This is a genomic window from Streptomyces sp. G5(2025) (genome assembly GCF_049542075.1).
In the GTDB taxonomy this organism is placed as follows: domain Bacteria; phylum Actinomycetota; class Actinomycetes; order Streptomycetales; family Streptomycetaceae; genus Streptomyces.
In genome coordinates this window covers 2,450,943-2,566,285 of the sequence record NZ_JBMUZT010000006.1, presented here as the reverse complement: position 1 = coordinate 2,566,285, position 115,343 = coordinate 2,450,943, and the positions used below count along the sequence as shown (strand labels likewise).

Below are 115,343 nucleotides of genomic sequence, written 5' to 3'. Positions count from 1 at the left end.
CGGTCCGCGTCGTCATCGCCGCTCAGCACAAGCACGGCCAGGAGATCACCGGCGAGCTCTACACCGCGCTCGGCACCCGCTTCCACAACCGCGGCGAGGGCCCCACCCGTGAGGCCGTCGTCGGCGCCCTGGAGGACGTCGGCCTGCCCGCCGACCTCGCGGACCACATGGACTCCGACGTGTACGACGCGGAGCTGCGCGCCTCCCACAAGGAGGGCATCGACAAGGTCGGCCAGGACGTCGGCACGCCGGTCATCGCCGTCCCCGGTGCCGACGGCGAGCAGATCGCCTTCTTCGGTCCCGTCGTCACCCCGGCCCCCAAGGGCGAGGCCGCGGCGAAGCTCTGGGACGGCACGCTGCTCGTCGCCGCGACGCCGGGCTTCTACGAGATCAAGCGGACGCGCACGCAGGGCCCGGTCTTCGACTGACCCGCGCCTCGGACAGCCCCGCCCTAACCGAAGATCTCCTCGGGAAGACGGAACCCCTGGCTCTGCACGTGGTACGGCTGCACCCACCGGCAGCCGGGGTTGGTGCAGCGCCAGAAGCCGCGGGCTCTCGCGAGCCCCACGCTCTCCGCGATGTGGGCCTCCTCGGCGGGAGTGACCTTGCGGAAGAGGTGTAGTTGTCGACAGGTCGGGCAGTGCTTCTCGTCCACCATGCAGGACACCGTGCACCGGAATGCCGGACACCGAAAGACCCCCGTGAGTCACGTCCTCACGGGGGTCTTTCCTCTATCCGCCTGCCTCGGCGAAGGTTGAGAAGACGATCACGAGGCAGGGCGTTTCACGGGGCGGCGCGCCTTACGGGGCCAGCAGCAGGCTGTTCACGCGCTGCTTGGCGGCCTCGTAACGCTTGGCCACGTCCTGCCAGTTGACGACCTGCCACATGGCCTCGATGAAGTCCACCTTCTGGTTCTTGTACTGCAGGTAGAAGGCGTGCTCCCAGGCGTCGAAGACCAGGATCGGCGTGGAGCCCTGGCCGACGTTGCCCTGGTGGTCGTAGACCTGCTCGACGATGAGGCGGCCGCTGAGCGGCTCGTAGGCGAGGACGCCCCAGCCCGAACCCTGCGTCGTCGCCGAGGCCTTGGTCAGCTGGGCCTTGAACTTGGCGAAGGAGCCGAAGGACTCGCTGATCGCGTCCGCCAGCTCACCGACCCCGTCGGCGGCCAGCGGCTCGCCGCCGCCACCGTCCTTGGGGCTGTTCATGTTGTGCCAGTAGATGCTGTGCAGGATGTGGCCGGAGAGGTGGAAGGCGAGGTTCTTCTCCAGGCCGTTGATGGCACCCCACGTCTCCTTGTCGCGCGCCTCCTCCAGCTGCTCAAGGGTGTCGTTCGCGCCCTTCACGTACGCCGCGTGGTGCTTGTCGTGGTGCAACTCGATGATCTGCGGGTTGATGACCGGTTCGAGCGCCGCGTAGTCGTACGGAAGTTCAGGAAGCGTGTAAATGGCCATGACCGAGCCCTCCGACTGCTGCTTCTCACTGCTTGATGCTGCTTATTGCAAGTTATGCGCAAGTGCAGGCTAACAGCAGGAGGCCCGCGGAGTTGATCAGCCCTTCGTCCTAGGACCGCCGGGGTACACGAAGGGGCCCGGGGTCGATGACGACCCCGGGCCCCTTCACGTACGGCGTGTCCTACTCGGCGGCCGGGACCGCCGCCCGCTTCTCCGCCATCCTCTGCCGCACGTACCCGAGCACCGCGAGGCACAGCGTCAGCGCGCCCGTGGCCAGCAGCTGCTTGCGCGTGTCCGGCTGCTCCGTCATCAGGTAGAAGATGTACGCCATCGCGGCCAGCGCGACCCAGGTCAGGAAGGGGTACGCCCACATCCGCACGACCAGCTTCTGCGGCTCCTCGCGTTCCGTCCTGCGGCGCAGGATCAGCTGCGAGACGGCGATGAAGACCCAGACGACGAGGATCATCGCGCCGATCATGTTGAGCAGCCACGGGAAGACGTCGTCGGGGCGCCAGTAGCTGAGCAGCACGCAGACGAAGCCGAAGACCGAGGAGGCGAGCACCGCGAGGCGCGGCACGCCGCTGTGGACCCGGCCGAGGGCCTTCGGGCCCTGGCCGCGCGCGATCAGGGAGTACGACATGCGCGAGGCGCCGTAGATGTTGGCGTTCATCGCGGAGAGCAGGGCGATCAGGACGATGACGTTCATGATCTGACCGGCGCCGGGGATGCCCAGGTGGTCGAGCGTGGCGACGTAGGGGCCCTTGGTGGCGACCGCCTTGTTGTCCCACGGCAGCAGCGTGACGACGACGAGCATGGAGCCGACGTAGAAGAGCGCGATGCGCCACATCGCCGTGCGCACGGCCTTGGCGACGCTGCGGACCGGGTTCTCGGACTCGGCGGCGGCGATCGTCACCGTCTCCAGGCCGCCGTACGCGAAGACGGAGGCGAGGAGGCCGATGATCAGGCCGTCCGTGCCGTTCGGCATGAAGCCGCCCTCGCCGGTGAGGTTCTCCAGGCCGGGGGCCGGGGTGTCCGAGCCGGGCAGGATGCCGAGGATCGCGAGGACGCCGATGCCGAGGAAGAGCGTGATGGCGCCGACCTTCAGCGCGGCGAACCAGAACTCGAACTCGCCGAAGTTCTTCACGGCCGTCAGGTTCGCGCCGCAGAACACCAGCATGAAGAGGGCGACCCAGGCCCACTGCGGGGTGTCGGGGAACCAGCCCGTCATGATGGTCGCGGCGCCGATGCCCTCCAGGCCGACGGCGACGCAGAGCAGGAACCAGAAGCCCCAGCCCGCGGTGAAGCCCGCCCAGGGGCCGATGGCCCGCTCGGCGTGGACGGAGAAGGAGCCGGAGGCCGGGTTCGCGGCCGACATCTCGCCCAGCATGCGCATCACGAGCATGACGAGGGCGCCGGATATCGCGTAGGCGAGGACGATCGAGGGCCCGGCCTTGGCGATGCCCGCTCCGGAGCCGACGAAGAGGCCGGCACCGATGACGCCGCCGAGGGCGATCATGGAGAGGTGCCGCTGCTTGAGGCCGTGGACGAGCGGGGAGTCGACCTTGGGTGCCGCATCAGATGCTGCCGGATCAGGCGCTGGTGCTGCGTCCTGCTGGGTGGACGTCCGTGACATGGGCGTGCCCTGTTCAGTAGCCGAGACGGGGGGACGAGCGGGCCCACAGTCTGAAGTCCTGTACCGCTGACAGGGAACAGTAGACCGCTATACGGACACGACGCTTACACGTGGTGAAGAAATGAACACGACTTGTTCACCGGGACTTCACCCCTGGCCGGGTCCGGCCCGCGCGCCGCTCGCGCCACTCCCGCAGACCGGCGACCGCGAGCACCAGACCCGTCGCCCCCGCGGACCACAGCAGCTGCGGCCGCGCCCCCTCGTCGCTCAGCATCAGGCCGAGCACGGCGGCCATCGCGGCCAGCGCCGCCCAGGTCAGATAAGGGAAGGCCCACATCCGCAGGACCAGGCGATCCGGTGCGTCCCGCTCGATGCGCCGGCGCAGCCGCAGCTGCGACACCGCGATCAGCGCCCATACGAACAGCAGTACCGCGCCGACCGCGTTGAGCATGTAGAGGAAGACCGAGTCCGGCCACTTCAGATTGAGGACGACCGATACGAAGCCGAAAGCGACCGACGCGAGGACCGCGCGGCGCGGCACCCCGCCCCCCGACACTTTCAGCAGGGCCTTCGGCGCCTCACCGCGCTCGGCCAGGGAGAAGACCATCCGGGAGGAGCCGTAGAGGTTGGCGTTGAGCGCCGAGAGCAGGGCCACGAACACCACGATGTTCATGATCGTCCCGGCGGACGGCACACCGATCGAGTCGAGGACCGTGACGTACGGGCTGGCGCCCGCCCGCTGCGCCGTCCAGGGCAGCACCGTCACGATGACCAGCATCGAGCCGACGTAGAAGAAGAGGATGCGGTAGACGGCGCTGCGCACCGCGCGGGTCACCGAGCGGACCGGGTCGTCGGACTCGGCGGCCGCGATCGTGACGACCTCCAGGCCGCCGAAGGCGAAGACGACGGCGAGGACACCGGAGACCACGCCCTCCCACCCATGGGGCAGGAAACCGCCGTCGCCGGTGAGGTGGGTGAGGCCCACCGGGTCCGTGGCGGGGAGCACCCCGAAGATCGCGAGCAGCCCGAGCACCAGGAACGCGACGATCGCGAGGACCTTCAGGGCCGCGAACCAGAACTCGAACTCGCCGAAGTTCTTCACCGCGGCGAGGTTGGCGCCCGTGAAGACCAGCATGAAGATCAGTACCCAGGCCCACTGCGGCACCGCGGGCGCCCAGCTGTTGGCGATCTGCGCGGCACCCGTCGCCTCCACGGCGAGCACGACCACCAGCAGGAACCAGTAGAGCCAGCCGACGCTGAACCCCGCCCAGCGGCCGAGCGCGCGCTCCGCGTGCACGGAGAAGGAGCCCGACGCGGGCATCGCCGCCGACATCTCGCCGAGCATCCGCATCACGCACATCGCGAGCGCGCCCGCGATCAGGTACGAGACGACGATGCCGGGCCCCGCGACGGCGATCCCCGCCCCCGAACCGACGAACAGGCCGGCCCCGATGACCCCGCCGAGCCCGAGCATCGTCAGATGCCGCTGCTTGAGCCCGCCGCCGGGCGGTTCCTTCTCGGCGCCGAAAGGCTCGGCGGCTCCGAGCGGCCCGTCCCCGGAGGGATCGGCCGTGGCCTGGGGGTCGTGCATGGTGCTCAGCGCTGCTCTCGGGGTGCTCGGGGGCCTCTGGGGGCCTCTAGGGGTCGGAAAACTTTTGGCGGGACTCCACAGTCTCCCCGGGCCACAGTGCTCCGCGCAAAACGGGTCACCCACCCCTCCACCTCCGTGACGAGCGTCACGCCGTACGGGGTGTACGCGGGCCTCTTTGTCCGGAGCCCACCAAGGCCCCGCCCCCGGGTTGTGACCCTGGGACCGTGTCGCGCGGCCCCCGCCTGGGATAGCGTCATCGCGTCCCAACCTGCCCTCGCCCTCGCGGAGTCCCGATGAGCATCGCCGCTGCCACCACCCGCCCCGGTCAGGTCCTCGCCGACCTGCTGCCCGCGTCCCGCGCCAAGGACGCGGTCCTCGTGCTCGGCGGCGCCGCGCTCACCGGCATCGCCGCCCAGATCGCGGTGCCCGTACCGGGCTCCCCGGTGCCGGTGACCGGCCAGACCTTCGCCGCGCTGCTCGTCGGCACCGCGCTCGGCGCCCGCCGCGGCTTCCTCTCCCTCGCGCTGTACGCCCTCGTCGGCATGGCCGGCATGCCGTGGTTCGCGCAGGCGGGCTCGGGCGTCGCGGCCCCCTCCCTCGGCTACGTGTTCGGCATGCTGCTCGCCGCCACGGTCGTGGGCGCCCTCGCCCGCCGCGGCGGCGACCGCTCCGTGCCGCGCACCGCGGGCACGATGGTCCTCGGCTCCGCGATCATCTACGCCGTCGGTGTCCCGTACCTCGCCGCCGCGACCGGCATGTCGCTGACCCAGGCCGTCGCCGCCGGGCTCACGCCCTTCCTGATCGGTGACGCCCTGAAGGCCGCGCTCGCGATGGGCGCGCTGCCCACGGCGTGGAAGCTGCTCGACCGCTAAGAGCCCGACCGCTCGACCGCTAAGAGCTCGACCGCTAAGAAAATTCGTCAGTGCTCGACCGTTGAGAGCGGGAGACGCCGTAGTTGCGCCTGAAGAGGTTCGCCGGGTCGTACGTGACCTTCAGCTCGGCGAGCCTCCTTCGCGTATCCGCGTCGTACAGCCTCTCGGGGCGGTCCGCGCCGCCGAACGCGAAGTTCAGCGAGCGCCCCAGCGCCTCGTCCGCCACGTGCTCGAACGCCCGCGCGTGCAGCTCCCGCGCGGCGGCGACATCGACGCCGTGCAACGGGGTGAGGAGCCGGACGAGCCAGCCCGCCTCGCGGAAAGGCACCGCGTTCGGGGCGGGCCGCGCGAGCGCGCCGCCCAGGTGGTTGATCTGCACGACGTGCATCGTGTCGGCATCCGGCCCGGCCAGCGCGAGCAGCTTCCCGGCGGCGGTGGCGTCGAGGTCGCTCAGGGCCACGCTGTCCCCGTAGTACGCGTGCGGGAACTCCGGGTCGCTGTGGATGGTGGGGCTCTCGGTGTACGGCATCTCCCGCAGCGTGTCCGACTCGACGGGCCCGAGCGTGCGCAACGGCGCCGCGAGACGCTGACCCTCGGCCGCCGGGCCCGTGAACGCGACGCGCACCGAGATGAGGTAACGGCCGCGCAGGTGCGGCGGTAGTGGCGGGACGTCCGGGTAGGCCACCGCCGCCAGCGACGAGGTCAGCTCCTCGGGCAGGGTCCGCGTCCACTCCTCGTAGCCGCGCAGCAGGGCGGCGGGATCCGTCGTGGCCCCGTCGAACGTGACCGCCCCGCCGTACAGCCGCGCCACCGGCACCAGACCGATCTCCAGCCGCGTCACCACGCCCAGGGTGGCGCCGCCGCCCAGCAGGCCCCAGAACAGCTCGGGATCGCTGTCGGCGGTGACATGGCGCGCGGTGGCGTCGGCGGTGACGACGTCGAGGGAGCGGACGTGGTCGGCCGCGTAGCCGAAGGCGCGGGCGAGGATCCCGAGGCCGCCGCCGAGCGTGTACGACACGGCGCCCACGCTCGGCGCCGAACCGTTCAGCGGGGCCAGTCCATGGGCCGCCGCCGCCTCGACGACCTGCCCCCAGCGGGCGCCGGCGCCGACGGTGGCGGTGCGCGCGGCGGCGTCGACGGCGACGGAGTCCATCCGCCGCGTACTGATCAGGACGCCGCCCTCCGAGGCCCCCGGCAGCCCGTGACCGGTGGCCTGCACGCCCACAGGAAGCGCGTGCCCGGCGGCGTGGGCCACCGCGGCGATCACGTCGTCGGTGGTCTCGGCGCCGACGACGAGGGCGGGCCGGATCGTGAAGCCGGTCTGGAATCCGGCGATCTCCTCGTCGTATCCGGCGTCGCCGGGCCGGAAGACGAATCGCTGTGCGGGAAAGTCCACGGGGTGCCTCCGTTGTGCCGCGTACGCCTGTGCCGCGTACGCCCAAGCCGACGTACGCCTCAGTCGCGTACATCTGTCTGACAACGGAGAGGGTCCCGCGGAAAGCTGACAACCTCCGTCAGCTTTTCGCGGGACCCGGCCAGGAACGTGCGGCTCAGACCTGCTCGCGCGGGCGGAGCTTCTCGCGGACCAGCGAGAACACGACCACGAACGCGGCCGCCAGGAGCGAGAGCAGCACCTGCTTGCGCCCGGTCTCGTCGGTCAGCATGTAGACGAGGACGAACGAGATCATCGCGATGGTGACCCACGTCAGATACGGGAAGAGCCACATCTTCACGACGAGCTTCTCCGGCTCCTCGCGCAGGATGATGCCGCGCATCCGCAGCTGCGTGAAGCTGATGATCAGCCACACGAAGAGGGCCACCGCGCCCGAGGAGTTCAGCAGGAAGTCGAAGACGGTGTCCTTCCACTGGTAGTTGAACCAGACGGCGACGAAACCGAAGACGACGGAGCCGAGGATCGCGGCCACCGGCACGCCCCGCTTGTTGGTCTGCGCGAAGGCCTTGGGCGCGTCGCCGCGCTGGCCGAGCGAGAAGGCCATGCGGGAGGCGGTGTACAGGCCGGAGTTGAGGCAGGACAGCACGGCGGTGAGCACGATGACGTTCATGACCTGACCGGCGTGCGGGATGCCGATCGAGTTGAGCGCGGCGACGTAGCTGCCGTCCTTGGTGATCGACTTGTCGTTCCACGGCAGGAGCGTGATCACGACGAAGATCGAGCCCAGGTAGAAGACGCCGATGCGCCAGATGACGCTGTTGGTCGCCTTGGTGACCGCGCGCTGCGGGTCCTCGGACTCACCGGCGGCCAGCGTGACGATCTCGCTGCCCATGAAGGAGAAGACGACCATCAGCACGCCGGTGAGGATGGCCCCCGCGCCCTTGGGCATGAAGCCGCCCGCGTCGGTGAGGTGCGCGAATCCGGCGCCCGGGTTGTCCGAGCCGGGGAGCACACCGAAGACGGCGAGCAGACCGATGAGGACGAAGGCGCCGATCGCGACGACCTTGATGCCCGCGAACCAGAACTCGAACTCACCGTACGAGCCGACCGAGACGAGATTCGTCGCGGTGAGCACCACCATCACGATGAGCGCCCAGCCCCACTGCGGGACGTCGGGTATCCAGCCGTTGAGGATCACGGCGCCGGCGGTGGCCTCCACCGCGAGCACCACGACCCAGAAGAACCAGTACAGCCAGCCGATGGAGAACCCGGCCCAGCGGCCGAGTGCCTGGTCGGCGTAGGTGGAGAAGGAGCCGGAGGTCGGCCGGGCGGCGGCCATCTCGCCCAGCATCCGCATCACGAGGACGACCATGGTGCCGACGAGGGCGTACGAGATGAGGATGGCGGGCCCGGCGGCGGCGATCCCGGAAGCGGAACCGACGAAGAGACCGGCGCCGATCACACCGCCGATCGCGATCATGGAGAGATGGCGGTTCTTGAGACCCGCTTTCAGGCCGTCGCCGGTGTTGCCGGTGTCGCCGGTGTCACCACTGCCGCCAGACCGCGGATCCCCAGGGGATGGGGGGTTGCGGTCTGCCTTCGCAAGGGAGGGTTGCGAGGTCATGGACGAATCCTTAAGTTCTCGGGTCACGAGCCCCCGCATTCAAACTCAGGAGCGATCGGGACGGAAGTCCTGAATCCGGATCGTTGCATTCCGGCCCTTTGGCCCAGACCTTCGTCCCGGAGGCCCGGCAAGGCCCGGCCCCGGTCGCGGCTACCCGCCGCGCGACGTGCCACACTCGGACGCATGCGCGTGTACCTCGGCTCGGATCATGCCGGCTACGAACTCAAGAACCACCTGGTCGAATGGCTCAAGAGCCACGGCCACGAGCCCGTCGACTGCGGGCCCCACATCTATGACGCCCAGGACGACTACCCGCCGTTCTGCCTGCGCGCCGCGGAGCGGACCGCCGCGGACCCCGAGGCCCTCGGCATCGTCATCGGCGGCTCCGGCAACGGCGAGCAGATCGCCGCGAACAAGGTCAAGGGCGTACGGGCCGCCCTTGCCTGGAGCGAGCAGACCGCCGCGCTCGGCCGGGAGCACAACGACGCGAACGTCATCTCGATCGGCGGCCGGATGCACACGCAGGAGGAGGCGACGAAGTTCGTCGAGATCTTCCTGAGCACGCCGTACTCGGGCGAGGAACGCCACACGCGCCGGATCGACATGCTGTCGGCGTACGAGGAGACGGGGAAGCTTCCCCGATCCCGCCTCACCACCCGCAGGCGTAGCGAGGCCACGGGGCTCCGCCCCGGACCCCGCTCCTCACCCGCCGGAGGGGCTGGTTCTCCCGCGGCCCGGGGCTCCTCGCCCCCGGCTCGCGCTGGAGTTTTCAGTCCGTCCGGCGTGTGAGGACGAGCCGTCAAGGCGATTCTCCGACCCGCACAACCCCCGGAGGGACCCCGTGCCGGAGGGGCACACCATTCACCGCCTCGCGGCCGATCACCGGGAGCGGTTCCAGGACCGCCCCGTCCGGGCGACCAGCCCGCAGGGCAAGTTCTCCGACAGCGCCGCCCTGCTCACCGGCCGGGTGATGGAAACCGCCGAAGCCCACGGCAAACACCTCTTCCTCGGCTTCGGTGAAGGCGACTGGATCCACATCCACCTCGGCCTCTTCGGCAAGTACACCTTCGGTGAGACCCCCGCCCCGCCCCCCACGGACACCGTCCGCCTCCGCCTGCTGAACGACTCGTACTACTGCGACCTGCGCGGCCCGACCGCCTGCGCGCTCATCACGGACGACGAGAAGCAGGCGATACACGACCGCCTCGGCCCGGACCCGCTGCGGGAGGGCGACGACCCGGCCAAGGCGTACCGCAGGATCGCGCGCAGCCGCACCACCGTCGCCGCGCTGCTCATGGACCAGAAGGTCGTCTCCGGCGTCGGCAACGTCTACCGCGCCGAGGTCCTCTTCCGGCACGGCATCGACCCGTACACCCCCGGCAAGGACCTCACCGAGGAGCTGTGGGACGCGATCTGGGCGGACCTCGTGGAGCTGATGCGCGAGGGCGTACGCCTCAACCGCATCGACACCGTCCGGCCCGAGCACACCCCCGAGGCGATGGGCCGCCCGCCGCGCGTCGACGACCACGGCGGTGAGGTGTACGTCTACCGCAGGGCGAACCAGCCGTGCCACATCTGTGGCGGCGAGATCCGCACCGCCGACCTCGCCGCCCGCAACCTCTTCTGGTGCCCGAACTGTCAGCGGCCGGGCCGGGCCGGTCAGCGGCACGGTTAAGATCGGGTTCACCAGTTCGATCGCCTGACCAGCGATTGTTCGACCAGATCAACGGGGGTTCACCACATGTTCGGATTCGAACTCGGCTCAATCGGCGGCCTCGCCTTCGCACTGCTCACCGTGGTGCTCTACGTGCTGCCGTCCATCATCGCCTTCAACCGCGGAATCGAACTCCGCTGGGTGGTCCTCGTCCTCAACGTGCTCCTCGGCGCCTCGCTGATCGGCTGGCTGGTCGCCCTCTACCTCGCCACCCGCAAGCCGCAGATACCGCTGGCCCCCTCCGCCTGACCCCTCCGCCCGAAGCCCCCGGCTAGAACCCGTGCGGCAACCACGGCGCCACGTCCGACCCGAAGGCCACCGACGCCTCGGCCAGCGCCCCCTGGCGCAGCTCCCGCACCCGCCCCGCGCCCGCCAGCGACGTGAGGGACACGCCCCCGAGATACGCGGCACCCAACTCCCGCACCGACAGGGCGAGGTCCGCCGCGTCCTCCGTACGCGCGCACGCCGCGCCCTTGGCGTCGCCGGTGAGGCGCCAACGCCCCGCGTTCCAAGGGCAGAAGGCGTCCGTCACCTCGAACACCACGTCCAGCGGCGTCTGATACGTACGCGCCTCCAGCGCCGCCCCCACCTCGACGAGCCGTACGTGCAGCGAGTCCCGCACCGAGAGGTCGCACCGCCGGACGTCCGAGACGAGCTGGAGCAGTGCGTCGTCCACCGGGCGGTTGCGCGCGAGCACCGACGACGTCAGGTCGATGTCGAACAGGAACCGCCACAGCGCCGCGTACGCCGCCGGGTCCAGCGCCTCGACGTCGCGGACATGGACCACGCCCTTGGGACCCTGCCAGGCCCAGTCCGGCTTGACGGCGAACCGTGCATATCCGACCAACTCGCCCGCGCGGTTCGCCACCACGCACTGCAGCGGTGACGCCCCGGCGCGGTCGCTCTCCGGGTCGAGCAGCCCGTGCCGCTCCCAGCCCGGCCGCCGGGCGAGCATGCCCGGCCGCTCGGGGACCCGGCGGGCGTACAACTCCTCGCACGCGGCGTGGACATCGGCGGGCGCGGTGTAGCGCAGGCGTACGTCATCCGTACCGGCCGGGACGGACAGCCGCACCCGGCTCGTGTCGATGTCGAGCTTCAGCTGCGAGGTCGCCACGCCGTACCCGAAGCGGCCGTAGATGACCGGCTCGGAGGCGGTGAGCACGGCCAGCGGCTCACCGCCCGCGCGCACGTCGTCCAACTGCCGCCGCATCATCGACGTCAGGACCCCGCGCCGCCGGTGCGTGGCCGCGACGCTCACCATCGTCACGCCCGCCGCGTCCACCAGCGCGCCCCCCGGCACCGAGAGCCGGAAGGAGAACGCTGACGTCGTGCCTATGCACGCGTCCCCGTCCCACACCCCGATCGACCGGTCGCGCTCGACCAGGTCGTGCCAGAGCTCCTGCTCCTGCGGCGCCTCCGACACACCGCCGAACGCCAGGTCCAACGCCCCGTACCAGGACGCCCATTCGCTCTGCGCGAGCACTCTCAAGTCAGTCGTCATATGCCATGCCTACCAGGGCGGCACAACCGGAGCGACTTGATTTCGGCGTCCGGAACCGGCCGTCGCGAGCCCTCCGGGACGTGCCTCCGACGGGGGACAACCGGGACCTCCCGTGCGAAGTACGCGGCCCGCTGGATAGGGTCCACGAGCAATGGAGGTACGACGAGAAGGGCGCGCACGGCGCGAGCGCGGCGAGCGGCGGGCGGAAGCCGAGACGTTCACGGCCCGGATGAAGAAGAGGCTGCACCGGGCCCGCATCGTGCTGCGCAAATCCGGGGTCGACTACTTCCGCGGCGACGGCTCCGACTGGGTCGCCCTGACCGGACTGCTCCTGACCGTCCCGCTGATCACCGCGGGCACGATCCTCAACAGCGTGTGGTGCGCGCCCGCCGCCCTCGTCCTGCCCATCGTCGCGGGCGGCCTGCTGCTGCGCCCCGCCAGCCTCCTCGGCCTGTACGCGGCGTCCGCCGTCGCCCTGATCGTGGAGTCCGTCCAGCTCGGCCCGTACACCGAGGGAGCCTCGCGGGTCACGCCGGGCGTGGTCCTCGTGGTGGCCGCCTGCGGCTTCTTCGGGCTGATCATCGCCCAGTTCCGCAGCCGGGTCGGCGTGCCCTGGCGCGGCGGCAGCACGATGCTGTTCGACCTGCGCGAGCGCATCCGCGTCCAGAGCAAGCTGCCGAAGCTGCCGCGCGGCTGGCACCGCGAGATGGCGCTGCGCCCGGCCGGCGGGCAGTCCTTCTCCGGCGACTTCGTCGTCGCGGCCCGCACCAACGGCGGCCGCACCCTGGAGGTCGTCCTCACCGACGTCTCCGGCAAGGGCATGGACGCCGGGTCGCGCGCCCTTCTCCTGTCCGGCGCCTTCGGCGGCCTCCTCGGCTCGCTGCCCCCGCACTCCTTCCTCCCCGCCGCCAACGGCTACCTCCTGCGCCAGGACTGGGACGAGGGCTTCGCGACCTCCATCCACCTGGTCCTCGACCTGGAGACCGGCGACTACGAACTCTTCTCCGCCGGACATCCGCCCGGCCTCCAGCTCAGCGCGGGCAGCGGCCGCTGGGAGGAGAAGACGGGCCACGGCCCGCTCCTCGGCGTCTACGACGGGGCGCAGTTCGACCCGGTCAAGGGCATGCTGCGCCCCGGCGACGTGCTGATGCTCTTCACCGACGGCCTCGTGGAGACCTCGGAGCGGGACATCGCCGAGGGCATCGACCGCCTCACGGGCGAGGCCGACCGCTACGTGGCCGGCGGCTTCCACGGCGCCGCCTGGCACCTCATCGAGGCGGTCGCGAAGGACGTGAACGACGACCGGGCGCTGCTGCTGATCTGCCGGGAGGCGTGAGCGGATGGGTTCCATACGTACGTTGTTCAGCGGTGACGTCGACGTCACCTACGGCCGGTTGTACGTGGTGAGCGACCCCGAGAACTACGGGGACACCCCGTACGACCCGCGCGCCGGGCAGACGACGGGCCTGTGCGGCGCGGCCGTGCCCGGCTACCTCTTCCTGACGACCGGACTGCACACCGGCGCGGTCGGCTACACCGTGGAACTGCACGAGGTGGAGCCGGAACCGGACGAGAGCTGGGAGGAGATCACCGAGGTCTCCTTCCGGCCCGTCACCCCTCAGGTGTCGCTCGACCTGTGGGGCGGCGACGGCAGTTTCCCGCTGGCCCTCGACATGGTCGACCACCGCGTCCGGCACTGCGTCAGCGGCATGGACGAGGCCGTGGAGCGGGAACTGGAGTGCCTGCACGGGCTCGTCATCGAGCGGCACCTGTTGCAGTTCTGGCCCGCGCCGCCCGCCCGCGACCGCCTGGTCAAGCAGACCAGCAGCGGCGCCGCGTACTGGCACGACGTCGCGAGGAAGGAGCCGCCGCCCCCGGCCCCCGAGGAACTCGCCGAGGCCGAGCGGCGCGCCCGCGAGGAGGAGCGACGCGCCGCCGAGGACGCGCTCCGCCGGGAGTGGGGCGGCCAACTCCCCGGCGAACGCCTCCTGAACGTCCGCGGCAATGTGGCCGGCCTGCGGGAGCTGGCCCCGCACCTGCTCCACGCCCTGGACCGCCTGCCTCCGGAGGGCCAACGCGCCGTCGCCCGCTGGGCGATGCGCCGTGCCTACGAGAAGGCGGGGCTCGACGGCGTCGACTGGGTCGCACCGGCCCTGGACGCCGTGGAACACGGGCAGCCGCTGCCCCCGCCCTTCCATCACCGGGACGCCGTGGTGGATCGCCTGCTCAGCGACCCGAACGTGCCGGACACCACGGCGCCCCCGGCTCTCGCGTGGCCGACGGCCGGGATCCGGCAGCAGTTCCTCGCGCTCCCCGCCCTCTACGCGGCCGTCGACGGCGACCCCTTGCAGGCCGCCGTCGACGCCCTGTTCGCGGCAGCGGTCACCTACGGCTCCGACTACGGCACCCTGCTCGCCGAGGCCCGCTCCGCCTTCCCCGGCGCACCGGGCCCCGCCACCGCGTAGTCACGCCCGCCCGGCAGCACCCGCGCCAGCCACCGCGAGCGCCCCGCGGCCAGCGGGCCGAGGACGGTGAGCAGCAGGACGTACCCCGCGATGAAGGGCGAGAGCCGCTCGTCGAGGCCCGCGCGGACGTTCATCGTCAGGTCGGGGTCAGAGTCAGGGGCAGACCAAGGTTTCGAGGTCAAGGGTTCGTAAAGAACGCGTCAATAGTTAGCTGTCCACAAGGTTTTACGGGGGTCGGGTCACGCCAAGGGGTGGGGTTTGCCCCACCCGGCATCGGCCGGGAGCCGTCATGGTCGCCAACACCCCCCGCTCCGTAGGTTCGAGGAGTCGGATTCGTACGGGAGAAATGGACTGGGCCATGGGGCTGCGGCGGAAGAAGAACCGGGTCGTCGAGGAGGACGCGCGCGTTCTCGGCGCGGCGCACGGCGACTGGGCCGTCGAACTGCGCGGTGTCCGCCGGCAGTACGGCCGCGGCTCCGGCGCCGTGCACGCCCTCGCCGGCGTCGATCTCGCCCTGCCCCGCGGCAGCTTCACCGCCGTCATGGGGCCCTCGGGATCGGGCAAGTCCACGTTCCTGCAGTGCGCGGCCGGACTCGACCGGCCCAGCTCCGGCACCGTCCGCCTCGGCGGCACCGAGATCACCGGCATGAGCGAGAACAAGCTCACCGCGCTGCGCCGCACCCGCCTCGGCTTCGTCTTCCAGGCCTTCAACCTGCTGCCCTCACTGACCGTCGAGCAGAACGTCGTCCTGCCGATGCGCCTCGCCGGACACCGCCCGGACCGGCGCAAAGCCGCCGAGATGCTCACCCGCGTCGGCCTCGGCGACAAGGGACGCCGCCGCCCCGGCCAGCTCTCCGGCGGCCAGCAACAGCGCGTCGCCATCGCCCGCGCCCTGGTCACCGAGCCGGACGTGATCTTCGCCGACGAGCCGACCGGCGCCCTCGACACCACCACCGCCACCGTGATCCTCGGCCTGCTGCGCTCGGCCGTCGACGCAATGGGGGCCACCGTCGTCATGGTCACCCACGACCCGGCCGCAGCGGCCTGGGCCGACCGCGTCCTCTTCCTCGCCGACGGCTCCCTCGTCGACCGTCTGGAGCGCGCCTCCGCCCAGCAGATCGCCGCCCGCATGACCGCCCTGACCGCTCCCGCCCCGGCGGGGGTGGCCGCGTAATGGCGTATGTGCCCAACGGCCTCGCCCGCGCGGCCGTCCGCTTCAAGCCCGCCGCCTTCGTCGGCACCTTCGTCGCCCTGATGATGGCCTCGCTGATCGTGGCGGCCTGCGGCATCCTCCTGGAGACGGGACTGCGCGCCTCCGTGCCGCCCGTCCGCTACGCGAACGCCCCTGTGGTCGCCGCCGCCGACCAGGAGGCCCACTTCGTCACCGGCGGCGGCGAGGACCGCACCGAGGAGAGCATCCCGCTGCCCGACCGCGCCCGGCTCGACGACGCCCGGGTCGCCAAGGCCGCCGCCGTCCCCGGCGCGCGTACCGCCGTCGCGGACGTCACCTTCCCGGTGCGCTCCGGCGACCGGACCGTCACCGCCCACGGCTGGGGCTCCACCGCCTTCACCGGCGAGAAACTGACCGCGGGCCGCGCGCCGCGCTCCGGCGAGGTCGCCCTCGCCACGCCCGGCTCCCGCGTCGGCGACCGCGTCACGCTCACCACCGCCGACGGCCCGCGCGCCTTCCGCGTCTCCGGCACGGTCGAGACCGGGCGGGCCGCCCCCACCGCCTGGTTCGCCGACGCCGAGGTCCTCCGTGTCTCCGGCCACCCGGGACGCGTCGACGCCATCGCCGTTCTGCCCGAGCCCGGCGTCACCGCCGACGCCCTCAAGTCCCGCGTCGCCCACGCCCTCGGCACCAAGGCGGAGGTCCATACGGGCGACGACCGCGGCGCCGTCGAGGACTCCGGGCTCGCCTACGCCAAGGAGATGCTGACCGGCCTCGGCGGTTCCTTCGGCGGCATCGCCGCCCTCGTCGCCGTCTTCACCGCCGCCGGTACCGTCGCGCTCTCCGTGGGGCAGCGCGCCCGTGAGTACGCCCTGCTCCGCGCCATCGGCACCACCCCGCGCCAGCTCCGCCGCACCATCGCCACCGAGTCGCTGCTCGTCGCGCCCCTCGCGGGCGCCGCCGGACTGCTGCCCGGCATCGCCCTGGCCCACTGGTGGTTCGGGCAACTGAAGGACAAGGGCGCGATCCCCCAGGCCGTCGACCTCACGGTGTCCGCCATCCCGCTCGCCGCCGCCGTCGGCATCGCGCTGGTCACCGCCCTGCTCGCCGGTTACCTGGCGGCGCGCCGCCCCTCCCGCGTCAAGCCGGGCCAGGCGCTCGCCGAGGCCGCCGTGGAGCGGCTGCCGCTCGGCAAGATCCGCACCCCTCTCGGCGTCGCGGCGATGGGCGGCGGCGTGGCCTTCGCGGGGATCGCCGCCAAGACCACCGGCGAGGACGCGGCGAACGCGGCGCTCGGCGTCGTCATGCTCTTCATGCTCGCCGTGGCCCTGCTCGGCCCGCTGGTGGCCCGCGGCTGCGCGGCGCTCTTCGGCCTCCCGTTGCGCGGAGCGGGCGCCCCCGCTTCGCTGGCGGCCGCCAACTCCCGTACGAACGCCCGCCGTCTGGCCTCCGCGATCACCCCGATCGTGCTCGCCATGGCCTTCTCCTCCGTCCTCGTCTTCCTGCACACCAGCACCGACAAGGCCACCGCCGACCAGCGGCGCGCGGGCATCACCGCCGACCACATCGTCTCCGCCGAAGCAGGCCTCGCGCCCGGCACGCTGACGAAGGCCGCCCGCGCCGACGGCGTCACCGCCGCCGTCGGCCTGCTCAAGACGTCCGTCCTCGTCCCGCAGTACTCGGTCGGCGACCGCCTGCTCGCGTCGGCGTCGGCGCAGGGCATCACCGGCTCAGCCGCCGACCTGGCCGAGGTCCAGGACCTGTCGGTGGAGACCGGCGCCCTCAGGCTCGGCAAGGACGACATCGCCGTCGACTCCGCGCTCGCCCACTCCGCGCGCGTCAAGGTCGGCGACCGCCTCGACATCCTCCTGCCCGACGGTACGAAGGCCTCCCCGATGGTCGTGGCCACGTACGGCAGGGGCCTCGGCCTCTCCCAGGTCACCCTGCCCGCCGCCGCACTGAAGCACCATGTCACCTCGGCCCTCACCCACGAGATCTGGACCAAGGGCGGCTCCGCCGAGGCCCTGTCCGCCCTCGGCACCCTCCACGACCGCGACGGCTACACCACCGACCGGTCCGTGGACCGCGAGCTCAACGCCTGGGCCAATACGACGATGGCGGCCGTCCTCGGCGGCTTCGCCGCCGTCGCCGCCGTCAACACCCTGGTGATGACGGTCCTCGACCGCCGCCGCGAACTGGGCACACTGCGCCTGATCGGCTCCACGCGCCGCCAGGTGATGCGGATGATCCGCTGGGAGGCGCTGATCGTCGCCGTCGCGGGCATCGCCATCGGCTCGGCGATCGCCCTCGCCACGCTCGTCCCGATGATGAACGGCCTGACCGGTGAGGCCCCTTACATCCCGCCGCTGGTCTACGGCTCCTTCGTCGGCGCGGTCCTCGTCCTCGGCCTGGCGGCGGCGACGATCCCGGCGCGGGCGGCACTGAAGTCGGCGGAATGACGCCCGCCGCCCCGCTGACACCTCGTACGAAGGCCATCGTGCTGGCGCTCATCAAGATCCCGGGGGAGTCCCCGCAGGCGCACGCGGAACGCGTCCTCGCGACGCCGGGCGCCCGCCTCGTCAAGGAGGCGGACCCGGCCCACAACGCGGACCCGGCCCGCCTCGCGGTCCTGGACGAAACGACAAGGGCGCGCCTGACGGCGAAGTACGCCGCCATGCGCGCCCTGTTGGGACTGCGCTGACCCCTGCCGTTACGCCGACCTGGCGCGCTCCCGCGCCAGCTCCGCCGCGTCCCGCTTGAAGGCCCACTCCATCTTGGGCTCCATCGCGAAGCGGAACATCCGCTGCACCGGAGGCGTGCACAGCAGCGTCACCACCGTCGCGGCGACCACCGTCACGAAGATCTCGCCGAGCGGCTTGTGCAGCCACTCGTAGTCCTCGAACCAGCCCCAGAAACGGGAGCCCTTGGCGAGGAAGCCGTGCAGCAGATAGCCGTACAGCGTGCCCGCGCCGAGAATCGTGAACCACATCTTGCGGCGCGGCACCCACGCGAAGAAGCACGCGGTGAGCACCACGGAACAGCCGAAGAGGGCCAGCGTCATCACGATGCCGACCCACCACGGCACGCCCAGCTCCTGGGCGCTGTCACGACGGTAGAACCACACCGACGTCATGCGCGGCGCCGCCCAGTAGGCGATCAGCACCGCGGCGGCGAAGACCGGGACGGACAGGATCCGCACCTCGCGGCGGCGCACCAGCTGGAAGTGCTCGGGCTTCATGAAGAGGCCGAGCACGAAGAACGGCATGAACTGAAGGACACGCTGGAGGTCGAGGTCGTCGCCGATGTCCGGGGAGATCACGGCGAGCATGGCGATGGCCAGCGCGAGCGGCACCGGCCAGCGCACGATCTTCCACAGCGGCACGGTGAGCCGCCACACGAAGAGCGCGACCAGGAACCAGGTGAGGTACCAGGGGTCGAGCAGGCTGATCGGCTGGGCCGGGTCGTCGTCCGCCCAGCGCTTGAAGAGGGTGTACGCGACCTCGAAGATGACGTAGGGCACGGCGACACCGGTGACCAGCCGCCGCAGACGGTCGGGCCGCATGTCGAAGCTGCGCGAGAAGTAGCCGGAGATCAGGATGAACGCCGGCATGTGGAAGGTGTAGACGGTCATGTACAGCGCCTCGGCGGCGCGGCTGTGATCCGTCAGGGGTTCCCACGCGTGGGCCATCGCCACGAGGACGATCGCCAGGTACTTGGCGTTGTCGAAGAAGGCGTCGCGCTGTTTGGCGGGCTTCGCCGCACGGCCGGCGGCGCGGTGGCGGGAGGGGGTGAGGGGAGCGGTGGCGGCCTGCGGGGTCGGATGGTGGGTGCGTGGGGGCGGGGGTCCGGCCGCGGGCACCTGGACCGGGGGAGCGGCGCCCGGTGGCGTCCGTGCGGGTGCACCGAGTTGGTCACAGGCCCTCCCACCAAGAGCTCGGTGAGACGATCCGGGACCGCACTGCGCCTACGGGGGTGGTGGCAGCGTGGAACATCTGACGCACCCTAGCGTTGGCGCGCTGTCTTCGTAAAACCCTCGTCGCTTTCGTCAACACAATCCCTGTCAATCCCTGAGCCGATTACCGCTTATCGCGCCCACGTACCCGGGAATCGCCTCGGTAGACAATGAGGCGCCACTGCATTGTGCCCCTTACGTCACAATTCATCCGGCTTAAATGGTGCATAACGCCCGCAACCGACTCCCGTGGAATGTCCGTTTGGTCGGTGGTTCGGGAACACTCGATGAATCCCCGATGTGCCACCCGCAACAATTCGAATTTTCTGCGAACGCCCTGTGTGGTGTTCGCGACGGCCACGTCGAATTCCCGGTGACGGCAGGTCGTCGAATTGCCGGGCCGGAGTGCGCCGGGGGCGCCCCGCCCCCGCGCCCCAGGGGCGCCCCCCGGGTGACGGACCGGGAAAGCGTTGGCCGACGTTGTGTCACCGGCCGCATACAGCGGGCGCGTTGGTGGCACGATGGTCGGTGGCGGGGGTGTGCGGGGCCGTACCCCCCGGGCCGGGAGAGCGACCGACCTAGGGTGTGATCAGTGTGGCCATTTCGCTGTCAGTGGTGCTGCTGTTGGCGATCATCCTCGTAGTGCTGATCCGGGGCGGATCGCTCAAGGCGGGGCCCGCGATCGTCGCGGTGCTCTTCGGATTCTTCCTCGCCTCGACCGGCATGGCGCCTTCCATAAACCGGTTCCTGAACGAACTGGCGGAGACCATCAACTCGATCAGCTTCTAGACGCCGCAGGCCCGGCCGCTGGAATCAGCGGCCGGGCCTGCGGTCTGCGGAGCGGGCGACGGGAATCGAACCCGCGTAGCTAGTTTGGAAGACTAGGGCTCTACCATTGAGCTACGCCCGCATGTACGCGCCGGGCCGGAAAGGCCGCGGCACGACAGGCATCGTAGCGGGTCCGCGGCCCTCGCCGCACACCCCCCGCCACGGTCCCGGACTCCGTCCCGGTGGCGGTCCCGCTCCAGCGGGGGCCGTACGGCCCGGCGGCATGTACCCTACGTGTCGCACCGACGGGGTGTGGCGCAGCTTGGTAGCGCGTCCGCTTTGGGAGCGGAAGGCCGTGGGTTCAAATCCCGCCACCCCGACCAGCAGGTCTCCCTCGCAAGATCGCATTGTGGGTCGGCTCCCGCTTGCCGTTACTATGCAAGCTGTGTGCCCGTGTGTCTCTGATCCGGGCAGAAACCAGCAGTCAGCCCACCAAGGAGACCGAACCGTGAAGAGCGCCGTGGAGACCCTGAACCCGACTCGGGTTCGGCTCACTGTTGAGGTGCCCTTCGAGGAGCTCAAGGACAGCCTCGACGCGGCGTACAAGAAGATCAACCAGCAGGTCACGGTGAAGGGCTTCCGTAAGGGCAAGATCCCGGCCCGCGTCATCGACCAGCGGTTCGGCCGCGGGGCCGTGCTGGAGGAGGCCGTCAACGACGCGCTTCCGAAGTTCTACACCGAGGCGGTCAACGAGGCCGAGCTCAACGTCCTGGGTCAGCCCGAGGTGGACATCACCGAGCTGAAGGACAACGAGACCCTCAACTTCACCGCCGAGGTCGACGTACGCCCCACTATCGAGATCCCGGACTACTCCGGCATCGAGGTCGAGGTCGACGCGATCGAGGTCAGCGACGAGGACGTCGACAAGGCCGTCGAGGAGCTGCGCGCGCGCTTCGCCTCCACGTCCCCGGTCGAGCGTGCCGCCGAGGACGGCGACGTCGTGACGATCGACCTGGAGGCCAAGGTCGACGGCGAGGTCCTGGAGGACGGCGTCGCGTCCGACGTCTCCTACACGATCGGCTCCGGCGAGCTCCTTGAGGGCATCGACGAGGCCGTGAAGGGCCTGGAGGCCGGGGCTGAGGCCACCTTCACCTCCGAGCTCAAGGGCGGCTCGGCCGCCGGCAAGGAGTCCGAGGTCACCGTCAAGGTCACCCAGGTCGCCAAGCGCGAACTGCCCGAGCTGGACGACGACTTCGCGCAGCTCGCCTCCGAGTTCGACACCCTCGACGAGCTCAAGGCCGACAGCCGCAAGCGCCTTGAGAACATGAAGCAGTACGACCAGGCCACGCAGGCCCAGGAGCGCGTCCTGGAGAAGCTCCTTGAGCTGGTCGAGGTCCCCGTCCCCGAGAAGCTCCTCGCGGACGAGATCCAGACCCGCAAGCACAACCTGGTGAACCACCAGCTCGGCCAGATGGGCCTCGACCTCGCGAAGTACCTGGAGATCCAGGGCAAGACCGAGGAAGAGTTCGACGCCGAGACCAAGGAGCAGGCCGAGAAGGGCATCAAGACGCAGTTCGTCCTGGACGAGCTCGTCAACAAGGAGAAGCTGAACGTGAACCAGGAGGAGCTCACCGAGCACCTCATGCGTCGCGCGCAGTCCTCCGGCATGTCCCCCGACCAGTTCGCCCAGGCCGTCGTCGAGGGCGGCCAGGTCCCGATGCTGGTCGGCGAGGTCGCGCGCGGCAAGGCCCTCGCGGTCGTCGTCGAGGCCGCGACGGTCAAGGACACGAAGGGTGAGGTCGTCGACCTCAGCGACGAGGACGAGGCGGACGAGTCCGCCGACGCCTCCGCCGACGCCTCCGGCGAGGAGAAGACCGAGGCCTGAGCCGTCTCGCTCTGACGTACGCACCATGGGCCCCCGGGATCGAGATCCCGGGGGCCCATGGTGCGTACGTCAGGGGCGCGGGGAACTGCGCGAGCGCCCACGTACAAGCCGCACTCGCCGTGGAGCCTGACGAGGCAGACGCGATCGCGCCCCGGCGGGGGCTGAGCGCGCAGTTCCCCGCGCCCCTGACGGGGCCCCGGGGCGGGGGCGCGACCTGCGCTCACAGCGAACAGTCAGGTCTGCGGGATTCCCGGAGGGACCCCGCGCGTTAGGGTCCATGAATACGAGGGCAGGGGAGTCCCCGGAGCCGCCCCGGAGCGGCTGGCACGCGGGGTCCCAGCCCCAGCTGAAGACGTGAGACGGCCCGGCGCCGTCGTAAGACGAGCAGGTGGATACGTGACGAATCTGATGCCCTCCGCCGCCGGCGACCCCTCCATCGGTGGTGGCCTCGGCGACCAGGTCTACAACCGACTGCTCGGCGAGCGGATCATCTTCCTCGGCCAGGCCGTGGACGACGACATTGCCAACAAGATCACCGCGCAGCTGCTGCTTCTCGCCGCAGAGCCGGACAAGGACATCTTCCTTTACATCAACAGCCCCGGCGGCTCGATCACGGCGGGCATGGCGGTCTACGACACCATGCAGTACATCAAGAACGACGTGGTGACGATCGCGATGGGCATGGCGGCCTCCATGGGCCAGTTCCTGCTCAGCGCCGGTACGCCCGGCAAGCGCTTCGCCCTGCCGAACGCCGAGATCCTGATCCACCAGCCCTCCGCGGGCCTGGCGGGCTCCGCGTCGGACATCAAGATCCACGCCGAGCGGCTGCTGCACACCAAGAAGCGGATGGCCGAGCTCACCGCTCACCACACCGGCCAGACCGTCGAGCAGATCACCCGCGACTCGGACCGCGACCGCTGGTTCGACCCGCAGGAGGCCAAGGAGTACGGCCTCATCGACGACATCATGCCCACCGCCGCCGGCATGCCGGGCGGGGGCGGCACGGGAGCCTGAGGCACCCCTCAGCGCCCCGACAGCCGAAACCTCAGCCCACGCTCCTCAGGAGACCAAGAGAGATGAACAACCACCCCGGCAGCGGCCTCTACGCCCGCACCCAGGCCGAGCTCGGCCCGGCCGCGCAGGCCGAGTTCACCGGCGCCCGCGCCGAGTCCCGCTACGTCATCCCGCGCTTCGTCGAGCGCACCTCGCAGGGCGTGCGCGAGTACGACCCGTACGCGAAGCTCTTCGAGGAGCGCGTGATCTTCCTCGGCGTGCAGATCGACGACGCCTCCGCCAATGACGTCATGGCGCAGCTCCTGTGCCTGGAGTCGATGGACCCGGACCGCGACATCTCCATCTACATCAACAGCCCCGGCGGCTCGTTCACGGCCCTCACGGCCATCTATGACACGATGCAGTTCGTCAAGCCGGACGTACAGACCGTCTGCATGGGCCAGGCCGCCTCGGCCGCCGCGGTCCTGCTCGCGGCCGGCACGCCGGGCAAGCGCATGGCGCTCCCGAACGCCCGGATCCTGATTCACCAGCCCTACAGCGAGACGGGCCGCGGTCAGGTCTCCGACCTGGAGATCGCCGCCAACGAGATCCTCCGGATGCGCGCGCAGCTGGAGGAGATGCTGGCCAAGCACTCTTCGACGCCGATCGAGAAGATCCGCGACGACATCGAGCGCGACAAGATCCTCACGGCCGAGGACGCGCTCGCGTACGGCCTGGTCGACCAGATCATCTCCACCCGGAAGATGAACAACGCCTCGGTCGTCTGACGCGACGCTGTAGCATCTGCCGCTCTTGGCATGGTTCGCGCACGACTCGCGTCGAAGCGAACCGTGCCAAGGGGGGCCCGAACGGGGGGCCCGGCAAGGTACCGTCGGATATGAGGCACCAGGAGCCGCTGAACGTGGCGTCTCCCAGGCGAAGGGGAAGCACCTCGTGGCACGCATCGGTGACGGCGGCGATCTGCTCAAGTGCTCGTTCTGCGGAAAGAGTCAGAAGCAGGTCAAGAAGCTCATCGCAGGCCCCGGTGTGTACATCTGCGACGAGTGCATCGACCTCTGTAACGAGATCATCGAGGAAGAGCTCGCGGAGACGAGCGAGGTCCGCTGGGAGGAACTGCCCAAGCCTCGCGAGATCTACGAATTCCTTGAGGGCTACGTCGTGGGCCAGGAGCCCGCGAAGAAGGCCCTCTCGGTAGCGGTGTACAACCACTACAAGCGGGTCCAGGCAGGGGAGAACGGCGGCGCGCAGGGCCGTGACGACGCGATCGAACTCGCGAAGTCCAACATCCTGCTGCTCGGCCCGACCGGCTCCGGGAAGACACTCCTGGCGCAGACGCTCGCCCGGATGCTGAACGTCCCGTTCGCCATCGCGGACGCGACGGCGCTGACGGAGGCCGGCTATGTCGGCGAGGACGTCGAGAACATCCTGCTCAAGCTGATCCAGGCGGCCGACTACGACGTCAAGAAGGCCGAGACCGGGATCATCTACATCGACGAGATCGACAAGGTCGCCCGCAAGAGCGAGAACCCGTCGATCACGCGCGATGTCTCGGGCGAGGGAGTCCAGCAGGCCTTGCTGAAGATCCTGGAGGGCACCACGGCATCGGTCCCGCCGCAGGGCGGCCGCAAGCACCCGCACCAGGAATTCATCCAGATCGACACGACGAACGTGCTCTTCATCGTGGGCGGTGCCTTCTCCGGCCTGGAGAAGATCATCGAGTCGCGGGCGGGCGCGAAGGGCATCGGCTTCGGCGCCACCATCCGCTCCAAGCGCGAGCTGGAGGAGAAGGACCAGTTCGAGGACATCATGCCGGAGGACCTGGTGAAGTTCGGGATGATCCCCGAGTTCATCGGCCGTCTCCCCGTGATCACCTCGGTCCACAACCTCGACCGCGAGGCCCTGCTCCAGATCCTCGTCGAGCCGCGCAACGCGCTCGTGAAGCAGTACCAACGCCTGTTCGAACTGGACGGCGTGGAGCTGGACTTCGAGCGCGAGGCCCTGGAGGCCATCGCGGACCAGGCGATCCTGCGCCAGACCGGCGCGCGCGGCCTGCGCGCCATCATGGAGGAAGTCCTCCAGTCGGTGATGTACGAGGTCCCGTCCCGCAAGGACGTCGCCCGCGTCGTCATCACGGCGGACGTCGTCCGCTCGAACGTGAACCCGACGCTGGTGCCGCGCGAGGTGCGGGGGCCGGGCGCCGGGGAGCAGAAGTCCGCGTAGCTCCGGCAGACGCGCACGAAGGGGCGCCCGGCGATTCGATCGCCGGGCGCCCCTTCGTGCGTGGTGCGGCCGGACCTACTTGACCTCGACGCGGACGTCGTCGCGGAGGTTGGCGACCTGGGTGGCGACGTCGTCCAGGGCGATCTTCTCGCCGCTGCCGGTCGTGGCGACATCGGCGTACGTGGCGTACGCGGCCGTGCTGTGGTCACCCCAGACACACACCGGCGTCTGGAAGCTGCTGGGAACGCCCTCGTCGTCCGTGCCGGCCCCACCCATCCGGAACTCGGCCTTCTGGCACTTCATGATGCCGTTCTCGAAGCCGTCCGGCGTGAACTCCTCGGGGTCGCCGATGAGCTTCATACCGTCGTCGGAGCCCTTCGCCTGGTCCTTCACCATCGCGGCGAGCATGGCGTCGACGACCTTCTCCGGGTCGTCTATCTCGCCGTACACACCGGAGTAGTTGAGGGACTTCATCGTCGCGCCCTTGCCGTAGTTGTACGCGGCGTAGACGTTCTTGGGCTTGGTGACGCCCTGCTTCTCCAGCTCCTTGAGGTCGCTGGACGTCATTCCGCCGCCGCCCGCGGCGGACTCGTCCTTCTTGTAGCTGCCGAGGACGGTCGCGGGGGCCGTCAGCTTGTACGTCTTGCCGTCGTCGGCGACCGAGGAGCCGTCGCTCTTGGCGAAGAGGAAGTACCCGCCGACGGCAGCGGCGGCCACGACCACGACGGCGCCGACGATGAGCCCGGTCTTTTTGCCGCCGCCGCCGTGCTGCGGGGGCGCGGGGTACTGCGCGTAGGGGGCGGGCTGCTGGGGGTGCTGCCCGTAGGGGCCGGGCTGCTGGGGGTACTGCGCGTAGGGGGCGGGCTGCTGGGGGTGCTGCCCGTAGGGGGCGGGCTGCTGGGGGTGCTGCCCGTAGGGGGCGGGCTGCTGGGGGTGCTGCCCGTAGGGGGCGGGCTGCTGCGGGTGCTGCCCGTAGGGGCCGGGCTGCTGCGGGTGCTGCCCGTAGGGAGCGGGCTGCTGGGGCGGCGGGCCGCCGTACGGGCCGGGCTGGTTGTGGCTCACTGCGTGGGGTTCCCCTCGTTGGTGGTGCGGCGGTGCCGTGTTGTGCTCGCGTCAGAGCTTGACGCGGACTTCCTTGCGGACCTTCAGCGCGGTGGCCGAGGCGTCTTTGAGCGACACCTTGCCCGCCAGGGCGTCGGCGATCGCGACCGGCACGACGACGGCGACGGTGCTGTGGTCGCCCCAGACGCAGACCGGCATGCGGAACTCCTTGGGGGCGGAGGACGAGCCGGTGCTCGGGTTGTTGTTCTTGATCAAGGACTCCTGGCACTTGAGGACGACGTCGTCCGTGCTGAAGTCCTGGGGGCTGCCGACCAGCTTGCCCGTGTTCGAACCAGGCTTCTGGGAGTCCTTCTCGACCTTGGCGAAAATGGCGTCGACGATCCTGCCCGGGTCGTCGGCCTCGCCGTAGACACCCATGAACTGGATGGCCTTCTGGGCGAGGGGGTTGTCGCCGGCCTCCGTCTTGTAGCCGGCGTCGACGTCCTCGGGGTTCTTCATGCCGGCCTTCTCGGCGGCCTTGAGGTCGCTGGAGTTGAAGCCGCCGCTCTGCATGTCGTCCTTCTTGTACTCGCTCAGCAGCGTCTCGGGCGTGACCAGCTTGTGCGGGCCGTCGTCCGCCACGGAGGAGGAGCCGCCGCTGTCGCTGCCGCCGAGGACGAAGTACGCGCCGACGCCGAGCGCGGCGACCACCGCGACGGCGCCGATGATCAGGCCGGTCTTCTTCTTGCCGCCGCCGGGGGGCGGGGGCGGGACCTGCCCGTAGGGGGCCTGCTGCGGGAACTGCCCGTAGGGGCCGGGCTGTTGGGGCTGGCCGTAGCCGCCCGGGGCCTGCTGCGGGTAGCCGTACCCGGGCTGCGGCTGCGGCTGCGGCGGGGGAGCCTGCGGGGGGTAGCCGTAGCCGGGCTGCGGGGCCTGCGGCGGCTGGCCGTAGGGGCCGGGCTGCTGCGGCTGCTGGCCGTACGGCCCCGGCTGCTGCGGCTGGCCGCCGCCGTACGGCCCGGGCTGCTGGGGCGGCTGCCCGCCGTACGGGCCCGGCTGGTTGTAGCTCATGGGTTTCCCCTCCGAAATGCTTATGTGTTCCCGACATCCTGACGCAAGAAGGCCCGGCGGAATCACCGGGCCCTCTCCGTCGGCGCAGCGGGGCCGTACACGGCCCGCAGCGGACGTCAGCGCTTGACGCGGACCTCGCCCCGGAACTTGGCCGTGGTCGTCGCGGCCTCGTCGAGGTCGGCGCTCTGGCCGGAGAGCGCGCTCGCCACGTCGGTGGTGACGACGTAGCCGATGGTGCTGTGGTCGCCCCAGATGCAGGTCGCGGCGGACATCTCGCTCGGCCCCGAGGACCCGGCCGTCGAGCCGGACGTGCCCGCGCCGCCGCCGAGATCGACCTTCATCTCCTGGCACTTGAGGACGGCGCCGCCCAGCTCGCTCGGCGTGTACTCCTTCGGGCTGCCGACCAGGGTGACCTTCTGGCCACCGCCGGTCGTGCCGTCCTTCGCCTCCTTCTCGGCGTTCGTGAACATGTGGTCCACGACGCCCTCGGGGTCCTCGATGTCGCCGTAGATGCCGCCGAAGCTCAGGACCTTCTGCGCCATCGGGTTGTCCTTGCCGCCCGACTCGTACTGGGCGCGGACGTCCTTGGGGTTCTTCACGCCCGCCGCCTCGGCCTTGTCGAGGTCAACGCTGTTGAAGCCGCTGGAGCGGGCCGGGTCCTTCTTGTAGTCGGTCAGGACGGTCTCCGGCGTCGTCAGCTTGTGCGGGCCGTCGTCCTTGATGCCGGAGTCGCCGCCGCCGTCCGCGACGTTCGACGAACCGCCGTTCTTGCCGCCCTTGTCGTCGTCACCGCCCCCGAGGAGGAAGTAGCCGCCGACCGCTGCGGCGGCCACCACGGCCACGGCGCCGATGACCAGGCCGGTCTTCTTCTTGCCGCCGCCGGGGGGCGGGGGCGGGACCTGCCCGTAGGGGGCCTGCTGCGGGAACTGCCCGTAGGGGCCGGGCTGTTGGGGCTGGCCGTAGCCGCCCGGGGCCTGCTGCGGGTAGCCGTACCCGGGCTGCGGCTGCGGCTGCGGCGGGGGAGCCTGCGGGGGGTAGCCGTAGCCGGGCTGCGGGGCCTGCGGCTGCTGGCCGTAGGGGCCCGGCTGCTGGCCGTAGGGGCCCGGCTGCTGGCCGTACGGGCCGGGCTGCTGGGGCGGCTGCCCGCCGTACGGGCCCGGCTGGTGGTAGCTCATTACTGGGGTTCCCTCCCGATGCTTACGCGTTCCGAACATCCTGTCGGACGGGCGGGGGAGGGCGGGGTGGCGGGAGCGGATCGATGCGCAGTTGTTGAACGGCTGTTCCAGAGCGTGGACGTGGTGTCCGCCGTGTGAAGGCCCGGGGCGGGCCCTCACTTCTCGCGGGCCACGCCGTCCTCCGTTTCCGCCGGTGCCCGGAACCCGCTGGTGTCGAGGTCGCAGTCGAAGGGGGCCGGGATGCGGACCGTCTTGCCGAACGGGGCGGTGAGGTGGGACTCGTACCCCTTGGCGGTCGGTGACGAGTAGACGGTGGCGAGTTCCTCCTGCATGTCGAGGAGGAGGTAGATCGGTACGCCCGCCTTTCCGTACCGTTCGACCTTGTCCGTGAGATCGTCGTCCCGGGTGGAGGGGGAGGTCAGCTCGGCGACGAAGGAGAGCCCGTCGCCGTCCAGCTGGTTGCTCGTGGTCAGGCGGGTCCGCCGGTGGGCCGCGTGAATGTCCGGGCCGTACGCCCGCTCGACCCCGGGGAACACGTACAGCGCGGGGGCCGAGCTGATCCGGTGTTCCTCGGGGAGGTGAGCACGCAGTCGGTCGCAGACGAGATCCATGACATCGAGGTAGTACGCCTTCGACCACGGTGACACGACGATGTTCCCCCTGATGATCTCGGCGTTGAAGCCGGCGGGCACGCTCAGCTCTTCGAGGGCCCTGCGCAGCTCCTCGAAGCGGTGGGGGTCGGTGCCGTCTGTCGTCGGTCGTTCCAGCATCACAGTCATGATGCGTCTCCCTCGCGGTGTGAGCCAGTCAGTACGGAGCGTATTCCCGCAAGGCCGCATCGGTGACTGGACGAGGAGAAACGTGTACATGCACATGGTTTCGGTTACGGATCACGCCTTCACGCGCGCCGCCTTACGGAGATCGGCCGCGAAGGAGGCGACCTCGTCGGTGGCCATGCCGCCGCCGCCCTTCATCATCGCCGCCATGTCGATGCCGAAGACGATGCCGTACGTGCTGTGATCGGCCCAGATGCAGATCGGCAGCTTCATCAGCTTGCCGTCTTCCTTGATGTCGGCGGTCTGGCACTTCATGACGGCGTTGTCGAGGGCGTCGGGCTCGACGGTCTCGGGGTCGCCGACGAGTTCGTACTCCTCGGAGCCGTCCGAGTCCTCCTTCGCGCTCTCCTCGGCCTTGGCGAAGCCTTCGTCGATGGACTTCTCCGGGTCGGCGATCTCGCCGTACATCCCCCAGAAGCTCATCTGCCGTCCCTTGAATGCCTCGTCCGACCGGTACGTGGCCCCCACGTTCTCGCCGTTCTTGATGCCGATCTCCTCGGCGTCCTTCTTGTCGTTGGAGCCGAGCGGGCCGTCGTCGGGGTCGCCGGCGTCATCGCCCTTCTTGAACTCGCCCACCGAGGCCGGCGGCACCAGCTTGTGCGCCCCGTCGTCCTCGACCGACGCCGAACCGCCGCCCCCGCCGAACAGGAAGTACGCGCCGACGCCGAGCGCGGCGACCACGGCGACGGCGCCGATGATCAGGCCGGTCTTCTTCTTGCCGCCGCCCTGCGGGGGCGCGGGCGGCGGGACCTGCCCGTACGGGGCCTGGGGCTGCTGCCCGTAGGGGCCGGGATGCTGGGGCTGGCTGTAGCCGCCCTGCTGGGGCGCCTGCTGCGGGGGCTGCGGGAAGCCGTACCCCGGCTGGGGCTGGTGCGGCGGGACCCCTTGCGGCGGCTGTCCGTAGGGGCCGGGCTGCGGCTGCCCGTACGGACCGGGCGGCTGCGGCTGCGGCTGACCATACGGACCGGGCTGCTGGCCGTACGGGCCCGGCTCTTGACCGTCGTACGGGCCTGGCTGGTTGTGGCTCATCGCGGGGTCCCCCTTCGAACTCTGATGTGTCCCGGACATCCTGAACGACGTACGGCCGCCGTGGAGCCCCGGAACGCAAGCGATATCGAACATTCCGGTTTCGGGACCGCTCCGTCACCCCTCTAAACTGACCGCGTGACCGAGAACGCTCAGCAGCAGCCCCCAGCGACCACTCCCGAACTGCCGACCCAGTACGCGCCGGCCGAGGTAGAGGGGCCGCTGTACGAGCGCTGGGTAGAACGGGGCTACTTCTCCGCCGACGAGAAGAGCGAGAAGCCGCCGTACACCGTCGTCATCCCCCCGCCGAACGTCACCGGCGCCCTCCACCTGGGCCACGCCTTCGAGCACACGCTGATCGACGCCCTCACCCGCCGCAAGCGCATGCAGGGCTTCGAGACGCTGTGGCAGCCCGGCATGGACCACGCGGGCATCGCCACCCAGAACGTGGTCGAGCGCGAGCTCGGCAAGGAGGGCAAGTCCCGCCACGACCTGGGCCGCGAGGCGTTCATCGAGCGCGTCTGGAAGTGGAAGAACGAGTCCGGCGGCCAGATCTCCGGCCAGATGCGCCGCCTCGGCGACGGCGTCGACTGGGAGCGCGAGCGCTTCACCATGGACGAGGGCCTCTCCCAGGCCGTCCAGACCATCTTCAAGAAGCTCTACGACGACGAGCTGATCTACCGCGCCGAGCGCATCATCAACTGGTGCCCGCGCTGCCTGACGGCGATCTCCGACATCGAGGTCGAGTACCAGGACGACGACGGCGAGCTGGTGTCGATCAAGTACGGCGAGGGGGACGAGACGCTGGTCGTCGCCACCACCCGCGCCGAGACGATGCTCGGTGACACCGCCGTCGCGGTCCACCCCGACGACGAGCGCTACAAGCACCTCGTCGGCAAGCAGATCAAGCTGCCGCTCACCGACCGCACGATCCCGGTCGTCGCCGACGAGCACGTCGACCCCGAGTTCGGCACCGGCGCCGTCAAGGTGACCCCGGCCCACGACCCGAACGACTTCGAGATCGGCCAGCGCCACTCGCTGCCGAACATCGCGGTCATGGACGAGCACGCCGTCATCACCGCGCACGGTCCCTTCCAGGGGCTCGACCGCCTGGAGGCCCGCTCCGCCATCGTCGGCGCGCTGCGCGCCGAGGGCCGCGTCGTCGCCGAGAAGCGCCCGTACACCCACTCGGTCGGCCACTGCTCGCGCTGCAAGACCACCATCGAGCCGCGCCTGTCGATGCAGTGGTGGGTCAAGGTCGGCCCGCTCGCCAAGGCCGCCGGTGACGCGGTCCGCGACGGCAAGGTCAAGATCCACCCGCAGGAGATGGAGAAGCGGTACTTCGACTGGGTCGACAACCTCCACGACTGGTGCATCTCGCGCCAGCTGTGGTGGGGCCACCGCATCCCGGTCTGGTACGGGCCGAACGGTGAAGTCGTCTGCGTCGGACCCGACGACGAGGCTCCCACCGGCGAGGGCTGGACGCAGGACAACGACGTGCTCGACACGTGGTTCTCCTCCGGCCTGTGGCCCTTCTCCACGCTGGGCTGGCCCGAGCAGACCGAGAGCCTCGCGAAGTTCTACCCGAACTCCGTCCTGGTCACCGGCTACGACATCCTCTTCTTCTGGGTCGCCCGGATGATGATGTTCGGCCTGTACGCGATGGACGGCACGCCGCCGTTCCACACGATCGTGCTGCACGGCATGGTCCGCGACCAGTTCGGCAAGAAAATGTCGAAGTCCTTCGGCAACGCGGTCAACCCGCTGGACTGGATGGACAAGTACGGCTCGGACGCCCTGCGCTTCACGCTCGCCCGCGGCGCCAACCCGGGCACGGACGTGCCGATCGGCGCGGACTGGGTCCAGGGCTCGCGCAACTTCGCCAACAAGATCTGGAACGCCACGCGCTTCGCGATGATGAACGGCGCCACGATCGAGGGCGACCTGCCCCCGGTCGAGCAGCTGTCCGCCACCGACCGCTGGGTGCTCTCCCGCCTCAACGCGACGGTCGCCGAAGTCGACGCGCTCTACGACGACTTCCAGTTCGCCAAGCTCTCCGACGCGCTCTTCCACTTCGCGTGGGACGAGGTCTTCGACTGGTACGTCGAGCTGTCCAAGACGACGTTCATGGCGGGCGGCGAGGGCGCGAAGGTCTCGGCGCGCGTCCTCGGCGAGGTCCTCGACGTCACGCTGCGCCTGCTGCACCCGATCGTGCCGTTCGTGACGGAGACGCTCTGGACGGCGCTGACCGGTGGCGAGTCGCTCGTCGTCGCCGACTGGCCCTCCGACAGCGGCTTCCGTGACGCCGGCGCCGAGCAGGAGATCGAGACGCTCCAGCAGGTCATCACCGAGGTCCGCCGCTTCCGCGCCGACCAGGGGCTCCAGCCGGGCCAGAAGGTCCCGGCCCGCCTCACCCTGGACGGCACGGCGCTCGCCCCGCACGAGGCCGCCATCCGCCAGCTGCTGCGCCTCCAGCCGGAGGGCGACGCCTTCACGGCGACGGCGACGCTGCCGGTCTCCGGCGCCACGGTCGCGCTCGACCTGTCCGGCACGATCGACGTCGAGGCCGAGCGCAAGCGCCTCGCCAAGGACCTCGCCGCCGCCGAGAAGGAGAAGGCGCAGGCCGAGGCGAAGCTCGGCAACGAAGCGTTCCTGGCCAAGGCTCCCGACCAGGTCGTGGACAAGATCCGCGGCCGCCTCACGAAGGCGGAGGCCGACATCGCCCGCCTGACGGCGCAGCTGGAGGCGCTGCCGGCCGCGTAACGGCGCGCGTTGTACGGCGAAGGCCCCCGGGCCGGCTACGGCCGCCCCAGGGGCCTTCGCCATACAGGTACGCGAGCTGACACTCAGCCCACCGGACGGGCGTCCGGCGACGGCTCGTCGACCGGGCCCGCGGGGCCGATCAGCTCCACCTGGTGCTCGTGAGCCTGTTGCTCGAAGACCTCGACGGGGCCGCCGTCCCGCGGCGGGGCTTCGAGGCCGAGCCGCTCCAGCTCCGCGCCCGCGAGGGCGTCCAGGATCTCCGGGTCGCCGTGCCGCCAGCCCCAGGCCAGGCTGCCCGGCGTCGCGTCCGGGATCTCGGCGGCGGCGGCGGCCACCTCGTCCAGCGGCCTGAGCAGCGAGCGCAGGGCCAGCAGGTCCCGGCCGTCGTCGGTGGCGGCGAGGTCCCGCGCCGCGCCCGCCTGGCGGATCCAGCGCAGCCGGCGCGGCAGCCAGACGACGAGGACCAGGCCGACGGGTACGACGAAGAGGGCGACGGCGCCCACGGCCACCGCGGTGCGCACCGCCACCGGGTCCATGGCGTCGACGGCGCCCGCCACGCGCCGCACCGCCGTGTCGAGGCGCCCGCCTACCAGGGGGATGGGCGCCCGGTGCTCCTGGAGGGCACGGGGGAGGGCGAGCAGACAGGCCAGCCGGTACGCCATGACGGCGGCGGCGGCCCACAGCGCGGTCCACAGCAGGACCCCGGCGTCACCGGCGAGCTGATGGGTCCGCCGGGCGGAATTCTGGGCATACCACATGGTCAGATCTGACCCCCGGGACCGGCCGGGGCCCGTCAGCCGCGCCGTGGGTCCGTGCCGCACATCACCAAATCAGGGCCATAAGTCAGATGAATCGGGTCGAAAGACCTTGGATGATGGAGGGCATGCACGACCGCCCCGCCGTCCAGGCGTTCCGCCGGGCGGCGGCCACCGGCCGTCGCCTGGCCGGGCGCTGGGCCCAGGCGGCCAGGACCGTGGACCTGCTCACGGCGCTGAGCGCGCTGGCGCTGATGAGCCTGGACGTACCGGGCCTCGCGGCGGCGGACAACCCCCTCAACGGCCCCATGGCCGCCCTGGTCCTGACGGCGGGCGCCGCCTCGCTGATGCTGCGCCGCACGGCGCCCTGGCTGACGTACGCCGTCGCGCTGTTCCTGCTCGGTTGGCTCTTCGAGCTGACGCTGGTGCAGTTCGCGCTGTACTCCCTGGGCCGGTATCGCGGCCGCCGGGCCGGGACGCTCGGCGTCCTCGGCTATGTCACGTTCGCCTACGCGCTGTTCCAGCTGCCCGGCTGGCCGCCCCACCGGGGCGAGACGCTCGGCGACTTCCTGAGCCTCGTCGTGCCGGTCGGCGTGCTCGCGGCGGGGGTCGGCGTGGCCGCGAACCGGCAGGACCTGGTCCGCGCCCTGGAGGCGCAGCGCGCGCAGACGGAGACGCTGCACGCCGTCCAGCAGGAGCGCGCCCGCATCGCGCGCGACGTGCACGACTTCGTCGGCCGCGAACTGACCCTGCTCAGCGTGCGCTCCCAGGTGCTGGCGCGCCGGGCCGAGGGCGGGCCCTTCGCGGACGGCTTCGAGGAGCTGTCGGAGACGGCGCGCAGCGCGCACCGCATGCTGAACGAGATCATCGTCCAGCGCGGCACCGACGGCGCCCCCACCCCCGGCCTCGACGCCCTCCCCGAACTCGCCGAGAGCAGCGGCCACGCGGGCAGCCCCGTGGAACTCCTGATCGACCCGGTGGCCCACCGCCTCTCCCCGCTGCGGCAGGCGGCCGTCCACCGTGTGGTCCAGGAATGCCTGACCAACGCGGCGAAACACGCGCCGGGGGAGCGGGTCACCGTCCGGGTGGACGTGGCGGACGGACGCCTTGGCATCACAGTGCGCAACGCCCTGCCGCCCACACGCCCCGCGACGGCCCCGGTCTCGGCGGGCATCGGCACGACCGGCATGGCGGAGCGGATCAGGGCGGTGGGCGGAGAGTTCTCGTCGGGGCCGGTGGCCGGGGCGTACGAGGTCCACGCGTGCCTTCCGGCGGGCGAACTGGCCTGAGCCGGCCCCCGCGTCGCGGGACGAACGCGGCTACGCCGCGGACATCATCCGCTCAAGACCGTCGAAGTCCTCCACGCACTTCCCGCAGCCCAGCGCCACGCTGTCCAGTGGGTCGTCGGCCACGAACACCGGGATGCCGGTGGCCGAGGCGATGCGCAGGTCGAGGCCGGGGAGCAGGGCGCCGCCGCCCGTCAGCACGATGCCGTGCTCCATGATGTCCCCGGACAGCTCGGGCGGGCACTCCTCCAGGGTCGTCTTCACCGCCGCGATGATGTGCTCCACGGGCTCGTCGACAGCGCTCCGTACCTCCCGCACCGTCAGATCGACGGTCTTGGGCAGCCCGCCGACCTTCTCCCGGCCCCGCACGGTGAACGTCCGCCCCTCGAACTCCTCCTCGCCCGGCACCGGCCACGCGGAGCCGATGGCGACCTTGATGTCCTCGGCGGTGCGCTCGCCCACGAGCAGCGAGTGCTCCTTGCGGACGTAGTCGGTGATCGCCGTGTCGAGCCGGTCGCCGCCCACCCGCAGCGACTGCGCCGTGACGATCCCGCCCAGCGAGACGACGGCGACCTCGGTCGTACCGCCCCCGATGTCGACGACCATCGAGCCGCGCGGCTCGGCGACCGGCAGCCCCGCCCCGATCGCGGCGGCCATCGGCTCCTCCACCAGGTGCACGGCCCGCGCCCCGGCCCGCTGCGACGCGTGCACGATGGCGCGCCGCTCGACGGGCGTGACCCCGCTCGGCACGCATACGACCATGCGGATACGGGGGCGCCGTCCCGGCACGGCCTTGCGCACGAAGTGCCGGATCATCTCCTCGGCGGCTTCGTAGTCACTGATCACGCCGTCGCGCAGCGGACGGATGGCGGTGATGGACCCGGGCGTCCGCCCGATCGTCTCCTTGGCCTCCGTGCCCACGGCGAGCACCCTGCTCTTGCCGCCCCGGTCCGACCGCACGGCGACCACGGACGGTTCGTTGAGCACGATCCCCTTGCCGCGGACGTAGAGAAGGGTGTTCGCAGTGCCGAGATCGATACCTATGTCCATGATCGCAAGTCTGCCGGGCGGCCCGGCGAAGCGGAGGGACCAAAGTCCCGAATCGGACGGGCCAAAGGTCCCGACGAGGCGGACTGCTCCCCTCCGGCCGGTCCGGACGCCGAGTGTCGGCGCCGCTCCGTAGACTGACGTACGTGAGTGAGCTCCCCCCGCACGACGACGACCGCCCGACCGACCCCGCCGACCCCACCGCCGCCGCCTTCGAGGAGATCGTCGGCGCCGAGACCGACCGGGACCCCGACCTCGCGGTGATCGAGGCGGGCAGCCGCACCCTGCGCGCCCAGGCGGGCCCGCCGCAGGGCGACATCCCCGCCCGCCCCACCGACCCGGAGGTGGACAAGGCGCTGCGCGAGGTCGAGACGGAGCTCGCGGGCCGCTGGGGCGAGACGAAGCTGGAGCCCTCCGTCAGCCGCATCGCCGCGCTGATGGACGTCCTCGGCGAGCCCCAGCGCGCGTACCCCTCGATCCACATCACGGGGACGAACGGCAAGACCTCCACGGCCCGCATGGTCGAGGCCCTGTTCTCCGCCTTCGAGCTGCGCACCGGGCGGTACACCTCGCCCCACGTCCAGTCGATCACCGAGCGGATCAGCCTGGACGGCGCCCCCATCGAGGCCGAGCGCTTCGTGGAGACGTACCAGGACATCAAGCCGTACGTCGAGATGGTCGACGCCCGCCAGGAGTACCGCCTCTCCTTCTTCGAGGTCCTCACCGGCATGGCGTACGCGGCCTTCGCGGACGCCCCGGTGGACGTGGCCGTCGTCGAGGTCGGCATGGGCGGCCGCTGGGACGCCACGAACGTGATCGACGGCTCGGTCGCCGTCCTCACCCCCATCGACCTGGACCACACCGACCGCCTGGGCTCCACGCCCGGCGAGATCGCCACGGAGAAGTCCGGCATCATCAAGCCGGGCGCGACGGTGGTCATGGCCCAGCAGCCGGTGGACGCGGCGCAGGTGATCCTGAAGAAGGCCGTCGAGGTCGACGCGACGGTCGCCCGCGAGGGCCTGGAGTTCGGCGTCGTCGCCCGCCGGGTCGCGGTCGGCGGCCAGCTCCTGACCCTGCGCGGCCTCGGCGGGGAGTACGAGGAGGTCTTCCTGCCCCTGCACGGCGAGCACCAGGCGCACAACGCCTCGGTGGCGCTCGCCGCCGTGGAGGCGTTCTTCGGCATCGGCTCGCAGCACGCCCGCCCGCTGGACATCGACACGATCCGCAAGGCCTTCGCCTCGGTCACCTCGCCGGGCCGCCTGGAGGTCGTGCGGCGCTCGCCCACCGTCGTCCTGGACGCCGCGCACAACCCCGCGGGCGCCCGCGCCGCCGCCGCCGCGATCGGCGAGGCCTTCGACTTCAGCAACCTCATCGGCGTGGTCGGCGCGAGCGACGGCAAGGACATGCGGGGGCTGCTCGAAGCCTTCGAACCGATCTTCGCCGAGGTCGTCATCACGCAGAACACCAGCCACCGCGCGATGGGCGCGGACGAACTGGCCGCGATCGCCGTCGAGGTCTTCGGCGACGAGCGCGTCCAGGTCGAGCCCCGCCTGCCGGACGCGCTGGAGGCCGCGATCACCCTCGCCGAGGCAGAGGGCGAGTTCGCGGGCGGCGGCGTCCTCGTCACCGGTTCCGTCATCACGGTCGGCGAGGCCCGACTGCTCCTGGGAAGGGGCTGACTCCTGTGCGTACGCTCTGCGCTTCGACGCTGATCGGCGAGTTCTTCGTCATCGGCTTCGCCGGTCTGGTCGCCATGAAGGACCCCGACCTGTCCATGGGCACGGTCTGGACGGTCAGCGGCATCGCCATGCTGCTGTGCGTGCTGCTGTGCGGTGTGATCACCAGGCCGGGCGGGGTGCAGCTGGGCTGGGCCCTGCAGATCGCCCTGATCGCGAGCGGTCTCGTGGTGCCGATGATGTTCTTCATGGGCGCGGTCTTCGCCGCCCTGTGGTGGGCGTCGGTCCACTTCGGGCGCCAGGTCGACGAGGCGAAGGCCCGGTTCGCGGCGATGGCGGAGAGCCAGGCGGAGGCCGGAGGTAACACCGCGTAGCCGCCCCCGGTATCGTGCGGCCCAATCCCACGACGCGATCGTGACCGATCGTGAGAACACCTCTGGTGAACACCTTGGAGCCGCACATGAGCCAGCGCACCCTCGTCCTGCTGAAGCCCGACGCCGTCCGTCGTGGCCTGATCGGGGAGATCATCGGCCGCATCGAGCGCAAGGCGGGCTGGACGATCTCCGCGCTGGAGCTGCGGGCGCTGGACCAGGAGACCCTGGAGCAGCACTACGGCGAGCACAAGGGCAAGCCGTTCTACGAGCCGCTGGTCGCGTTCATGTCGTCCGGTCCGGTCGTCGCGCTCGTCGTCGAGGGCGAGCGGGTCATCGAGGGCGTGCGCGCCCTGGCCGGTCCCACCGACCCGATCGCCGCCGCGCCGGGCTCCATCCGCGGCGACTTCGGCACGATCGTCCGGGAGAACCTGATCCACGCCTCGGACTCCGAGGAGTCCGCCGAGCGCGAGCTGAAGATCTTCTTCCCGGGCGTGGCGTAACGCTCCGCGCGTCTCGCGAATGCCCCGCTGATGACGCGTCAGCGACACGCCGCCGTGACCTGGACGGCCGGAGCGATTCGGCCGTCCATTGGCGTATGCGCCCCAATTGGGGGAACCCGTGCCCCTGATGGCACGTCTCCAAGAGCGGGGCGGCACATCATCTGCTGACAATGGCGAAGACCCTCGCGTCGTCTTCGCGCGGCCGAGACTACGATGGAAGCCTCCACTGCCACTCAGCACCCACCTCGCCTACCTAAAAAGCCATCACAAGCTCCAATAGGGAAGGCCAGACGCATCCTCATGGGGAACAACATGTCGTTCATCGGCCGTGACATGGCTGTCGACCTCGGGACCGCCAACACGCTGGTGTACGTCAGGGGTCGGGGGATCGTACTCAACGAACCGTCCGTCGTCGCGATCAACACCAACACCGGTGGCATCCTCGCGGTCGGCGCCGAGGCGAAGAAGATGATCGGGCGCACGCCCGGCAACATCGTGGCGGTCCGCCCGCTGAAGGACGGTGTCATCGCCGACTTCGAGATCACCGAGCGCATGCTCCGCTACTTCATCCTCAAGATCCACAAGCGGCGCTACCTCGCGCGCCCGCGCGTGGTGGTCTGCGTGCCCTCGGGCATCACCGGAGTGGAGCGCCGCGCGGTCATCGAGGCCTCGTCGCAGGCCGGCGCGCGCCAGGTGCACATCATCGAGGAGCCCATGGCGGCCGCCATCGGCTCCGGCCTGCCGGTGCACGAGGCCACGGGCAACATGGTGGTGGACATCGGCGGCGGCACCACCGAGGTCGCCGTCATCTCCCTCGGCGGAATCGTCACGGCACAGTCGATCCGCGTCGCGGGCGACGAGCTGGACAACGCGATCATCCAGCACATCAAGAAGGAGTACTCCCTCCTCCTCGGTGAGCGCACGGCCGAACAGATCAAGATCACCATCGGTTCGGCGTACGACATGGACGCCGACGAGCACACCGAGATCCGCGGCCGGGACCTGGTCTCCGGGCTGCCCAAGACCGTCGTCATCTCCGCCGCCGAGGTCCGCAAGGCGATCGAGGAGCCGGTCAACGCCATCGTCGACGCCGTCAAGACGACCCTCGACAAGTGCCCGCCCGAGCTGTCGGGCGACGTCATGGACCGCGGCATCGTCCTGACCGGCGGCGGTGCCCTGCTGCGCGGCCTCGACGAGCGGCTGCGCCGCGAGACCGGCATGCCGATCCACATCGCCGAGGACCCGCTGGACAGCGTGGCGCTCGGCTCCGGAAAGTGCGTCGAGGAGTTCGAGGCGTTGCAGCAGGTGCTGGACGCCCAGCCCCGCAGATGATCTGAACGGAAAACATCCGCCGTACGAGTGCCTGCCACCTCGTGCGGCGGATCGTTGATATAGAGGCAAGAACAGAATTCAGGCAAGGCAGAACAATTCCCCAGAACCCCGTGGAACGCGCAGTGTCCACGGAATCCGATTGAGGAAGGCACGCCGCCGCACGTGAGGGACACACGAGAGAGCCGGCTGCTCCTGGTGCTGCTGATCGCCATCGCGTTCGCTTTGATCACGGTGGACATCCGCGGCGGTGAGGACTCGCCGGTCGACGGTGCCCGCCAGGCCGCCGCCGGCGTCTTCGGTCCGGTCGAGGAGGGGATGGCCTCCGCCGTCGACCCGATCGGCAACGCCATCGGCGCGGTCCGCGACTCCGGCGAGCGTCACGACCGCATCGCCGAACTGGAGCGGCAGAACGCCGCGTTGAAGGCGAAGCTCGGCAGCGACGACCGCAACCGCAGCCGCCTGCGCCAGCTCGACGGCATGCTGAAGAAGGCCGGCGCCGGACAGTACGGCATCAAGGGCGCCGAGGTCATCGGCATAGGAGCGGCCCAGGGCTTCTCCTGGACCGTCACCATCGACGCCGGCGCCAACGACGGGATCAAGCGGGACATGACCGTCCTGAACGCCGACGGCCTTGTCGGCCGCGTCACCACGGTCGGCCCTGGCACCGCCACCGTCCTGCTCGCCAACGACCCCGACTTCACCGTCGGCACCCGCATGGAGAAGACCGACGAACTCGGCTTCGCCACCGGCCAGGGTGACCGCCCGCTCTCCGTCCAGCTGCTCAACGGCAAGGCCAAGGTCAAGAAGGGCGACCGCCTGGTCACGTTCGGCTCGCAGAAGGACAGGCCGTTCGTGCCCGGCGTACCGGTCGGCGAGGTCGTCCGCGTCGACCCCTCCGGCGGCGACCTCACCCGCAACGTCTACGTGAAGCCGTACGTCGGGTTCACCAAGCTCGACATCGTCGGCGTCGTCGTCGAGGCTCCCCGCGAGGACCCGCGCGACACGGTCCTGCCGAAGAAGCCCGAGAAGCCCAAGCCGATCCCGACGGTGACCGTCACGGCCACCCCGTCGGGCAAGCCGGAGGACGGCGCGGCCGAGGGCACCGCCGACGGCCCGGCAGACGGCCCGGCCGACGGCACGACTGACAACGCCGACAACGCCGACGACGCCGAGCAGTAGGAGACCGGACCATGCGCTTCAACCGAATCCTGCTCTCCACCACCCTCGTCGTCGTCGCCCTGGTCATCCAGGTCAGCGTCCTGGCCCGGCTCCAGCTGCCCGGCGCCGTGCCCGACCTGGTGCTGCTCACCGTCCTCGGCCTCGCCCTGGTCTACGGCCACGTCGGCGGCGCCCTCATCGGCTTCGGCGCGGGCCTCCTGTCCGACCTGGCCCCGCCCGCCGACCACGCCGCCGGACGGTACGCGCTGGTGCTCTGCGTCGTCGGCTACCTCGCGGGCCTCGCCAAGCCCGAGAGCGGGCGGCTGCGCTCGGCCACCGGCCCGCTCTTCGTGGTCGTCGGGGCCGCCGTCGGATCGACGCTGCTGTACGCGGGCGTGGGCGCCCTCGTCGGGGACACCGCCGCCCGCCACGTGGGCCTGGTCGGGCTGCTCTTCACCGCCGTGCTCTACGACCTGCTGCTCGCGCCCTTCACCGTGCCGCTGATCATCGCGCTCGCCCGGCGCGCCGAGAACGACCCGCTGGGCGAGGGCTCGCACGCCAACACCGCCGCCGACGTCTCCTCCGGCTGGGTCGCCTCCGGCACCGGCCTGAGCATCGGCAGCCAGCGCGGCGGTCTGCGGGCGAAGGCGGCCAAGGCCCGCGTCGCACGCGCCGGACGCATCAAGGGGGTCAAGCGCCTGTGACGGCGAAACACTTCGCTGACCGCGCCGAAGGACGTATCAGGGGAGGGGAGAAGTGACGAACATTCCGGAGACCGGACGGACCCCACGCGTCCAGATCCGTCTCATCGTCATCCAGATCCTCGTCGTCTCCCTCCTGCTCACCCTCGGCGGCCGCCTCTGGTACCTCCAGATCCGCAACGGCGAGGAGTACGCCAAGGAGGCCTCCGGCAACCACGTCCAGCAGGTCGTCGAGCCCGCCGTGCGCGGTTCGATCCTGGACGCCCGCGGTGTGCCCATCGCCGACAACCACACGCGCCTGGTCGTCTCCGCGTCCCGCACGGACCTGATGAAGATGAAGGACGACGGCAAGGCGGTCCTCGCCAAACTCGCCGACGTCCTCGGCATGGACCCCAAGGACGTCTCCGACAAGGTCCGCCTCTGCGACGCCAAGACCCCGCAGCCCTGCTGGAACGGCTCGCCCTACCAGCCCATCCCGATCACCGACGAGGCCACGCCCAAGCAGGCCCTCCAGATCCGCGAGCGCTCCGAGGACTTCCCCGGCATCACCGCCGAGCCCACCGCCGTGCGCCGCTACCCCGCGCCCGGCAAGTCCAACACCGCGCAGGTCCTCGGCTACCTCTCGCCCGTCACCGACGAAGAGATCAACAAGGCCAAGGACACCGACTCCCCGTTCCTCCGCTCCGACCAGGTGGGCCGCTCCGGGCTTGAACGGACGTACGACAAGCAGTTGCGCGGCAAGGCGGGCGTCACCCGCTACGAGGTCGACAACCTCGGCCGCGTCATCGGCAAGGCCGAGTCCGACGAGGCGAGGCCGGGGGCGAACGTCGTCACCAGCATCGACGCCCGCGTCCAGGCCGTCTCCGAGTACTGGCTGAACGACGCGATGAAGAAGGCCCGCCAGGAGTTCGACAAGAACACCGGCGAGAACTACAAGGCCGACGCGGGCGCCGTCGTCGTCATGGAGAACAAGACCGGCCGCGTCGTCGCCATGGCCTCCAACCCGACGTACGACCCGAACGCCTGGGTCGGCGGCATCTCCGGCAAGGACTACGCCCAGCTCACCGGCAAGAAGTCCAACTACCCGCTGCTGAACCGCGCCATCCAGGGCCAGGCGGCCCCCGGCTCGATCTTCAAGGTCATCCCGACAGCCGCCGCCGTCAACGCCGGCTACGACTTCAACGACCGCTATCCCTGCCCCAGTTCGTACTCGATCGGCGGCCAGACCTTCAAGAACTTCGAGTCCAAGGGCCACGGCTCCATCACCCTCGGCCAGGCCCTCGAAGTCTCCTGTGACACCGTCTTCTACAAGCTCGCGCACGACCAGTGGAACAAGGACGGCGGCAACAAGCCGCGCCCCGACGCCAAGGACTGGTTCTACAAGACCGCCCACCAGTTCGGCCTCGGCAAGGAGACCGGCATCGACCTGCCCAACGAGGTCACCGGCCGCGTCCCCGACCGCCAGTGGAAGAAGGACTACTGGAAGGCCAACAAGGACGCCTGGTGCAAGCAGGGCAAGAAGAGCGGCGGCGACTACGCCGCGCGCATCGCGTATGAGAACTGCCTCGAAGGCATGAAGATGCGCGCCGGTGACTCCGTCAACTACTCCATCGGTCAGGGCGACACCCTCGTCACGCCGATCCAGATGGCCACGGTCTACTCCGCCATCGCCAACGGCGGCACCATGTACGACCCCACCGTCGGCAAGGCGATCATCAGCGCCGACGGCAAGCACATCGAGGAGATCAAGCCCGAGGCCCACGGCAAGCTGCCGATGGACGCCGCGCTGCGCAAGGACATAGACGGTGCCCTCGCGGACGTCGCGACGCGCGGTACCGCCGCGTGGCGGTTCGGCGGCTGGCCGCAGGACAAGATCCCGATGCACGCCAAGACGGGTACCGCCGAGGTCTACGGCAAGCAGACCACCTCGTGGTTCGCGACCTACACCAAGGACTACTCGATCGTCATGACGATCTCCCAGGGCGGTACGGGCTCCGGCGCCTCCGGACCCGCCGTCCGCAAGATCTACGACGCGATCTACGGCCTCGACGACAGCGGCAACCAGGACCTGAAGAAGGCGCTCCTGCCCGAGCCGCAGAAGACCCTGCCGAAGATCCAGCCCGACGGCTCCATCGACGCCCCCAAGGTCAAGCCGTACAAGCCCGAGGCGCCCGAGCCCAAGGACGAGCAGCAGGAACTGGCCGGCGCCCCGGCCGGCTGGAGGCGCGACTGATGACCAACAGCGGCTTCTCCGTCTCCGGGTACGGCCCCGAGCGCTCGAACATGTCCAGGCTCCTCGCCCGCGACTCCATCAGTGCGCCGGCTCGACTGGCCGATGCTCCTCGCCGCGCTCGCGCTCTCCGCGATCGGCTCGGCGCTCGTCTACTCCGCGACCCGCAACCGCACCGAGCTCGTCGGCGACGACCCCTACGCCTTCCTGGTCAAGCACGTCATCAACATCGGCATCGGCCTCGCGCTGATGGCGGGCACGGTCTGGCTCGGCCACCGCACGCTGCGCACCGCCGTGCCGATCCTCTACGGCATCTCGGTCTTCCTGGTGCTGCTGGTCCTGACCCCGCTCGGGGCGACCATCAACGGCGCCCACGCGTGGATCGTCATCGCGGGCCAGTCGCTCCAGCCCTCCGAGTTCTGCAAGGTCACGATCATCCTGGGCATGGCGATGCTCCTCGCCGCCCGGGTCGACGCGGGCGACAAGGAGCACCCCGACCACCGCACGGTTATCCAGGCCCTCGGCCTCGCCGCCGTACCCGTCATGATCGTCATGCTGATGCCCGACCTCGGCTCGGTCATGGTCATGGTGATGATCGTCCTCGGGGTGCTGCTCGCCTCCGGCGCCTCCAACCGCTGGGTCTTCGGCCTGCTCGGCACCGGCGCGCTGGGCGGCATCGCCATATGGCAGCTCGGCGTCCTCGACGACTACCAGATCGCCCGCTTCGCCGCCTTCGCCAACCCCGCGCTCGACCCCGCGGGCGTCGGCTACAACACCAACCAGGCCCGCATCGCCATCGGCTCCGGCGGCCTCACCGGCACCGGCCTCACCAACGGCTCGCAGACCACCGGACAGTTCGTCCCCGAACAGCAGACCGACTTCGTCTTCACGGTCGCGGGCGAGGAACTGGGCTTCGTCGGCGCGGGCGCCATCCTGCTCCTGCTCGGCGTCGTCCTGTGGCGGGCCTGCGCCATCGCGCGCGAGACCACCGAGCTGTACGGCACGATCGTCGCCGCCGGCATCATCGCCTGGTTCGCCTTCCAGTCCTTCGAGAACATCGGGATGACGCTGGGCATCATGCCGGTCGCGGGCCTCCCGCTGCCCTTCGTCAGCTATGGAGGCTCGTCGATGTTCGCCGTCTGGGTGGCGGTCGGACTGCTCCAGTCGATCAAGGTGCAGCGCCCGATGTCCGCGTAACCCACGCCGAAGTCTGTCCCGCCGCAGGTTTGGCTTTGTCTCTCGCGTCTAGATTCAATACATGGCGGAGACGAAGCGCGAGGTCGAGCGGAAGTACGACGTCGGGGCGGACGCGGAGCTGCCCGACCTGACCGCGGTGCCCGGGGTCGGGGAGGTCCTGGACAGAGGCGTCGTCGAACTGGACGCCGTCTACTGGGACACCCCCGACCAACGCCTGGCCGCCGCCTCCATCACCCTGCGGCGCCGCACCGGCGGCGCCGACGAGGGCTGGCACCTGAAGCTGCCGGTGTCGCTCGCCGAGGGCGTACGGGACGAGATCCACGCGCCCCTCTCCGACGAGGTGCCACCCGCCCTGCTCGACCTCGTGCGCTCCCGCGTCCGCGCGGGCGAACTGGCTCCCCTCGTCCGCCTGTTGTCCGCACGCGACCTGCGCCATCTCGTCGACGCCGACGGCGAACTGCTCGCCGAGGTCAGCATCGACGCGGTGCGGGCCGAGCGGCTCACCCAGGGCGGCGGCACGGCCGCGTGGTCCGAGATCGAGGTGGAGCTTGCGGACGACGGCGACCCCGCGCTCCTCGACAAGGTCGAGAAGAAGCTGAAGAAGGCGGGCGTACGACGCTCCACCTCGGCCTCCAAGCTCGCCCGGGCCCTGGCGCGGACCGCGCCGAAGGGACGCAAGACCGAGAAGGCCGAGAGGGCCGGGCTCGCGCCCGCCGAGGGAGCGGTCCGCCTCGGCAAGAAGGCCGGCAAGAGCGAGGCCGTCGCCCAGGCCGTGCGGGAGACCGTCGGCGACGGCCGCGGCACCGCCGGGGACCACCTCCTCGCCTACCTCCGCGCCCAGCGCGACGCGATCGTCTCCCTCGACCCCGCCGTCCGCCGCGACCTGCCCGACTCCGTGCACCAGATGCGGGTCGCCACCCGCCGGATGCGCAGCGCCTTCAAGTCGTACCGGAAGATCCTCGACCGCACGGCCACCGACCCGGTCGGCGACGAACTCAAGTGGCTCGCGGCGGAGCTGGGCGTCGACCGCGACCAGGAAGTCCTCGCCGCCCGGTTCGCCGACCGCGTCGAAGCCGTGCCGAAGACCCTCCTCCTCGGCCCGGTCGACGCACGGCTGCGCATCTGGTCCGCCGCGCGGGGCGCCGACGCGCGGCGCGGCACCCTGGCCGTCCTGGAGAGCGAGCGCTACCTCACGCTCCTGGACACCATCGACGCCCTGCTCGCCGCGCCCCCGCTGCGCCCGGCCGCCTCCGCGCCGCCCCGCAAGGCGCTCCCCAAGGCGCTCCTGAAGGACTACGCCCGCCTCGCCGGCCGCGTCGAGCACGCCCTCGCGCTGGCCCCCGGCCAGGAACGCGACCGGGCCATGCACGAGGCCCGCAAGGCCGCCAAGCGCGCCCGGTACGCGGGCGAGGCGGCCATCCCCGCGCTCGGGGCGCCCGCCAGGCGCTTCGCGAAGCGGATGAAGGCCGTGCAGAGCGTGCTCGGGGACCACCAGGACAGCGTGGTCGCCCGCGAAGCCGTGCGTGCCTTCGGCACCCAGGCCCATCTGGCGGGGGAGAGCGCCTTCACGTGGGGGCTGCTGTACGGCCAGGAGGAAGCGGTCGCCGCCGAGCGCGAACGCGAGTTGCCGGGGGTGTGGGCGAAGGCGTCGGCGGCGAAAATCCGGGCGGCTCTGGGCAGCTGAACGCCGGGGTACGCTTGATGGTCACCCCTGCCGGCTCATGAAGGTTCGCGATGTCTGTCGAATCGGTCTTCCCACAGCTCGAAGCTCTGCTCCCGCATGTGCAGAAGCCAATCCAGTACGTCGGCGGTGAGCTGAACTCCACCGTCAAGCCGTGGGACAGCTGCGACGTCCGCTGGGCGCTGATGTACCCCGACGCGTACGAGGTCGGGCTGCCCAACCAGGGCGTCATGATCCTCTACGAGGTGCTCAACGAACGCGAGGGCGTCCTCGCCGAGCGCACGTACAGCGTGTGGCCGGACCTGGAGGCGCTCATGCGCGAGCACCAGGTCCCGCAGTTCACGGTGGACAGCCACCGCCCGGTCAAGGCGTTCGACGTCTTCGGGCTCAGCTTCTCCACCGAGCTGGGGTACACGAACATGCTGGCCGCCCTGGACCTCGCGGGCATCCCGCTGGAGTCCAAGGACCGCACCGTCGAGGACCCGATCGTCCTCGCCGGCGGGCACGCCGCCTTCAACCCCGAGCCGATCGCCGACTTCATCGACGCGGTGATCATCGGCGACGGCGAGCAGGCCGTGCTCGACATGACCGAGATCATCCGCGCCTGGAAGGCCGAGGGCCGCCCCGGCGGCCGCGAGGAGGTCCTCCTCCGCCTCGCCAAGACCGGCTCGGTCTACATCCCGGCCTTCTACGACGTCGAGTACCTCCCGGACGGCCGCATCGCCCGCGTCGTGCCGAACCGCTCGGGCGTGCCGTGGCGCGTGTCCAAGCACACCGTCATGGACCTCGACGAGTGGCCCTACCCCAAGCAGCCCCTCGTCCCGCTCGCGGAGACCGTCCACGAGCGCATGTCCGTCGAGATCTTCCGCGGCTGCACCCGCGGCTGCCGTTTCTGCCAGGCCGGCATGATCACGCGCCCCGTGCGGGAGCGAAGCATCACCGGCATCGGCGACATGGTCGAGAAGGGCCTGAAGGCGACCGGCTTCGAAGAGGTCGGCCTGCTCTCGCTCTCCTCCGCGGACCACACCGAGATCGCCGAGGTCGCCAAGGGCCTCGCCGACCGGTACGAGGAGGACAAGATCGGCCTGTCCCTCCCCTCGACCCGCGTCGACGCCTTCAACGTCGACCTCGCCAACGAGCTGACCAGGAACGGCCGCAGGTCGGGCCTGACCTTCGCCCCCGAGGGCGGCTCCGAGCGCATGCGCAAGGTCATCAACAAGATGGTGTCCGAGGAAGACCTCATCCGCACCGTCTCGACCGCGTACGGCAACGGCTGGCGCCAGGTGAAGCTGTACTTCATGTGCGGCCTGCCCACCGAGACCGACGACGACGTCCTGCAGATCGCCGACATGGCGACGAAGGTCATCCAGAAGGGCCGCGAGGTCTCCGGTTCGAACGACATCCGCTGCACGGTGTCGATCGGCGGCTTCGTGCCCAAGCCGCACACGCCGTTCCAGTGGGCCCCGCAGCTCTCCGCCGAGGAGACCGACGCCCGTCTGGAGAAGCTCCGCGACAAGATCCGCGGCGACAAGAAGTACGGCCGCTCGATCGGCTTCCGCTACCACGACGGCAAGCCCGGCATCGTCGAGGGCCTGCTCTCGCGCGGCGACCGCCGCATCGGCGCCGTCATCCGCGCGGTCTACGAGGAGGGCGGCCGCTTCGACGGCTGGCGCGAGTACTTCAGTTACGAACGCTGGATGCGCTGCGCCGACAAGACGCTGCCCGAGATGGGCGTCGACGTCGACTGGTACACCACGCGCGAGCGTACGTACGAAGAGGTTCTGCCCTGGGACCACCTGGACTCCGGTCTCGACAAGGACTGGCTCTGGGAGGACTGGCAGGACTCGCTCGACGAGACCGAGGTCGAGGACTGCCGCTGGACGCCGTGCTTCGACTGCGGCGTGTGCCCCGCCATGCAGACGGAGATCCAGATCGGCCCCACCGGCAAGAAGCTGCTGCCGCTCACGGTCGTGAAGTAGCGGCGGCGCAGATGCCCGAACTCGCCCCGCCCACCGGCCTGGTGCACCGCTCCTACATCGCGGCGATGGAGGAGTTCCGGGCCGAGGGGCGCGGCGGGCCCGGCGACGACACGACGCTCGGCGCCACCCTGCGCGAGTACGGCGAGAAGTGGCACGACCCGGCCGTCTTCGAGCGGTACGTCGCCGAAGTGCTCGCCGCCGCCGAACGCCCCGCCGAGCCGCTCGCCGTCCCCGTCACCACTCTCTGGTACACCGACGGCAGCGACTACCTCGGCCGCATCGCCATCCGCCACACCATCGCCACCCGCTTCCTGCGCGAGTACGGCGGCCACATCGGCTACGACGTACGCCCCACCGCCCGCCGCCGCGGCCACGCCACCGGGATGCTGCGCGCCTGCCTGCCGTACGCCGCTCAACTCGGCCTGGACACCGTGCTGGTGACCTGCGACACCGACAACATCGGTTCACGCAAGGTCATCGAGGCCTCGGGTGGCGTCTTCGAGGACGAGCGGGGCGGAAAACTGCGGTACTGGATCCGAACCGAACTCCCACGCGTCTAGGACGACATGGACCTGGAAAAACGACCTGCCCGCGAGGCTGAACCGCAGCCGCTTTCGCCGGGGCAGGCCGATCGGCACCTTCCGCCCGCTCAGCCCGCTCAGCCCGCTCAGCCCGCTCAGCACCCCCCGCACCCTCCGCAGGCCGAAGGCTGCCTCGCCGTCGCGATCCGGCTGCCGGTACGGATCGTGGTGCTCGTGCTCGTCGTGCCGGTGCGCCTCGTCTGGGACGCGCTCGCGGTGTGCGGCCGCTTCCTGTACTTCAGAGGGCTGCGACCGGTCGGGCGTGGCGTCGGTGCCGTCCTGACGTGGTTGTTCAAGGCCGTGTTCGTGTGGCCGTGGGTGGGTCTGTGGCGGTACGTGGTCGTGCCGGTCGGGGTCGCGCTGGCCTGGCTGGGGCGGGTGCTGGTCGTGGCGCCCGCGGTGTGGCTGTACCGGACGGTCCTCACGCCGGTCGGGCATGGCATCGCGTGGCTCGCCCGGGGCATCGGACGAGGCATCGCGATCACCGCGCTCGGCATCGGCGCGGGCTGCGTCTGGCTGTGCCGGTACCTCGTCGCGATCCCGGCCGCCTGGCTCTACGCGCGCGTGCTCACCCCGGTCGGCCATGGCATCGCCTGGCTGGCCCGCGTCCTCGGCGCCGGGGCCGCGGCGGCCGGGCGTGGCGTCGGTGCCGTCCTGACGTGGTTGTTCAAGGCCGTGTTCGTGTGGCCGTGGGTGGGTCTGTGGCGGTACGTGGTTGTGCCGGTCGGGGTCGCGCTGGCCTGGCTGGGGCGGGTGCTGGTCGTGGTGCCCGCGGTGTGGCTGTACCGGACGGTCCTCACGCCGGTCGGGCACGGCGTCGCCTGGCTGGCGCGGGGGGTCGGCGCCGGTGCAGCGTGGCTGGGGCGCGGCAGCTGGGCCGTCGTCTCGACCCTGTGCCGCTGGATCTTCGTCGTACCCCTGGTGGCGGTCTGGCGCTGGGTGCTCGCACCCCTCGGGCGGGCCCTCGCCGTCGTCGCGCGAGAGATCGGTGACGCGCTCGGACACGCCTGGCGTGTCGCCGGGCACCTCTCCCTCGTCGTCGGCCGCTTCCTCGCCAAGCTCCTTCGGTGGATCTTCGTCGAGCCGGTGCGGTGGGCCTACCGCACGGTCCTCACCCCCGTCGGGCACGTGGTCCGCGACGCCGTGTGGCGTCCCGCGGCCCGGGCCGTCAAGGAGGTCCGCCGCGCCACCCGCCAGGCCCTGTCCGCCGCCAGGGAGAGCGTGCGACAGGCACGGGCCGACGTGCGCCGCATGCTCTTCGGAGCGCCGAAGCAGGCGGCGCCGGCGGGGGCGGTGCCGAGGGAGCCGGTCCCGGTACCTGCGGCCCGGCGGGAACCTGACGCGCCCGGGGCACGTACTCTAGGTAGCAGTACGACCGCTCTCATGAAGGACTGACGACACTGGGCAAGCGACAGCCCGAAGGCCCGCCGCCCGCACCCGCGGTGCAGCGCATCCGCCTGCGCTACACCAAGCGCGGCCGCCTCCGGTTCACCAGCCACCGTGACTTCCAGCGCGCCTTCGAGCGTGCGCTGCGCCGCGCCGAGGTCCCCATGGCGTACTCGGCGGGGTTCACGCCGCACCCCAAGGTGTCGTACGCCAATGCCGCACCCACCGGCACGGGCAGCGAGGCCGAGTACCTGGAGATCGCGCTCACCGCGCCGCGCGACCCCGACCAGCTCCGCGAGCTGCTCAACGAGTCGCTGCCGGACGGTCTGGACATCACCGACGCGGTCGAGTCCCGCACCTCGGGCCTCGCCGACCGGCTGACCGCCTCCGTCTGGGAGCTGCGCCTGGACGGCGTTGAGCCCGCACAGGCACAGCGCGCCGCCGACCTGTTCCGCGCCGCGGACAAGGTCGAGGTGCAGCGCCGCACGAAGAACGGCATGCGCACCTTCGACGCGCGCGAGGCCGTCGTGAGCCTGGAAGCGATCACTGATGGCGAAGTGATCACGCGCGACACCGATAGGCCGACCGACAAGCCCTGTGCGATACTGCGGCTGGTTGTTCGGCACGTGACACCTGCCGTACGACCTGACGACGTCCTGTCCGGTCTCCGAGCTGTGGCCGACCTGGCGCCGCCGGTCGCCGCAGCGGTGACCAGGCTGGCGCAGGGGCTTTTCGATGAAGAGACCGGCACGGTGACCGACCCGCTCGCGCCCGACCGCGAGGCAGTCACGGCCGCATCACCCACGGCCGCCGTACCTGCCGCCGCGACGGCGCCGGTGCCGGAAGGCCCCCGCTAAGGACGTACGTCACAGCGCAGCCCTCGTACTCGGGAGCCACCTGGGTCGGGCAGCGCACTGACCGAGACTTTCGCCAGGCCGTCCGCATTTGGGCGTACGGAACCGGCGAGACAAGACATAGAGAGCTCCCGTGCGGCGCCCACGCCCCCGGATGGCGGCCCCGCGCAGCTAGCGCGAGCCGCGGACATCACGGACAGGCGCGGCGCCCGGGAGCGTGACGGGAGAACCGCCCGCATGCTTGAGCCGAACGACCCCACTGAGGGATCGCAGAACAACACCCCCAGCGACACCCTGCCGCCGCGCCGTCGGCGCCGTGCCGCGTCGCGCCCCGCGGGCCCGCCCGTGGGCACCGCCGAAGCCGCGGCCCCGGCCATACCGGCCACCCCCGCCGCCGAAGACGTCCAACCCACTGACCAGGCCGCTCAGGCCGACGCGGTCGACGAGGTCGAGGAGACCGAAGAGGTGGCCGAGGCCGCCCCGGTCGCCGAGCCCGTGGCCGAGGAGCCCGCGCCGCGTACGCGCCGCCGCGCCACCCGCCGTGCCTCCGCGCCAGCCGGTGCGCCGCAGGCCGCCGAGGTGACGGAGACCGTTGCGCCGGCCGCCGAGCCTTCCGCGCCCGCCGCGGAGGAGGCCGATGAGGCCGCCCCGGCGCCGCGTCGTCGTCGTGCGACCCGCCGTGCTTCCGCTCCCGCGGGTGCTCCGCAGGCTGCCGAGGTCGCTGAGGCGGTGACGGTGGCCGCTGGGGCTGTCGCGCCCGCTGAGGCTTCCGTGGCGGTGGAGGAGGAGGCTGCTCCGGCGCCGCGTCGTCGTCGTGCGAGCCGTCGCGCTTCCGCTCCCGCGGGTGCTCCGCAGGCTGCCGAGGTCGCTGAGGCGGTGACGGTGGCCGCTGGGGCTGTCGCGCCCGCTGAGGCTTCCGTGGCGGTGGAGGAGGAGGCTGCTCCGGCGCCGCGTCGTCGTCGTGCGAGCCGTCGCGCTTCCGCTCCCGCGGGTGCTCCGCAGGCTGCCGAGGTCGCTGAGGCGGTGACGGTGGCCGCTGAGGCTGCCGCCCCTGCCGAGGCCCCCGCCGCTGTCGTGGAGGAGGCCGAGGAGGCCGCCCCGGCGCCGCGTACGCGTCGTCGTGCGAGCCGTCGCGCCTCCGCTCCCGCCGGCGCGCCGCAGGCCGCCGCAGAGGAGGCGCCCGCCGTGGTCGAGGAAGCGCCCGCCGCTCAGACCGCCCCCGAGGCCCAGCCCGAGCCGGTCGCCGAGGACGCCGCACCGCGCCGAGCGCGCCGCCGCGCCACCCGTGGCACCGCCGCGCCCGCCGCGGAGCCCCAGGCCACCGAGACGGCATCGGACAAGGCTGCCGACCAGGCGCCCGAGAAGCCCGCCGAAGCGCCCGCCGCCAACGCCGCCCCGGTCGAGGAAGCCCCCGCCGACGCCGTGGAGGACGACGCCCCCCGTGGCCGTCGCCGCCGCGCCACCCGCAAGACCGCGGCCGCCGGATTCTCCGCGCCCGCCGGGCACAAGGCCCGCAAGGCCCAGTCCGCCGACGACTCCGGTGAGGGTGGCCGCAAGCCCGCCCGCCCCGCCGTCGCCGTCTTCCAGGCGCCGGTGTTCGCCGAGCCGATGTTCCAGACCCCGGAGCGCGCCGCCGCCGCGGCGGCGGCCGCCGAGGCCGTGCAGGAGCCCGTCGAGGAGCCCGCCGCCCCCGTGATGGAGGAGGAGACGGCCTCGCGCCGTCGCCGCCGCCGTCGTGCCGCCGACGAGCAGCCCGCCGCCGTCGAGGAGCGGATGCCCGTCAAGGCCGCCGAGGAGCAGCCGGCCGACGAGCCCGAGCCCGCCGACACCGCCGCCGAGCAGGCCGACACCGACAGCGACACCGACACCGACACCTACGACACGGAGGAGTCCGGCGAGCGCCAGGGCCGCCGTCGCCGCCGTGGTGGCCGGCGCCGTCGCCGCGGTGACCTGGCCGACCAGGACGGCGAGCAGAACGACGTCTCGGCCGAGTCCGAGTCCGAGTCCGACGACGACTCTGTGGCCGCCGAGCAGGCCGAGCGAGACACCGAGGACACTGAGGACACCGCCGAGCAGGCCGCCGAGGGCTCCGAGGAGGCGGACGAGGCCGCTTCGGAGAACGGCGGGGCCGGCTCCAGCAGCCGCCGTCGCCGTCGCCGCCGCCGTCGTGCCGGTGACTCCCCCGAGGGCGAGCCGGGCGACAGCGACCCGGAGCGTACGGTCGTCAAGGTCCGCGAGCCGCGTGAGCGGCGCGCGAAGGACACCGAGCGCGAGCTGGGCACCGGCGCCGACGAGGTCCAGTCCATCAAGGGCTCGACCCGCCTGGAGGCCAAGAAGCAGCGCCGCCGTGAGGGCCGCGAGCAGGGCCGCCGCCGCGTCCCGATCATCACCGAGGCCGAGTTCCTGGCGCGCAGGGAGGCCGTCGAGCGCGTGATGGTCGTCCGCCAGAACGGCGAGCGCACGCAGATCGGCGTCCTTGAGGACAACGTCCTCGTCGAGCACTACGTCAACAAGGAACAGGCGACCTCGTACGTCGGGAACGTCTACCTCGGCAAGGTGCAGAACGTCCTGCCGTCGATGGAGGCCGCCTTCATCGACATCGGCAAGGGCCGCAACGCCGTCCTGTACGCCGGTGAGGTCAACTTCGAGGCGCTCGGCATGGCCAACGGCCCCCGGCGCATCGAGTCCGCCCTGAAGTCGGGCCAGTCGGTCCTCGTGCAGGTCACGAAGGACCCGATCGGCCACAAGGGTGCCCGCCTGACCAGCCAGGTCTCGCTGCCCGGCCGCTACCTGGTCTACGTCCCCGAAGGGTCGATGACCGGCATCAGCCGCAAGCTGCCCGACACCGAGCGCGCGCGTCTGAAGACCATCCTCAAGAAGATCGTCCCCGAGGACGCGGGCGTCATCGTGCGCACCGCCGCCGAGGGCGCGAGCGAGGACGAGCTGCGCCGCGACGTCGAGCGTCTGCAGGAGCAGTGGGAGGACATCCAGAAGAAGGCGAAGGCGGCCTCCACCAGCTCGCCGAGCCTGCTGTACGGCGAGCCGGACATGACCGTCCGCGTGGTCCGCGACATCTTCAACGAGGACTTCTCCAAGGTCATCGTCAGCGGTGACGACGCGTGGCAGACCATCCACGGATACGTCTCGCACGTCGCGCCCGACCTGGCCGACCGCCTCTCGAAGTGGACCTCCGAGGTCGACGTCTTCGCGACGTACCGCATCGACGAGCAGCTGGCGAAGGCCCTGGACCGCAAGGTCTGGCTGCCGAGCGGCGGCTCGCTGGTGATCGACAAGACCGAGGCGATGATCGTCGTCGACGTCAACACCGGCAAGTTCACCGGCCAGGGCGGCAACCTCGAAGAGACCGTGACGAGGAACAACCTCGAAGCGGCCGAGGAGATCGTGCGCCAGCTGCGCCTGCGCGACCTGGGCGGCATCGTCGTCATCGACTTCATCGACATGGTCCTGGAGTCCAACCGCGACCTGGTCCTGCGCCGTCTGCTCGAATGCCTCGGACGCGACCGTACGAAGCACCAGGTCGCCGAGGTGACCTCGCTCGGCCTGGTCCAGATGACCCGTAAGCGGGTCGGCCAGGGGCTCCTTGAGTCCTTCTCCGAGACCTGCGTGCACTGCAACGGCCGCGGTGTCATCGTGCACATGGAGCAGCCGACCTCCGTCGGCGGCGGCGGCAAGCGCAAGAAGCGCGGCCGCGGTGGCGCGGACCAGCAGGACCACGGTCACGAGCACACCCACGAGCACGAGCACGAGGCTGACACCGACGCCCTGGAGGGTGCCGAGACGGAGGCCGAGGTCGCCGCCGAGGCCGCCGCTCCGGTGGCGCTGCCCGAGCCCGAGTTCGTCCCGGACGAGGAGCTCTACAGCAGCGCGGCCGAGGCCGAGGCAGCCGCTTCGCGCGGTGGCCGCTCCCGGCGCAGGGCGACGCGGCGGGCTTCGGCCCCGGCGGGCGCCCCGCGTGCCGAGGCCGCCCCTGAGGAGACCCCGCAGGCGGAGGCCCCGAAGCGGTCGGGCAAGCGGGCCAAGGCCGCCGAGAGGGCTGCCGAGAGGGCCGCGAAGGCCGAGGCGAGGGCCGCCGAGGCCGAGGTCCCGGTCGTCGAGTCCGACGTCGCGCGCACCGCCGCGCCGGCCGCCGAGGACCCCGTCGTGGGCACCCCGGAGGCCGTCGAGGCGGCCCACGAGGCTCCCGTCGAGGCGCCCGCGCGCGATGACGCCGCCCCGAAGGGACGTACGCGCCGTCGTGCCGTCCGCAAGGCGACGTCGCCCGCCGGTTCGCCGAGGACCGCGGAGAGCGAGCCCGAGGCCGCCGAGGTCGCTGACGCCACCGTGGTCGTGGCCCCGAAGGCCGAGCCGGTGGCGGAGCCCGTCGCCGAGCCGGTCGCCGAGCCCGTGACCGAGGCGCCCGCCGCCGACGCCGCTCCGGCCCGTCCGCGCCGCCGTGCGGTGCGCAAGGCCACGGCGCCGACCGCGTCCGAGGAGGCGGCCGTGGTGGTCGTCCCGTCGGCGGACAAGTCCGAGCCGAAGCAGGCCGAGCTGAAGCAGGCAGAGGCGGACAAGCCCGAGGCGGAGCAGCCCGCGGCGGAGGTCGAGGCCCCCGTCGAGGAAGCCGCTCCGGCGAAGAAGACGGCGCGTAAGACCGCCAAGAAGGCGACGGCCAAGAAGGCCGCCACCAAGAAGACCGCGGCCAAGAAGACGGCCGCCAAGAAGACGACGGCCAAGAAGGCGTCGAAGGCGACGGCGAAGAAGGCCGCGGCGGCGGAGCAGACGCCGTCCGGTGTCTCCGCGAGCGCCTCCAGCGAGGGCTGACCCCTTCCGCGACCCGGTGCCCCCCTGTCCGCCCGTGAGGGCAGGACAGGGGGGCACCGGTCTGTCCGGACAGTGCGGGACCGGTCTGTCCCGAAAACGGCGTCACCGCAGCCCGAAAGCGTGAAGCGCGCCCCCTGGCCTTTGAGTGCGAGGCAACTCCTGTAAAACTCATGCGGTCTGACGGATGAACAGGGACACGAGCGTGCGGGTGGGGAGCCCGCGCGTCGCGTCAGGGAGGGATGTCACATGGCGCACACGCGCCTGCGGGGCACGGGACGGCACCGTGCGGTGAAGCCGGTCAAGGGCGCTCGGCAGGCGGTGGCTCTGGCCACGGTGCTGTCGGCGGCGGGGATTCAGGCAGCCGGTTCCGTGGGAACCGCCTCCGCTGACACGACGCCGACGCCGGCCTGGACGGAAGGCCCGATCTTCAACAACCCGAAGGGCGACGTCGACCAGCAGCACGCGATCCGTACCCGGCTGATCGAGCTGACGAACTCGGCGGTGCCGGGATCGACGATCAAGGTCGCCGTCTACCACGTGTGGGAGACCCCGATCGTCGACGCGCTCGTCGCCGCCAAGAGGCGTGGCGTGCACGTCCAGGTCCTGCTGGACGAGACCAGCAAGAGCGACCGGCCGGCGAACGGCGCGTACGCCCGGCTCATGGCGGCGCTCGGCACCAGCACCGCCAAGCCGTCCTTCGTGAAGCTCTGTCCGACCGGGAAGTCGTGCCTCGGCGACCCGAGGTACGGCAAATCGATCATGCACAACAAGTTCTGGCTGTTCTCGCAGGTCGCGGGCGCCAGGGACGTCGTCGTGCAGACCACGTCGAACTCGACTCCGTCCGCGCACACGAAGTTCTTCAACGACGCGCTGCTGCTGCCGAACAATCCCGCGATGTACGACGCGTACGCCGACTACTTCACGGACATGCTCGGCAAGAACTGGCAGGGCTGGGACTACCGCACGCTCAGCAGCGGCCGCTACAAGGCGTACTTCTTCCCGCGCAACGGCACGGTCAACGAGACCGACACCATGTACTCGGTCATGAACAACATCCGGTGCACCTACAAGGACGCGGCCGGAGTGACGCAGCGCACGAAGGTCCGCGCCGCCATCTTCAAGATCACGCGCGAGCAGATCGCCGCCAAGCTGGTCTCCCTGAAGAAGGCCGGCTGCGACGTGAGCCTGCTCTACGCGGAGAGCGACAGCGCCAAGAGCCAGGGCGGCACCCCCGGCACCTGGGAGCAGCTCCACGCCCGGGGCGGCCCCTCCGTGCGGTGCTACAACGACGACAGGGACCCGCTGCGCCCCGGCGGCAAGCTGACGACACCGTTCATCATTCACTCGAAGTACCTGCTCATCGACGGCATGTACGACGGCAAGCGGAACAAGGTCTCCTTCACCGGCTCGCAGAACTACACGGCGCCCGCGCTGCGCGAGAACGACGAGGCGATCGTCAAGGTCGACGACGACTCGGTGCACGACACCTACCGGTCCCACTTCGACCGCACGCGGGCCGTGGCCTGGCCGGGCGCCTCCGACGGGACGGACCTGTGCAAGGGCGTCAAGCCGCTGCCGCCGGACGGCGAGAAGCCGACCACGTGAGCGGGGCGCGGGGCCCGGTTTGACCCGTCCGGGTGGGCCCCGTAACCTTGACCGTCGGCGTGTTCCTATGCACGCCCGCCCCCTGTAAACCCTTTTCCTCCTGAACCGCGGGCACTGCTTCCGGGTCGGGAGAGGCCGCCTGCTTTCGGCGGGTGGCTGGACTGCGGGGGTTCCGTTCCGAGCGAGAGAGAGATCCGCGTGTACGCCATCGTGCGCAGCGGTGGTCGCCAGCACAAGGTTGCTGTCGACGACATCGTTGAGGTTGACAAGATTCCCACGGCCAAGGTTGGCGACACGGTCGAGCTCTCGACCCTGCTCGTGGTCGACGGCGACTCCGTGACCAGCGACCCGTGGGTGCTGGCCGGCATCAAGGTCACCGCCGAGGTCGTGGACCACCACAAGGGTGCCAAGATCGACATCCTTCGGTACAAGAACAAGACCGGCTACCGCCGTCGCCAGGGTCACCGCCAGCAGTACACGGCGATCAAGGTCACCGGTATCCCCACGGCTGCGAAGTAAGGGACTGAGACAAGATGGCACACAAGAAGGGCGCATCGTCCACTCGGAACGGTCGCGACTCCAATGCTCAGCGGCTCGGCGTGAAGCGCTTCGGCGGTCAGGTCGTCAACGCCGGTGAGATCCTGGTCCGCCAGCGCGGCACCCACTTCCACCCGGGTTCGGGCGTCGGCCGCGGCAAGGACGACACCCTGTTCGCGCTGGACGCGGGCGCGGTCGAGTTCGGCACGCACCGTGGCCGCAAGGTCGTGAACATCGTTCCGGTCGCCTGATCGGTTCTTTTCGCGAGGCGGACCTCACTTCCCCGGCGGGGAAGCGGGTCCGCCTTTCGCGTGTTACGCAAGAGACACCCCCCGCACGTTTCTCCTGGAGGCACTGAACCATGACCACCTTCGTGGACCGCGTCGAGCTGCATGTCGCCGCGGGTAGCGGAGGCCACGGCTGTGCCTCCGTTCACCGTGAGAAGTTCAAGCCGCTCGGCGGCCCGGACGGCGGCAACGGCGGCCGTGGCGGTGACGTGATCCTGGTCGTCGACCAGGACGTCACCACGCTGCTCGACTACCACCACAGCCCGCACCGCAAGGCCACCAACGGCCAGCCCGGTGCCGGTGACAACCGCTCCGGCAAGGACGGCCAGGACCTCGTCCTGCCCGTCCCCGACGGCACGGTCGTCATGGACCGCGAGGGCAACGTCCTCGCGGACATGGTCGGCCAGGGCACCACCTTCGTCGCGGGCCAGGGCGGCCGCGGCGGCCTCGGCAACGCGGCGCTGGCCTCCGCCCGGCGCAAGGCCCCCGGCTTCGCGCTGCTCGGCGTGCCCGGTGAGGAGCGGGACCTCGTCCTGGAGCTCAAGACCGTCGCCGATGTCGCCCTGGTGGGCTACCCGAGCGCCGGCAAGTCCTCGCTGATCTCCGTGCTGAGCGCCGCGAAGCCGAAGATCGCCGACTACCCGTTCACCACGCTCGTCCCGAACCTCGGCGTCGTGACGGCGGGCTCGACCGTCTACACCGTCGCCGACGTGCCCGGCCTCATCCCGGGCGCCAGCCAGGGCCGCGGCCTCGGCCTGGAGTTCCTGCGGCACGTCGAGCGGTGCAGCGTCCTCGTCCACGTACTGGACACGGCGACCCTGGAGGCCGACCGCGACCCCGTCTCCGACCTCGACGTCATCGAGGAGGAGCTGCGGCAGTACGGCGCGGGCCTGGAGAACCGTCCGCGCATCGTCGTCCTCAACAAGATCGACGTGCCCGACGGCCAGGACCTCGCCGAGATGGTGCGGCCCGACCTGGAAGCGCGCGGCTACCGCGTCTTCGAGGTGTCGGCCGTCGCCCACAAGGGCCTCAAGGAGCTCTCCTTCGGCCTGGCCGAGCTGGTCGCCGCCGCGCGTGCCGCGAAGCCCAAGGAGGAGGCGACCCGCATCGTCATCCGTCCCAAGGCCGTCGACGACTCCGGCTTCACGGTCAAGCGCGAGGAGGACGGCATCTACCGCGTGCGCGGCGAGAAGCCGGAGCGCTGGATCCGTCAGACCGACTTCAACAACGACGAGGCCGTCGGCTACCTCGCGGACCGCCTCAACCGCCTCGGCGTCGAGGACGAGCTGATGAAGGCCGGTGCCCGCGCGGGCGACGGCGTCGCCATCGGCCCGGAGGAGAACGCGGTCGTCTTCGACTGGGAGCCGACCATGATGGCGGGCGCCGAGATGCTCGGCCGCCGCGGCGAGGACCACCGCCTGGAGGCCCCCCGTCCGGCCGCCCAGCGCCGCAGGGACCGCGAGGCGGAGCGGGACGAGGCGCAGCGCGCGTACGACGACTTCGAGCCGTTCTAGAACCGGTACGCCGGTCCAGCGGTACGAGGAAGGGCCCCGGAGCTTCTGCTCCGGGGCCCTTCCTCGTGTGCGTCAGGCGATCACGCGGACACCGAGTCCTCCGCGCCGTTCGACTCCGTCGGGTCCTGCTCCATCTCCTCGGCGACCTCTTCCGCGACGCGCTGGCCGGGGATGTCCGCGTCGATGCGGGCGGCCATGCGGGCGCGGCGGGCGTCGGACTTGGCGCACAGGGCGACAGCCGCCGCGTTGAAGCGGGCCAGGGACGGCGGGTCCGAGGGGCCCAGGAGGTGCTCCTTGAGCTCCGCGCGGGCCTCCGCGTGGGAATCCAGCTCCGGGGCGCGTACGGCCTTCAGGAGGGCCGCCACGCCGTCCGCCTCGGGCGTGAGGATCGTCGCCGCGGACACCGTCGGGAAGCTTGCGCGGAACTCGGCCTCGGACATGCCGGCCGTGTTGGCGACGGCGTACGGCTTCTCGCTGCTCAGCCAGTCGGAGACGACCGACGAGACGTCACTGATCAGCAGGTCCGCCTGGTTGAAGCAGGAGAAGATCGCCGGGCGCGGGCCCGTGACGATCTGGTGCTCCCACTCGGGGAAGGACGCCCAGAACGCGGCCTCCCACGCGGCGGTCGCCTCGGCCACGGCGGCCTGCGCGTCGCCGTCCGGAGCGCCCTGGAGCATCATCCGCTCCTGTTCGTCCGCGCTCTTGCGGAACTTCCGGGCGGTCAGCTCGTCCAGGGCGGCGGTGCGGCGCTCCAGCTCGGCCGCGGCCTCGGGGCCGGGGCGGGCACCGGAGCGCTTGGCGTTGGCCGCGAGGATCATCGCCTTGATGCGTTCGTTGGCGGCGCCCGCGCGCGGGTCCTGCGAGCCGGTCATCGGGTGCGGCTTGTAGAGCAGGCGCACGCCCGGGTCGGCGAGCAGCTCGCGGACGATGTTCTCGCCCGCCAGGACCACCGAGGTGTTGCCGGGGTTGCCGTCCCAGCCCTCCCAGGTGGGGGCGTACAGAACGGTCGTGTACGGGCCCGTGGGCGCGCCCGAGAACGGCAGGATCGGGGAGAGCTGCGGGCGGCCCACCTCCACGACGTCCTTGTCGTCGACGCCGATGTCCGCGAGCTGGTAGCGGTCGCGGGCCGCGGGACCCGCCACCCACACCTCGTCGTAGGCCTTGGCATAGGGGTTGCAGGAGGAGAGCTTGTCGCTCTCGCCGTGGTTGATGAAGGCGTGCTTGAGCGTCGGGATGCGCAGGACCTGCGAGGTCTTCGCGGCGTTCGCCGGGTGCAGCATCATCTTCAGCGTCGACGTCTCCAGGGAGAACATCGTCGCGACCTTCGGGAAGCAGATGATCGGGACGTCCGTCGCGTCGATCTTCTGGACCATGAACCGCTCACGCAGCACGATCAGCGGCTTGCCGTCCAGCTTGGAGAGCGTGGAGAGCCACATGTTCGCCTGGTACGCGGACGTGGAGCCTCCCGAGAAGTACATGCCCACGGTCGGCTTGTAGTCGGCCAGCCACTGGTCGAGCCACTCCATGACCCGCTCGTCGTTCTTCGCCCGCTTCTTGGGCAGCAGCCAGGTGGCGAGGTACAGCGCACCGGCGCCGATGAGCGCGAGGGAGACGCACAGGCCGATGACGCCCCAGTACGCGTGGGTGGTGGCCGCCGTGAGGAGCAGACCCACCGTCGAGGGCACCGAGAACGTCAGCAGGCGGTGGGCCTGGCGGCGCGAGAGGATCCGCGGAGGAGCGGCCGTCAGGTGCAGCGCGGAGGCGTCGATGTTGCGCGTGACGATCGGCAGCGCGCGGCTGCGGCGCACCATCACGGCGACGGCCTGGCAGCCGAAGTGCAGGGCGTAGAACGCGAGCAGCGTGATCGTCAGCGGCGACTGCTCGGCCAGCGGCTCTATGCCGTCGATGCGCAGCAGGCCGACCAGGACCAGCATGTCGCGCAGGAGCTGGCGGACCGTGACGTCGAAACGGATCTTGCCAAGGAGCGAGAGAAGGCCCGGCTGCTTGTACTGCAGATAGATGTCGAGCGCGAGGTTCGCGGCGGCCGCGGCGACGAACACCGGGACATAGGGGAGCAGCGCGCTCACGAGCTGGGCCGTGAAGAGCGCGAGCATCGCGAACAGCGCGGAGAGCTGCACGATGCGTCGGGGAACGAGTCCGGCAGAGGGCACGGGCGTGGGCTCCTGGCGGGGATGAAGGGGGGATGAAGAGTCAACGGGGGGAAGTCGACCACTGACCGTATGACGCGCGGAGCCTCCGTAGCAATCTTCCGTGACCGCAATCACCGGAAAAAGGGGCAAAGAAGACTGAACCCCGGGGCCCGTTTTCCCCTCCGGGGCCCGGGAGGCGCGCCGGTCCGCCCCGGTCCGCCCCTCGGAATGCGGGGGCGCCACCCGGACGCACTCACGTAGATTGCAGGTCCGGCACTATCTGGATCATTTGGGGAAGCGCGTGACAGCGGCAAGGCAGTCGGTGGCAGAGGCCCAGCGGGTCGTCGTCAAGGTCGGGTCCTCGTCCCTGACCACGGCTTCGGGGGGCCTGGACGCCGACCGCGTCGACGCCCTCGTCGATGTACTGGCCAAGAGCCGCAGCGGAGGCGAGCGCGAGATCGTGCTCGTCTCCTCCGGCGCCATCGCCGCGGGCCTGGCCCCGCTGGGCCTCGTGCGGCGCCCCAAGGACCTGGCCCGCCAGCAGGCCGCCGCCAGCGTCGGGCAGGGGCTGCTCGTGGCCCGCTACACCGCCTCCTTCGCGCGGTACGGCGTACGCGTCGGGCAGGTGCTCCTCACCTCCGACGACATGGCCCGCCGCGCCCACCACCGCAACGCGTCCCGCACCCTGGACCAGCTGCTCGCGATGGGCGCGCTGCCCGTGGTCAACGAGAACGACACCGTGGCCACCGACGAGATCCGCTTCGGCGACAACGACCGCCTGGCCGCCCTCGTCGCCCACCTCGTCCACGCCGACCTGCTCGTGCTGCTCTCCGACGTGGACGGCCTGTACGACGGCGACCCGGCCAAGCCCGGCACCTCCAGGATCGACGAGGTGCGAGGCCCCGCCGACATAGCGCACGTCGAGATCGGCAGCGCGGGCAAGGCGGGCGTCGGCACCGGCGGCATGGTCACCAAGGTCGAGGCCGCGCGGATCGCCGCCGCCGCCGGGATCCCCGTCGTCCTTACCTCCGCGAGCCAGGCCGGTGACGCCCTCGCGGGCCGCGCCACGGGCACGTACTTCCACCGCACGGGACGCCGCTCCGCCGACCGGCTCCTGTGGCTCCAGCACGCCTCCGAGCCACGCGGCGCGCTCACCCTGGACGACGGGGCGGTGCGCGCGGTCGTCGAGGGGCGCAAATCGCTGCTGCCCGCGGGCATCGAGGCGGTCGAGGGGGACTTCACCGCGGGCGACCCGGTCGAGCTGCGGGACACCGCGGGGCGGGCCGTCGCGCGCGGGCTGGTGAACTTCGACGCGAAGGAGCTGCCGCAGCTCCTCGGCCGCTCCACGCGGGACCTCGCGCGGGAACTCGGACCCGCGTACGAGCGCGAGGTCGTGCACCGGGACGATCTCGTGCTGCTCCACGGATAGCTCGCCGACCGCCTCCCGGCCGAAAACCGCCCTGGGCGGTCTCGGCGGGGCGGTCCGCGGAAGGTGAAACTCCCCAAAACCGCCCCGCGGGACGGCTCGGGCTGGTCAACTTTGTTGAAGACAGGTTGAAGACAGTTCCGCACGACCGTTGCGTGTCCGCACCGACATCGCGTACGACATTGCGTAAAGGAGGCCGTCGTGAGACGAGTGCGCCCAGGGGCGGCGTCCCGCGGCTCGGCTGAGCGGGCGCTGACGAGCGTCGCCGCGGGAGAGGCGTACGAGAGCGAGGCGCACGCCGGGCACGAGAGCCAGGCGCGCGGGAGCACGGAGAGCGAGACGGCCCCGGCGCCCCGCCTGTGGCACGTCACGCTGAGCGTCTCGGGCCCGGAGGCCCCGCTGAAGGAGCTCAGGCGCGGCCTCGAACAGCTCGCCCATGATCATCCCTTTCTCCTCACCAGCCGGTACGCCCCCGACCACGCCGAGATCCGCTACTGGGAAGAGGCCCGCGATCTGCACGACGCCGCCGCGGTCGCGCTGCGGCTGTGGGGCGAGCACCGGCAGAGCGCGCGGCTGCCGCCGTGGGAGATCGTGGGGCTCGAAGTGATCGACCGCGACACATATCACCAGCGGATCGCGGAGGGGTACGGTCCGCTTCCGGCCACGCCAGTGGGCGTACACCCGTTCTGACCGCGCTGACCCCACGGTCTCGGGGAGTGGAACACCGGGTGAACGCCCCGCGCGCGGGGATTACCCTGCGGGCATGACGTCGCTCTCTCCCGTCTCGCCCTACGACAACCTCTCGCCGGTCGCCCAGGCCGCCTACCGCGCCCGCGGCGCCTCCGCCACGCTCGCGCCGCTGCCGCGCGCCGCCAAGGACGACGCGCTGCTCGCGATCGCCGACGCCCTGGAGGTGCGGACCGCCGAGATCGTCGAGGCCAACGCCAAGGACATCGCGCGCGCCCGCGAGGCCGGCACCAGCGAGGGGATCATCGACCGGCTCACGCTCACCCCGGAGCGGGTCCGCGCCATCGCCGGCGACGTACGCGACGTGGCGGCCCTGCCCGACCCGGTGGGCGAGGTCGTCCGCGGCTCCACGCTCCCCAACGGCATCGACCTGCGCCAGGTCCGCGTCCCCCTCGGCGTCGTCGGGATCATCTACGAGGCCCGCCCGAACGTCACCGTGGACGCGGCCGCCCTCTGCCTGAAGTCCGGCAACGCCGTCCTCCTGCGGGGCTCGTCATCGGCGTACGAATCGAATGTCGCGCTTGTGCGCGTGCTGCGCGACGCCGTGCACGGCGCGGGTCTGCCCGCCGACGCCGTCCAGCTCGTACCGGGCGAGAGCCGGGACTCCGTACGCGAGCTGATGCGCGCCCGCGGCCTCGTCGACGTGCTCATCCCGCGCGGCGGCGCCTCGCTGATCAAGACCGTCGTCGAGGAGTCCACCGTCCCGGTCATCGAGACCGGCACCGGCAACTGCCATGTGTACGTCGACTCCGCCGCCGACATCGACATGGCCGTGGACATCCTGATCAACTCCAAGGCGCAGCGGCCCAGCGTCTGCAACGCCGCCGAGACGCTGCTCGTCCACCGGGACATCGCCGACGCGTTCCTGCCGCGCGCCCTGGACGCCCTCGCGGAGGCCGGGGTGACCGTGCACGCCGACGAGCGCGTCCTGACCTACGGGGACGGCTCCAAGGCCACCGTCGTGCCCGCGACGACCGAGGACTGGGAGACCGAGTACCTCTCGTACGACATCGCGGCCGCCGTCGTCGACACGCTGGAGCAGGCCGTCGAGCACATCCGGCTGTGGACCTCCGGGCACACGGAGGCCATCGTCACCACCTCGCAGCAAGCCGCGCGCCGCTTCACGCAGCTCGTGGACTCCACGACGGTCGCCGTGAACGCCTCGACGCGCTTCACCGACGGCGGGCAGTTCGGCTTCGGCGCCGAGATCGGCATCTCCACGCAGAAGCTGCACGCCCGGGGCCCGATGGGCCTGCCCGAGCTGACGTCGACCAAGTACATCGTGACGGGCGACGGCCACGTGCGGTGACACCCGGCGGGTGGTACGCCCGCGGCCCGGCAGGTGCCCCGGCGGGTGCCCCGGCGGGTGACACCTCAGCGTGCCGAATTCCCTCACGGTCTGCCCAAATTGCCCCTCCCAGGTCTACGCTGGGAGGGTGCCGGAGGACGTGGGGGGCACGCCGTCGTTCCCTGACGGCTGGGAGCCCGACGACGACCGCGACCGCGGGGGTGCGGACGAAGAGTTCGCCTCCGTGGTCTTCGACGAGGACTTCGTACGGGCCGCCGAAATCCATGAACCGACCGCCGTGGAGCGGCTGTTGGCCGCCGCCCAGGCCCGCGCGGACGCCTCCGAGGCCGAGGCCCGCCGGGCCCGCACCCGCGGCCGGGGCCGCGACGCGGGCGACGACGACTTCTACGACGACGGCTTCGGCCCCGACGACAGCGGCGAGTTCGGCCACGACGACTTCGACGACGCCTTCGAACTCGACGCCCCGGACGAGGGGTACGCCCACCGGGGACGTCACCCCGGCCGCGCCCGCTGGCACCGCCCCGTGGCCTGGATGCTCGCCCTCCTGATGGGCATCGGCATGGTCGCCCTCGCCTTCACCGCCGTCTACCGCGGCGCATCCTCCGGCCGCCAGGACCGCGTGCCGGCGCCCGCCTCCACGGAAGTCGGCGCGGGCGCCGACAAGGAGCCCGCGGCCTCCCCCTCCGCCTCCGCCGAGTTCGGCAGGCCGGCCGCTCCCGCGGTGCCCCGCACACCCTGAGGAGTTGGCGCGACTTGTCGTGTAGCAGGGCGTTTACCCGACCGCCCGGAGACCTACTCTGAAGGTATGGGCGAGTCAGAAGACCCACCCGCGGGGACACCCGAGGGCGGCCCCAGCGGCGGGGAGGACGAGTACCGATCCGTTGTCTTCGACGAGTCGTTCGTGCGGGCCGCCCGCCTCCAGGAGTTCTCCGCGCAGGAGCGCATGGCCGACCACGCGCGCGCCGTGCGCCCCCGCCCCACCCCGCACCGCGGGCTGTCCCGGCAGGCCCTCGTCCTCGTCGTGCTGATCGCCCTGGCCTTCGGCACGGCGATCTACATGGGCGTACGGCATCCGTACCCGAGCCCCCAGGCCAAGCGTCCCGAGCCGCTGCGGATGACGGTGATCCCGCTGGCCCCGCGGGGCAGCGTGCCCGGCTCCACGAAGGTCGCCGACCTCTTCGCGCACAGCCCCGCCGCACAGTTCCCGGTGGGCGCCGCCGGCGTCAACCTCCCGGCCGTGCGCCGCACCGCGCATTTCTCGGACAGCCAGGTCAGGGCCGCCCTGGCCACCGCCAGGGACTACCTGGTCGAATCCTCGCTCGACCCGGACACGCTCGGCGGGGGCTCACCGGGCGCCGTGCGGCTGCTGGTCGATCCCGAGCAGCTCGGCCAGTTCGACCGCAGTTTCGCGCACCCGGCCGCCGACGAACGGCACGCGCCCACCGGCTGGCTGGTGCGGTTCGACCCGACGAAGGCCGCGCTCGCCGACAAGCGGGCCAGGGTCCACGGCACCCTGCGGATCGCCGAGGCGGACCGGAACGCGCTGGAGGTCACCTCGGACCACACGTTCGTGTACGCGCTGCGGCCCGCCCGCGAGGACGGCGGCAAGGCGTCCCTGTTCACCGTCCGCCGTGAGCTGCGGTTCCGCTTCGACCGCGACGACCTGCGGATGCACCGGGCCGAGCTGCTGGTCTCCGCGGCCCAGGCCGGTCCGCTCAGCTGCGGGGACGACGCGGCGAACCAGCTGCGGCCGCTGCTCGCGGGGCAGCGGGCGAAGGCGGGCGGCCCGGCCGGCACCGATCCGTACGAGACGGGGAGGGCGACGGCGCTCTGCGGCTCGCTGGCGGCTTCGGCCCAGCCTTCGCCGCCTTCGCTCTGAGGGGCGCGGCGTCCGGAGCTATTTGTCCCCGGGGGTGCCGTCAGCGCCGCTCTGCCCGCCCTGGCTGTCGCCTCGGCCATGCCCGCTCTGCCCGCCCTGCCCCGTGAACTTCCCGCGCAGCTTGCCGCCCAGGTCGCCCGCGCCGCCCGCGATGTCGCTGACCAGCTTCATCAGCGGGTCCTTGCTGTTGCGTACGTCGTCCGCGTACGCGGAGGCCGACTGCCGGAAGGAGTCGGAGACCGAGGTGTCCTTGTCCTCGTCACGGCGCGGATAGTGGCCGTCCATGATCCGCTGGAAGTCGCGGGTCTCCGCCCACTTCTTCAGCTCGGCGGCGCGCACGGTGGCGAAGGGGTGCGTGCGCGGCAGTACGTTCATGATCTTCAGGACCGAGTCGCGCAGGTCGCCCCCTGCCTCGTACTCCTCGGCCTGCTCCAGGAACGCGTCGACGTTCATCTCGTGCAGGTGGTTGCCGCCCGCGAGCTTCATCAGGCCGCGCATCGAGGCCTTCAGGTCCTGGCCGACCAGCAGCCCGGCCCGGTCCGCCGACAGCTCCGACTTGCGGAACCACTCGCGCAGCGCCGTCACGATCGCCATGATCGCGACGTTGCCCAGCGGGATCCAAGCGACCTTCAGGGCGAGATTCGTGAGGAAGAGCAGGATCGTGCGGTACACGGAGTGGCCGGAGAGGGCGTGCCCCACCTCGTGGCCGACGACCGCCCGCATCTCCTCCTCGTCGAGCAGTTCGACCAGGCCCGTGGTCACGACGATGATCGGCTCGTCGAGACCGATGCACATCGCGTTCGGGTTCGGGTCCTGGTTGACGTACATCGGCGGGACCTTCTCCAGGTCCAGGATGTAACAGGCGTCCCGCAGCATGGTGTTCAGGTGCGCGAACTGCGCGTCGGAGACCCGCACGGAATCGGACAGGAACAGCAACCGCAGGCTGCGCTCGGGCAGCAGGCCGCTGAGCGCCTTGAAGACCGTGTCGAAGCCGCTGAGCCTGCGCAGGGCCACCAGGGCCGAGCGGTCCGCCGGATGTTCGTAGGCCCGCGAGGAGATGCCGGGGAAGCGCCGGCGCTGCCGGCTCGGGACGCGCTCGTGCCCCATGCGGTCCCCGCCCCCGTCGTGGTGGTTGCCGTCGGTCATGCCGATTCCCCCATGTCTGGTCCTCTTGTGCCCCCGAGGTGGGGTCCAGCCTAGGCGGAGATACCGTGACAGGGCAGCACACAGAAGGAGTCTTCCGTCATGGAGCACAACCCTGGGGCCGTCTGGCTCACGGAGGCGGCCGAGGCCGCGGAGCGGCAGGGACCCGGCAATCTGCTGCGGGTCGTGCTGATCGTCATGGTCGTCGGCTGCGTGCTGGTGGCCTGGTTCCTGCTGCGCGGGTACCGCCGCGGCGGTGACGAGGACCAGCGGGGCGGCGGCGAGAACCACCGCGGCGGCGACGACGAGGGCCGCAAGGGCTGAGTCGGCGTGAGCCGGAGCCGGGCCCCCGCTTACGATGGCCCGGAAGTCCTTATGTCCATCCCACCCCCGGATAGGTCCTGCCTGAGATGAGCCTCCACAGCACCGCCGCCCAGCTGGTCACTCTCGCCTCCGAGGGCGGCGAGCACGGCGGCGACCACGAAAGCCTCAGCCCTCTCCTCACCGGCGGCGGCGCCTTCGTCGCCCTCATGCTGCTCCTGTGGATCACCACCCGCTTCAACCGGGACCGCTAGGGTCCGCTCGTTCGACGCGGTCCGGAGCGGGGCCCCTCGACCGGGCCGGTAGGGTCTGCACGCATGGGAGAGCAGGACATGCCTACCGGCCCGGTGAACTTTCCGGGGGCCGGTCCGGCGAGCAACGGCAAGCGCCGCCTCGGCGTCATGGGCGGAACGTTTGACCCGATCCACCACGGACACCTCGTGGCGGCCAGTGAGGTCGCCGCGCAATTCCACCTCGACGAGGTGGTGTTCGTGCCGACCGGACAGCCGTGGCAGAAGAGCGACAAGCGGGTGTCCCCGGCCGAGGACCGCTATCTGATGACGGTCATCGCGACCGCCGAGAACCCGCAGTTCTCGGTGAGCCGCATCGACATCGACCGCGGGGGCGCGACGTACACCACGGACACGCTGCGCGACCTGCGTGCCCTCAACCCCGACACGGACCTCTTCTTCATCACGGGCGCCGACGCGCTCGGCCAGATCCTCACCTGGCGGGACACCGAAGAGCTGTTCTCCCTCGCGCACTTCATCGGGGTCACCCGGCCCGGCCACACGCTGGCCGACCCCGGACTCCCCAAGGGCGGTGTCTCCCTGGTGGAGGTCCCGGCCCTCGCCATCTCGTCCACGGACTGCCGCGCGCGGGTCGCCAAGGGCGATCCCGTCTGGTATCTGGTGCCGGACGGTGTGGTGCGTTATATCGACAAGCGTGAGCTGTACCGCGGCGAATGAGCCGAGAGGGGCACCACCGGTGAACGACCGACAGTACGACCCTTACGCGGGCAGCGACCCGTATGCGGGCGAGTACGCGGGTGAGTACGCGGCGGGGTACGCGGCCGACCAGTACCAGGTCGTCGGGTACGACGAGTACGGGCAGCCGGTGTATCAGCTGGTGCAACAGCAACAGCAACAGCAACAGCAACAGCCTCAGGTGCCCCAGCAGTACCAGGGGTACGGGTACGACCCGTATGCCGGTGGGGGGCAGCAGCAGGCGTACGACGCGCAGGGCACCGCCCCGGCCGCGTACGACACCGCCTGGGTCCCTCAGCAGCAGCAGCCTCAGCCTTCGCCGCCCCTTCAGCCCGAACCGGAACCGGAACCGAAGCCGGGAGCGGGGGCGGAACCGCGGGGCGAGTACAAGACCGAGCAGTTCTCGTTCATCGAGGAGCCGGACGAGGACTCCGAAGACGTCATCGACTGGCTGAAGTTCACCGAGAGCCGCACCGAGCGGCGCGAGGAGGCCAAGCGGCGCGGGCGTTCCCGCGTCGTCGCGCTCGTCGTGGTCCTCGCACTGGTGATCGCGGGCGGTGTCGGCTACCTGTGGTTCGCGGGCAAGCTGCCCGGCCAGTCCGACGGCGCGGGCGGCGCGGCCGACGTGACGGGACCGCAGAAGCGCGACGTGATCGTCGTCCACCTGCACGACACCAAGGGCGGCGGCACCTCCACCGCCTTGCTGGTGAACAACGCCACCACAGGGCAGGGCGCCACCGTCCTGCTGCCGAACTCCCTCGCCGTGACGGACGACGAAGGCAGCGCCACGACGCTCGGCAAGTCCGTCGACGACGACGGCACGACCGGCACCCGCGAGTCGATCGACGCCGTCCTCGGCACCGAGGTCGAGGGCACCTGGCGCCTGGACACCCCCTTCCTGGACAACCTCGTCGAGCTCGTCGGCAACATCGACGTCGACACGAACGCCGACGTGCCCGACCCGAAGGCGAAGAAGAAGGGCGAAGCGCCCCTGGTGACGCGAGGCGAGCGGCAGACCCTCAGCGGCGAGATGGCCGTCGCGTACGCCACCTACCGTGCGCCCGGCGAGGACGAGAGCGCGCAGCTGGCCCGCTTCGGCCAGGTCATGCGAGGCGTCCTGCGCAAGTTCTCGTCGGACGCGCAGGGGGCCACGACCACCGTGGAGTCGCTCGCCCAGGTCCTCGACCCCTCGCTCCGGGAGAAGGACCTCGGCACCTTCCTCGCCAAGCTCGCCGACCGCGCGAAGAGCGGCGACTACAAGACGACCCTGCTGCCGGTGCGTCCGGACGGCACCCTGTCCGAGAAGGCCGGCGACACCGTCGTCAAGGAGGTCCTCGGCGGTGCGGTGAAGAGCCCGGAGAAGGGCGCGGCCCTGCGGGTCGGCGTCCAGAACGCCTCCGGTTCGAAGGGCGCGGCGCAGGACGCCCGGGTCTCCCTGGTCAACGGCGGCTACGCCTTCGTCGACGCCGGCGCGGGCTCCGCGGCCCGTCCCACCTCGCAGATCACGTACGCCGACGAGGCCGACAAGGCGCGGGCCGGCGAGGTCGCCAAGACCCTCGGCCTGCCGACGAGCGTGGTCCGCAAGGGCAGGACGGCACCCAACGCGGACGTCTCCGTGGTCCTCGGCCAGGACTACACGGCGGGGTGAGAACGGTCCCGCGGAGGTGGTGACGCAATCGTCTGGGGAGCGGACGGCGGTCCGTGAGACCCTTGGGGTGTCTTGACCATCTGAAGGAAAGCTCACCAGTGACCGCCACGGACCGCTCCATCGAGCTCATCAACGTCGCCGCCCAGGCGGCTGCCGACAAGCTCGCGCACGACATCATCGCGTACGACGTCAGCGACGTGCTGTCGATCACGGACGCGTTCCTGCTCGCCTCCGCACCCAACGACCGCCAGGTCAAGTCCATCGTCGACGAGATCGAGGAGCAGCTGAACAAGCAGCTCGGCGCCAAGCCGGTCCGTCGCGAGGGCGACCGCGACGCCCGTTGGATCCTGCTCGACTACGTCGACATCGTGGTCCACGTCCAGCACAGCGAGGAGCGCGTCTTCTACGCTCTGGAGCGCCTGTGGAAGGACTGCCCCGAGATCGGTCTGCCCGAGGACGCCAAGGCGACCCGCGGCAAGGGCGCCGAGCACGCCGAGCAGCGGGCCGCGGAGGAGGCTGACCTGGACGGTGAGCTTCGGTGAGCAACCGCGGCTGCCGGATCATCCTGTGGCGGCACGGCCAGACGGCCTGGAACCTGGAGCGCCGCTTCCAGGGCTCCACGGACATCGAGCTGACCGAGACAGGCGTCGGCCAGGCCAGGCGCGCCGCCCGGCTGCTCGCCTCCCTGAAGCCGGACGCGATCATCGCCTCCGACCTCAAGCGGGCGGCGGCCACCGCCGCCGAGCTGGCCGCCGTCACCGGCCTCCCCGTCACGCACGAGGAGGGCCTCCAGGAGACGTACGCCGGTGAGTGGCAGGGCCTGACGCACGAAACGATCATCGCCCGCTTCGGCGAGCAGTACACCGCGTGGAAGCGCGGTGAAGCGGTGCGCCGCGGCGGCGGTGAGCTGGAGACCGAGGTCGCCGACCGCGCCGCTCCCGTCGTGCTGCGTCACGCCGAGAAACTGCCGGACAACGGCACGCTGGTGGTGGTCAGCCACGGCGGCACCATCCGCACCACGATCGGCCGCCTCCTCGGCCTGGACGCTCACCACTGGGAGGGGCTCGGCGGTCTCTCCAACTGCTGCTGGTCGGTCCTCGGGCAGGGCGCGCGCGGCTGGCGCCTGCTGGAGCACAACGCCGGGACGCTGCCGGAACCGGTGCTCGGCGACGACGACTGAGCGGCCCCGGAGCCGCCTTCCGGGGGCGGCCGGACCCGGATTTCACATTCCGGCTGGTCGCAGGCTAAAGTTCTTCTTGTTCGCCCCGCCGAGCGGGGCGAAACGCCAGAGCGGTTCCACCGCGTGGCACAAGGGGCTATAGCTCAGTTGGTAGAGCGCCTGCATGGCATGCAGGAGGTCAGGAGTTCAATTCTCCTTAGCTCCACAGTCCCGGAAATCCCGTCCCCATCAGGGGGCGGGATTTTCTTGTGCCCGGTGCGCGAGGGGCGTGTGCGGGGGCGCACGCGGGCAGCTGTGTCCGGACTGGAACGAACGCGTCGCTGACCGGTCCGCCCGTGCCGTGGCAGAATCGGACAGCCGGAAGGGGAACGCAGCCCGACGGGAGGGAGAGCGCGATGCCTGCGAGCATCCTCGAAGAGGTCGACCGCCTCTTCGACGCGGCGTCGACACGAGAACCTCACGCGCTCCGCACACTCCTCAACTGCCCTTCCTGCGGCTCGGTCCACGTCGCCCAAGTACTCGGCGACAACGGCGGAGTCAGTTACGTCTGCACCGCCTGCGGCCACAGCTGGAGCTGATCGATGGGGGCACACAGGCGGAAATGCGACTGGTGTGACAGTGGCACGCCGATCGTCCGCGACATGGAGCCGGTCAACAACGAGTACCAGTACTGGTGCGAGGAATGTGCGCGGGCGCTGATCATAAAAGGCGACCCCATCGAGACCTACCGCGAACTCGAAGGGGAGCCGATCTACGGCCGGTTGCTCGACGAGCACTGCACCCTCAAGCGGTTCTACTCGTTCGCCACCGCCTGAGACCGGCCGGCGGGAACGAGACCGGCCAGCAGAAACGCCGAAGCGGTCACTGCGTAGAGGCCGGACAGCGTCATCTGGCCATAATTCTGGGCGAGTTCGAGTCGCCCCGCTCCGTGCGGCACCCACCACAGGGCGTACGAGCAGAAGACCAGGGACGCGGCGCCGGCCGCCGCCCACCGGACCCGGCCGCCCCGGCGAGCCGCCTCGACCCCCAGGGCCAGCACCATCGGCACACACCACACCCAGTGGTGCGACCAGGACACCGGGCTCACCAGAAGCGCCGTCGCCGCACAGCAGAGCACGGCCCGGGCCCGCTCGCCGCGCAGCGCCGCGGCCACCGCGACGGCGAGGCCGAGCGCGCAGGACGCCGCCGCCGACACCGCCCACCAGGCCCCGGGCTCCGCGGTGTGCAGGAGCCGGGCGAGGACGCCCCGCAGCGACTGGTTCGCGGTGTCCTCCGCCAGCCCGACCCGGCCCGCCTCGAAGACCATCCGGGTCCAGAACCGCCACGAGTCGTAGGGCAGGACGGCGGCCGCGAGAAGCGTCGCCCCGGCGAACGAGACGGCGGCCACGCACGCGTGCCGCACGGCGGGCCGCCACACCCCGCGCCGCAGGGCCTCGGTGGCGCCGGTCAGCAGCAGGAACACCGCGAAGAGCGCGGGCGTGAGCTTGATCGCCGCGGCGACGCCGATGCCGAGGCCCGCCCAGCGGTGGCCGGGACGCCGTGACAGGTCCCACAGGACGAGCACCGCGAGCAGCAGATTGATCTGTCCGTAGCGCAGCGTCGTCCACACCGGCTCGCACCAGACGGCGAGCGCGGAGACCCAGAGGGCCGCCTCAACGCGCGCGTGCCGCTCTTCGAGGATGAGCCGCAGGGACAGGGCCGCGAAGACGACCAGCAGGAGAAGGTTCCCCAGCGTCGCGAGGGTGCGCATGTCCGGGGTGTCCAGCAGCGTCAGCGGGGTGAACAGGAGCGCCGCGAACGGCGGGTAGGTCGTCGGGAGATGGGCTTCGGTGGTGCGCAGCGCGTAGAGGTCGCCGCCCGCGCGCACGGTCTCGCCCTCGGCGCGGTAGACCATCAGGTCGATCATCGAGACGTCGGCGGCGCGCTGCGCGAGCCAGAAGGCCGTGAAGGAGAACAGGCAGACTCCGGCGGCGAGGGGCACGCGGCGGCGGGCGGCGGCGAACGCGATCACGGAGGCTGACAGTACCGGCCTTATCGGGCGCTATCGGGCCAGACCGGAAACGATTTGGTGGAGCACGGGGGTGACCGTGTAATGTTTGCGGAGTCGCCGGGGGAACCGGGCGGACACAAGCAAGGGGCTATAGCTCAGTTGGTAGAGCGCCTGCATGGCATGCAGGAGGTCAGGAGTTCAATTCTCCTTAGCTCCACAGGATATGAGCGGGCCACCCGAATCGGGTGGCCCGCTTTTCGTTGTCCCGCATTACTGCTTACTGCCGGCCGCTGCCGAGCGCCCTGCGGCGCCGGCCCGGCGGCAGCGCTGTGGGCAGGGCGGGGCGGATCACGGATGCCGCCGACGGGTCCTCCTCGATGCGCAGGGCCAGCGCCGGGCAGCGCCGCACGGCACGGGAGGCGCGCGCTTCGGAGTAGCGCGGTACGGCAGCCTCCGCAACCGACGGGAAGCCGTCCGGGCCCAGCTGGATCAGCTCCGGGACGATGTCCGCGCACAGGCCGTGGCCCTGGCACAGGGTCCAGTCGACGGCCAGCCTGCGGCGGCTGGGCGCCTGTGTCGTGGGTGCCTCCGCCTGGAGGGGCAGGACGCCCTCGACGGGGCGACCGCAGCCGCCGTCCAGGACATGTGCCGCGAGGTCGTCCGTGAACGCCTTGATCGTCGACTCCAAGAAGGCCGCCGAGCCGTCCGGATGCTTGCAGGCGCCGCGCCGCTTCACGGCCCGCGTCACCTCGCGCAGCGCTTCGAGGGCCGTGGGACCACCGCCCTGGAGGACGTCCGCGAGGCCACGGGCCGCCGCGGGGAGGCCGAGGTAGCAGGGGCCGCACTGACCGGCGCTCTCCCCGGCCAGCCAGTGCGCGACGCGCAGCGACTCCCCGAGCGGGCAGGTGCCCTGACCGATCGGCAGGACCGCGCCCGCGCCGAGCGCGCCGCCGCAGGCCTCCAGGGCGGCACGGGAGATGACCGCCTCGTGCGCTGTGACGCCGTCGAGCCACTTGCCGTGGTACCCGCCTGTCAGCACGCCCTGAGGGAGCGCGGGGGCGCCGGCGAGCTGGAGGACGTAGCGCAGGGGAACTCCGGTGGGGACCTCGACGACCATCGGCCGGGTGACCGCTCCGGAGAGGGTCAGCAGGACCGTGCCGGGCTCGTCGCGCAGCCCGGTGCGGCAGTAGCGGTCGGCGCCGATCCGCGCGGCGACGGCGAGCTGGGCGAAGGTCTCCGCGTTGGAGAGGAGGGTGGGTGCGCCGCCCACTCCGTAGTCGGACGTACGCAACTTGCGGCCCGGCGGCAGCGGGGGGCCGCCGTCGGCGGAGCGGACCAGGGCGGACGACTCCCCGGTGACCATGCGCACGGGGTTGCGCTGCACGCGCGCGCGAAGGGCCGACCCGCGCCGGTTGCCGAGGCCCCGCTCGGCGAGGGCGGTGCGCATCGAGGCCTCGGTGGAGTCGCGGGTCACGCCGATGACGAGGGTGCGGGCGCCGAGCGCCTCGGCGGCGAGCAGGGCGCCGTCCAGGATGAGGTGCGGGGCGCGGTTGATCAGGACGGTGTCCTTGCGGCAGGCCGGTTCGTCCTCGCTGCCGTTGACGACCACCACGGGGCGCACCCCTCGGCGTATCGCCGCGTCGGCGACGGCCCGCAGTTTCCGGTGGAACGGAAAGCCGGCGCCGCCCCGGCCGCGCAGCGCGATCTGCTCGGCGAGGCGGGCGAGCGGCTCGCCCGCCATGGGTTCGAGGGGGCCGTGCACTTTCAGGTGCATGGCGAGATCCAGGCGTTCGACCAGGTCGAAGCCCGAGGTGAGCAGGGGGAGCCCGACGACGCGGACTTCGGGGACGTCGGGCAGCGACGCGTTCACGGGTGGCCTCCGGTGGCGGCGTTCCAGGGCTCGCCCGGGCTGGGGGCCTGGAAGGGCCGGGGCAGCGGTTCGGTGGCGGGGCCGCTGTCGTACGCGGGGTGGTGGACGGGGTCGTAAGTGGGAGCGGGGTCGTGAGCCGGTTCGTACGCCGGGGCGTAGGCGGTGTCGTAGGGGGGCCGGGGCGCCACGAAGGGAGCTTCGGCGGGCGGGGGCGGGCAGGGCGTGGGCCAGCGGTCCGTGGGCTCGACGCGGGGCGGGGGACCTGCCGTACGCAAGGGCTGGGACGGGGTGGGGGTCAGTGCGCGGTAGGCCGCCCAGATGCCGGCGGCCGGGTCGGGGACGGGGGTGGCGTCGGTCGACGTGCCGGGGAGCGGGGCGGAGGTGGTGTCCCGCGCGGGTGGGCGGGCGCGGCGCGAGGCCTTGCGTTCCGGTTCGAGCAGGGCCAGGACGCGGGCGGCGACCTTCCGCTTGACCGGCGGCGGCGCCGCGCGCAGGGCGACGGCCCCGGCGACCGCGAGCAGGCACAGGGAGTACAGGGCGATCACCCACGGCTTCGGCGGTCGGCCCGCGTACAGGCCGTGGACCAGCGCCGCGCACCAGGCGGGGTAGGCGAGCATGTGCAGCGCGCGCCAGCGGGAGGCGATCCGGGCGGGGGAGGCGAAGGCGCTGCGCAGGGCGCCGGTGACGCTCGTGACGACCATGAGGAGGCCCGCGAGCGAGCCGAGGCCGATGAGTCCCGCGCTGCCGCTCACGCCGAGCCCGAAGGGCACGAGGGCGCCTAGGAGCGACACGTGGTCGAGGGCGATCTTGACGGTGCCGTGCAGCAGCAGGAAGCCGACGGAGGCGACCGCCGTGGCGCGGTGCACGGCCTGGGCGAGCAGGCGCTGGCGCGAGTGCAGGAAGAGGCGGTCGGCGGCGACCAGGCCCCAGAGGACGGCGGCGGTGAGGGAGACCAGGCACAGGACGCCGGTGGTGAAGTCCAGGGCGGCCCGGAAGCCGTCGCTGCCCACGACGACGAGCAGGGGTATCAGGAGCAGGGCTCCGGCGCCGAGCAGCCGGCTCTGGGGATGAGGGTGCAGAGGGTTCATGTTCATGGGGGCGGCTCCGAAATGGTTCGGTCCCGCCGCATGCTAAGTCGCTCCATACCGATGGGTACGGGGTTTGAGTTATTGCGTTGTTATCAAAGCGCGATGCGCTCTTGGTGTTGCCCCGATAGTGGTCGGTACGCGGAGTAACCCTTGGCCAAGGGGCGCCGTTCACGGCCCTTGCGGGCTCTGCGGACAAGCTCGTCGCGGGTCGCGTGGACGCTGCGGTACCCTGACGCCATGCGTGCCGTACGCCTTCTGCTTAGCGGGCCGCGCTGATCAGTCCCGACCGCCGGTGAATCGCGGTCGGAATCGGCGCGGCGTCCCCTCCTGTGCGAGGGGCATTTTTGTTTGACCGGGACTGTGACCACAACGGTCGATTCCGCAGGCAGAGACGATCGATGGAGCTTTGAGGATCATGAGCGAGACGAATTCTGCTGCCGCCTCCGAGGTGGCCGCGCCGCACCGCTATACGGCCGCTCTGGCCGCTGACATCGAGGCACGCTGGCAGGACTTCTGGGACGCCGCGGGCACCTACGAGGCGCCGAACCCGAGCGGCGACATGGGCGCGCGGGACGAGGCCGAGGCGGCGCTGGCCGCCAAGCCCAAGAAGTTCATCATGGACATGTTCCCGTACCCCTCCGGAGCGGGCCTGCACGTCGGCCACCCCCTGGGCTACATCGCCACGGACGTCTACGCGCGCTTCCAGCGCATGACCGGTCACAACGTCCTGCACACCCTGGGCTTCGACGCCTTCGGCCTGCCCGCCGAGCAGTACGCCGTGCAGACGGGCACCCACCCGCGGGTCTCCACCGAGGCCAACATCGAGAACATGAAGGCCCAGCTGCGCGCGCTGGGTCTGGGCCACGACAAGCGGCGTTCGTTCGCGACGATCGACCCGGACTACTACAAGTGGACCCAGTGGATCTTCGTCCAGATCTTCAACTCCTGGTACGACGCCGACGCCAAGAAGGCCCGTCCGATCGCCGACCTGGTCGCGCAGTTCGCCAGCGGTGACCGTGCGGTACCGGGCTCCACGCGCGCGTGGAGCGAGCTGAACGCCGCCGAGCGCGCGGACGTGCTGAGCCAGTACCGCCTGGCCTACGCCTCCGACGCGCCCGTCAACTGGTGCCCCGGTCTGGGCACCGTCCTGGCCAACGAGGAGGTCACCGCCGACGGCCGCTCCGAGCGCGGCAACTTCCCCGTCTTCAAGGCCAAGCTGCGCCAGTGGAACATGCGCATCACCGCGTACGCCGACCGCCTGCTGGACGACCTGGACGCGCTGGACTGGCCCGAGGCCATCAAGCTGCAGCAGCGCAACTGGATCGGCCGCTCCGAAGGCGCCCGCGTGAACTTCCCCGTGGGCACCGAGGGCGACGCGATCACCGTCTTCACCACCCGCCAGGACACCCTGTTCGGCGCGACCTACATGGTGCTGGCGCCCGAGCACGAGCTGGTCGACAAGGTCGTCCCCGCGGCCTGGCCCGAGGGCACCCACGAGGTGTGGACCGGCGGCCACGCCACGCCCGCCGAAGCCGTCGCCAAGTACCGCGCCTTCGCCGCGTCGAAGTCCGACGTCGAGCGGCAGGCCGACGCCAAGGAGAAGACCGGCGTCTTCACCGGCGTCTACGCCACCAACCCGGTCAGCGGCGAGCAGGTCCCCGTCTTCATCGCCGACTACGTCCTGATGGGCTACGGCACCGGCGCGATCATGGCCGTCCCGGCGCACGACAGCCGCGACTTCGCCTTCGCGCGCGCCTTCCACCTGCCGATGCGCTGCGTGGTGGAGCCCTCGGACGACCGCGGCACCGACACCGCCACCTGGGACGACGCCTTCTCCTCGTACGAGGCGAAGCTGGTCAACTCCTCGAACGAGGAGGTCTCCCTGGACGGCCTGGACGTCACCGGCGCCAAGGCCCGCATCACCGGCTGGCTGGCCACGCGCGGCATCGGCGAGGGCACCGTCAACTTCCGCCTGCGGGACTGGCTGTTCAGCCGCCAGCGCTACTGGGGCGAGCCCTTCCCGATCGTCTACGACGAAGACGGCATCGCCCACTCGCTGCCCGAGTCGATGCTGCCCCTGGAGCTGCCGGAGGTCGACGACTACTCCCCGCGCACCTTCGACCCGGACGACGCGGACACCTCTCCGGAGACGCCGCTGTCGCGCAACGAGGACTGGGTCAACGTCACCCTGGACCTGGGCGACGGTCTCAAGAAGTACCGCCGCGAGACCAACACCATGCCCAACTGGGCCGGTTCGTGCTGGTACGAGCTGCGCTACCTGGACCCGCGCAACGACCAGCAGCTGGTCGACCCCGCCGTCGAGCAGTACTGGATGGGCCCGCGCGAGGGGCAGCCGACGGGCGGCGTCGACCTGTACGTGGGCGGCGCCGAGCACGCGGTGCTGCACCTGCTGTACGCGCGCTTCTGGTCGAAGATCCTGTTCGACCTGGGCCACATCTCGTCCGCCGAGCCGTTCCACAAGCTGTACAACCAGGGCATGATCCAGGCCTACGTCTACCGGGACAGCCGAGGCTTCCCGGTGCCGGCCGCCGAGGTCGAGGAGCGCGACGGGAAGTTCTTCTTCGAGGGCGAGCCGGTCAAGCGCGAGCTGGGCAAGATGGGCAAGTCCCTGAAGAACGCCGTCACGCCGGACGAGATCTGCGACGAGTACGGCGCCGACACCCTGCGCCTGTACGAGATGGCGATGGGCCCCCTGGACGTGTCCCGCCCCTGGGACACTCGCGCGGTCGTCGGCCAGTACCGCCTGCTACAGCGCCTGTGGCGTCTGATCGTCGACGAGTCGAACGGTGAGGCCACCGTCGTGGACGTCGCCGAGGCCGACATCGACGAGGCCACCCTGCGCTCCCTGCACAAGGCGATCGACGGCGTCCGCCAGGACCTGGACGGCCTGCGGTTCAACACCGCCATCGCCAAGATCACCGAGCTGAACAACCACCTGACGAAGGCCGCCGGACCGGTGCCGCGCTCGGTCGCCGAACGCCTGGTGCTGCTGATCGCGCCGCTGGCCCCGCACGTCGCCGAGGAGCTGTGGCGCAAGCTGGGCCACACGGACTCGGTCGTCCACCAGGACTTCCCGGTCGCCGACCCCGCGTTCGTCGTGGACGAGTCCGTGACCTGCGTCGTGCAGATCAAGGGCAAGGTCAAGGCGCGTCTGGAGGTCTCGCCTTCCATCTCCGACGAGGAGCTGGAGAAGGTAGCCCTGGCCGACGAGAAGGTCGTGGCCGCGCTGGACGGGGCGGGCATCCGCAAGGTGATTGTGCGGGCGCCGAAGCTGGTGAACATCGTTCCGGCGTAGCGCGCCGGTGGGAGAGGCGGCATAGGGGTCTTCCCCTACGGGCAGGTTGGGGGTTCTGCTGGAACCTCCGGCCTGCCTCCTCCGTTTACGGTGGAGGAAGCAGCTGGACCCTGGTTGAACGCGGAGAGGAGCGTCATGGGAGCCCTGGGCGCAACGGTGGCGCTGCTCGTCGTGCTGTTCCTGGTGCTGGGGGTGTATGCCACGGTGAAGGTCGTCCGGGCGGCCAAGCGAGGCGTGGACCGCACCATCTCGGAAGCACGCCGCACGGTGGAGGACACCGCGTTGCGTGCGAAGAGCTTCGCCCAAGTCGGGACCGCCGGTGAACTGGCGCAGCTGCGGCTCAAGTTGCGCACATCGATGCGCAGCACGCAGGACGTCCTCCAGGCGGGCGCCGTCGAGGACGCCTCCCTGAAGGAGACCCTCAATCTCTTCGACCGGCTCAGCGCCCACGGGCACGAGCTGGACGAGGAGCTGCGGCGTCTGGAGCGGGACCCGGACAAGGCGACTGTGGCCGAGCGCCTCCCCGAGCTGAGGGAGCGCACGGAACACATCACCCAGGCGGCGGACTCGCTGCGCTGGGTGGCGCGCGACCGGGCCAGCCGGTTCGCGGGCGACGACCTGGCATCGCTCCGCACACAGATCGACATGGAGGCGGGAGCCCTGCGGCACTGGACGACGGAACCGCCGCCCGCGCAGACCCCCGCCCCCTGGCCCGAGCCCGCCGCGGAGCCCGCCAAGGGAACCGAGCAGACCTGGCCGGACCGGTCGACCCCCGCGCAGTCGGCCCAGGAGCCCACGCGGCCCGCGATCACGCCGCCCACACCGGCCCCCACGTACCCGTGGGAGAAGAAGGCCAAGCCCGAGAGCACGACCTGAGCCGCGCGTGACGTGGGGGACGTCTCGGGGGCGGGGCGCGCACCGGGACGGGCAGGGGCCGGGCTGCCGTCCGGCGGCCCAGACAGGTAATCTCCAGCCCATGTCCCGCCATGTCGCGATCGTCACGGATTCAACGGCCTACCTGCCGCAGCGGACGATGGAGCGGCACGGCATCACCGCGGTGCCGCTGACCGTGGTCCTGGGGGACCAGGCGCTGGAGGAGGGCACCGGGATCTCGGCGCGCTCCCTCGCCCTGGCGCTGCAGAAGCGGAAGTCGGTGACCACGTCCCGGCCCAGCCCAGAAGTCTTCGCCGAGACGTACCGGAAGGTCGCGGAGACGGGCGCCACGGCCATCGTCTCGCTGCACCTGTCCGCCGAGTTCTCCGGTACGTACGACGCCGCCGTCCTCGCGGCGAAGGACGCGCCGGTGCCGGTGCGCGTGGTGGACACCGGCATGGTCGCGATGGCCCTCGGTTTCTGCGCCGTCGCGGCGGCGGAGGCCGCTGAGTCGGGCGATTCGGCGGAAGAGGTGGTGGCGGCCGCCGAGAAGCGTGCCGCGGGCACGTCCGCGTACTTCTACGTCGACACCCTCGACTACCTGCGCAGGGGCGGCCGCATCGGCGCGGCGCAGGCGCTGTTGGGCTCCGCGCTCGCCGTGAAGCCTCTCCTGAAGCTGGACGGCGGCCGCATCGACATGCTGGAGAAGGTGCGGACGGCGTCGAAGGCCATCGCCCGCCTGGAGGAAGTCGCCGTCGAGCGGGCCGGGGCGGGCCAGGTGGACATCGCGGTGCATCACCTCGCGGCGCCGGAGCGGGCGGCGGCCCTCGCGGACCGGCTCCGGGAGCGGCTGCCGGGCCTCGCGGAGCTGCATGTCAGCGAGGTGGGCGCGGTGATCGGGGCGCACACGGGGCCGGGGTTGTTGGGGGTTGTGGTCTCGCCGCGGTGAGGGGCGGGGCGGGGCCGGGGCGAGCGGGGTTGAGCGTGGTGGGGTGTGGCTGCCGGGGGATTCCCCCGTGCGAGTGATGGAGTTATCCACAACTGCCAGGTAATCCACGGGAATTGACCAAGATCAACATTTTGCCCCGGTGGTGCCTACCGTCGTCGGCATGACCTCACTGCGTTCACCATCTCGGACAGCTTCCCCGACGAGCGGCCCCGGTCGCGGCCCGGCTTCGGACAACCGTGTGCGGCACCGTCACACCCGTGGACGGGTCCGGCGCGGCCATGCCTCGGTGAAGGCGGGGGCTGGGGCAGGGGCGGAGGCGGTGCGGCTGCGTGCGGGGAGACTCTTCGCCGAGCCGCGGCCGCAGCCGCAGCCGCTTCCTCAGTCGCAGCCCCCGCCGGATCTTTCGCTGGCGCCTGCTGAGGTGGTGGCTGCCGAGGGGGTGCCTGCTGAGGCGGTGGCTGCCGAGGCGGTGCCTGCCGTGGAGCCTGTCGTGGAGGGGGAGGCACCGGCCGGGCCTTCGCGGCGGGAGCGGATGGGGCTCGCGGTGCGGGAGCGGCTGCCGGTGTGGTTCCAGTCGCGGTGCGGGCTTGAGCGGCGTGCCGTGGTCGCGCTGGTCGTGGTCCTCGCTGTCGCCGCCGTCTTCGCGGCCCAGCACTTCTGGGCGGGGCGGGCGCGGCCGGTGCAGGCCCCGGACATCGTGCGCGAGGCGGGTGCCGCCCGGGAGCGTGGCGTGGAGCCGGCTCCTCGGCGGGACCTCTGGCGGAGGCGGGGCGTGCCTCGGCCGCGGGACCCGGTGAGGCGAGCACGGCGGCCGGTCCGGGCGCCAGGATCGTCGTGGACGTCAGCGGGAAGGTCCGCCGCCCCGGTGTCCACAGGCTGCCCGCGGGGTCCCGGGTGGCCGACGCGTTGCGGGCCGCGGGCGGGGTCAGGCCGGGCACCGACATGGGTGGCCTCAATCGTGCGCGGTTCCTGGTGGACGGCGAGCAGGTGGTGGTCGGCGAGCCGGCGCCGCCGTCCGGGCCCGGGGGACCCGGCGGACCCGTCGGACCCGGCGGAGTCGGTGCCGTGCCGGGCACCGGTTCGGCGGGGGGCACGGGAGCCGCGGGAGCCGCAGGGGCCGCCGCCGCGGGCCCGATCGGTCTGAACACGGCGACCGCCGAGCAGCTCGACCAGCTGCCGGGTGTGGGGCCGGTGTTGGCGCAGCACATCATCGACTACCGCGCCGAGCACGGCGGCTTCCGCTCCGTCGAAGAGCTCCGCGAGGTCAACGGCATCGGGGACCGGCGATTCGCCGATCTCCAGGATCTCGTACGGCCATGACGCCGGGGTCTCGGACCGGGGCGACGACCCGTGCGGCGGTTCACGCCTCGTCGGGTCACCGCCTCGGCGCCTCGCACCCTCGACAGGAGGGGCCGGTCGACCTCCGGCTGGTGCCGCCCGCGCTGGCGGCCTGGGCGGCGGCCGCGCTGCTGCTGGACACCCCGCCGAAGTGGGCGGTCACGGCGGTGGTGGTCTGCGTGGCGTCGGCCGGTGTTCTGCTGGTGACGTGGACGGCGCAGGGAAGGCGGGTCAGGCCGCCGGGGCGGGAACGTTCGTGGGGGCCGCTTCAGGCGCCGCCTTCGAGGCCGCGCCCGTGGGGCCGGTTGGCGGTGGCCGCCTCGCTGCTCTGCGCCGCCGCCTCGGGAGGCTCCGCCGCGCTGCACGGGGCGGACCTGCACCGGGGGCCGGTGCCCGACCTGGCGCGTGAATACGCGCACGTGGAGGCGGATCTGGTGGTCACGTCGGACCCCCGGCGCACCCGGCCCCGCGTCGCGAGCGCACACGCGATGCCGCCCGGCGTCCTGCTGAACGCCGACGTCGTCCGCGTCACGAAGGCGGACGGTACGGCGACCGTGACGCGGGCCCCGGTCCTGGTCATCGTGCGAGGAGGGACACCGCCGGGGCGGGCGGCCCCGTCGGCCGGAACCGCCCGGCCCCGCCCCGAGGACCCCTGGCCGGCGCTGCTGCCCTCCACTCGGCTGCGGGTGAACGCGCGGATGGCGCCGCCACTGTCGGCCGGGGGCAAGGCCGCGGCGGTGCTCCGGGTCCCGGGGGAGCGGGCGCCGCACGTGATCGGCGCACCGACCAGGGCGCAACGGCTCGCCGGGCGGTTGCGGGGCGGGCTGCGGGAGGCCACCGACGGGCTGCCCGCAGATGCCCGGGCCCTGCTGCCGGGACTGGTGGTCGGGGACACCTCGCGGGTGCCGGTCGAGCTGGAGCAGGCGTTCCGGGAGACCGACCTGACGCATCTGCTCGCCGTCAGCGGGGCCAACCTCACTCTCGTCCTTGTCCTGCTCATCGGACCACCGGGTGCCGCGCAACGGGCCGAACGGCGTGGCCTCGCGCCCAGGTTGGGCATCCCGTTGCGCGCGACCGCGCTGCTGGGCGGGCTGCTCACCCTCGGCTTCGTCATCGTCTGCCGGCCGGATCCGAGCGTGCTGCGGGCCGCGGCCTGCGGGCTGATCGCGCTCCTCGCCATCGCCACCGGGCGGCGCAGATCACTGATCCCGGCGCTCGCCGCGGCCGTGCTGCTGCTCGTCCTGTACGACCCGTGGCTCGCCCGTAGCTACGGCTTCCTGCTCTCCGTTCTCGCCACCGCGGCCCTGCTCACCGTCGCGCCGCGCTGGAGTGCGGCGTTGCGGGGGCGGGGGATGCCGCCGCGGCTCGCCGACGCGCTGGCCGCGGCGGCCGCGGCGCAGGCTGTGTGCGCGCCCGTCGTCGCCGTCCTGGCCGCCCGGGTGAGTCTGGTCGCGGTGCCGTGCAACCTCCTCGCGGAGTTCGCCGTGGCGCCCGCCACCGTGCTGGGTTTCGCGGCGCTGGCCTTCTCTCCGGTGACGATGCCGGTGGCCAAGGGGTTGGCCTGGGGCGCGAGTTGGCCCACCGAGTGGATCGCGGAGATCGCCCGCACCGGTGCGGCACTGCCCGGCAGCGGGGTCGACTGGCCGGGCGGATGGCGCGGCGGGCTGCTGCTCGCGCTCGCCACGGTGGCGCTCGTCGTCGTGGGCCGAAGGCTCGCCCGGCATCCATGGCTCGCCACGGCCTGCGTCCTGCTGCTCCTCCTGGTCATCGTCCAACCGCCGCCCCTCACCCGGGTGATCGCGGGATGGCCGCCGCCGGGGTGGCGGATGGTCATGTGCGACGTGGGGCAGGGCGATGCCACGGTGCTGGCGGCGGGCGAGGGTGCCGGAGTGGTCGTCGACGCGGGGCCGGATCCGGTGGCGGTCGACCGTTGCCTTCGTTCGCTCGGGATCACGCGTGTGCCGCTGGTGCTCCTGACCCACTTCCACGCCGACCATGTCGCGGGGCTGCCGGGTGTGCTGCGGGGGAGGCAGGTGGGAGGCATCCAGACGACGGGGTTCCAGGAACCTCCGGAGCAGGCCGAGTTCGTACGGGAGCAGGCGGCGGCCGAGCGGATCCCGGTGACCCGGGCCGTGGCGGGGGAGCGGCGGCGCGCGGCGGGTCTGGACTGGCAGGTGCTCTGGCCCCCGGCCGGACCGGCGCCGCCGCCCGAGGGACCGAACGACGCGAGCGTCACGCTGCTCGTGCGGGCCGGCGGGCTGACCCTGCTGCTCCTCGGAGACCTCGAACCACCGGCTCAGCGTGCCCTGCTGCGCACCCCGGCCGCGGCCTCGATCGCCTCCGTGGACGTGCTCAAGGTGGCCCATCACGGCTCGGCTCACCAAGATCCGGAGCTGCTGCGCAGGGCGGCGCCGAGGCTGGCGTTGATCTCTTGCGGCGCGGAGAACACGTATGGCCACCCGGCGCCCGTCACGGTCGCCGCGTTGCGGGCGGAAGGGGCCGAGGTGCTGCGCACGGACGTGGACGGTTCGGTCGCCGTGGTGGGCGGGGAGCCGGGCTCGGCCTCACGGGTGGGTGCGGGCCGCGGGTCGGTCCCCCGCCTCGAAGCCGCCACCAGGCCTCCCTAGGCCCGGCGGTCTCTGGGCCGGCGGTCTCCCTGGGCCTGGCGGCCTCACTGCCCCCCGGCTGCCGCCCACTGTCTCCCCGGAGGCAGGGACGTGGTCCATCAATTCGGGCCAGTCGCGACACTTCCAGCGCATCGGCAGTATTGGCGCGATGTACGGCCGTGTTGCATCGAATGCCGCAACGGTGATCGAATACCCATTCGCTGTGGTTTGCAGGTGTTGTCAAGTAATGCGGGGGTGTGTCGCGCGTGTTCGGCCGTTGGCTGGGAAACCGTACGAATCGGGTGGGACGGACGGGACCCTTGTCGGCGTTCAGGGTGCCGCCGGACGCGGGAGTGCTCAGCTGTCGCGTGCTCGATCCCGTCAACGAGCCCGTGCGGAACGCGGAGTTCGCCGTCACCGACGCCATGGGGCGCAAGGTGGTCGGGGGCGGGACGGATCCCTATGGGGCGTTCATCACGACTGTTCCGGCCGGGGACTACCGCCTCGTGGTCTCGGCGGAAGGGTTCACTCCGTACCGGGGGAGCGCGACGGTCGGCCAGGACACGCACGCCTCGCTCGGTGATGTCACGCTCCAGGTCGCGCAGCCGCCGGCGCTTCCCGAGCCCGGTGACTGGGAGGTCGACCCCCTGCACTCCTCCATAGGCTTCGCGGCGCGGCACATCGGGCTGGCCCGCATCCACGGCCGCTTCAACAGCTTCGCGGGCGCCATCCGGATGGGCGAGCGCATGGAGGAGTCCGCGATGCACGTCGTCATCGACGCGGCCTCCATCGACACGGGGGTCCAGATGCGCGACGACCATCTGCGCTCCGGTGACTTCCTCGACGTGGGGCGCTTTCCGACGATGGAGTTCTACAGCGACCGTTTCGTGCACAAGGGTGGCAGTCGCTGGGCCGTCTCGGGCGGGCTGACGCTGCACGGTGTGACGCGCACGGTCACGTTGGACACCGAGTACCTCGGGATCGGTCAGGGGCTGGAGGGGGAGACCCGCGCGGCCTGCCGCGCCACGACCGAACTGCACCGCGACGACTTCACGATCACCTGGCAGACGATGCTGGCGCGGGGCATCGCGGCCGTCGGGCACAGCATCACGATCGACCTCGACATCCAGGTCGTCCCCAAGCAGGCCGTCCCCAAGAACTGACCACCGGAGCCCACCGAGCCCGGCAGGGGCGCCCCCCGGGCCCGGCAGGGGCGCCCCCCGGCCGTTACGGGGCTTCCAGCCAGCCCTCGTGAGCGGCGGCCAGTTCGTCGAGTGCGGTGCGGTCCAGGCGGGAGTCGGGGTCCTCGACCACCACCAGCCACTGGGCGTCCTCGGCGTCGTCCTCGCCGGCCAGTGCGTCCCGGACGAGCTGCGGTTCCTCGGCGACGCCGAAGCGGGCGGGGAGTTCTTCGGCGACTTCCTCCGCGGCGTCGCGGTCGGGCAGCACCAGGACATGTCGTACGTCGGTCACCGGTCCATTGTCCGACACCGGAGACGGCGCTCGACACCGGCTGTCAGTGGCGCGTGGGATGCTTGACCGCGATGGCCAGGAAGACAGATACCGCCGACTCGTCAGATCCGCTCGCTCCTCTCACGCTCGCCGTGGGGCAGGAGGATCTGCTCCTCGACCGTGCCGTGCAGCAGGTGGTCGCGGCCGCGCGCGCCGCCGACGCGGACACGGACGTGCGCGACCTCACCTCCGACCAGTTGCAGCCGGGCACGCTCGCGGAGCTGACCAGTCCCTCGCTCTTCGCCGAGCGCAAGGTCGTGATCGTGCGGAACGCGCAGGACCTGTCGGCGGACACCATCAAGGACGTGAAGGCGTATCTCGGGGCGCCCGCCGAGGAGATCACCCTCGTCCTGCTGCACGCGGGCGGCGCCAAGGGCAAGGGCCTGCTGGACGCGGCCCGCAAGGCCGGGGCGCGCGAGGTCGCCTGCCCCAAGATGACGAAGCCCGCCGACCGGCTGTCGTTCGTACGGAGCGAGTTCCGTACGCTCGGCCGTTCGGCGACGCCCGAGGCGTGCCAGGCCCTGGTCGACTCGATCGGCAGCGATCTGCGGGAGCTGGCCTCCGCGGTGTCGCAGCTGGTGGCGGACGTCGAGGGCACGATCGACGAGGCGGTCGTCGGGCGGTACTACACGGGCCGGGCGGAGGCCTCCAGCTTCACCGTCGCGGATCGGGCCGTGGAGGGGCGGGCCGCCGAGGCGCTCGAAGCGCTGCGGTGGTCTTTGTCGACCGGTGTCGCCCCGGTCATGATCACCAGTGCGCTCGCGCAGGGCGTCCGCGCCATCGGGAAGCTGTCCTCCGCGAGGGGTGGGCGGCCCGCCGATCTTGCCCGTGAGCTGGGGATGCCGCCGTGGAAGATCGACCGTGTGCGGCAGCAGATGCGGGGCTGGACTCCGGATGGGGTGGCCGCGGCGATCAGCGCTGTCGCGGCGGCCGATGCGGGGGTCAAGGGCGGGGGGACGATCCGGAGTACGCGTTGGAGAAGGCCGTGGTGGCTGTTGCGCGGGCGGCGCGGGCCGGTCGTAACCGGAGCTGAGGGCTCCGCGGGTTTGTAGCCAGCTGCGGGCCGTCTGTGGCTGGTCGCGCAGTTCCCCGCGCCCCTTGGGGGTGGTGGCGGCGTGTTGTTTTCTGCGGTCCGTTTGTGGTTGGTCGCGCCGTTCCTCGCGCCCCTGGGGGGGGGGGTGGGGGTGTGTTGTTTTCTGCGGGCCGTCTGTGGCTGGTCGCGCAGTTCCCCGCGCCCCTTGGGGGTGGTGGCGGCGTGTTGTTTTCTGCGGGTCCGTTTGTGGCTGGTCGCGCCGTTCCTCGCGCCCCTGGGGGCCGTCCGGTCCCGCCGGGTACAGCAATGCCCCCGGAGTGGGTCCGGGGGCATTGTCGCAGCGTGGCGTACTGCGTGTGGTCTGTCCGCGAATCGAGGTAGAGGGCTCGAATTACCCTCGCGGGGGGATTGATCAGCTCCCCGGCACGCTAGCCGGGAAAAGGGCTTCAGCCCTGGAGGGACGCGGCCTTCGAAGCAAGCGCCGACTTCTTGTTGGCGGCCTGGTTCTTGTGGATGACGCCCTTGGAGACGGCCTTGTCGAGCTGGCGCGTGGCCTCACGCGTGAGCTCGGCGGCCTTCTGGGTGTCACCGGCGGCAACGGCCTCGCGGGCCTTGCGGATCGCGGTCTTCAGGGAAGACTTGACCGCCTTGTTGCGCTGACGCGCCTTCTCGTTGGTCTTGATCCGCTTGATCTGGGACTTGATGTTCGCCACGAAAGAGCCTTTTCAGGTTCAGGTACTGCAGAGGTACTGCAGCTGAGTGTTATGACACGCGCCTCGACGCCTGAAAGGGCTACGAGACACAGCTGCCCACGGTACCAGCCGCTCTCGGACCGGCCCAAACCGAGCGCAGTGCGCCACCCATGGGACGATGGAAGCTACGTATAGATCCGACCCGAGGCTACAGGCGCCTCAAGAGACAGGACCCTGCGTGCCCGCGACCCCTAACAATGTGCCCGAGCCGAGCCGTACCGACCCGGCTCTGATCCGCAATTTCTGCATCATCGCGCACATCGACCACGGCAAGTCCACGCTCGCCGACCGCATGCTCCAGCTCACCGGGGTGGTGGAGCAGCGGCAGATGCGTGCTCAGTACCTCGACCGGATGGACATCGAGCGCGAGCGCGGTATCACGATCAAGTCCCAGGCGGTGCGTCTGCCCTGGGCCCCGAACGAGGGCCCGGACCAGGGCAGTACCCACATCCTCAACATGATCGACACCCCGGGCCACGTCGACTTCACGTACGAGGTCTCGCGCTCGCTCGCGGCCTGCGAGGGCACGGTCCTCCTGGTCGACGCGGCCCAGGGCATCGAGGCGCAGACTCTCGCCAACCTCTACCTGGCGATGGAGAACGACCTCAAGATCGTCCCCGTCCTCAACAAGATCGACCTGCCGGCCGCCCAGCCGGAGAAGTTCTCCGAGGAGCTCGCCAACCTCATCGGCTGCGAGCCGGAGGACGTGCTGAAGGTCTCCGCGAAGACCGGCATGGGCGTCGAGGCGCTGCTCGACAAGGTCGTCGCCGAGATCCCGCCGCCGGTCGGCGTCGCGGACGCGCCCGCCCGCGCGATGATCTTCGACTCGGTCTACGACTCCTATCGCGGTGTCGTGACGTACGTACGAGTCGTCGACGGCCAGCTCAACAAGCGTGAGCGGATCCGGATGATGTCCACCGGGGCCACGCACGAACTCCTTGAGATCGGTGTGTCGTCCCCCGAGATGACCTCGGCCGACGGCATCGGCGTCGGCGAGGTGGGCTACATCATCACCGGCGTGAAGGACGTCCGTCAGTCCAAGGTCGGCGACACGATCACCTCCCTGCACAAGGGCGCCACCGAAGCCCTCGGCGGCTACAAGGACCCGAAGCCCATGGTGTTCTCGGGTCTGTATCCGCTGGACGGCTCGGACTACCCGGACCTGCGCGAGGCCCTCGACAAGCTCCAGCTCAACGACGCCGCGCTGGTCTACGAGCCGGAGACCTCGGCCGCGCTCGGCTTCGGTTTCCGCGTCGGCTTCCTCGGGCTGCTGCACCTCGACGTGATCCGCGAGCGGCTCGAACGTGAATTCGGACTCGACCTGATCGCCACCGCCCCGAACGTGGTCTACCGCGTGATCATGGAGGACGGCAGCGAGCACACGGTCACCAACCCGAGTGAATTCCCCGAGGGCAAGATCGACCAGGTCTTCGAGCCGGTCGTACGCGCCACGATCCTCGCGCCCAGCGAGTTCATCGGCTCGATCATGGAGCTGTGCCAGAACCGGCGCGGCGTCCTGCTCGGCATGGACTACCTCTCCGAGGACCGCGTCGAGATCCGCTACACCCTGCCGCTCGCGGAGATCGTCTTCGACTTCTTCGACCAGCTGAAGTCAAAGACCCGCGGCTACGCCTCGCTGGACTACGAGCCCACCGGCGAGCAGTCCGCGCAGCTCGTCAAGGTCGACATCCTGCTCCACGGCGACAAGGTCGACGCCTTCTCCGCCGTGACGCACAAGGACCAGGCGTACGCGTACGGCGTGCGGCTCGTCGCCAAGCTGCGCGAGCTGATCCCGCGGCAGGCCTTCGAGGTGCCCGTGCAGGCCGCGATCGGCTCGCGCGTCATCGCCCGCGAGACCATCCGCGCCATCCGCAAGGACGTCCTCGCCAAGTGCTACGGCGGTGACATCTCCCGTAAGCGGAAGCTGCTGGAGAAGCAGAAGGAAGGCAAGAAGCGGATGAAGATGGTCGGCTCCGTGGAGGTCCCTCAGGAGGCCTTCATCGCGGTGCTGTCCAGCGACGACAGCGGCGGCGGCAAGGCGAAGAAGTAGCCTCCGCGGCCGTCGACCGGCCGCTGCCACGCGGGCCCGGCGCACACCAGCGCCGGGCCCGCGGCGCGTTCGGCGTGTGGGTGCGTTCCGTTTGGGTGTCTGGAGGAAGTGACAGGCAGCAGCCCCTTACGCGCCGGGCGTCGGCGCTCTACTCTGATCACCACTCGTAGGTTACTCGCAAGTTAAACAAGTAGCCGACAGGGACGTAAGAAGCGGAACAGAAGGCAGCAGCAGCCACCCAGCAAGTCAGCCACCCAGCAAGTCCAGCCGCCAGCCAGTTCAGGCGCCAGCCAGTTCGCCGCACCGTCGTGGGCCCGGAGGATGTCGTGAGCGACACACAGACCTTGATCGAGAACCGTCCGCCTTCCGTGGCGCATCTCCTCCTGGAGCGCGTGGCCGCCACGCCGGACGCCGAGGCCTACCGCTACCCCGTCCCGGCGGCCTCCGGAGAGGGCCCCGACGACTGGAAGGCGCTCAGCTGGGCGCAGGCCGCCGACCGCGTCTTCGCCATCGCCGCCGGGCTGATCGAGCTCGGGCTCCAGCCCGAGGACCGGGTCGCCCTCGCCTCCTCCACGCGGGTCGAGTGGATCCTCGCCGACCTCGGCATCATGTGTGCGGGCGCGGCCACCACGACCGTCTACCCGCAGACCAACGCCGAGGAGTCCGCGTACATCGTGGCCGACTCCGGCAGCCGGGTGCTGATCGCCGAGGACGCCGCGCAGCTCGCCAAGGCGCGCGAGAAGCGCGCCGAGCTGCCCGAGTTGCGGCACGTCGTGGTCATCGACGCCGAGGGCGCGTCCGCCGCCGAGGGCGACCCCGAGGGCTGGGTGCTCACGCTCGCCGAGCTGGAGGCCCGCGGAGCCGCGTACCTGGAGAAGAACCCCGCGCTCGTCAAGGACCGGATCGCGGCGATCACTGCCGACCAGCTCGCGACGCTCATCTACACCTCCGGCACCACCGGCAGGCCGAAGGGCGTGCGGCTCCCGCACGACAACTGGTCGTACATGGCGAAGGCCATCGCGGCGACCGGCCTGCTCGGCGCCGATGACGTGCAGTACCTGTGGCTGCCGCTCGCGCACGTCTTCGGCAAGGTGCTGACCTCCGGGCAGATCGAGCTGGGGCACGTCACCGCCGTCGACGGCCGCGTCGACAAGATCATCGAGAATCTGCCGGTGGTGCAGCCCACGTACATGGCCGCCGTGCCCCGCATCTTCGAGAAGGTCTACAACGGCGTCGCGGCCAAGGCGCGGGCCGGCGGCGGGGCCAAGTACAAGATCTTCCTGTGGGCGGCCGAGATCTCCCGCGAGTACGCGAAGGTCAGCCAGGACAACTTCCGCAGGACCGGCAACGCCTCGGTGCCCTTCGGGCTGCGCGCCAAGCACAAGGTCGCCGACTCCCTCGTCTACTCCAAGCTGCGCGAGGCCTTCGGCGGGCGGCTGCGCGCCGCCGTCTCCGGGTCGGCCGCCCTCGCCCCCGACATCGGGTACTTCTTCGCGGGCGCCGGCATCCACATCCTGGAGGGCTACGGCCTGACCGAGTCCTCCGCCGCCTCCTTCGTCAACCCCGGCGAGGCCTACCGCACCGGCACCGTCGGCAAGCCGCTGCCCGGCACCGAGGTGCGCATCGCGGAGGACGGCGAGATCCTGCTGCGCGGCCCCGGCATCATGGAGGGCTACCACGGCCTGCCGGAGAAGACGGCCGAGGTCCTTGAGTCCGACGGCTGGTTCCACACCGGGGACATCGGCGAGCTGTCCGTCGACGGCTATCTGCGGATCACCGACCGCAAGAAGGACCTGATCAAGACCTCCGGCGGCAAGTACATCGCGCCCGCCGAGGTCGAGGGCCAGTTCAAGGCCGTGTGCCCGTACGTCTCCAACATCCTGGTGCACGGCGCCGACAAGAACTTCTGCACCGCGCTGATCTCCCTCGACGAGCCCGCGATCCTCGCCTGGGCCGAGGAGAACGGCCTGGGCGGCAAGTCCTACGCCGAGGTCTGCGCCGCACCCGCCACGGTCGAGCTGATCGAGGGCTATGTGAACCAGCTCAACGAAGGCCTCCAGCGCTGGCAGACCATCAAGAAGTTCCGGCTCCTGCCGCGTGACCTGGACGTCGAACACGGCGAGCTGACCCCCAGCCTGAAGCTGAAGCGCCCGGTCGTCGAACGGGAGTACAAGCACCTGATCGACGAGATGTACGCGGGCTCGCGCGAGGCGTAGCCGCCCGCCGGGCCGGGGCGGGGCGCTCCCGGCGGCGCCGTCCGTGGCGCCTCTCGCGCGCCGGTTCCGCAACGTGCCTCAATCGGTGGCCGGCGGCGTGACGGGGCTCTCTCCTCGCGTGCCCTCGGGGTCGAGGAGGGCGCAGATGACGCCGAGGAGCTGATCGACGTCCACGGGCTTGGGCACGTAGTCGGTGGCGCCCTGGGCGATGGCCTTCTCGCGGTCCCCCGGCATGGCCTTCGCGGTGAGGGCGACGATGGGCAGGCCCTGCCACCGGGGGCTGCGGCGGATGGCGGCCATGGTTTCGTAGCCGTCCATCTCCGGCATCATGATGTCCATCAGGACGAGGTCGACGTCGGGATTGCGCTCCAGGGTCTCGATGCCCTCGCGGCCGTTCTCCGCGTACAGGACGGGCATGCCGACGCGGCTGAGTACGTGCGTGAGGGCGAAGACGTTGCGGATGTCGTCGTCGACGATCAGCACCCTGCGGCCGGGCAGCAGGCGGCCGGGGACACCTTCCTTCCACTCCTCCAGCTTGGCGGGAGTGGACCAGATGTCGTCCGTTTCGGGGGCGGTGTGCGGGCGCTGGACGGGGTGTTCCCGGGGCTCCGGCAGATCCTGGGCGTGGGACGCGGCGTACGCGACGGCGGCCGCGCCATGGCCCGGGTGCACCACGGGGACGTACAGCGAGAAGGTGGAGCCGTGGCCGGGGCGGCTCTCGGCGGTGATGCGGCCGCCGAGCAGGCCCGCGATCTCGCGGCTGATGGAGAGGCCCAGGCCGGTACCGCCGTACTTGCGGTTGGTGGTGCCGTCGGCCTGCTGGAACGCCTCGAAGATCGCCGGTAGCTGCTCGGCCGGGATGCCGATGCCGGTGTCGCTGACCGCGAAGCAGAGCAGGTCGGCGCCGTCGTGGAGCGGCCTGTCGCCCGCGGTGCCGGTGGCGCGGCTGACCCGCAGCTCGACGCCGCCCGCCGAGGTGAACTTGACGGCGTTCGACAAGAGGTTGCGCAGGATCTGCTGGAGGCGCTGCTCATCGGAGAACATCTCGCGCGGCACGTCGTCGCCGACCGACACCTCGAAGGTGAGGCCCCGGTCGAGGGTGAGCGGGCGGAACGTCGCGTGGACGTAGTCGAGGACCTTGATCAGCGGGAGTTTCTTGGGGCGTACGTCCATCCGGCCGGCCTCGATCTTCGACAGGTCCAGGATGTCGTTGATGAGCTGGAGGAGGTCCGAGCCCGAGCGGTGGATCGTCGTCGCGAACTGCACCTCCTGGTCGGAGAGGTGGCCGTCGGGGTTGTCGGAGAGCAGCCGGGCCAGGATCAGCAGGGAGTTGAGCGGTGTGCGCAGCTCGTGCGACATGTTCGCGAGGAACTCCGACTTGTACTGGGAGCTGGTGGCGAGCAGGGCCGCCTTCTCCTCCAGTGCGGCGTTCGAGCGGCGCAACTCGGCCTGCTGGCGCTGGAGTTCGTCCGAGCGTTCCTGGAGCTGGGTGGCCAGCCGCTGCGACTCGCCGAGGAGTGATTCCGTACGGGAGTTGGCGATGATGGTGTTGATGGCGACACCGATGGTGTTCACGAACTGGTCGAAGAAGGCCAAGTGGACGTCGGAGAACCGGGAGAACGTCGCCAGCTCGATCACGCCGAGCAGTTTGTCCTCGAAGAGGATCGGGATGATGACGACCGTGGCGGGCGCCGCGTCGCCGAGCCCCGAGTGGATCTTGATGTAGTCCGGCGGCACCTCCTCCACCAGGATGCGCTTCTTCTCCAGGGCCGCCTGGCGCACCAGGCCCTGCGCGGGCATCCCGCCCGTGTCGACGACCGAGCCCCGGGTCGCGCCGTACCCCGCGATGAAGGCGAGGCCCTTCGCGGTGACCTGTGTGGGCGCCGGGCTCTCGGCGGTGTCCGGGTCGGCCAGGAAGAAGGCGCCGTACTGCGCGTTGACCAGCGGGGTCAGCTCGCGCAGGATCAGATCGGCGACCTCCATCAGGTCGCGGTGGCCCTGCATCAGACCCGCCAGTCGGGCGAGGTTGGACTCCAGCCAGTCCTTGGCGCGGGTGGTCTCGCGGAGGTTGGAGACCATGAGGTTGATGTTGTCCTTCAGCTCCGAGACCTCGCCGCGCGTCTCGACGGTGATGGCGCGGGTCATGTCGCCCTGCGCCACGGCGGAGGCCACCTCGGCGATGGCGCGGACCTGAGTGGTGAGGTTCAGCGCCAGCTCGTTCACGTTCGTCGTCAGGCGCTTCCACGTGCCGTACACACCCTCGACCCGGGCCTGACCGCCCAACTGCCCCTCGGAGCCCACTTCGCGGGCCACGCGCGTGACCTCGGAGGAGAACGACGACAGCGTGTCCACCATGGTGTTGATGGTGGTCTTCAGCTCCAGGATCTCGCCGCGCGCGTCCACGTCGATCTTCTTGGACAGGTCGCCCTGGGCGACGGCGGTCGCGACCTGCGCGATGTTGCGGACCTGGCCGGTGAGGTTGTCCGCCATGTAGTTGACGTTGTCGGTGAGGTCCTTCCACACCCCCGACACCCCGAGCACCTGCGCGCGACCCCCGAGCCGCCCGTCCGTGCCGACCTCACGGGCCACCCGCGTCACCTCGTCGGCGAAGGCGCGCAACTGCTCGACCATGGTGTTGACGGTGTCCTTGAGCTCCAGGATCTCGCCACGCGCGCCGACCGTGATCTTCTTGGAGAGGTCGCCGTTGGCGACGGCGGTGGTGACCTGGGCGATGTTGCGGACCTGTGAAGTGAGGTTCGAGGCCATGAAGTTGACGTTGTCGGTGAGGTCCTTCCATACGCCGGAGACGCCCCGCACCTGGGCCTGGCCGCCGAGGTTGCCTTCCGTGCCGACCTCGCGGGCGACGCGGGTGACCTCGTCGGCGAAGGCGGAGAGCTGGTCGACCATCGTGTTGATCGTCGACTTGAGCTCCAGGATCTCGCCCTTCGCCTCCACTGTGATCTTCTTGCCGAGATCGCCCTGGGCGACGGCCGTCGAGACGAGCGCGATGTTGCGGACCTGCGACGTGAGGTTGTCCGCCATGAAGTTGACGTTGTCGGTGAGGTCCTTCCACACGCCGGACACACCCCGCACCTGAGCACGCCCGCCCAGATTGCCTTCCGTGCCGACCTCGCGGGCGACGCGCGTCACCTCGTCGGCGAACGCGGACAGCTGGTCGACCATCGTGTTCACCGTCGACTTCAGCTCCAGGATCTCGCCCCGGGCGTCCACGGTGATCTTCTGGCTCAGGTCACCGTTGGCGACGGCGGTGGTGACCTGGGCGATGTTGCGGACCTGTGAAGTGAGGTTCGAGGCCATGAAGTTGACGTTGTCGGTGAGGTCCTTCCATACGCCGGATACGCCCCGCGCCTGGGCGCGGCCGCCCAACTGCCCCTCGGTGCCGACCTCGCGTGCCACCCGCGTCACCTCGTCGGCGAAGGCCGACAGCTGCTCCACCATGGTGTTCACGGTCAGCTTCAGTTCGAGCAGCTCGCCGGTCGCCTCGACGGTGACCGTGCGGGTCAGGTCGCCCTGCGCCACCGCCGTCGTCACCAGCGCGATGTCCCGCACCTGGGCGGTGAGCCGGGCGGCCATCGTGTTGACCGCCTCGGTCACCTCACGCCAACTCCCCGACAGGCCCCGCACCTTGGCGCGGCCGCCGAGCCGCCCCTCCGTGCCGACCTCGCGGGCGACGCGTGTCACCTCGCCGGTGAAGAGGGAGAGCTGGTCGACCATCGTGTTGACGGCGCGGCCGAGGCGCCGCAGATCGCCCCGCAGCTCCCGGGTGCCGTCGTGCAGGTCGACGCGCTGGGTGAGGTCGCCGCCCGCCACGGCGTCGAGCACCCGGGTGGCGTTCGCGGCCGGGGCGACCAGCGAGTCCAGCAGGGAGTTGACCTCCTGGACCCGGTCGGCCCACCTGCCCTGCCCCGGGCTCGCCGTGAACCGCTCGTCCAGGCGGCCGTGCCGGATGATCTCCCGGCGCACGCGGACCAGCTCGGCGTCGAAGTGCCGTGAGCGGTCGAGCATCTCGTTGAAGACCGTGTACAGCTCGGCGGTGACGCCCTCGCCGACCGGTGCGATCTTCGTGAAGTCGCCGTCGCGGGCGGCGCGCATGGCGGCGAGCAGCGGGCGCAGTCGGGCGAGATCCGCGGGGGCCGGGGCCGCGGGTGTGACGGCTGACGGTGCCGAGGCCACGGAGGACGGCGCGGACGGCGCGGGCGGCGCCGGGGCGGGAATCCGGCCGGTGCCGGGCGCCGGCGTAGCACTGCTCTCACTCATAGCGGCCCACTTCGGTGACTCGGTGCTTATGGGCGCCGCCAGTCTGTCACCCTGTCGGTGTCGCCTGAGGCGTATTCGACCGAACTGCTCAGGAGCCGCACCGTGGGGTCCATTCCGATGCAACGGGAGACCGAATTCCGTGCCGGTGCCGAGGGCCCGGACCGCCCGGGGCCACCGGCGGGGGTGCGCACGTCCCTGCCCGGGAACCCGCTGGCGCCCGCCGCCGCGCGCGGTTTCGTGCGCGCCGCGCTCGCCGACTGGACGGAACTCGGCGTACCCGCGGCGGCCGGCGTCACCGACCGCCTCGTCGACGACGCGGTGCTCCTCGTCAGCGAACTGGTGACCAACGCAGTGGTGCACGCGGGCACGGCGGTCGAACTGCTGTGCCGCCTCGACGAGGCCGGGCCCGGCGAGGACACCGACGGCCTCGTCATCGAGGTCTCCGACCACCACCCCTCCCGTGCCGTCCGCGGCGAGCAGGGCAGCCCCGCGTCCACCGGCACCCCCGAGTACGGCCGGGGCCTGCAACTCGTCGCGAGCCTCTCCGAGTCCTGGGGCATCACCTACCGCACGGGCACCAAGACCGTCTGGGTCCGGCTGCCCGTCGAGGGCGTCCCGGCCGACCAGGACAGCGAGTCGTACGCGAGCGAACAGGCCCTCAAGCGCGGGCTGCGCGCCGCCGGGATCCTCGCGCCGCTGCCCAAGCGCGTCACGCACGACACGGAGTGGGTCAACCGCGGGGCCCTCAGCTTTCTCGCCGAGGCCTCCGACCTGCTGGCCGGGCAGTTCGACGAGGACCTGGTGGCAGCGCTCGCCGGACAGCTGCTCGTGCCGCGGCTCGCCGACTGGTGCGCGGTCTGGCTCGACGAGGCCTCGGAGGGTCCGGCGCGCGCGACCGCGGGCGGCCCGGGCGCGCGCCTGGCCCGCGTCTGGCACACCAGCGAGCAGCGCATAGAGGAACTGCGCCGCGTACTGGAGAAGGACCCGCCCCAGCTGCCCGACGCGGCGGGCACCGGCGCCCTCCCCGTTCGCTGGCCCGGCGAGGCGCTGGCGGGCGAGACGTCCGGGACGGCGCTCGCGTACCGCCTGACCGCGGGCGGCCGGACGCTCGGCACGCTCGTCATCGGCCGGGCGGGCCTGCTGCGCTTCCCCGACGAGGTCACCGGCCTCGTCGAGGACTTCAGCCGCCGCGTCGCCCTCGCCGTCAGCACGGCCCGCCGCTACCAGCGCCAGGCCAACATCAGCCGCGTCCTCCAGCGCGGGCTGCTGCCCAGCAAGGTCGCGCGGATCCCCGGCGTGCAGAGCGGCCTGGTGTACGAGCCGCGGGACAAGGGCGGCCCCGGCGGCGACTTCTACGACGTCTTCCAGGCCGGGGACGGGCGCTGGTGCTTCGCGCTCGGCGACGTCCAGGGCAAGGGCCCCGAGGCCGCCGTCGTCATCGGCCTCGCCCGGCCCTGGCTGCGGCTCCTCGCCCGCGAGGGCTACCAGGTCGCCGAGGTCCTCGACCGACTGAACCAACTGCTCCTGGACGACGCGACCGAGGCCGCGGACGCGGCGGCCGCCGTCGTCGCCGTCGCGGGCGGCCAGGGCGTACCGGCCGACGGCCCCACCTCACGCTTCCTCTCCCTCCTCTACGGCGAGCTGGTCCCGCACGAAGGCGGCGTGCGCTGCACCCTCGCGTGCGCCGGGCACCCGCTGCCGCTGCTCCTGTCGCCCGACGGGCAGGTGCGGTCGGCGGCGAGCCCGCAGATGCTGCTCGGGGTCGTCGACGACGAGACGTACACCAGCGAGAGCTTCGACCTGCTGACCGGCGACACCCTCCTGTGCGTCACGGACGGTGTGACCGAGCGGCGCTCGGGGCGGCTCCAGTTCGACGACGGCGACGGCCTGGCGCAGGCCCTCGCCGGCTGCGCGGGGCTCGACGCGGCGCTCGTGGCGGAGGAGATCCGGCGGCTCGTGCACGAGTTCTCGGAGCGCCCGCCGGACGACGACCTGGCGCTGCTGGTGCTTCAGGCGCAGTAGGCGCATAGGCGCATAGGCGCATAGGCGCTGTAGGTGCAGCTGACGCTCGCGCTCCGGCGGTGCGGGACAATCGACGGTATGCCTTCCGCACTGCCCGATGGTGAGCCCATGCCCGAGGACGGCGCGCTGCCCGCGTCCGCCCTGGCCGGCGCGGCCTCCCGCCCCCTCGGCTTCTACCTGCACGTCCCGTACTGCGCCACGCGCTGCGGCTACTGCGACTTCAACACCTACACCGCCACCGAGCTGCGCGGCTCCGGCGGTGTGCTCGCCTCCCGCGACAACTACGCGGACACCCTGACCGACGAGGTGCGGCTCGCGCGGAAGGTCCTCGGCGACGACCCGCGGCCGGTGCGGACCGTCTTCGTCGGGGGCGGTACGCCGACGCTGCTGGCCGCGGGTGATCTCGTACGGATGCTGGCGGCCGTACGGGACGAGTTCGGTCTCGCGGACGACGCGGAGATCACGACCGAGGCGAACCCCGAGTCGGTCGACGAGGCGTATCTGGCGGAGCTGCGGGAGGGCGGGTTCAACCGCGTCTCCTTCGGCATGCAGAGCGCGAAGCAGCACGTGCTGAAGGTCCTCGACCGTACGCATACGCCGGGGCGGCCCGAGGCCTGCGTCGCCGAGGCGCGGGCGGCCGGGTTCGACCATGTGAACCTCGACCTCATCTACGGCACCCCGGGCGAGACGGACGACGACTGGCGGGCCACGCTGGACGCGGCGCTCGGCGCCGGGCCCGACCACGTCAGTGCCTACGCGCTGATCGTCGAGGAGGGCACGCAGCTCGCGCGGCGCATCCGGCGCGGGGAGGTGCCGATGACGGACGACGACGTCCACGCCGACCGGTACCTCATCGCCGACGAGGTCCTCGGCCGGGCGGGCTTCTCCTGGTACGAGGTGTCGAACTGGGCCACGTCCGCGGCGGGGCGCTGCCTGCACAACGAGCTGTACTGGCGCGGCGCCGACTGGTGGGGCGCCGGGCCCGGCGCGCACAGCCATGCCGGGGGCGTGCGATGGTGGAACGTGAAGCATCCCGGGGCGTACGCGGCGGCCCTGGCCGGCGGCCGGTCGCCGGGGGCCGGGCGTGAGGTCCTCTCCGAGGAGGACCGGCGGGTGGAGCGGATCCTGCTGGAGCTACGGCTCGTGGAGGGCTGCCCGTTGACTCTGTTGAAGGAGGCCGGGCTCGCCGCCTCGCGCAAGGCCCGGGACGAGGGGCTGCTGGAGGCGGCGCCGTACGCGGCGGGGCGGGCGGTGCTGACGTTGCGGGGGCGGTTGCTGGCGGACGCGGTGGTCCGGGAGCTGGTGGATTAGCGGCGCCGGGTGCTGGGCCGCGGGGCACACGACCGGCGGTGAGCCGTCCTGCCCGGCCGCGCCACCCGGCAGCGGTCTCCCACCCACCCGCCCGTTTGCCCGGCAGCCGACCCGTCCCGCACCCACACACCCGGCAGCAGACCCGCCCGCTATGGATGCGTCACGAAGTCGATCAGTTCTTCCACTCTGCCCAGCAGCTCCGGCCGCAGATCCTTGTAGCTGCGCACCGAGCCGAGGATCCGCTGCCACGCCGCCCCCGTGTTCTCCGGCCAGCCCAGCGCCCGGCAGACGCCCGTCTTCCAGTCCTGCCCCCGCGGCACCCGGGGCCACGCCTCGATGCCCACCGAGGACGGCTTCACCGCCTCCCACACGTCGATGTAGGGGTGGCCGACGATCAGGGCGTGGTCGCCGGTGACCTCCGCCGCGATGCGGGACTCCTTGGAGCCGGGCACCAGGTGGTCCACGAGGACGCCGAGGCGTGCGTCGGGGCCGGGGGAGAAGTCGGCGACGACCGCCGGGAGGTCGTCGATCCCCTCCAGGTACTCGACGACGACGCCCTCGACGCGCAGGTCGTCGCCCCAGACCCGCTCGACGAGTTCGGCGTCGTGGCGCCCCTCGACGTAGATGCGTCCCGCGCGGGCGACTCTGGCCCGCGCCCCGGGGACCGCCACCGAACCGGAGGCGGTGCGCGAGGGACGTACCGGCGCACTCGCGCCGGGGGCCGCGGCCGGGCGCACCAGCGTCACCGTCCTGCCCTCCAGGAGAAACCCCCGCGGCTCCATCGGAAAGACGCGGTGCTTGCCGAAGCGGTCCTCCAGGGTCACCGTCGGGCCCTGCGCGGTCTTCTCGCAGCGGATCACCGCCCCGCAGAAACCGGTGCTCAGCTCCTCCACCACGAGGCCGGCGTCCGCCGCCACCTCCGGTACGGGCTTCGGCTTCTTCCAGGGGGGCGTGAGATCGGCGGAGTACAGACGGCGCTGCGGGCCCGGAGGGCCCTCGGAGGGGTGGTGGCGGGAGACGGGTGGGCGCATTCTGCCGACGATAGGAAGAACGGGCGGGCCATCCGTCACGACACGCCGGAAATCGCCGCCAGTGTGGCGCGCTGCGCACGGACATAAGCCGCATCCACCACCGCACCGTGCCCCGGCACGTACCGCGCGTCCTCGCCGCCCAGCTCCAGGAGCCGGTCCAGCGCCGCCGGCCACCGCGAGGACACCGCGTCCGGGCCGGCCTGCGGTTCGCCCGACTCCTCGACGAGGTCGCCGCAGAAGACGATCTCCCGCTCGCCGTCCCCGCCGTCCCCGCCGTCTCCGCCGTCCCCGCCGGGGACCAGGACCGCCAGGTCGTGGCCCGAGTGGCCGGGGCCGACGTTCGCGAGGAGGACCTGGACGCCGCCGCCGAGGTCGAGCGTCCACTCCCCGCACACCAGGTGATGGGGGTGGACAAGGAGGTCCACCGCCTCCGCCGCCGCCCGCGGGTCCAGGCCGTGCCGCACCGCGTCCGCGCACAGCTCCTCACGGCCCTTGTCGAGAACCGTGTCGATGCCCACAGCCCCGTACACCTCCACGCCCGCGAAGGCCGCGGCCCCAAGGACATGGTCGAAGTGCGGATGCGTCAACGCGAGATGCGTCACGCGGCGACCGCCGCCGAGGAGCTCTCTGGCCCGCGTCCGCAGGGCCGCGCCCTCGGCCAGGCTCGACCCGGCGTCGATCATCAGGGCCGCCCCGTCACCGACGACGAGCCCCGCCGTGCAGTCCCACACCGGCAGGCGGCACCGCCCCACGCGCGGTGCGAGTCGCTCCCAGCCCGCCGCTTCCCATGCCGGCTCCACGTCCATACGGTGACGCTAACCGCTGCGGCGGCGCCTGGCATGACCAACCAGCCTCCGGGCATGAGCAACGGGGTCCGGGTCCGGCCTTGCCGGGTCCGTACCCGACGCCCGTACACTGACCCTTTGACAGGCTGGCACTCACCCGCGTTGAGTGCCAGGCAGGGGTCCACGCCGGGGATCACCGCGACGGATGACGTGCTGGAGGTGCGCGCGATGCTCAGTGAACGCAGGCTCGAAGTGCTGCGCGCCATCGTCCACGACTATGTCGGGACGGAGGAGCCGGTCGGCTCCAAGGCGCTCACCGAGCGGCACCGACTCGGCGTCTCCCCGGCCACGGTCCGCAACGACATGGCGGCGCTGGAGGAGGAAGGGTTCATCGCCCAGCCCCACACCAGCGCGGGGCGCATCCCGACGGACAAGGGCTACCGCCTGTTCGTCGACAAGCTCGCCGGCGTCAAGCCGATGACCGCCCCCGAGCGGCGCGCCATCCAGAACTTCCTCGACGGCGCCGTCGACCTCGACGACGTCGTGGGGCGCACGGTGCGGCTGCTCGCGCAGCTGACCCGGCAGGTCGCCGTCGTGCAGTACCCCTCGCTGACGCGGTCGACCGTGCGGCACGTGGAGCTGCTCTCGCTCGCTCCCGCGCGCCTGATGCTCGTCCTGATCACCGACACCGGCCGGGTCGAGCAGCGCATGATCGACTGTCCGGCGCCCTTCGGGGAGACGTCGCTCGCGGATCTGCGGGCGCGGCTCAACAGCAGGGTCGCGGGCCGCCGCTTCGCGGACGTCCCGCAGCTGGTGCAGGACCTGCCCGAGGCCTTCGAGGCCGAGGACCGCGGCACCGTCTCGACGGTGCTCTCCACCCTCCTCGAAACGCTTGTCGAGGAGACCGAGGAGCGGCTGATGATCGGCGGCACCGCCAATCTCACCCGCTTCGGACATGACTTTCCCCTCACGATCCGCCCCGTTCTCGAAGCCCTTGAGGAGCAGGTCGTGCTCCTCAAGTTGCTTGGCGAGGCGACGGATTCGGGCATGACCGTACGGATCGGTCACGAGAACGCCCATGAGGGCCTCAGCTCCACCTCCGTGGTCTCGGTCGGCTACGGTTCGGGCAGCGAGGCAGTCGCCAAACTAGGCGTGGTCGGACCGACCCGCATGGACTATCCGGGAACGATGGGAGCAGTACGCGCAGTGGCACGTTACGTCGGACAGATCCTGGCGGAGTCGTAAGTGGCCACGGACTACTACGCCGTACTCGGCGTGCGCCGCGACGCTTCCCAGGACGAGATCAAGAAGGCCTTCCGGAGGCTGGCGCGTGAGCTTCACCCGGATGTGAATCCGGATCCGAAGACTCAGGAGCGCTTCAAGGAGATCAACGCCGCGTACGAGGTGTTGTCGGACCCGCAGAAGAAGCAGGTCTACGACCTCGGCGGCGACCCGCTGTCCCAGGCGGGCGGCGGCGGAGGCGCGGGCGGCTTCGGCGCCGGTGGCTTCGGCAACTTCTCCGACATCATGGACGCGTTCTTCGGGACGGCGTCGCAGCGGGGACCGCGGTCGCGTACGCGTCGCGGCCAGGACGCCATGATCCGGCTGGAGATCGACCTCGACGAGGCCGCCTTCGGGACGACCAAGGACATCCAGGTCGATACGGCCGTGGTCTGTACGACCTGTAGCGGTGAGGGAGCCGCGCCGGGGACCTCCGCTCAGACGTGTGACATGTGCCGCGGTCGCGGTGAGGTGTCGCAGGTCACGCGGTCCTTCCTCGGACAGGTCATGACCTCGCGGCCGTGCCCGCAGTGCCAGGGCTTCGGCACCGTCGTGCCGACGCCGTGCCCCGAGTGCGCCGGTGACGGCCGCATCCGGTCGCGGCGGACGCTGACGGTGAAGATCCCGGCCGGTGTCGACAACGGCACCAGGATCCAGCTCGCCGGTGAGGGCGAGGTCGGGCCCGGTGGCGGTCCCGCCGGTGACCTGTACGTGGAGATCCATGAGCTGCCGCACGCCGTCTTCCAGCGGCGCGGTGACGATCTGCACTGCACGGTCACCATCCCGATGACCGCGGCGGCCCTCGGCACGAAGGTGCCGTTGGAGACGCTGGACGGCCTGGAGGAGATCGACATCCGGCCGGGCACGCAGTCCGGTCAGTCGGTGCCGCTGCATGGGCGTGGCGTCACGCATCTGCGGGGCGGTGGGCGCGGTGACCTCATCGTGCACGTCGAGGTCCTTACGCCGACCAAGCTCGACGCCGAGCAGGAGCGGGTGCTGCGGGAGCTGGCGCAGCTGCGGGGTGAGGAGCGGCCTACGGGGCAGTTCCAGCCGGGGCAGCAGGGGTTGTTCTCGCGACTGAAGGACGCGTTCAACGGGCGGTAGCGCCTTGAGCGGGATTTGTTGTGCCCCCGGGGCGGGTTCTCTCCCGTGCCGGGGGCGCTTTGTTGTCTGCGCGCGGGTTGTGTGTGGTTGCTCGCGCAGTTCCCCGCGCCCCTGGGTGGGGTGCCTGTGTTGTCTGTCTTGTGCGGGGTGTCGTGGGTTGCTCGCGCAGTTCCCCGCGCCCCTGATGGGGCGTCTCCGTGGTCTGTCTGTGCGGGGCGTCTGTGGTTGCTCGCGCAGTTCCCCGCGCCCCTGGGTGGGGTGCCTGTGTTGTCTGTCTTGTGCGGGGTGTCGTGGGTTGCTCGCGCAGTTCCCCGCGCCCCTGATGGGGCGTCTCCGTGGTCTGTCTGTGCGGGTTGTGTGTGGTTGTTCGCGCTGTTCCTCGCGCCCCTTAGGGGGCGCGGCCCCAGCGGGGGCCTGGGGGGCCGGCGGCTCGATTCGGTTGGTTGTGTTGGGCGTGGCACGATGCGTGCATGTCCTCCGCACTGACCGATCTCTGCCGCCATCCGATCGTGCAGGCCCCCATGGCGGGCGGCGCGTCCTGTCCGCAGTTGGCCGCGGCCGTCTGTGAGGCCGGCGCCCTGGGTTTCCTCGCCGCCGGGTACAAGACCGCCGACGGGATGTACCAGGAGATCAAGCAGCTGCGGGGCCTGACCTCGCGGCCCTTCGGCGTCAACCTCTTCATGCCGCAGCCGGACACCGCGGACGCCGCCGCGATCGACGTCTACCGCAGCCAGCTCGCCGGTGAGGCCACCTGGTACGAGACGCAGCTCGGCGACCCGGACAGCGGGCGCGACGACGGGTACGACGCCAAGCTCGCGATCCTGCTCGACGACCCGGTGCCGGTCGTCTCCTTCACTTTCGGGTGCCCCACCCGCGACGTGCTGGACTCCTTCGCGCGCGTCGGCACCCTCACCGTCGTCACCGTCACCACGCCGGAAGAGGCCCAGGCCGCCCAGTGGGCCGGCGCCGACGCCGTGTGCGTGCAGGGCGTCGAGGCGGGTGGCCATCAGGGCACCCATCGCGACAACCCCGAGGCCGACGGCGCCGGGATCGGGCTGCTCTCCCTCATCACGCAGATCCGCGAGACCGCGCAGATCCCCCTGGTCGCCACCGGCGGCCTGATGCGCGGCGCGCAGATCGCCGCGGTCCTCGCGGCGGGCGCGGACGCCGCGCAGCTCGGCACGGCGTTCCTGGTCACGCCCGAGTCGGGCGCCCACGCCCTGCACAAGCAGGCCATGACCAATCCGTTGTTCGTGCGGACCGAGCTGACCCGGGCGTTCTCCGGGCGGCCCGCGCGCGGCCTCGTCAACCGCTTCATGCGCGAGCACGGCCCGTACGCCCCCGCCGCCTACCCCCAGGTGCACCACCTGACCAGCGGCCTGCGCAAGGCCGCCGCGAAGGCCGGTGACGCGCAGGGCATGGCCCTGTGGGCCGGGCAGGGCCACCGGCTCGCCCGGGAGCTGCCCGCCGGGCAGCTCGTGGAGGTCCTCGCGGCCGAACTCGCCGAGGCCGAGGACGCGTTGGCCGCCGAGGATCAGGGCGGCGCCGCGTGACCGCCCCCGTCTTCGTCGTCGAGCACTTCGACGCGGACCGTGGTGGACGGTACGTACTCGACGGCCCCGAGGGGCGCCACGCGGTCTCGGTGAAGCGGCTGCACGCCGGTGAGGACGTCGTCCTGACCGACGGCGCCGGACGGTGGGCGCACTGCGTGGTCCTCGACACCGAGGGCAAGGACCGGCTCGTCGTACGGATGGACCCCGTGACCGAGGAGCCCGAGGCCTCGCCCCGCGTCACCGTCGTACAGGCGCTGCCGAAGGGGGACCGCGGGGAGCTCGCCGTCGAGACCATGACGGAGACCGGTGTCGACGCGGTCGTGCCGTGGGCCGCGTCGCGCTGCATCACGCAGTGGAAGGGCGAGCGCGGCCTGAAGGCGCTGGCCAAGTGGCGGGCGACCGCGCGCGAGGCGGGCAAGCAGTCGCGCCGGGTGCGCTTCCCCGAGGTCGCGGACGCGGCGTCCACCAAGCAGGTCGCCGCCCTCCTCGCGGACGCCGACTTCGCGGCCGTCCTGCATGAGGAGGGCAGCGAGCCGCTGGCCACCGCCGGACTCCCGGCGAGCGGTCGCATCGTGCTCGTCGTCGGGCCCGAAGGTGGCGTTTCCCCGGACGAGTTGGCGGCCTTCGCCGCGGCGGGCGCGAAGCCGTACCGCCTCGGACGTAGTGTGTTGCGCACATCGACCGCGGGGACCGCGGCGACGGCGCTGCTGCTCGGACGCACGGGCCGCTGGTCCTGACCGACCCTCTGGGGGACGCGTTGGAACTCGCTCAGGTACGCCTGCTCGTCACGGACTTCCCCGCCTGCTACCGCTTCTACGCCGACGTCCTCGGCCTGAAGCCGCAGTCGGGCGCGCAGGACGGCCCGTACGAGAAGTTCAGCCCGGCCGTCGGCTCGGCGGGCATCGCGTTGCATGACCGGGCGACGATGGCCGGGATCCTCGGCGAACTGGGCGAGGCGGCGACCGGGCACCGCTCCCTGGTGGTGCTGCGCGTCGACGACCTGGACGCGTACTGCGAACAGATCGTCGCCCGCGGAGCCGTCCTCGCGCACGGACCCGCGCCGATGACGGACCGCATGCGCGTCGCCCACCTCAAGGACCCGGAGGGCAATGTGGTGGAGCTCCAGGAGTGGCTGCTGCTGCGCGGCTGACCGGATTTAGCGGGCGTATGCGCGAGCGGTCTACCGCCCCGGCGTACGGAGTGGCATTCTGCCGCCCATGGGGGCTTTGAGGCGGTTACCGCAACGGAACGCGTGGCAGCGGCGCAGGCCGGTCCTGTACGCCGTGGGGCTCGCCGGCGCGGCCGCGCTCGGCGTCACCGCGTGCGACCCCGCGAACGGCGATCTGAACACGGCGGCGGTCGCGCTCACCACCGACCGGATGGGCACCAAGGAGCTGGAGCGCCAGAAGCTCGACGTGGCGTGGCTCAGCTGCACCGCCCGCTACCAGGACCGGGTGACCCCGAAGAGCGGCGGGCCCACGGAGAAGACCGTCGTGGAGGTGGACTGCCAGGGCGAGACCGGCGGCAACGACGGCAACGACGGCAACGACGGCAACGACGGCAACAAAGACATCACCATCAAGGGCAAGGTGTCCTCCCTCGTCGACGACCGCTGCGTACGCGGCGACCTCACCGCCAAGGTCGACGGCAAGGAGTGGTTCCGGGTCGACGTGCTCGGCAACTGCGGTGCCGGCGACGGTGACGGTGGCGGCGGGACGCCGACCCCGGCCCCGCCCGGTTCCTCCCCGCCGCCGCCCTCCCACGACCCGCCCGAGCCCCGCCCCACCGTGACCGTGACGGTGACCGTCACCCCGGACCCGCCGCCCCCGACCTGCGACTGCCTGCCGGGGAAGTGACGTGGCCCGCCGGGCGGTCCACCCCGGCCGAAGTGATCCAAACCGCTTCCGGGCCGCCCGGCGCCTGCCTACGCTGGACGGTGTGACACAGACTGCGTACCTCCGGTATCCGCACATCCACGGCGAGTTGGCCACGTTCACGGCTGAGGACGACGTCTGGGTCGCCCCCCTCGACGGGGGCCGCGCCTGGCGGGTCAGCGCCGACAACACGCCCGTGAACCATCCCCGCGTCTCCCCGGACGGCACCACCGTCGCCTGGACGTCCACCCGCGACGGGGCGCCCGAGGTGCACATCGCGCCCGTCGACGGCGGCCCCTCCAAGCGGCTGACGTACTGGGGCAGTTGGAAGACGGGCGTGCGCGGCTGGACCCCCGACGGGAAGGTTCTCACGGTCTCCGCCGCGGGCCAGGCCTCCTGGAGCCGCTGCTGGGCGCGGGCCGTCCCGCTGGACGGCGGACCCGCCGCCACCCTGCCCTACGGCCTCGTCGGCAACGCCACGCACGGCCCCGACGGGCAGGTCCTGCTGACCTCCGCGCCCCTGGGCCGTGAGGCCGCCTGGTGGAAGCGGTACCGGGGCGGCACCGCGGGCAAGCTGTGGCTCCGCGAGGCGGCGGACACGGAGTTCGTACGCCTCCATGAAGAGCTCGGCGGGAACATCGAGTACCCGCTGTGGGTGGGGGACCGGGTCGCCTTCCTCTCCGACCACGAGGCCGTCGGCGCCCTCTACTCCTGCCTGCCCGACGGCTCCGACCTGCGCCGCCACACGCCTCTCGACGGCTTCTACGCCCGGCACGCCGCCACCGACGGCACCCGCGTGATCTACATGAGCGCCGGCCGGCTCTGGCTTCTGGACGACCTGGCCGACGCCGAGCCGCGCCCCCTCGACATCCGCCTCGGCGGCCAGCGCACCGACCTCCAGCCGCACCCCGTGTCCGCCGCCCGCTGGTTCGGGTCCGCCGCGCCCGACCACACCGGCCGCGGCAGCGCCGTCTCCGTACGCGGCTCCGTGCACTGGGTCACGCACCGCGAGGGCCCGGCCCGCGCGCTCGCCGCCACGCCGGGCGTGCGCGCCCGGCTGCCCCGCACCTTCCGCGTGGCGGGCGAGGAGCACGTCGTGTGGGTGACCGACGCCGAGGGCGACGAGGCGCTGGAGTTCGCCCCGGCCACCGGCCCCGCGCCCGGCGCGACCCCGCGCAGGCTCGCCGCCGGGCAGCTCGGCCGGGTCCTCGGGCTCGCCATGTCGCCGGACGGCAGCCGCGCCGCCGTCGCCTCGCACGACGGGCGCGTCCTGCTCGTCGAGCGGGAGAGCGGCGAGGTCCGCGAGGTCGACCGCAGCGAGGACGGCGAGGTCACCGGACTCGTCTTCTCACCGGACTCCGCCTGGCTCGCCTGGTCGCACCCCGGCCCGAGCCCGCTGCGGCAGCTCAAGCTCGCGGGCACCGCCGACCTGTCGGTGGCCGAGGCGACCCCGCTGCGCTTCCGCGACTACTCGCCGGCGTTCACGCTCGACGGCAAGCACCTCGCCTTCCTCTCCGCCCGCGCCTTCGACCCGGTCTACGACGAGCACGTCTTCGACCTCGCCTTCGTCGGCGGCTCCCGCCCGTACCTCCTCACGCTCGCCGCGACCACGCCGTCCCCGTTCGGGCCGCAGCGGCACGGCCGGCCCTTCGAGGGGCAGGACAGCCCCGGCGCCGAGACGCCCGACAGCGAGGGCGCGCCCGTCACCCGCGTCGACTTCGACGGGCTCGCCGACCGCATCGTCGCGTTCCCCGTCGAGGCCGCCCGCTATACGACGCTGCGCGCCGCCAAGGACGGCCTGCTCTGGCTGCGCCACCCGGTGCGGGGCGTGCTCGGCGCCTCCCGGGCCACCCCGTCCGACCCGGAGCCGCACACCGAGCTGGAGCGGTACGACCTCGCCCAGCGCCGCGTGGAGGAACTGGCCGCCGACGCCGACCACTTCGCGGTCACCGGCGACGGCAAGCGGGCCCTGCTGTGGACCGACGGCAAGCTGAAGGTGGTGCCCAGCGACCGGCGCGCCTCCGGCGACGAGGACAGCGACTCGAACATCTCCGTCGACCTGACCCGCATCCGCCACACCGTCGACCCGGCCGCCGAGTGGCGTCAGATGTACGACGAGACGGGCCGCCTCATGCGGGACAACTTCTGGCGGCCCGACATGGGCGGCGTCGACTGGGACGGCGTACTGGAGCGCTACCGCCCCGTGCTCGACCGTGTCGCCACCCACGACGACCTCGTCGACCTGCTCTGGGAGGTCCAGGGCGAGCTGGGCACCTCGCACGCGTACGTCGTCCCCGGCGGCTCGGGCGGCGGCTCGGGGCTCCGGCAGGGGCTCCTCGGCGCGGACCTCTCGCGGGGCGAGGACGGCCTGTGGCGTGTCGACCGCGTCCTGCCCTCGGAGACCTCCGACCCCGCCGCGCGCTCCCCGCTGGCGGCGCCCGGCGTCGCGGTCCGCCCCGGCGACGCGCTGATCGAGGTCAATGGACGGCCCGTCGACCCCGTGACCGGCCCGGGACCGCTGCTCGTCGGCACCGCGGGCAAGCCCGTCGAGCTGACCGTCTCGCCCTCGGGCGGCGGCGACCCCCGGCACGCCGTGGTCGTCCCCGTCGACGACGAGGTGCCGCTGCGCTACCACGCCTGGGTCGCGGACCGGCGGGCCTACGTCCACGAGCGTTCGGGCGGCCGCCTCGGCTACCTCCACGTCCCCGACATGCAGGCGCCGGGCTGGGCGCAGATCCACCGGGACCTGCGCGTCGAGGTCGCCCGCGAGGGCCTGGTGGTCGACGTCCGCGAGAACCGCGGCGGCCACACCTCCCAGCTCGTCGTGGAGAAGCTGGCGCGCCGCGTGGTCGGCTGGGACCTGCCGCGCGGCTCACGGCCCCTCAGCTACCCCCTGGACGCGCCGCGCGGGCCCGTCGTCGCCGTCGCCAACGAGTTCTCCGGGTCCGACGGCGACATCGTCAACGCGGCGATCCGGGCGCTCGGCATCGGACCCGTGGTCGGCACCCGCACGTGGGGCGGCGTCGTCGGCATCGACAGCCGCTACCACCTGGTCGACGGCACGCTGGTGACGCAGCCGAAGTACGCGTTCTGGACGGAGGGCGAGGAGTGGGGGGTGGAGAACCACGGCGTCGACCCCGACGTCGAGGTCGTGATGACCCCGGACGACTACGCGGCGGGCCGCGACCCGCAGTTGGACGAGGCGGTGCGCATCGCGCTCGCCGCGCTGGCGGAGCACCCCGCCAAGAGCGCGCCGGACCTGCCCTGGACGCCGTAGACCGTGTCCGCGCCCCGGCGGCCCGCCGCCGCGCGGCGCGGAGGGATAGCATTCCGTGCGTACTGATCACTGCTCCTGAGGAGGCCGGACCCATGGCGGGCGAAGCGCGAAGCGACTGCCTGTTCTGCAAGATCGTCGCGGGCGAGGTGCCGGCGGCCAAGGTCCGGGAGACGGAGACGACCCTCGCCTTCCGCGACATCAACCCGCAGGCCCCCACGCACGTCCTGGTGATCCCCAAGGTGCACCACCCCGACGCCGCGGCGCTGGCCGCCGCCGAGCCGCAGATCGCCGCGGACGTGCTGCGCGAGGCCCAGGAGGTCGCTACCGAGGAGGCCGCGGAGAGCTACCGCATCGTCTTCAACACCGGTGCGGGCGCCGGGCAGACCGTCTTCCACGCGCACGCGCACGTCCTGGGCGGCCGCGGCCTCCAGTGGCCTCCCGGATAGCGGGGCCGGCCCCTCTTGTCGTCACGTGAACTGGTGGTGCTCGGCACCGCCAGCCAGGTCCCGACCCGGCACCGCAACCACAACGGCTACGTGCTGCTCTGGGACGGCCAGGGCATCATGTTCGACCCCGGCGAGGGCACGCAGCGGCAGATGCTGCGCGCCGGGGTCGCCGCGCACGACCTGCACCGGATCTGCGTCACGCACTTCCACGGCGACCACAGCCTCGGCCTCGCCGGGGTGATCCAGCGCCTCAACCTCGACCGGGTCCCGCACCCCGTCACCGCCCACTACCCGGCGTCCGGGCAGCGCTTCTTCGACCGGCTGCGGTACGCGACGGCGTACCGCGAGACCGTCGCGCTCACCGAGGCCCCGGTCGCCGCCGACGGCCCGCTGGCCGCCACCCCCTCGTACACTCTCGACGCGCGGAAGCTCTCCCACCCCGTCGAGTCGTACGGCTACCGCCTCACCGAACCCGACGGACGACGCATGCTGCCGGAGCTGCTGGCCGAGCGCGGCATCAAGGGGCCCGACGTCGGGCGGCTCCAGAAGGAGGGCGCCCTCGGCGGCGTCACGCTGGACGAGGTGAGCGAGGTGCGGCGCGGGCAGCGCTTCGCCTTCGTGATGGACACCCGGCTCTGCGACGGCGTGTACGCGCTCGCCGAGGGCTGCGACATGCTGGTCATCGAGTCGACGTTCCTCGACGAGGACATACAACTGGCGGAAGACCACGGCCACTTGACGGCCGGCCAGGCCGCCCGGGTGGCCGTCGACGCGGGCGTGCGGCATCTCGTACTGACGCACTTCAGCCAGCGCTACCCCGACCCGGGCGTCTACGAACAGCAGGCCCGCGCCGCCGGTTTCGACGGCGAACTCACCGTCGCCCGCGACCTGTCGCGCGTCCCCCTCCCCAAGCGAACCTGAGACCCCCACCGCACACCCAGCACAGAACTGAGCGAGACCGCACCATGCCGATCCCCAAGGCCGAACTCCACCTCCACATCGAAGGCACCCTCGAACCCGAGCTGGCCTTCGCGCTGGCCGCGCGCAACGACGTCGAGCTGCCCTACGCCGACACCGAAGAGCTGCGCAAGGCCTACCTCTTCGAGGACCTCCAGTCCTTCCTGGACCTCTACTACAGCCTGATGGCCGTGTTGCGCACCGAGGCCGACTTCGAGGAACTCGCGGACGCCTACCTCACCCGCGCCGCCGCCCAGGGCGTGCGGCACGCGGAGATCTTCTTCGACCCGCAGGCACACATCGCGCGCGGCGTATCCATCGGCACCGTCATCGAGGGCCTGTCCCGCGCGCTGGAGCACAGCGAGGAGCGGCACG

89 protein-coding genes, 4 tRNA genes and 6 pseudogenes (2 of these 99 cut by a window edge) are annotated in these 115,343 nt (G+C 71.4%); 72 read left to right on the top strand and 27 right to left on the bottom strand.

The genetic code is table 11. The features are described from left to right. Positions 1-428, top strand: partial view of a DsbA family protein gene (locus ACOBQB_RS22460; RefSeq protein ID WP_423593932.1) — the 3' portion only. The gene continues 244 nt to the left of window position 1, outside the view; the window shows 428 of its 672 coding nt (coding positions 245-672); its start codon lies beyond the left edge, outside the window; the stop codon is at positions 426-428. A gap of 23 nt (positions 429-451) precedes the next feature. Here the strand turns inward: ACOBQB_RS22460 and ACOBQB_RS22455 are convergent, their stop codons facing one another. From ACOBQB_RS22455 to ACOBQB_RS22440, 4 genes are all read right to left on the bottom strand, one after another. Beyond that, positions 452-658, bottom strand: coding sequence for a hypothetical protein (locus tag ACOBQB_RS22455; RefSeq protein ID WP_423593931.1), 207 nt, complete (start codon positions 656-658; stop codon positions 452-454). Positions 659-800: 142 nt separating this feature from the next. Next, positions 801-1,451 (bottom strand): superoxide dismutase, encoded by a 651-nt coding sequence (locus ACOBQB_RS22450; protein WP_423593930.1) that lies wholly within the window; start codon positions 1,449-1,451, stop codon positions 801-803. Between the two features lie 181 nt (positions 1,452-1,632). Then, positions 1,633-3,084: an amino acid permease gene (locus ACOBQB_RS22445; protein ID WP_423593929.1), complete on the bottom strand. Its 1,452-nt coding sequence runs from the start codon at positions 3,082-3,084 to the stop codon at positions 1,633-1,635. Positions 3,085-3,220: 136 nt separating this feature from the next. Further along, positions 3,221-4,675, bottom strand: a complete 1,455-nt coding sequence (locus tag ACOBQB_RS22440; protein WP_423593928.1) for an amino acid permease — start codon at positions 4,673-4,675, stop codon at positions 3,221-3,223. Between the two features lie 293 nt (positions 4,676-4,968). On the opposite strand from ACOBQB_RS22440, the gene ACOBQB_RS22435 reads away from it, so the two are divergent. Continuing rightward, complete coding sequence (locus ACOBQB_RS22435; protein ID WP_423593927.1) at positions 4,969-5,547, top strand: biotin transporter BioY; 579 nt, start codon at positions 4,969-4,971, stop codon at positions 5,545-5,547. Between the two features lie 34 nt (positions 5,548-5,581). Here the strand turns inward: ACOBQB_RS22435 and ACOBQB_RS22430 are convergent, their stop codons facing one another. Both ACOBQB_RS22430 and ACOBQB_RS22425 read right to left on the bottom strand, forming a co-directional pair. After that, positions 5,582-6,943 carry an FAD-binding oxidoreductase gene (locus ACOBQB_RS22430; RefSeq protein ID WP_423593926.1) on the bottom strand — a complete coding sequence of 454 codons (1,362 nt, stop codon included), beginning with the start codon at positions 6,941-6,943 and terminating at the stop codon, positions 5,582-5,584. 154 nt (positions 6,944-7,097) lie between these two features. Next, positions 7,098-8,564 (bottom strand): amino acid permease, encoded by a 1,467-nt coding sequence (locus ACOBQB_RS22425; protein ID WP_423593925.1) that lies wholly within the window; start codon positions 8,562-8,564, stop codon positions 7,098-7,100. A gap of 183 nt (positions 8,565-8,747) precedes the next feature. Between ACOBQB_RS22425 and ACOBQB_RS22420 the strand changes: the two are divergent. The 3 genes and pseudogenes from ACOBQB_RS22420 (at position 8,748) to ACOBQB_RS22410 (ending at position 10,527) form a co-directional block, all read left to right on the top strand. Further along, a pseudogene (locus tag ACOBQB_RS22420) lies at positions 8,748-9,232 on the top strand (ribose-5-phosphate isomerase). A 173-nt stretch (positions 9,233-9,405) separates the two neighbouring features. Then, positions 9,406-10,239, top strand: coding sequence for an Fpg/Nei family DNA glycosylase (locus ACOBQB_RS22415; protein WP_423593924.1), 834 nt, complete (start codon positions 9,406-9,408; stop codon positions 10,237-10,239). A gap of 66 nt (positions 10,240-10,305) precedes the next feature. After that, positions 10,306-10,527, top strand: a complete 222-nt coding sequence (locus ACOBQB_RS22410; RefSeq protein ID WP_423593923.1) for a superinfection immunity protein — start codon at positions 10,306-10,308, stop codon at positions 10,525-10,527. Between the two features lie 22 nt (positions 10,528-10,549). Here the strand turns inward: ACOBQB_RS22410 and ACOBQB_RS22405 are convergent, their stop codons facing one another. Then, entirely contained in the window at positions 10,550-11,779 is a 1,230-nt protein-coding gene (locus ACOBQB_RS22405) for a GNAT family N-acetyltransferase (protein ID WP_423593922.1), read from the bottom strand. Positions 11,780-11,930: 151 nt separating this feature from the next. Between ACOBQB_RS22405 and ACOBQB_RS22400 the strand changes: the two genes are divergently transcribed. Beyond that, a complete protein-coding gene (locus tag ACOBQB_RS22400) occupies positions 11,931-13,115 on the top strand; it encodes a PP2C family protein-serine/threonine phosphatase (RefSeq protein ID WP_423593921.1) in 1,185 nt (394 codons plus the stop codon). Positions 13,116-13,119: 4 nt separating this feature from the next. Next, positions 13,120-14,244: a hypothetical protein gene (locus ACOBQB_RS22395; RefSeq protein WP_423593920.1), complete on the top strand. Its 1,125-nt coding sequence runs from the start codon at positions 13,120-13,122 to the stop codon at positions 14,242-14,244. On the opposite strand, the pseudogene ACOBQB_RS22390 reads toward ACOBQB_RS22395, so the two are convergent. Continuing rightward, positions 14,178-14,381, bottom strand: a pseudogene (locus ACOBQB_RS22390) (cation/H(+) antiporter); the annotation flags it as partial. The gene ACOBQB_RS22395 and the pseudogene ACOBQB_RS22390 overlap by 67 nt on opposite strands. 221 nt (positions 14,382-14,602) lie before the next feature. On the opposite strand from ACOBQB_RS22390, the gene ACOBQB_RS22385 reads away from it, so the two are divergent. The 3 genes and pseudogenes from ACOBQB_RS22385 to ACOBQB_RS22375 form a co-directional block, all read left to right on the top strand. Continuing rightward, on the top strand, positions 14,603-15,418 hold the full coding sequence (locus ACOBQB_RS22385) for an ABC transporter ATP-binding protein (RefSeq protein ID WP_423598669.1): 816 nt from the start codon (positions 14,603-14,605) through the stop codon (positions 15,416-15,418). Then, positions 15,418-17,874 carry an ABC transporter permease gene (locus ACOBQB_RS22380; protein WP_423593919.1) on the top strand — a complete coding sequence of 819 codons (2,457 nt, stop codon included), beginning with the start codon at positions 15,418-15,420 and terminating at the stop codon, positions 17,872-17,874. The genes ACOBQB_RS22385 and ACOBQB_RS22380 overlap by 1 nt, the downstream gene beginning before the upstream one ends. An 8-nt stretch (positions 17,875-17,882) precedes the next feature. After that, positions 17,883-18,116, top strand: a pseudogene (locus ACOBQB_RS22375) (phosphohydrolase); the annotation flags it as partial. 9 nt (positions 18,117-18,125) lie between these two features. On the opposite strand, the gene ACOBQB_RS22370 reads toward ACOBQB_RS22375, so the two are convergent. Further along, positions 18,126-19,274, bottom strand: coding sequence for an acyltransferase family protein (locus tag ACOBQB_RS22370; protein WP_423593918.1), 1,149 nt, complete (start codon positions 19,272-19,274; stop codon positions 18,126-18,128). Between the two features lie 687 nt (positions 19,275-19,961). On the opposite strand from ACOBQB_RS22370, the gene ACOBQB_RS22365 reads away from it, so the two are divergent. Further along, the gene (locus tag ACOBQB_RS22365; protein WP_127910262.1) at positions 19,962-20,156 is read left to right on the top strand and encodes a hypothetical protein; all 195 of its coding nucleotides are present in this window, start codon (positions 19,962-19,964) and stop codon (positions 20,154-20,156) included. A 50-nt stretch (positions 20,157-20,206) separates the two neighbouring features. Here the strand turns inward: ACOBQB_RS22365 and ACOBQB_RS22360 are convergent. Beyond that, positions 20,207-20,277 (bottom strand) — tRNA-Gly (locus ACOBQB_RS22360). A gap of 164 nt (positions 20,278-20,441) precedes the next feature. Here ACOBQB_RS22360 and ACOBQB_RS22355 point away from each other — a divergent pair. The 5 genes from ACOBQB_RS22355 to clpX all read left to right on the top strand — a co-directional run bounded on the left by ACOBQB_RS22355 (position 20,442) and on the right by clpX (position 25,254). Beyond that, a tRNA-Pro gene (locus tag ACOBQB_RS22355) sits at positions 20,442-20,518 on the top strand. 125 nt (positions 20,519-20,643) lie between these two features. Further along, entirely contained in the window at positions 20,644-22,020 is a 1,377-nt protein-coding gene (tig, locus tag ACOBQB_RS22350) for a trigger factor (protein WP_423593917.1), read from the top strand. Between the two features lie 408 nt (positions 22,021-22,428). Continuing rightward, on the top strand, positions 22,429-23,034 hold the full coding sequence (locus ACOBQB_RS22345) for an ATP-dependent Clp protease proteolytic subunit (RefSeq protein ID WP_030783279.1): 606 nt from the start codon (positions 22,429-22,431) through the stop codon (positions 23,032-23,034). Between the two features lie 62 nt (positions 23,035-23,096). Then, a complete protein-coding gene (locus ACOBQB_RS22340) occupies positions 23,097-23,801 on the top strand; it encodes an ATP-dependent Clp protease proteolytic subunit (protein WP_423593916.1) in 705 nt (234 codons plus the stop codon). Positions 23,802-23,967: 166 nt separating this feature from the next. Beyond that, positions 23,968-25,254 (top strand): ATP-dependent Clp protease ATP-binding subunit ClpX, encoded by a 1,287-nt coding sequence (clpX, locus tag ACOBQB_RS22335; RefSeq protein WP_127913231.1) that lies wholly within the window; start codon positions 23,968-23,970, stop codon positions 25,252-25,254. Between the two features lie 75 nt (positions 25,255-25,329). On the opposite strand, the gene ACOBQB_RS22330 is transcribed toward clpX, so the two are convergent. The 5 genes from ACOBQB_RS22330 to ACOBQB_RS22310 all read right to left on the bottom strand — a co-directional run bounded on the left by ACOBQB_RS22330 (position 25,330) and on the right by ACOBQB_RS22310 (position 30,406). Then, a complete protein-coding gene (locus tag ACOBQB_RS22330) occupies positions 25,330-26,316 on the bottom strand; it encodes a hypothetical protein (RefSeq protein WP_423593915.1) in 987 nt (328 codons plus the stop codon). Positions 26,317-26,367: 51 nt separating this feature from the next. Further along, positions 26,368-27,366, bottom strand: coding sequence for a hypothetical protein (locus ACOBQB_RS22325; RefSeq protein WP_423593914.1), 999 nt, complete (start codon positions 27,364-27,366; stop codon positions 26,368-26,370). Positions 27,367-27,482: 116 nt separating this feature from the next. Continuing rightward, on the bottom strand, positions 27,483-28,541 hold the full coding sequence (locus tag ACOBQB_RS22320; protein ID WP_423593913.1) for a hypothetical protein: 1,059 nt from the start codon (positions 28,539-28,541) through the stop codon (positions 27,483-27,485). Positions 28,542-28,696: 155 nt separating this feature from the next. Next, positions 28,697-29,320 carry a Uma2 family endonuclease gene (locus ACOBQB_RS22315; protein ID WP_423593912.1) on the bottom strand — a complete coding sequence of 208 codons (624 nt, stop codon included), beginning with the start codon at positions 29,318-29,320 and terminating at the stop codon, positions 28,697-28,699. A gap of 111 nt (positions 29,321-29,431) precedes the next feature. Beyond that, entirely contained in the window at positions 29,432-30,406 is a 975-nt protein-coding gene (locus ACOBQB_RS22310) for a hypothetical protein (RefSeq protein ID WP_423593911.1), read from the bottom strand. A gap of 135 nt (positions 30,407-30,541) precedes the next feature. Here ACOBQB_RS22310 and ACOBQB_RS22305 point away from each other — a divergent pair, with 135 nt between their 5' ends. Further along, entirely contained in the window at positions 30,542-33,166 is a 2,625-nt protein-coding gene (locus ACOBQB_RS22305) for a valine--tRNA ligase (RefSeq protein WP_423593910.1), read from the top strand. 83 nt (positions 33,167-33,249) lie between these two features. Here ACOBQB_RS22305 and ACOBQB_RS22300 read toward each other — a convergent pair whose 3' ends face one another. After that, complete coding sequence (locus ACOBQB_RS22300) at positions 33,250-33,924, bottom strand: hypothetical protein (protein ID WP_423593909.1); 675 nt, start codon at positions 33,922-33,924, stop codon at positions 33,250-33,252. Between the two features lie 125 nt (positions 33,925-34,049). Here ACOBQB_RS22300 and ACOBQB_RS22295 point away from each other — a divergent pair, with 125 nt between their 5' ends. Beyond that, positions 34,050-35,210, top strand: a complete 1,161-nt coding sequence (locus ACOBQB_RS22295; RefSeq protein WP_423593908.1) for a sensor histidine kinase — start codon at positions 34,050-34,052, stop codon at positions 35,208-35,210. 30 nt (positions 35,211-35,240) lie between these two features. On the opposite strand, the gene ACOBQB_RS22290 is transcribed toward ACOBQB_RS22295, so the two are convergent. Further along, a complete protein-coding gene (locus ACOBQB_RS22290; protein WP_423593907.1) occupies positions 35,241-36,257 on the bottom strand; it encodes a rod shape-determining protein in 1,017 nt (338 codons plus the stop codon). A gap of 143 nt (positions 36,258-36,400) precedes the next feature. Here ACOBQB_RS22290 and folC point away from each other — a divergent pair, with 143 nt between their 5' ends. The 18 genes and pseudogenes from folC (at position 36,401) to obgE (ending at position 60,667) form a co-directional block, all read left to right on the top strand. Then, on the top strand, positions 36,401-37,933 hold the full coding sequence (gene folC, locus ACOBQB_RS22285) for a bifunctional tetrahydrofolate synthase/dihydrofolate synthase (protein ID WP_423593906.1): 1,533 nt from the start codon (positions 36,401-36,403) through the stop codon (positions 37,931-37,933). Positions 37,934-37,938: 5 nt separating this feature from the next. After that, entirely contained in the window at positions 37,939-38,304 is a 366-nt protein-coding gene (locus tag ACOBQB_RS22280; protein WP_423593905.1) for a DUF4233 domain-containing protein, read from the top strand. An 86-nt stretch (positions 38,305-38,390) separates the two neighbouring features. Continuing rightward, entirely contained in the window at positions 38,391-38,804 is a 414-nt protein-coding gene (gene ndk, locus ACOBQB_RS22275; RefSeq protein WP_423593904.1) for a nucleoside-diphosphate kinase, read from the top strand. Positions 38,805-39,116: 312 nt separating this feature from the next. Then, on the top strand, positions 39,117-40,136 hold the full coding sequence (locus ACOBQB_RS22270) for a rod shape-determining protein (RefSeq protein WP_030362602.1): 1,020 nt from the start codon (positions 39,117-39,119) through the stop codon (positions 40,134-40,136). 162 nt (positions 40,137-40,298) lie between these two features. After that, on the top strand, positions 40,299-41,315 hold the full coding sequence (gene mreC / locus ACOBQB_RS22265) for a rod shape-determining protein MreC (RefSeq protein WP_423593903.1): 1,017 nt from the start codon (positions 40,299-40,301) through the stop codon (positions 41,313-41,315). Positions 41,316-41,326: 11 nt separating this feature from the next. Beyond that, positions 41,327-41,998, top strand: coding sequence for a rod shape-determining protein MreD (gene mreD / locus ACOBQB_RS22260; protein WP_423593902.1), 672 nt, complete (start codon positions 41,327-41,329; stop codon positions 41,996-41,998). A gap of 52 nt (positions 41,999-42,050) precedes the next feature. Then, positions 42,051-44,228: a penicillin-binding protein 2 gene (gene mrdA / locus ACOBQB_RS22255; protein ID WP_423593901.1), complete on the top strand. Its 2,178-nt coding sequence runs from the start codon at positions 42,051-42,053 to the stop codon at positions 44,226-44,228. Continuing rightward, positions 44,228-45,422: pseudogene (rodA, locus tag ACOBQB_RS22250) on the top strand (rod shape-determining protein RodA). The gene mrdA and the pseudogene rodA overlap by 1 nt, the downstream one beginning before the upstream one ends. A gap of 61 nt (positions 45,423-45,483) precedes the next feature. Beyond that, positions 45,484-47,106 carry a CHAD domain-containing protein gene (locus ACOBQB_RS22245; RefSeq protein ID WP_423593900.1) on the top strand — a complete coding sequence of 541 codons (1,623 nt, stop codon included), beginning with the start codon at positions 45,484-45,486 and terminating at the stop codon, positions 47,104-47,106. 50 nt (positions 47,107-47,156) lie between these two features. Then, the gene (locus ACOBQB_RS22240) at positions 47,157-49,082 is read left to right on the top strand and encodes a TIGR03960 family B12-binding radical SAM protein (protein WP_423593899.1); all 1,926 of its coding nucleotides are present in this window, start codon (positions 47,157-47,159) and stop codon (positions 49,080-49,082) included. An 11-nt stretch (positions 49,083-49,093) separates the two neighbouring features. Further along, a complete protein-coding gene (locus tag ACOBQB_RS22235) occupies positions 49,094-49,642 on the top strand; it encodes a GNAT family N-acetyltransferase (protein ID WP_423593898.1) in 549 nt (182 codons plus the stop codon). A 186-nt stretch (positions 49,643-49,828) separates the two neighbouring features. Then, positions 49,829-51,058 carry a hypothetical protein gene (locus ACOBQB_RS22230; RefSeq protein WP_423593897.1) on the top strand — a complete coding sequence of 410 codons (1,230 nt, stop codon included), beginning with the start codon at positions 49,829-49,831 and terminating at the stop codon, positions 51,056-51,058. A 47-nt stretch (positions 51,059-51,105) separates the two neighbouring features. After that, on the top strand, positions 51,106-51,906 hold the full coding sequence (locus ACOBQB_RS22225; protein WP_423593896.1) for a TIGR03936 family radical SAM-associated protein: 801 nt from the start codon (positions 51,106-51,108) through the stop codon (positions 51,904-51,906). Between the two features lie 234 nt (positions 51,907-52,140). Beyond that, positions 52,141-56,724 (top strand): Rne/Rng family ribonuclease, encoded by a 4,584-nt coding sequence (locus ACOBQB_RS22220; protein WP_423593895.1) that lies wholly within the window; start codon positions 52,141-52,143, stop codon positions 56,722-56,724. Positions 56,725-56,970: 246 nt separating this feature from the next. Next, the gene (locus ACOBQB_RS22215) at positions 56,971-58,329 is read left to right on the top strand and encodes a phospholipase D-like domain-containing protein (RefSeq protein WP_423593894.1); all 1,359 of its coding nucleotides are present in this window, start codon (positions 56,971-56,973) and stop codon (positions 58,327-58,329) included. Between the two features lie 198 nt (positions 58,330-58,527). Next, positions 58,528-58,848 (top strand): 50S ribosomal protein L21, encoded by a 321-nt coding sequence (gene rplU / locus ACOBQB_RS22210; protein WP_028813461.1) that lies wholly within the window; start codon positions 58,528-58,530, stop codon positions 58,846-58,848. A 14-nt stretch (positions 58,849-58,862) separates the two neighbouring features. Next, a complete protein-coding gene (rpmA, locus tag ACOBQB_RS22205) occupies positions 58,863-59,117 on the top strand; it encodes a 50S ribosomal protein L27 (protein ID WP_010986870.1) in 255 nt (84 codons plus the stop codon). Between the two features lie 110 nt (positions 59,118-59,227). Further along, a complete protein-coding gene (gene obgE / locus ACOBQB_RS22200) occupies positions 59,228-60,667 on the top strand; it encodes a GTPase ObgE (protein ID WP_423593893.1) in 1,440 nt (479 codons plus the stop codon). Positions 60,668-60,747: 80 nt separating this feature from the next. Here the strand turns inward: obgE and ACOBQB_RS22195 are convergent, their stop codons facing one another. After that, positions 60,748-62,838, bottom strand: coding sequence for a hypothetical protein (locus ACOBQB_RS22195; RefSeq protein ID WP_423593892.1), 2,091 nt, complete (start codon positions 62,836-62,838; stop codon positions 60,748-60,750). Between the two features lie 280 nt (positions 62,839-63,118). Here ACOBQB_RS22195 and proB point away from each other — a divergent pair, with 280 nt between their 5' ends. The 5 genes from proB (at position 63,119) to ACOBQB_RS22170 (ending at position 68,178) form a co-directional block, all read left to right on the top strand. Then, complete coding sequence (proB, locus tag ACOBQB_RS22190; protein WP_423593891.1) at positions 63,119-64,246, top strand: glutamate 5-kinase; 1,128 nt, start codon at positions 63,119-63,121, stop codon at positions 64,244-64,246. Between the two features lie 207 nt (positions 64,247-64,453). After that, positions 64,454-64,933: a hypothetical protein gene (locus ACOBQB_RS22185; RefSeq protein WP_423598666.1), complete on the top strand. Its 480-nt coding sequence runs from the start codon at positions 64,454-64,456 to the stop codon at positions 64,931-64,933. A gap of 73 nt (positions 64,934-65,006) precedes the next feature. Continuing rightward, positions 65,007-66,299 carry a glutamate-5-semialdehyde dehydrogenase gene (locus ACOBQB_RS22180; RefSeq protein WP_423593890.1) on the top strand — a complete coding sequence of 431 codons (1,293 nt, stop codon included), beginning with the start codon at positions 65,007-65,009 and terminating at the stop codon, positions 66,297-66,299. A gap of 127 nt (positions 66,300-66,426) precedes the next feature. Beyond that, a complete protein-coding gene (locus ACOBQB_RS22175) occupies positions 66,427-67,038 on the top strand; it encodes a hypothetical protein (RefSeq protein WP_423593889.1) in 612 nt (203 codons plus the stop codon). 66 nt (positions 67,039-67,104) lie between these two features. Further along, complete coding sequence (locus tag ACOBQB_RS22170; RefSeq protein WP_423593888.1) at positions 67,105-68,178, top strand: hypothetical protein; 1,074 nt, start codon at positions 67,105-67,107, stop codon at positions 68,176-68,178. Positions 68,179-68,196: 18 nt separating this feature from the next. On the opposite strand, the gene ACOBQB_RS22165 is transcribed toward ACOBQB_RS22170, so the two are convergent. Further along, entirely contained in the window at positions 68,197-69,324 is a 1,128-nt protein-coding gene (locus tag ACOBQB_RS22165; RefSeq protein WP_423593887.1) for a M48 family metallopeptidase, read from the bottom strand. A gap of 99 nt (positions 69,325-69,423) precedes the next feature. Between ACOBQB_RS22165 and ACOBQB_RS22160 the strand changes: the two genes are divergently transcribed. The 9 genes from ACOBQB_RS22160 (at position 69,424) to ACOBQB_RS22120 (ending at position 74,271) form a co-directional block, all read left to right on the top strand. After that, a complete protein-coding gene (locus tag ACOBQB_RS22160; protein WP_423599014.1) occupies positions 69,424-69,645 on the top strand; it encodes a hypothetical protein in 222 nt (73 codons plus the stop codon). Between the two features lie 86 nt (positions 69,646-69,731). Continuing rightward, complete coding sequence (locus ACOBQB_RS22155) at positions 69,732-69,896, top strand: hypothetical protein (protein ID WP_167515991.1); 165 nt, start codon at positions 69,732-69,734, stop codon at positions 69,894-69,896. A 63-nt stretch (positions 69,897-69,959) separates the two neighbouring features. Continuing rightward, positions 69,960-70,610 carry a nicotinate-nucleotide adenylyltransferase gene (gene nadD, locus ACOBQB_RS22150; protein WP_423593886.1) on the top strand — a complete coding sequence of 217 codons (651 nt, stop codon included), beginning with the start codon at positions 69,960-69,962 and terminating at the stop codon, positions 70,608-70,610. A gap of 19 nt (positions 70,611-70,629) precedes the next feature. Further along, positions 70,630-72,276, top strand: coding sequence for an LCP family protein (locus ACOBQB_RS22145; protein WP_423593885.1), 1,647 nt, complete (start codon positions 70,630-70,632; stop codon positions 72,274-72,276). A gap of 98 nt (positions 72,277-72,374) precedes the next feature. Beyond that, a complete protein-coding gene (rsfS, locus tag ACOBQB_RS22140) occupies positions 72,375-72,818 on the top strand; it encodes a ribosome silencing factor (protein WP_125512740.1) in 444 nt (147 codons plus the stop codon). Then, on the top strand, positions 72,815-73,456 hold the full coding sequence (locus tag ACOBQB_RS22135) for a histidine phosphatase family protein (RefSeq protein ID WP_423593884.1): 642 nt from the start codon (positions 72,815-72,817) through the stop codon (positions 73,454-73,456). The genes rsfS and ACOBQB_RS22135 overlap by 4 nt, the downstream gene beginning before the upstream one ends. A 132-nt stretch (positions 73,457-73,588) precedes the next feature. Next, positions 73,589-73,661: transfer RNA gene (locus ACOBQB_RS22130), tRNA-Ala, on the top strand. Positions 73,662-73,851: 190 nt separating this feature from the next. Further along, positions 73,852-74,034: a hypothetical protein gene (locus ACOBQB_RS22125; protein WP_423593883.1), complete on the top strand. Its 183-nt coding sequence runs from the start codon at positions 73,852-73,854 to the stop codon at positions 74,032-74,034. A gap of 3 nt (positions 74,035-74,037) precedes the next feature. Next, positions 74,038-74,271 carry a hypothetical protein gene (locus ACOBQB_RS22120; RefSeq protein WP_223774611.1) on the top strand — a complete coding sequence of 78 codons (234 nt, stop codon included), beginning with the start codon at positions 74,038-74,040 and terminating at the stop codon, positions 74,269-74,271. Here ACOBQB_RS22120 and ACOBQB_RS22115 read toward each other — a convergent pair. After that, positions 74,250-75,467: a glycosyltransferase 87 family protein gene (locus ACOBQB_RS22115; protein WP_423593882.1), complete on the bottom strand. Its 1,218-nt coding sequence runs from the start codon at positions 75,465-75,467 to the stop codon at positions 74,250-74,252. The two genes, ACOBQB_RS22120 and ACOBQB_RS22115, sit on opposite strands and share 22 nt — an antisense overlap. 123 nt (positions 75,468-75,590) lie before the next feature. Between ACOBQB_RS22115 and ACOBQB_RS22110 the strand changes: the two genes are divergently transcribed. Continuing rightward, a tRNA-Ala gene (locus ACOBQB_RS22110) sits at positions 75,591-75,663 on the top strand. 60 nt (positions 75,664-75,723) lie between these two features. Here the strand turns inward: ACOBQB_RS22110 and ACOBQB_RS22105 are convergent. After that, positions 75,724-77,316, bottom strand: coding sequence for an NADH-ubiquinone oxidoreductase-F iron-sulfur binding region domain-containing protein (locus tag ACOBQB_RS22105; protein WP_423593881.1), 1,593 nt, complete (start codon positions 77,314-77,316; stop codon positions 75,724-75,726). Beyond that, entirely contained in the window at positions 77,313-78,410 is a 1,098-nt protein-coding gene (locus tag ACOBQB_RS22100) for a cytochrome b/b6 domain-containing protein (RefSeq protein WP_423593880.1), read from the bottom strand. The genes ACOBQB_RS22105 and ACOBQB_RS22100 overlap by 4 nt, the downstream gene beginning before the upstream one ends. Before the next feature lie 409 nt (positions 78,411-78,819). Between ACOBQB_RS22100 and leuS the strand changes: the two genes are divergently transcribed. From leuS to ACOBQB_RS22070, 6 genes and pseudogenes are all read left to right on the top strand, one after another. Continuing rightward, positions 78,820-81,720: a leucine--tRNA ligase gene (gene leuS / locus ACOBQB_RS22095; RefSeq protein ID WP_423593879.1), complete on the top strand. Its 2,901-nt coding sequence runs from the start codon at positions 78,820-78,822 to the stop codon at positions 81,718-81,720. Between the two features lie 135 nt (positions 81,721-81,855). Then, a complete protein-coding gene (locus tag ACOBQB_RS22090) occupies positions 81,856-82,596 on the top strand; it encodes a hypothetical protein (RefSeq protein WP_423593878.1) in 741 nt (246 codons plus the stop codon). A gap of 100 nt (positions 82,597-82,696) precedes the next feature. After that, a complete protein-coding gene (locus tag ACOBQB_RS22085; protein WP_423593877.1) occupies positions 82,697-83,542 on the top strand; it encodes a DegV family protein in 846 nt (281 codons plus the stop codon). Positions 83,543-84,074: 532 nt separating this feature from the next. Beyond that, positions 84,075-84,862 (top strand): annotated as a pseudogene (locus ACOBQB_RS22080) (helix-hairpin-helix domain-containing protein). Next, on the top strand, positions 84,859-87,507 hold the full coding sequence (locus ACOBQB_RS22075) for a ComEC/Rec2 family competence protein (protein ID WP_423593876.1): 2,649 nt from the start codon (positions 84,859-84,861) through the stop codon (positions 87,505-87,507). The pseudogene ACOBQB_RS22080 and the gene ACOBQB_RS22075 overlap by 4 nt, the downstream one beginning before the upstream one ends. Positions 87,508-87,752: 245 nt before the next feature. Beyond that, the gene (locus tag ACOBQB_RS22070; protein WP_423593875.1) at positions 87,753-88,649 is read left to right on the top strand and encodes a YceI family protein; all 897 of its coding nucleotides are present in this window, start codon (positions 87,753-87,755) and stop codon (positions 88,647-88,649) included. A 64-nt stretch (positions 88,650-88,713) separates the two neighbouring features. Here ACOBQB_RS22070 and ACOBQB_RS22065 read toward each other — a convergent pair whose 3' ends face one another. Continuing rightward, complete coding sequence (locus ACOBQB_RS22065; RefSeq protein WP_423593874.1) at positions 88,714-88,959, bottom strand: hypothetical protein; 246 nt, start codon at positions 88,957-88,959, stop codon at positions 88,714-88,716. A 71-nt stretch (positions 88,960-89,030) separates the two neighbouring features. Between ACOBQB_RS22065 and holA the strand changes: the two are divergent. Further along, positions 89,031-90,031, top strand: a pseudogene (holA, locus tag ACOBQB_RS22060) (DNA polymerase III subunit delta). A gap of 446 nt (positions 90,032-90,477) precedes the next feature. Here the strand turns inward: holA and rpsT are convergent. Next, positions 90,478-90,744, bottom strand: coding sequence for a 30S ribosomal protein S20 (gene rpsT, locus ACOBQB_RS22055; RefSeq protein WP_127912635.1), 267 nt, complete (start codon positions 90,742-90,744; stop codon positions 90,478-90,480). A gap of 217 nt (positions 90,745-90,961) precedes the next feature. On the opposite strand from rpsT, the gene lepA reads away from it, so the two are divergent. Beyond that, positions 90,962-92,833, top strand: coding sequence for a translation elongation factor 4 (gene lepA, locus ACOBQB_RS22050; RefSeq protein ID WP_423593873.1), 1,872 nt, complete (start codon positions 90,962-90,964; stop codon positions 92,831-92,833). Between the two features lie 326 nt (positions 92,834-93,159). Further along, positions 93,160-95,049 (top strand): AMP-dependent synthetase/ligase, encoded by a 1,890-nt coding sequence (locus tag ACOBQB_RS22045; protein ID WP_423593872.1) that lies wholly within the window; start codon positions 93,160-93,162, stop codon positions 95,047-95,049. Between the two features lie 78 nt (positions 95,050-95,127). On the opposite strand, the gene ACOBQB_RS22040 is transcribed toward ACOBQB_RS22045, so the two are convergent. Continuing rightward, complete coding sequence (locus ACOBQB_RS22040) at positions 95,128-99,162, bottom strand: HAMP domain-containing protein (protein ID WP_423598664.1); 4,035 nt, start codon at positions 99,160-99,162, stop codon at positions 95,128-95,130. Positions 99,163-99,429: 267 nt separating this feature from the next. Between ACOBQB_RS22040 and ACOBQB_RS22035 the strand changes: the two genes are divergently transcribed. Further along, positions 99,430-101,349 carry a SpoIIE family protein phosphatase gene (locus ACOBQB_RS22035; protein ID WP_423593871.1) on the top strand — a complete coding sequence of 640 codons (1,920 nt, stop codon included), beginning with the start codon at positions 99,430-99,432 and terminating at the stop codon, positions 101,347-101,349. A 78-nt stretch (positions 101,350-101,427) separates the two neighbouring features. Continuing rightward, the gene (gene hemW, locus ACOBQB_RS22030) at positions 101,428-102,660 is read left to right on the top strand and encodes a radical SAM family heme chaperone HemW (RefSeq protein ID WP_423593870.1); all 1,233 of its coding nucleotides are present in this window, start codon (positions 101,428-101,430) and stop codon (positions 102,658-102,660) included. Between the two features lie 149 nt (positions 102,661-102,809). Here hemW and ACOBQB_RS22025 read toward each other — a convergent pair whose 3' ends face one another. Together ACOBQB_RS22025 and ACOBQB_RS22020 are read right to left on the bottom strand one after the other, a co-directional pair. Further along, entirely contained in the window at positions 102,810-103,691 is an 882-nt protein-coding gene (locus ACOBQB_RS22025) for a DUF3097 domain-containing protein (RefSeq protein ID WP_423593869.1), read from the bottom strand. A 35-nt stretch (positions 103,692-103,726) separates the two neighbouring features. Next, positions 103,727-104,497, bottom strand: a complete 771-nt coding sequence (locus tag ACOBQB_RS22020; protein WP_423593868.1) for an MBL fold metallo-hydrolase — start codon at positions 104,495-104,497, stop codon at positions 103,727-103,729. Between the two features lie 207 nt (positions 104,498-104,704). On the opposite strand from ACOBQB_RS22020, the gene hrcA reads away from it, so the two are divergent. The 10 genes from hrcA to ACOBQB_RS21970 form a co-directional block, all read left to right on the top strand. Further along, entirely contained in the window at positions 104,705-105,721 is a 1,017-nt protein-coding gene (gene hrcA, locus ACOBQB_RS22015; RefSeq protein ID WP_423598662.1) for a heat-inducible transcriptional repressor HrcA, read from the top strand. Next, positions 105,722-106,861 (top strand): molecular chaperone DnaJ, encoded by a 1,140-nt coding sequence (dnaJ, locus tag ACOBQB_RS22010; RefSeq protein ID WP_423593867.1) that lies wholly within the window; start codon positions 105,722-105,724, stop codon positions 106,859-106,861. Between the two features lie 470 nt (positions 106,862-107,331). Next, a complete protein-coding gene (locus tag ACOBQB_RS22005) occupies positions 107,332-108,414 on the top strand; it encodes a nitronate monooxygenase (RefSeq protein ID WP_423593866.1) in 1,083 nt (360 codons plus the stop codon). After that, the gene (locus tag ACOBQB_RS22000; RefSeq protein WP_423593865.1) at positions 108,411-109,151 is read left to right on the top strand and encodes a 16S rRNA (uracil(1498)-N(3))-methyltransferase; all 741 of its coding nucleotides are present in this window, start codon (positions 108,411-108,413) and stop codon (positions 109,149-109,151) included. Before ACOBQB_RS22005 ends, ACOBQB_RS22000 begins: the two co-directional genes overlap by 4 nt. Positions 109,152-109,171: 20 nt before the next feature. Continuing rightward, a complete protein-coding gene (locus tag ACOBQB_RS21995; protein ID WP_423593864.1) occupies positions 109,172-109,564 on the top strand; it encodes a VOC family protein in 393 nt (130 codons plus the stop codon). 67 nt (positions 109,565-109,631) lie between these two features. Next, positions 109,632-110,270 (top strand): hypothetical protein, encoded by a 639-nt coding sequence (locus ACOBQB_RS21990; RefSeq protein WP_423593863.1) that lies wholly within the window; start codon positions 109,632-109,634, stop codon positions 110,268-110,270. 82 nt (positions 110,271-110,352) lie between these two features. Beyond that, positions 110,353-113,565, top strand: a complete 3,213-nt coding sequence (locus ACOBQB_RS21985) for a S41 family peptidase (RefSeq protein WP_423593862.1) — start codon at positions 110,353-110,355, stop codon at positions 113,563-113,565. 92 nt (positions 113,566-113,657) lie between these two features. Beyond that, positions 113,658-114,011, top strand: a complete 354-nt coding sequence (locus ACOBQB_RS21980; RefSeq protein WP_423593861.1) for a histidine triad nucleotide-binding protein — start codon at positions 113,658-113,660, stop codon at positions 114,009-114,011. A gap of 15 nt (positions 114,012-114,026) precedes the next feature. Then, positions 114,027-114,932, top strand: coding sequence for a ribonuclease Z (locus ACOBQB_RS21975; RefSeq protein WP_423593860.1), 906 nt, complete (start codon positions 114,027-114,029; stop codon positions 114,930-114,932). A gap of 44 nt (positions 114,933-114,976) precedes the next feature. Then, positions 114,977-115,343, top strand: partial view of an adenosine deaminase gene (locus tag ACOBQB_RS21970; RefSeq protein WP_423593859.1) — the 5' portion only. Its footprint extends 635 nt past the window's final position; 367 of the gene's 1,002 nt are visible here — the first part of the coding sequence; the start codon lies at positions 114,977-114,979; its stop codon lies beyond the right edge, outside the window.

Excerpts from the sequence above, each read along its gene's own strand:
- ACOBQB_RS22455 (WP_423593931.1), bottom strand. The coding sequence starts at position 658 with ATGGTGGACGAGAAGCACTGCCCGACCTGTCGACAACTACACCTCTTC.
- ACOBQB_RS22450 (WP_423593930.1), bottom strand. The coding sequence starts at position 1,451 with ATGGCCATTTACACGCTTCCTGAACTTCCGTACGACTACGCGGCGCTC.
- ACOBQB_RS22445 (WP_423593929.1), bottom strand. The coding sequence starts at position 3,084 with ATGTCACGGACGTCCACCCAGCAGGACGCAGCACCAGCGCCTGATCCG.
- ACOBQB_RS22440 (WP_423593928.1), bottom strand. The coding sequence starts at position 4,675 with ATGCACGACCCCCAGGCCACGGCCGATCCCTCCGGGGACGGGCCGCTC.
- ACOBQB_RS22435 (WP_423593927.1), top strand. The coding sequence starts at position 4,969 with ATGAGCATCGCCGCTGCCACCACCCGCCCCGGTCAGGTCCTCGCCGAC.
- ACOBQB_RS22425 (WP_423593925.1), bottom strand. The coding sequence starts at position 8,564 with ATGACCTCGCAACCCTCCCTTGCGAAGGCAGACCGCAACCCCCCATCC.
- ACOBQB_RS22410 (WP_423593923.1), top strand. The coding sequence starts at position 10,306 with ATGTTCGGATTCGAACTCGGCTCAATCGGCGGCCTCGCCTTCGCACTG.
- ACOBQB_RS22405 (WP_423593922.1), bottom strand. The coding sequence starts at position 11,779 with ATGACGACTGACTTGAGAGTGCTCGCGCAGAGCGAATGGGCGTCCTGG.
- ACOBQB_RS22400 (WP_423593921.1), top strand. The coding sequence starts at position 11,931 with ATGGAGGTACGACGAGAAGGGCGCGCACGGCGCGAGCGCGGCGAGCGG.
- ACOBQB_RS22395 (WP_423593920.1), top strand. The coding sequence starts at position 13,120 with ATGGGTTCCATACGTACGTTGTTCAGCGGTGACGTCGACGTCACCTAC.
- ACOBQB_RS22385 (WP_423598669.1), top strand. The coding sequence starts at position 14,603 with ATGGGGCTGCGGCGGAAGAAGAACCGGGTCGTCGAGGAGGACGCGCGC.
- ACOBQB_RS22380 (WP_423593919.1), top strand. The coding sequence starts at position 15,418 with ATGGCGTATGTGCCCAACGGCCTCGCCCGCGCGGCCGTCCGCTTCAAG.
- ACOBQB_RS22345 (WP_030783279.1), top strand. The coding sequence starts at position 22,429 with ATGCCCTCCGCCGCCGGCGACCCCTCCATCGGTGGTGGCCTCGGCGAC.
- ACOBQB_RS22340 (WP_423593916.1), top strand. The coding sequence starts at position 23,097 with ATGAACAACCACCCCGGCAGCGGCCTCTACGCCCGCACCCAGGCCGAG.
- ACOBQB_RS22325 (WP_423593914.1), bottom strand. The coding sequence starts at position 27,366 with ATGAGCTACAACCAGCCGGGCCCGTACGGCGGGCAGCCGCCCCAGCAG.
- ACOBQB_RS22320 (WP_423593913.1), bottom strand. The coding sequence starts at position 28,541 with ATGAGCTACCACCAGCCGGGCCCGTACGGCGGGCAGCCGCCCCAGCAG.
- ACOBQB_RS22315 (WP_423593912.1), bottom strand. The coding sequence starts at position 29,320 with ATGACTGTGATGCTGGAACGACCGACGACAGACGGCACCGACCCCCAC.
- ACOBQB_RS22310 (WP_423593911.1), bottom strand. The coding sequence starts at position 30,406 with ATGAGCCACAACCAGCCAGGCCCGTACGACGGTCAAGAGCCGGGCCCG.
- ACOBQB_RS22300 (WP_423593909.1), bottom strand. The coding sequence starts at position 33,924 with ATGTGGTATGCCCAGAATTCCGCCCGGCGGACCCATCAGCTCGCCGGT.
- ACOBQB_RS22295 (WP_423593908.1), top strand. The coding sequence starts at position 34,050 with ATGCACGACCGCCCCGCCGTCCAGGCGTTCCGCCGGGCGGCGGCCACC.
- ACOBQB_RS22290 (WP_423593907.1), bottom strand. The coding sequence starts at position 36,257 with ATGGACATAGGTATCGATCTCGGCACTGCGAACACCCTTCTCTACGTC.
- ndk (WP_423593904.1), top strand. The coding sequence starts at position 38,391 with ATGAGCCAGCGCACCCTCGTCCTGCTGAAGCCCGACGCCGTCCGTCGT.
- ACOBQB_RS22270 (WP_030362602.1), top strand. The coding sequence starts at position 39,117 with ATGTCGTTCATCGGCCGTGACATGGCTGTCGACCTCGGGACCGCCAAC.
- mreD (WP_423593902.1), top strand. The coding sequence starts at position 41,327 with ATGCGCTTCAACCGAATCCTGCTCTCCACCACCCTCGTCGTCGTCGCC.
- ACOBQB_RS22245 (WP_423593900.1), top strand. The coding sequence starts at position 45,484 with ATGGCGGAGACGAAGCGCGAGGTCGAGCGGAAGTACGACGTCGGGGCG.
- ACOBQB_RS22240 (WP_423593899.1), top strand. The coding sequence starts at position 47,157 with ATGTCTGTCGAATCGGTCTTCCCACAGCTCGAAGCTCTGCTCCCGCAT.
- ACOBQB_RS22235 (WP_423593898.1), top strand. The coding sequence starts at position 49,094 with ATGCCCGAACTCGCCCCGCCCACCGGCCTGGTGCACCGCTCCTACATC.
- ACOBQB_RS22220 (WP_423593895.1), top strand. The coding sequence starts at position 52,141 with ATGCTTGAGCCGAACGACCCCACTGAGGGATCGCAGAACAACACCCCC.
- ACOBQB_RS22215 (WP_423593894.1), top strand. The coding sequence starts at position 56,971 with ATGGCGCACACGCGCCTGCGGGGCACGGGACGGCACCGTGCGGTGAAG.
- rpmA (WP_010986870.1), top strand. The coding sequence starts at position 58,863 with ATGGCACACAAGAAGGGCGCATCGTCCACTCGGAACGGTCGCGACTCC.
- obgE (WP_423593893.1), top strand. The coding sequence starts at position 59,228 with ATGACCACCTTCGTGGACCGCGTCGAGCTGCATGTCGCCGCGGGTAGC.
- ACOBQB_RS22180 (WP_423593890.1), top strand. The coding sequence starts at position 65,007 with ATGACGTCGCTCTCTCCCGTCTCGCCCTACGACAACCTCTCGCCGGTC.
- ACOBQB_RS22170 (WP_423593888.1), top strand. The coding sequence starts at position 67,105 with ATGGGCGAGTCAGAAGACCCACCCGCGGGGACACCCGAGGGCGGCCCC.
- ACOBQB_RS22165 (WP_423593887.1), bottom strand. The coding sequence starts at position 69,324 with ATGACCGACGGCAACCACCACGACGGGGGCGGGGACCGCATGGGGCAC.
- ACOBQB_RS22160 (WP_423599014.1), top strand. The coding sequence starts at position 69,424 with ATGGAGCACAACCCTGGGGCCGTCTGGCTCACGGAGGCGGCCGAGGCC.
- ACOBQB_RS22155 (WP_167515991.1), top strand. The coding sequence starts at position 69,732 with ATGAGCCTCCACAGCACCGCCGCCCAGCTGGTCACTCTCGCCTCCGAG.
- nadD (WP_423593886.1), top strand. The coding sequence starts at position 69,960 with ATGGGAGAGCAGGACATGCCTACCGGCCCGGTGAACTTTCCGGGGGCC.
- ACOBQB_RS22125 (WP_423593883.1), top strand. The coding sequence starts at position 73,852 with ATGCCTGCGAGCATCCTCGAAGAGGTCGACCGCCTCTTCGACGCGGCG.
- ACOBQB_RS22120 (WP_223774611.1), top strand. The coding sequence starts at position 74,038 with ATGGGGGCACACAGGCGGAAATGCGACTGGTGTGACAGTGGCACGCCG.
- ACOBQB_RS22100 (WP_423593880.1), bottom strand. The coding sequence starts at position 78,410 with ATGAACATGAACCCTCTGCACCCTCATCCCCAGAGCCGGCTGCTCGGC.
- leuS (WP_423593879.1), top strand. The coding sequence starts at position 78,820 with ATGAGCGAGACGAATTCTGCTGCCGCCTCCGAGGTGGCCGCGCCGCAC.
- ACOBQB_RS22090 (WP_423593878.1), top strand. The coding sequence starts at position 81,856 with ATGGGAGCCCTGGGCGCAACGGTGGCGCTGCTCGTCGTGCTGTTCCTG.
- ACOBQB_RS22085 (WP_423593877.1), top strand. The coding sequence starts at position 82,697 with ATGTCCCGCCATGTCGCGATCGTCACGGATTCAACGGCCTACCTGCCG.
- ACOBQB_RS22075 (WP_423593876.1), top strand. The coding sequence starts at position 84,859 with ATGACGCCGGGGTCTCGGACCGGGGCGACGACCCGTGCGGCGGTTCAC.
- ACOBQB_RS22040 (WP_423598664.1), bottom strand. The coding sequence starts at position 99,162 with ATGCGCGCCGCCCGCGACGGCGACTTCACGAAGATCGCACCGGTCGGC.
- hemW (WP_423593870.1), top strand. The coding sequence starts at position 101,428 with ATGCCTTCCGCACTGCCCGATGGTGAGCCCATGCCCGAGGACGGCGCG.
- ACOBQB_RS22025 (WP_423593869.1), bottom strand. The coding sequence starts at position 103,691 with ATGCGCCCACCCGTCTCCCGCCACCACCCCTCCGAGGGCCCTCCGGGC.
- ACOBQB_RS22020 (WP_423593868.1), bottom strand. The coding sequence starts at position 104,497 with ATGGACGTGGAGCCGGCATGGGAAGCGGCGGGCTGGGAGCGACTCGCA.
- hrcA (WP_423598662.1), top strand. The coding sequence starts at position 104,705 with ATGCTCAGTGAACGCAGGCTCGAAGTGCTGCGCGCCATCGTCCACGAC.
- ACOBQB_RS22005 (WP_423593866.1), top strand. The coding sequence starts at position 107,332 with ATGTCCTCCGCACTGACCGATCTCTGCCGCCATCCGATCGTGCAGGCC.
- ACOBQB_RS21990 (WP_423593863.1), top strand. The coding sequence starts at position 109,632 with ATGGGGGCTTTGAGGCGGTTACCGCAACGGAACGCGTGGCAGCGGCGC.
- ACOBQB_RS21980 (WP_423593861.1), top strand. The coding sequence starts at position 113,658 with ATGGCGGGCGAAGCGCGAAGCGACTGCCTGTTCTGCAAGATCGTCGCG.